This is a genomic window from Pseudomonas fluorescens, from assembly GCF_902497855.1.
GTDB classification, from domain to species: Bacteria; Pseudomonadota; Gammaproteobacteria; order Pseudomonadales; family Pseudomonadaceae; genus Aquipseudomonas; species Aquipseudomonas fluorescens_BI.
Genome location: NZ_CABVHU010000019.1, coordinates 1 through 115,343, shown reverse-complemented (window position 1 = coordinate 115,343; position 115,343 = coordinate 1). Strand labels below are relative to the sequence as shown.

87 protein-coding genes, 2 tRNA genes and 1 other RNA gene (1 of these 90 running past the window's edge) are annotated in these 115,343 nt (G+C 60.7%); 36 read left to right on the top strand and 54 right to left on the bottom strand.

The window, feature by feature from the left end:
- From F8N96_RS29165 to F8N96_RS29150, 3 genes are all read right to left on the bottom strand, one after another.
- Window positions 1-9,980 carry the 5' portion of a non-ribosomal peptide synthetase gene (locus F8N96_RS29165; protein WP_150800734.1) on the bottom strand. Its footprint begins 994 nt before the window's first position, so only the first 9,980 of its 10,974 coding nucleotides appear in the window; the start codon lies at window positions 9,978-9,980; its stop codon lies off the left edge, out of view.
- 312 nt (window positions 9,981-10,292) lie between these two features.
- Window positions 10,293-11,027: a thioesterase II family protein gene (locus tag F8N96_RS29155; protein WP_150800733.1), complete on the bottom strand. Its 735-nt coding sequence runs from the start codon at window positions 11,025-11,027 to the stop codon at window positions 10,293-10,295.
- A 259-nt stretch (window positions 11,028-11,286) separates the two neighbouring features.
- The gene (locus F8N96_RS29150) at window positions 11,287-12,459 is read right to left on the bottom strand and encodes an MFS transporter (RefSeq protein WP_150800732.1); all 1,173 of its coding nucleotides are present in this window, start codon (window positions 12,457-12,459) and stop codon (window positions 11,287-11,289) included.
- A 206-nt stretch (window positions 12,460-12,665) separates the two neighbouring features.
- Here F8N96_RS29150 and F8N96_RS29145 point away from each other — a divergent pair, with 206 nt between their 5' ends.
- The 4 genes from F8N96_RS29145 to F8N96_RS29130 all read left to right on the top strand — a co-directional run bounded on the left by F8N96_RS29145 (window position 12,666) and on the right by F8N96_RS29130 (window position 17,536).
- The gene (locus F8N96_RS29145) at window positions 12,666-14,189 is read left to right on the top strand and encodes a family 2 encapsulin nanocompartment cargo protein terpene cyclase (protein WP_150800731.1); all 1,524 of its coding nucleotides are present in this window, start codon (window positions 12,666-12,668) and stop codon (window positions 14,187-14,189) included.
- Window positions 14,190-14,329: 140 nt separating this feature from the next.
- Window positions 14,330-15,130, top strand: a complete 801-nt coding sequence (locus F8N96_RS29140) for a glucose 1-dehydrogenase (protein WP_150800730.1) — start codon at window positions 14,330-14,332, stop codon at window positions 15,128-15,130.
- Window positions 15,123-16,949, top strand: coding sequence for a glycoside hydrolase family 15 protein (locus tag F8N96_RS29135; RefSeq protein WP_150800729.1), 1,827 nt, complete (start codon window positions 15,123-15,125; stop codon window positions 16,947-16,949). The genes F8N96_RS29140 and F8N96_RS29135 overlap by 8 nt, the downstream gene beginning before the upstream one ends.
- A 197-nt stretch (window positions 16,950-17,146) precedes the next feature.
- Window positions 17,147-17,536: a hypothetical protein gene (locus F8N96_RS29130; RefSeq protein WP_150800728.1), complete on the top strand. Its 390-nt coding sequence runs from the start codon at window positions 17,147-17,149 to the stop codon at window positions 17,534-17,536.
- Between the two features lie 65 nt (window positions 17,537-17,601).
- On the opposite strand, the gene F8N96_RS29125 is transcribed toward F8N96_RS29130, so the two are convergent.
- The gene (locus F8N96_RS29125; RefSeq protein WP_150800727.1) at window positions 17,602-18,585 is read right to left on the bottom strand and encodes a GlxA family transcriptional regulator; all 984 of its coding nucleotides are present in this window, start codon (window positions 18,583-18,585) and stop codon (window positions 17,602-17,604) included.
- Window positions 18,586-18,673: 88 nt separating this feature from the next.
- Between F8N96_RS29125 and inhA the strand changes: the two genes are divergently transcribed.
- On the top strand, window positions 18,674-19,369 hold the full coding sequence (gene inhA / locus F8N96_RS29120) for an isonitrile hydratase (protein ID WP_150800726.1): 696 nt from the start codon (window positions 18,674-18,676) through the stop codon (window positions 19,367-19,369).
- A gap of 636 nt (window positions 19,370-20,005) precedes the next feature.
- On the opposite strand, the gene F8N96_RS29110 is transcribed toward inhA, so the two are convergent.
- Entirely contained in the window at window positions 20,006-20,494 is a 489-nt protein-coding gene (locus F8N96_RS29110; protein ID WP_150800724.1) for an SRPBCC family protein, read from the bottom strand.
- Window positions 20,495-20,720: 226 nt separating this feature from the next.
- On the opposite strand from F8N96_RS29110, the gene F8N96_RS29105 reads away from it, so the two are divergent.
- Window positions 20,721-21,122 carry a lysozyme inhibitor LprI family protein gene (locus F8N96_RS29105; protein WP_150800723.1) on the top strand — a complete coding sequence of 134 codons (402 nt, stop codon included), beginning with the start codon at window positions 20,721-20,723 and terminating at the stop codon, window positions 21,120-21,122.
- Between the two features lie 107 nt (window positions 21,123-21,229).
- Here F8N96_RS29105 and peaD read toward each other — a convergent pair whose 3' ends face one another.
- The 4 genes from peaD to peaA all read right to left on the bottom strand — a co-directional run bounded on the left by peaD (window position 21,230) and on the right by peaA (window position 25,808).
- Complete coding sequence (gene peaD / locus F8N96_RS29100; protein ID WP_150800722.1) at window positions 21,230-22,348, bottom strand: quinohemoprotein amine dehydrogenase subunit beta; 1,119 nt, start codon at window positions 22,346-22,348, stop codon at window positions 21,230-21,232.
- A gap of 41 nt (window positions 22,349-22,389) precedes the next feature.
- Window positions 22,390-22,713, bottom strand: coding sequence for a quinohemoprotein amine dehydrogenase subunit gamma (gene qhpC, locus F8N96_RS29095; RefSeq protein WP_150800721.1), 324 nt, complete (start codon window positions 22,711-22,713; stop codon window positions 22,390-22,392).
- Between the two features lies 1 nt (window position 22,714).
- On the bottom strand, window positions 22,715-24,145 hold the full coding sequence (gene peaB, locus F8N96_RS29090; RefSeq protein WP_150800720.1) for a quinohemoprotein amine dehydrogenase maturation protein: 1,431 nt from the start codon (window positions 24,143-24,145) through the stop codon (window positions 22,715-22,717).
- A gap of 82 nt (window positions 24,146-24,227) precedes the next feature.
- Window positions 24,228-25,808, bottom strand: coding sequence for a quinohemoprotein amine dehydrogenase subunit alpha (gene peaA / locus F8N96_RS29085; protein WP_150800719.1), 1,581 nt, complete (start codon window positions 25,806-25,808; stop codon window positions 24,228-24,230).
- A gap of 342 nt (window positions 25,809-26,150) precedes the next feature.
- On the opposite strand from peaA, the gene F8N96_RS29080 reads away from it, so the two are divergent.
- The gene (locus F8N96_RS29080) at window positions 26,151-26,507 is read left to right on the top strand and encodes a hypothetical protein (protein WP_150800718.1); all 357 of its coding nucleotides are present in this window, start codon (window positions 26,151-26,153) and stop codon (window positions 26,505-26,507) included.
- A gap of 50 nt (window positions 26,508-26,557) precedes the next feature.
- On the opposite strand, the gene F8N96_RS29075 is transcribed toward F8N96_RS29080, so the two are convergent.
- A complete protein-coding gene (locus F8N96_RS29075; RefSeq protein ID WP_150800717.1) occupies window positions 26,558-26,812 on the bottom strand; it encodes a DUF1652 domain-containing protein in 255 nt (84 codons plus the stop codon).
- A gap of 274 nt (window positions 26,813-27,086) precedes the next feature.
- Here F8N96_RS29075 and F8N96_RS29070 point away from each other — a divergent pair, with 274 nt between their 5' ends.
- Window positions 27,087-28,577, top strand: a complete 1,491-nt coding sequence (locus tag F8N96_RS29070; protein WP_150800716.1) for an aldehyde dehydrogenase family protein — start codon at window positions 27,087-27,089, stop codon at window positions 28,575-28,577.
- Window positions 28,578-28,843: 266 nt separating this feature from the next.
- Here the strand turns inward: F8N96_RS29070 and F8N96_RS29065 are convergent, their stop codons facing one another.
- Both F8N96_RS29065 and dnaX read right to left on the bottom strand, forming a co-directional pair.
- The gene (locus F8N96_RS29065) at window positions 28,844-29,182 is read right to left on the bottom strand and encodes a YbaB/EbfC family nucleoid-associated protein (RefSeq protein ID WP_008028561.1); all 339 of its coding nucleotides are present in this window, start codon (window positions 29,180-29,182) and stop codon (window positions 28,844-28,846) included.
- Window positions 29,183-29,248: 66 nt separating this feature from the next.
- Entirely contained in the window at window positions 29,249-31,366 is a 2,118-nt protein-coding gene (gene dnaX / locus F8N96_RS29060; RefSeq protein WP_150800715.1) for a DNA polymerase III subunit gamma/tau, read from the bottom strand.
- A 144-nt stretch (window positions 31,367-31,510) separates the two neighbouring features.
- On the opposite strand from dnaX, the gene F8N96_RS29055 reads away from it, so the two are divergent.
- Entirely contained in the window at window positions 31,511-32,260 is a 750-nt protein-coding gene (locus F8N96_RS29055; protein WP_150800714.1) for a substrate-binding periplasmic protein, read from the top strand.
- A gap of 55 nt (window positions 32,261-32,315) precedes the next feature.
- Here the strand turns inward: F8N96_RS29055 and F8N96_RS29050 are convergent, their stop codons facing one another.
- Window positions 32,316-34,016 carry a putative bifunctional diguanylate cyclase/phosphodiesterase gene (locus tag F8N96_RS29050; RefSeq protein WP_150800713.1) on the bottom strand — a complete coding sequence of 567 codons (1,701 nt, stop codon included), beginning with the start codon at window positions 34,014-34,016 and terminating at the stop codon, window positions 32,316-32,318.
- 419 nt (window positions 34,017-34,435) lie between these two features.
- On the opposite strand from F8N96_RS29050, the gene F8N96_RS29045 reads away from it, so the two are divergent.
- Window positions 34,436-34,750 (top strand): helix-turn-helix domain-containing protein, encoded by a 315-nt coding sequence (locus F8N96_RS29045; protein WP_150800712.1) that lies wholly within the window; start codon window positions 34,436-34,438, stop codon window positions 34,748-34,750.
- Window positions 34,751-34,932: 182 nt separating this feature from the next.
- Here the strand turns inward: F8N96_RS29045 and ffs are convergent.
- An RNA gene (gene ffs, locus F8N96_RS29040) (signal recognition particle sRNA small type) lies at window positions 34,933-35,029 on the bottom strand.
- Between the two features lie 377 nt (window positions 35,030-35,406).
- Here ffs and F8N96_RS29035 point away from each other — a divergent pair.
- Complete coding sequence (locus tag F8N96_RS29035) at window positions 35,407-36,354, top strand: hypothetical protein (RefSeq protein WP_150800711.1); 948 nt, start codon at window positions 35,407-35,409, stop codon at window positions 36,352-36,354.
- A 305-nt stretch (window positions 36,355-36,659) separates the two neighbouring features.
- Here the strand turns inward: F8N96_RS29035 and F8N96_RS29030 are convergent, their stop codons facing one another.
- The 5 genes from F8N96_RS29030 to F8N96_RS29010 all read right to left on the bottom strand — a co-directional run bounded on the left by F8N96_RS29030 (window position 36,660) and on the right by F8N96_RS29010 (window position 45,892).
- Entirely contained in the window at window positions 36,660-37,826 is a 1,167-nt protein-coding gene (locus F8N96_RS29030) for a putative zinc-binding metallopeptidase (RefSeq protein ID WP_150800710.1), read from the bottom strand.
- A 316-nt stretch (window positions 37,827-38,142) separates the two neighbouring features.
- Window positions 38,143-40,500 (bottom strand): NAD-dependent DNA ligase LigA, encoded by a 2,358-nt coding sequence (gene ligA / locus F8N96_RS29025; protein WP_150800709.1) that lies wholly within the window; start codon window positions 40,498-40,500, stop codon window positions 38,143-38,145.
- A gap of 136 nt (window positions 40,501-40,636) precedes the next feature.
- Entirely contained in the window at window positions 40,637-41,485 is an 849-nt protein-coding gene (zipA, locus tag F8N96_RS29020) for a cell division protein ZipA (RefSeq protein WP_150800708.1), read from the bottom strand.
- Between the two features lie 256 nt (window positions 41,486-41,741).
- The gene (gene smc / locus F8N96_RS29015) at window positions 41,742-45,230 is read right to left on the bottom strand and encodes a chromosome segregation protein SMC (RefSeq protein WP_150800707.1); all 3,489 of its coding nucleotides are present in this window, start codon (window positions 45,228-45,230) and stop codon (window positions 41,742-41,744) included.
- A gap of 2 nt (window positions 45,231-45,232) precedes the next feature.
- A complete protein-coding gene (locus F8N96_RS29010; protein WP_150800706.1) occupies window positions 45,233-45,892 on the bottom strand; it encodes a GntR family transcriptional regulator in 660 nt (219 codons plus the stop codon).
- Window positions 45,893-46,158: 266 nt separating this feature from the next.
- Here F8N96_RS29010 and xdhA point away from each other — a divergent pair, with 266 nt between their 5' ends.
- From xdhA to guaD, 4 genes are all read left to right on the top strand, one after another.
- A complete protein-coding gene (gene xdhA, locus F8N96_RS29005; RefSeq protein WP_064678865.1) occupies window positions 46,159-47,613 on the top strand; it encodes a xanthine dehydrogenase small subunit in 1,455 nt (484 codons plus the stop codon).
- Window positions 47,606-50,002: a xanthine dehydrogenase molybdopterin binding subunit gene (xdhB, locus tag F8N96_RS29000; protein ID WP_150800705.1), complete on the top strand. Its 2,397-nt coding sequence runs from the start codon at window positions 47,606-47,608 to the stop codon at window positions 50,000-50,002. The genes xdhA and xdhB overlap by 8 nt, the downstream gene beginning before the upstream one ends.
- A gap of 125 nt (window positions 50,003-50,127) precedes the next feature.
- A complete protein-coding gene (gene xdhC / locus F8N96_RS28990; protein ID WP_150800703.1) occupies window positions 50,128-50,988 on the top strand; it encodes a xanthine dehydrogenase accessory protein XdhC in 861 nt (286 codons plus the stop codon).
- A 25-nt stretch (window positions 50,989-51,013) separates the two neighbouring features.
- A complete protein-coding gene (gene guaD / locus F8N96_RS28985; protein WP_150800702.1) occupies window positions 51,014-52,318 on the top strand; it encodes a guanine deaminase in 1,305 nt (434 codons plus the stop codon).
- A 176-nt stretch (window positions 52,319-52,494) separates the two neighbouring features.
- On the opposite strand, the gene F8N96_RS28980 is transcribed toward guaD, so the two are convergent.
- Window positions 52,495-53,259, bottom strand: a complete 765-nt coding sequence (locus F8N96_RS28980; protein WP_150800701.1) for a GntR family transcriptional regulator — start codon at window positions 53,257-53,259, stop codon at window positions 52,495-52,497.
- A gap of 355 nt (window positions 53,260-53,614) precedes the next feature.
- Between F8N96_RS28980 and F8N96_RS28970 the strand changes: the two genes are divergently transcribed.
- A complete protein-coding gene (locus F8N96_RS28970; protein ID WP_150800699.1) occupies window positions 53,615-54,805 on the top strand; it encodes a benzoate/H(+) symporter BenE family transporter in 1,191 nt (396 codons plus the stop codon).
- Between the two features lie 105 nt (window positions 54,806-54,910).
- On the opposite strand, the gene F8N96_RS28965 is transcribed toward F8N96_RS28970, so the two are convergent.
- Window positions 54,911-55,255, bottom strand: coding sequence for a YggL family protein (locus F8N96_RS28965; protein WP_007896965.1), 345 nt, complete (start codon window positions 55,253-55,255; stop codon window positions 54,911-54,913).
- 231 nt (window positions 55,256-55,486) lie between these two features.
- Here F8N96_RS28965 and dacB point away from each other — a divergent pair, with 231 nt between their 5' ends.
- Entirely contained in the window at window positions 55,487-56,947 is a 1,461-nt protein-coding gene (gene dacB / locus F8N96_RS28960) for a D-alanyl-D-alanine carboxypeptidase/D-alanyl-D-alanine-endopeptidase (RefSeq protein WP_150800698.1), read from the top strand.
- Window positions 56,948-57,074: 127 nt separating this feature from the next.
- Here the strand turns inward: dacB and F8N96_RS28955 are convergent, their stop codons facing one another.
- A complete protein-coding gene (locus F8N96_RS28955; RefSeq protein WP_150800697.1) occupies window positions 57,075-59,474 on the bottom strand; it encodes a diguanylate cyclase in 2,400 nt (799 codons plus the stop codon).
- A 141-nt stretch (window positions 59,475-59,615) separates the two neighbouring features.
- On the bottom strand, window positions 59,616-61,892 hold the full coding sequence (rlmKL, locus tag F8N96_RS28950) for a bifunctional 23S rRNA (guanine(2069)-N(7))-methyltransferase RlmK/23S rRNA (guanine(2445)-N(2))-methyltransferase RlmL (RefSeq protein ID WP_150800696.1): 2,277 nt from the start codon (window positions 61,890-61,892) through the stop codon (window positions 59,616-59,618).
- Between the two features lie 529 nt (window positions 61,893-62,421).
- On the opposite strand from rlmKL, the gene rmf reads away from it, so the two are divergent.
- Window positions 62,422-62,637, top strand: coding sequence for a ribosome modulation factor (rmf, locus tag F8N96_RS28945; protein ID WP_003223300.1), 216 nt, complete (start codon window positions 62,422-62,424; stop codon window positions 62,635-62,637).
- 304 nt (window positions 62,638-62,941) lie between these two features.
- On the opposite strand, the gene F8N96_RS28940 is transcribed toward rmf, so the two are convergent.
- Window positions 62,942-63,961: a quinone-dependent dihydroorotate dehydrogenase gene (locus F8N96_RS28940; RefSeq protein WP_150800695.1), complete on the bottom strand. Its 1,020-nt coding sequence runs from the start codon at window positions 63,959-63,961 to the stop codon at window positions 62,942-62,944.
- A gap of 231 nt (window positions 63,962-64,192) precedes the next feature.
- On the opposite strand from F8N96_RS28940, the gene F8N96_RS28935 reads away from it, so the two are divergent.
- The 8 genes from F8N96_RS28935 to cobA all read left to right on the top strand — a co-directional run bounded on the left by F8N96_RS28935 (window position 64,193) and on the right by cobA (window position 75,977).
- The gene (locus tag F8N96_RS28935) at window positions 64,193-65,404 is read left to right on the top strand and encodes a CmpA/NrtA family ABC transporter substrate-binding protein (protein WP_150800694.1); all 1,212 of its coding nucleotides are present in this window, start codon (window positions 64,193-64,195) and stop codon (window positions 65,402-65,404) included.
- A 15-nt stretch (window positions 65,405-65,419) separates the two neighbouring features.
- Window positions 65,420-65,995 carry an ANTAR domain-containing response regulator gene (locus F8N96_RS28930; RefSeq protein WP_064678876.1) on the top strand — a complete coding sequence of 192 codons (576 nt, stop codon included), beginning with the start codon at window positions 65,420-65,422 and terminating at the stop codon, window positions 65,993-65,995.
- A 341-nt stretch (window positions 65,996-66,336) separates the two neighbouring features.
- On the top strand, window positions 66,337-67,548 hold the full coding sequence (locus F8N96_RS28925; RefSeq protein WP_150800693.1) for a nitrate/nitrite transporter: 1,212 nt from the start codon (window positions 66,337-66,339) through the stop codon (window positions 67,546-67,548).
- Window positions 67,549-67,555: 7 nt separating this feature from the next.
- Window positions 67,556-69,226, top strand: coding sequence for a bifunctional protein-serine/threonine kinase/phosphatase (locus F8N96_RS28920; RefSeq protein ID WP_150800692.1), 1,671 nt, complete (start codon window positions 67,556-67,558; stop codon window positions 69,224-69,226).
- A 442-nt stretch (window positions 69,227-69,668) separates the two neighbouring features.
- On the top strand, window positions 69,669-72,122 hold the full coding sequence (nirB, locus tag F8N96_RS28915; RefSeq protein WP_150800691.1) for a nitrite reductase large subunit NirB: 2,454 nt from the start codon (window positions 69,669-69,671) through the stop codon (window positions 72,120-72,122).
- Window positions 72,119-72,436, top strand: a complete 318-nt coding sequence (gene nirD / locus F8N96_RS28910; protein WP_064678880.1) for a nitrite reductase small subunit NirD — start codon at window positions 72,119-72,121, stop codon at window positions 72,434-72,436. Before nirB ends, nirD begins: the two co-directional genes overlap by 4 nt.
- Window positions 72,436-75,153: a nitrate reductase gene (locus tag F8N96_RS28905; RefSeq protein WP_150800690.1), complete on the top strand. Its 2,718-nt coding sequence runs from the start codon at window positions 72,436-72,438 to the stop codon at window positions 75,151-75,153. The genes nirD and F8N96_RS28905 overlap by 1 nt, the downstream gene beginning before the upstream one ends.
- An 11-nt stretch (window positions 75,154-75,164) precedes the next feature.
- Window positions 75,165-75,977, top strand: coding sequence for a uroporphyrinogen-III C-methyltransferase (cobA, locus tag F8N96_RS28900; RefSeq protein WP_150800689.1), 813 nt, complete (start codon window positions 75,165-75,167; stop codon window positions 75,975-75,977).
- 85 nt (window positions 75,978-76,062) lie between these two features.
- Here cobA and F8N96_RS28895 read toward each other — a convergent pair whose 3' ends face one another.
- The 8 genes from F8N96_RS28895 to ppsA form a co-directional block, all read right to left on the bottom strand.
- Entirely contained in the window at window positions 76,063-77,097 is a 1,035-nt protein-coding gene (locus F8N96_RS28895; RefSeq protein ID WP_150800688.1) for an OmpA family protein, read from the bottom strand.
- A gap of 107 nt (window positions 77,098-77,204) precedes the next feature.
- The gene (gene sigX / locus F8N96_RS28890; protein WP_064678884.1) at window positions 77,205-77,795 is read right to left on the bottom strand and encodes an RNA polymerase sigma factor SigX; all 591 of its coding nucleotides are present in this window, start codon (window positions 77,793-77,795) and stop codon (window positions 77,205-77,207) included.
- Between the two features lie 87 nt (window positions 77,796-77,882).
- Complete coding sequence (locus F8N96_RS28885) at window positions 77,883-78,707, bottom strand: mechanosensitive ion channel family protein (protein ID WP_008027407.1); 825 nt, start codon at window positions 78,705-78,707, stop codon at window positions 77,883-77,885.
- Window positions 78,708-78,709: 2 nt separating this feature from the next.
- Window positions 78,710-78,958 carry a hypothetical protein gene (locus tag F8N96_RS28880; protein WP_064678886.1) on the bottom strand — a complete coding sequence of 83 codons (249 nt, stop codon included), beginning with the start codon at window positions 78,956-78,958 and terminating at the stop codon, window positions 78,710-78,712.
- A 63-nt stretch (window positions 78,959-79,021) separates the two neighbouring features.
- Window positions 79,022-80,017 (bottom strand): zinc transporter ZntB, encoded by a 996-nt coding sequence (locus F8N96_RS28875; RefSeq protein ID WP_150800687.1) that lies wholly within the window; start codon window positions 80,015-80,017, stop codon window positions 79,022-79,024.
- A 26-nt stretch (window positions 80,018-80,043) separates the two neighbouring features.
- The gene (gene rraA / locus F8N96_RS28870; protein WP_150800686.1) at window positions 80,044-80,535 is read right to left on the bottom strand and encodes a ribonuclease E activity regulator RraA; all 492 of its coding nucleotides are present in this window, start codon (window positions 80,533-80,535) and stop codon (window positions 80,044-80,046) included.
- A 131-nt stretch (window positions 80,536-80,666) separates the two neighbouring features.
- The gene (locus F8N96_RS28865; RefSeq protein ID WP_150800685.1) at window positions 80,667-81,662 is read right to left on the bottom strand and encodes an alpha/beta fold hydrolase; all 996 of its coding nucleotides are present in this window, start codon (window positions 81,660-81,662) and stop codon (window positions 80,667-80,669) included.
- A 201-nt stretch (window positions 81,663-81,863) separates the two neighbouring features.
- On the bottom strand, window positions 81,864-84,239 hold the full coding sequence (gene ppsA / locus F8N96_RS28860; protein ID WP_150800684.1) for a phosphoenolpyruvate synthase: 2,376 nt from the start codon (window positions 84,237-84,239) through the stop codon (window positions 81,864-81,866).
- 332 nt (window positions 84,240-84,571) lie between these two features.
- On the opposite strand from ppsA, the gene F8N96_RS28855 reads away from it, so the two are divergent.
- The gene (locus tag F8N96_RS28855) at window positions 84,572-85,390 is read left to right on the top strand and encodes a pyruvate, water dikinase regulatory protein (protein WP_064678891.1); all 819 of its coding nucleotides are present in this window, start codon (window positions 84,572-84,574) and stop codon (window positions 85,388-85,390) included.
- A gap of 204 nt (window positions 85,391-85,594) precedes the next feature.
- Here the strand turns inward: F8N96_RS28855 and prpD are convergent, their stop codons facing one another.
- From prpD to F8N96_RS28825, 6 genes are all read right to left on the bottom strand, one after another.
- Window positions 85,595-87,079: a 2-methylcitrate dehydratase gene (gene prpD / locus F8N96_RS28850; protein WP_150800683.1), complete on the bottom strand. Its 1,485-nt coding sequence runs from the start codon at window positions 87,077-87,079 to the stop codon at window positions 85,595-85,597.
- Between the two features lie 472 nt (window positions 87,080-87,551).
- On the bottom strand, window positions 87,552-88,754 hold the full coding sequence (prpF, locus tag F8N96_RS28845) for a 2-methylaconitate cis-trans isomerase PrpF (protein WP_150800682.1): 1,203 nt from the start codon (window positions 88,752-88,754) through the stop codon (window positions 87,552-87,554).
- Window positions 88,755-88,818: 64 nt separating this feature from the next.
- Complete coding sequence (gene acnD, locus F8N96_RS28840; RefSeq protein WP_150800681.1) at window positions 88,819-91,416, bottom strand: Fe/S-dependent 2-methylisocitrate dehydratase AcnD; 2,598 nt, start codon at window positions 91,414-91,416, stop codon at window positions 88,819-88,821.
- A 193-nt stretch (window positions 91,417-91,609) separates the two neighbouring features.
- Window positions 91,610-92,737, bottom strand: coding sequence for a 2-methylcitrate synthase (gene prpC, locus F8N96_RS28835; protein ID WP_150800680.1), 1,128 nt, complete (start codon window positions 92,735-92,737; stop codon window positions 91,610-91,612).
- 179 nt (window positions 92,738-92,916) lie between these two features.
- The gene (gene prpB, locus F8N96_RS28830) at window positions 92,917-93,807 is read right to left on the bottom strand and encodes a methylisocitrate lyase (RefSeq protein ID WP_150764339.1); all 891 of its coding nucleotides are present in this window, start codon (window positions 93,805-93,807) and stop codon (window positions 92,917-92,919) included.
- Entirely contained in the window at window positions 93,804-94,526 is a 723-nt protein-coding gene (locus F8N96_RS28825; protein WP_150764340.1) for a GntR family transcriptional regulator, read from the bottom strand. Before F8N96_RS28825 ends, prpB begins: the two co-directional genes overlap by 4 nt.
- A 295-nt stretch (window positions 94,527-94,821) precedes the next feature.
- On the opposite strand from F8N96_RS28825, the gene F8N96_RS28820 reads away from it, so the two are divergent.
- The 4 genes from F8N96_RS28820 (at window position 94,822) to pabB (ending at window position 99,613) form a co-directional block, all read left to right on the top strand.
- On the top strand, window positions 94,822-95,358 hold the full coding sequence (locus F8N96_RS28820) for an ATP-dependent zinc protease (RefSeq protein WP_150800679.1): 537 nt from the start codon (window positions 94,822-94,824) through the stop codon (window positions 95,356-95,358).
- Between the two features lie 5 nt (window positions 95,359-95,363).
- On the top strand, window positions 95,364-96,899 hold the full coding sequence (locus F8N96_RS28815) for an inactive transglutaminase family protein (RefSeq protein WP_150764342.1): 1,536 nt from the start codon (window positions 95,364-95,366) through the stop codon (window positions 96,897-96,899).
- On the top strand, window positions 96,899-97,885 hold the full coding sequence (locus F8N96_RS28810) for an alpha-L-glutamate ligase-like protein (RefSeq protein WP_150800678.1): 987 nt from the start codon (window positions 96,899-96,901) through the stop codon (window positions 97,883-97,885). The genes F8N96_RS28815 and F8N96_RS28810 overlap by 1 nt, the downstream gene beginning before the upstream one ends.
- A gap of 390 nt (window positions 97,886-98,275) precedes the next feature.
- Window positions 98,276-99,613, top strand: a complete 1,338-nt coding sequence (gene pabB / locus F8N96_RS28805; protein WP_150800677.1) for an aminodeoxychorismate synthase component I — start codon at window positions 98,276-98,278, stop codon at window positions 99,611-99,613.
- A 176-nt stretch (window positions 99,614-99,789) separates the two neighbouring features.
- Here pabB and thrH read toward each other — a convergent pair whose 3' ends face one another.
- Window positions 99,790-100,407 carry a bifunctional phosphoserine phosphatase/homoserine phosphotransferase ThrH gene (gene thrH, locus F8N96_RS28800; protein ID WP_150800676.1) on the bottom strand — a complete coding sequence of 206 codons (618 nt, stop codon included), beginning with the start codon at window positions 100,405-100,407 and terminating at the stop codon, window positions 99,790-99,792.
- Between the two features lie 173 nt (window positions 100,408-100,580).
- Here thrH and F8N96_RS28795 point away from each other — a divergent pair, with 173 nt between their 5' ends.
- The 3 genes from F8N96_RS28795 (at window position 100,581) to F8N96_RS28785 (ending at window position 104,230) form a co-directional block, all read left to right on the top strand.
- Window positions 100,581-101,321: a phosphoadenylyl-sulfate reductase gene (locus F8N96_RS28795; protein ID WP_150800675.1), complete on the top strand. Its 741-nt coding sequence runs from the start codon at window positions 100,581-100,583 to the stop codon at window positions 101,319-101,321.
- A gap of 582 nt (window positions 101,322-101,903) precedes the next feature.
- Complete coding sequence (locus tag F8N96_RS28790; RefSeq protein WP_150800674.1) at window positions 101,904-103,445, top strand: NCS1 family nucleobase:cation symporter-1; 1,542 nt, start codon at window positions 101,904-101,906, stop codon at window positions 103,443-103,445.
- Between the two features lie 56 nt (window positions 103,446-103,501).
- The gene (locus F8N96_RS28785; RefSeq protein ID WP_150800673.1) at window positions 103,502-104,230 is read left to right on the top strand and encodes an aspartate/glutamate racemase family protein; all 729 of its coding nucleotides are present in this window, start codon (window positions 103,502-103,504) and stop codon (window positions 104,228-104,230) included.
- Window positions 104,231-104,347: 117 nt separating this feature from the next.
- Here F8N96_RS28785 and F8N96_RS28775 read toward each other — a convergent pair whose 3' ends face one another.
- Complete coding sequence (locus F8N96_RS28775) at window positions 104,348-105,271, bottom strand: LysR family transcriptional regulator (protein ID WP_150800671.1); 924 nt, start codon at window positions 105,269-105,271, stop codon at window positions 104,348-104,350.
- A 124-nt stretch (window positions 105,272-105,395) separates the two neighbouring features.
- Between F8N96_RS28775 and F8N96_RS28770 the strand changes: the two genes are divergently transcribed.
- Window positions 105,396-106,142 carry a 3-oxoacyl-ACP reductase family protein gene (locus tag F8N96_RS28770; RefSeq protein ID WP_150800670.1) on the top strand — a complete coding sequence of 249 codons (747 nt, stop codon included), beginning with the start codon at window positions 105,396-105,398 and terminating at the stop codon, window positions 106,140-106,142.
- A gap of 81 nt (window positions 106,143-106,223) precedes the next feature.
- On the opposite strand, the gene F8N96_RS28765 is transcribed toward F8N96_RS28770, so the two are convergent.
- The 14 genes from F8N96_RS28765 to F8N96_RS28700 all read right to left on the bottom strand — a co-directional run bounded on the left by F8N96_RS28765 (window position 106,224) and on the right by F8N96_RS28700 (window position 114,036).
- Complete coding sequence (locus F8N96_RS28765; protein WP_150800669.1) at window positions 106,224-106,919, bottom strand: HAD-IA family hydrolase; 696 nt, start codon at window positions 106,917-106,919, stop codon at window positions 106,224-106,226.
- A 163-nt stretch (window positions 106,920-107,082) separates the two neighbouring features.
- The gene (locus F8N96_RS28760) at window positions 107,083-107,472 is read right to left on the bottom strand and encodes a hypothetical protein (RefSeq protein WP_150800668.1); all 390 of its coding nucleotides are present in this window, start codon (window positions 107,470-107,472) and stop codon (window positions 107,083-107,085) included.
- 100 nt (window positions 107,473-107,572) lie between these two features.
- Window positions 107,573-107,791: a hypothetical protein gene (locus F8N96_RS28755; RefSeq protein WP_150800667.1), complete on the bottom strand. Its 219-nt coding sequence runs from the start codon at window positions 107,789-107,791 to the stop codon at window positions 107,573-107,575.
- 107 nt (window positions 107,792-107,898) lie between these two features.
- Window positions 107,899-108,087 carry a hypothetical protein gene (locus F8N96_RS28750; RefSeq protein ID WP_150764354.1) on the bottom strand — a complete coding sequence of 63 codons (189 nt, stop codon included), beginning with the start codon at window positions 108,085-108,087 and terminating at the stop codon, window positions 107,899-107,901.
- 127 nt (window positions 108,088-108,214) lie between these two features.
- On the bottom strand, window positions 108,215-108,649 hold the full coding sequence (locus F8N96_RS28745) for a glycine zipper domain-containing protein (RefSeq protein ID WP_150764355.1): 435 nt from the start codon (window positions 108,647-108,649) through the stop codon (window positions 108,215-108,217).
- Between the two features lie 192 nt (window positions 108,650-108,841).
- Window positions 108,842-109,213, bottom strand: a complete 372-nt coding sequence (locus tag F8N96_RS28740) for a hypothetical protein (RefSeq protein WP_064678912.1) — start codon at window positions 109,211-109,213, stop codon at window positions 108,842-108,844.
- A 305-nt stretch (window positions 109,214-109,518) separates the two neighbouring features.
- Window positions 109,519-109,707: a hypothetical protein gene (locus tag F8N96_RS28735; RefSeq protein WP_150800666.1), complete on the bottom strand. Its 189-nt coding sequence runs from the start codon at window positions 109,705-109,707 to the stop codon at window positions 109,519-109,521.
- 146 nt (window positions 109,708-109,853) lie between these two features.
- On the bottom strand, window positions 109,854-110,174 hold the full coding sequence (locus tag F8N96_RS28730) for a YbjQ family protein (protein WP_076030324.1): 321 nt from the start codon (window positions 110,172-110,174) through the stop codon (window positions 109,854-109,856).
- 98 nt (window positions 110,175-110,272) lie between these two features.
- Complete coding sequence (locus tag F8N96_RS28725; protein ID WP_150800665.1) at window positions 110,273-110,455, bottom strand: hypothetical protein; 183 nt, start codon at window positions 110,453-110,455, stop codon at window positions 110,273-110,275.
- Entirely contained in the window at window positions 110,442-111,197 is a 756-nt protein-coding gene (locus F8N96_RS28720; protein WP_150800664.1) for a zeta toxin family protein, read from the bottom strand. The genes F8N96_RS28725 and F8N96_RS28720 overlap by 14 nt, the downstream gene beginning before the upstream one ends.
- A 300-nt stretch (window positions 111,198-111,497) precedes the next feature.
- Window positions 111,498-112,784: a serine hydrolase domain-containing protein gene (locus F8N96_RS28715; protein ID WP_412071829.1), complete on the bottom strand. Its 1,287-nt coding sequence runs from the start codon at window positions 112,782-112,784 to the stop codon at window positions 111,498-111,500.
- 157 nt (window positions 112,785-112,941) lie between these two features.
- Window positions 112,942-113,124 (bottom strand): hypothetical protein, encoded by a 183-nt coding sequence (locus F8N96_RS28710; RefSeq protein ID WP_150800662.1) that lies wholly within the window; start codon window positions 113,122-113,124, stop codon window positions 112,942-112,944.
- 433 nt (window positions 113,125-113,557) lie between these two features.
- Window positions 113,558-113,633, bottom strand: a tRNA-Phe gene (locus F8N96_RS28705).
- A gap of 313 nt (window positions 113,634-113,946) precedes the next feature.
- Window positions 113,947-114,036 (bottom strand) — tRNA-Ser (locus F8N96_RS28700).
- Between the two features lie 307 nt (window positions 114,037-114,343).
- Between F8N96_RS28700 and F8N96_RS28695 the strand changes: the two genes are divergently transcribed.
- Window positions 114,344-115,033, top strand: coding sequence for a crotonase/enoyl-CoA hydratase family protein (locus F8N96_RS28695; protein WP_064678930.1), 690 nt, complete (start codon window positions 114,344-114,346; stop codon window positions 115,031-115,033).
- The last annotated feature ends 310 nt before the right edge of the window (window positions 115,034-115,343 follow it).

The window sequence follows — 115,343 nt, the reverse complement described above, 5'->3', positions numbered from 1 at the left end:
AACCAGGGGCGCAGGCTCGCGACTTCGAGGGCTTCGCCGCCGAAGATCACCTGACGCAGTGCCAGGGTTCGCGGGCTGGCGCAGGCGACCGGCGACAGTTGGCGGAACGCGCTCGGCGTCTGGTTCAACACCGTCACGCCCTCATCACAGAGCAAACGGTGGAACGCCTGCGGCTCGCGGCTGATGTCATGCGGCACGATGACCAGGCGCCCGCCGGTGCACAGCGAGCCGAACAGCTCCCACACCGAGAAGTCGAAGGCGTAGGAGTGGAACAGGGTCCAGACATCGTCCGGGCCGAAGTTGAACTCGGCAGTGGTGGCCGTGAGCAGACGCCCGACGTTGCCATGGCTGAGCAATGCGCCTTTTGGCCGGCCGGTGGAACCGGAGGTGTAGATCACGTAGGCGAGGTTTTCCGGGGCCGCCAGCGTCGGCAAGTTGTCGGCGCTGTAGGCGTCCAGTGGCAACGACTCCAGGCTCAATACCTGCACGCCGTCGCGGGACGGTAAACCATCGATGAGGTGTTGTTGGGTCAACAGCAGGGTGATGCCGCTGTCTTCGATCATGTAGCTCAGGCGCTCGGCCGGGTATTGCGGGTCCAGTGGCACGTAGGCGCCGCCGGCCTTGAGGATCGCCAGCAAGCCCACCACCAGCGGCATCGCCCGCTCGGTGGCGATACCGACCCTGACCTCGGGACCGACGCCCTGCTCGCGCAGCTTGCGCGCCAGGCGGTTGGCCTGGGCGTTGAGTGCAGCGTAGGTCAGCCGTTCCCCTTCGCAGGTGAGCGCGATTGCAGTCGGACGTTGCGCAGCCTGGGCCTCGAACAGCTGGTGCAAGGTCGGCGACGGCGATTGCGCCTGGAACGCCGGGTTCCAGTGCTGGATCAGCGCATCGTATTGAGGTGCTTGCAGCAACGGCAGTTCGGCCACCCGCTGCTGCGGATCGATGACCACCGCTCGCAACAGGTTCAGCCACTGCTCGCTGAGGCGCTGCATGGAAGCCTCGTCGTACAGGTCAGTGGCGTAGGTCAGGCTGGCGTCGAGCGCCTCGCCCTGCTCCTGGGTATCGAGCACCAGATCGAATTGCGTGGTGTGCTGCTGCCATTGCAGACGCTCGACTTGCAAGTCGGCGACAGTGCGCTCGACGCTGGCGCCCAACTGCTGCTGGTGGTTGTAGAGCACCTGGAACAACGGGCTGTGATTGAGGCTGCGATCCGGCTGCAAGGCGTCGACCAACTGCTCGAACGGCAAGTCCTGATTGGCCTGGGCGCCCAGTGCAACCTGCTTGACCTGCTGTAGCAAGGCACTGAACGGTTGCTGCCCGTCGATCTCGGCACGCAGCACCTGGGTGTTGATGAAGAAGCCGATCAGGCCTTCGGTTTCAATGCGCGAACGCCCGGCGCTCGGCACGCCGACGCTGATGCTCGACTGGCCGCTCTGGCGATGCAGCAAAGTCTGGAAGCTCGCCAGCAACAGCATGAACAAGGTCACCTGTTGCTCCTGGGCGCGTTGACGCAAACCGGCCAACAACTCGCGATCAACGTTCAATGCCAGGCTGGCGCCGCGCTCGGTGCGACGGGCCGGACGGGTGAGTTCGCTCGGTAACTCAAGCGGTGCCTGGCTGCCTGCCAGTTGCTCGCGCCACCAGTTGAGTTGGCGTGCGCCCTCCCCGGCTTGCAGCCAATCGCGCTGCCAACGGGCGTAGTCGCTGTAGTTCACCGGTAAGCTATTGAGGTTCGCAGCCTTCCCTTCGACACCGGCCTGATACAGCGCACTGAATTCATCGACCATGACCTGCATCGACCAGCCATCGGCAGCAATGTGGTGCACGGTCAGCACCAGCACATGCTCGTTGGCATTGACTTGCAGCAGCAATACGCGCCACAGCGGACCGTTACGCAGATCGAACGGCCGGGCGATTTCTTCGGCCACGACGCTGTCGATCGACAACTGATCGCAATGGCGTTCTTCCAGTTGCAGCGACAGGTTTTCATGAAGCACGGGACGTGCCTGCTGACCATCCTGCTCGAAGGTCGTGCGCAGGGTTTGGTGACGGGACTGCAATTGACCGAACGCTTCGCGCAGGGCCTCGCGGTTCACCGCGCCTTTGAGGCGCAGTGCGGCCGGAATGTTGTAGGCCGGACTCTGGGGATCCAGCTGCCAGAGAATCCATTGGCGTTGCTGGGCGTAAGACAGGATCTGTGGCTGATCGGCCGCCGCACGTTGCAGGACCGGTTGGCCGCTGATGCTCGCCCGTGCGGCACGCTCGGCAAACTCCGCCAGATTTGCGGCAGAGAACAGGCTGCTCACGGACAGTTCCAGCTGCAACTGCTGACGTACGCGGGAGATCACCTGCAGCACCAGGAGCGAGTGACCGCCCAGCTCGAAGAAGTTGTCGTCGCGGCCCACCTGCTCGACCTGCAGCACCTCTTGCCAGATCAGCGCCAGTTGCGTTTCCAGCCCTTCGGCGGGGGCTACGAAATCCCGTTGAGCATTGCCGGCTTCAACGCGCGGCAAGGCTTTGCGGTCGAGCTTGCCGTTGTTGTTGAGCGGCAGTCTGGCCAGCAGGATCAGATGGCTCGGCACCATGTATTCCGGCAGCGACTGACGCAGAACGGCTTTGAGCTCTTCCAGATATTCAGCCTGGGAAGCCACTGCACCGCTGGCCACGATGTAAGCCACCAGTTGCGTCCCGTCCTGGGCGATGACGGCAGCTTCGCGCACTTCCTCACGGGCTTGCAGGCAGGCTTCGATCTCGCCCATTTCAATGCGCAAACCACGAATCTTCACTTGATGGTCGATGCGACCGACGTATTCCAGATTGCCGTCAGCGTTGTAGCGTGCCAGGTCACCGCTGCGGTACAGGCGCGCGCCCGGCTCACGGGCAAAGGGGTCCGGCAGGAAACGCTCGGCGGTCAGCGCCGGACGATCAAAATAACTTTGCGCCAGGCTGGCCGGGGCGCCGATGCACAATTCACCGACGCCGCCGTTTGGCAGCAGCTGACCGGCAGCGTCCAGCACATACAGCGCGCGACCGGCGATGGCGCGACCGATCGGAACGCCAAACGCGTCGCTGGCATCCTCGAGACGGCATTCATGAACGCTGGACACCACGGTCGCCTCGGTCGGGCCGTAGGTATTGAGCAACCGCACAGGACTCAAACCGGCCTGATGCCACAAGCGCAAACCTTCCACCGACATGGCTTCGCCACCGACGTGAACCTGGCGCAAATCGCCCAGGCTGCTCACCACACCGCTCGCACATTCGCGCGCCAGCAAATACCAGTAAGCCGCCGGCAAGTCCGCGACGGTCACACCTTGCTGGACGATTTCAGCGGCGAGTCGACCGGAATCCCACAGGTCGTCGCCACGCATGATCAATGCCGCGCCGACGCACAATGCCGGGAAGCACTGCTCGACGAAGCCATCGAAGCTGAAGGTCGCGAACTGCAGCACGCGGTCCGAAGCCGACAGCCGCGAATAGTCGGCGGCGGTCTGGCAGAACTCGCGCAGCGCCCCATGGGCGATGGCGACGCCCTTGGGTTGGCCGGTGGAGCCGGAGGTGTAGATGATGTAGGCAAGGTCTTCGGCGACCGCATGGTTTTGCGGAGCACTGTCGGGGAAACCGGCGCTGTCTTCGAGGCTGAGACGCAGCACACCCGCCGACAGTGGCACATCTTCCAGCAGGCCGGACTCGCACAGCAGCAGGTCGAGTCGGCTGTCATCGATCATGTAGGCCAAACGCTCGACCGGGTATTTCGGGTCCAGCGGTACATAGGCCGCGCCGCTTTTGAGCACCGCCAACAGGCTGACGATCAGCTGCGGACCGCGATGCAGTGCCAGGCCGACGCGTTTGCCGGGGCCGGCACCGTTTTCGATCAGACGATGAGCCAGGCAATTGGCCTGAGTGTTCAGCTGGCCGTAGCTCAGGCTCTGACCATCAACCCGCAGTGCCAGCGCATCCGGCGTGGCGGCGGCTTGAGCCGCGATTTGTTCGTGCACCAAACGGGTTGTGGATAACTCGACCGCCGCCGGTTGGCTGATCGCGATCACTGCCTCTTTGCCATCGGCATCGAGCAGTTCCAGCGCGCCGAGTGCCGCATCCGGCAGCGCGACCAATTGCGCCAGCAGGTGCTGCAGGTTGGCCGACAATTGGGCAACCTGCGCCGCACTGAATCGCGCCGCATCGTAGCTGAAGTCCAGGCTCAGGCCTTCGCCCAACTCGATGCCCAGGGTCAGTGGATAGTGCGTGCGCTCGTGGTTGTGCAGGTTGGCGAACGACAGGCCGGCCGGTGCGCCCTGTTTCAGCGCTTCGGCCACCGGGAAGTTTTCGAACACCAATAGGCTGTCGAACAGTGCAGCACCCTGTTGCCCCGCCCAGCCCTGAATATCGTATAACGGCACATGCTCGAACTCGCGCATGGCCAGGTTCAGCCCTTGCAGCTCGCCCAGCCACTGGCTGACGGTCTGATCCGGCTTCATCGCGCAGACCAGCGGCAAGGTGTTGATGAACAACCCGAGCTGTTCTTCAATCCCTGGCAGCGGCGCCGAACGCCCGGCCACGGTGGCGCCGAACACTACGCAGTCCTGGCCGGTATAGCGTTGCAGCAACAGACTCCAGGCCGCTTGCAGCAAGGTGTTGAGGGTGACTTTCTGCTGGCGGGCGAACTCGGCCAGGCGCTGGGTTGCGCGGCTATCGAGGGCGACGCGGTACGCTTCGCTACCCTCGGCGCCCACCGGTGGACGCAGGGCTTCGGCCAGCAAGGTCGGGGCTTCCAGCGGCGCCAATGCCGCTTTCCAGAACTGCTCGCCAGCGGCGGTCGATTGCTGCTGCAACCAACCCAGATAGTCGCGGTATTGCCCGCTTGGCGCCGGCAGCGATTGCCCGGCGGCGTAGTGCTGGATCACTTCGGCGAGCAACTGCGCGTTGCTCCAGCCGTCCATCAGGATGTGGTGGCTGGTATAGATCAGGTGCCAGTCATGGGTGCCCATGCGGACCAGCTTCAAGCGGAACAGCGGCGCGTGGCCCAATTCGAAACCCTGGGCGCGTTCGGCGTCGGCCAGGACGTCGGTGTCGGTCGCTTCAAGCACTTCAAGCGGCAGCGCCACCTGACGGACAATCGCCTGGTGCGCGGTGTCGAGGCCTTGCCAGTGGAAGCTGCTGCGCAGGATGCCGTGGCGCTCCAGCGCGGTTTGCCAGGCTTGGGCGAATCGCTGCGGATCGAGACCTTGAATGTCCAGGCGCAGCTGACTGATGTAGGCGCCGACTTCGGGTTCGTACAGGGTATGGAACAGCATGCCTTGCTGCATCGGCGACAGCGGGTAAAGGTCTTCCAGTGTCGCGATCGGCAATGCGTCGAGTTGCAGTTGACTGATGCGCGCCAGCGGGAAGTCCGACGGCGTGGCTTGCGGCGCTTCAAGGGCGCAGCAGTGATCGATCAGCGCAGTGAGCTCCAGCGCGTAATCGTCGGCCAGACGCTGGATGGTCGCGGTGTCAAACATCTCGCGGCTGAAGCCCCAGCTCAGGGCCAACTCGCCGCCATACACCTGACCTTCGATCGTCAGCCAGTTGCCCAATGGCGCCGATGGGTCCTGCGCCACCCCGCTGCCTTCGGTGGACGGCACGAACATCGCCGCGTCATCGAACTGACGATCGAACTGCCCCAGATAGTTGAAGGTGAGGCGCGGTTGCGACAGCGCTGCCAGTTCGGCACGAATCGGCGCGGTGCCGAGGTAGCGCAACGCGCCGTAGCCCAGGCCTTTGTCCGGTACGGCGCGCAGTTGTTCCTTGATGGCTTTGATCGAGGCGCCGAGATCGCTGGCAGGCATCAGGTTGACCGGGAACAGGCTGGTGAACCAGCCGACGGTGCGGGTCAGGTCGATGTCGTCGAACAGGTCTTCGCGGCCATGGCCTTCCAGCTGGATCAGCGTGCTGCCCTGCCCGCTCCAGCGGCACACCGCGCGCGCCAATGCGGTCAGCAGCAGGTCGTTGACCTGGGTGCGATAAGCCGCCGGCGCTTGCTGCAGCAGTTTGCGGGTTTGCTCGGTGTCGAATTTGAGCTCGAGCTTATGCTCGAAGCGGTTTTCCAGAGCACCGTGCGGACGATCGCAGGGCAGATCGGTGGGTGCGCCTTGCAGCTGGGCTTGCCAGTGACCGAGGCTGTTTTCAAAGGCTGGAAGATGATCCTGCAGACGGGTGACCCAGCGCTGATAGGTGCTGGTTTTGACGGTTGATCCGTTGCCGCTGTAGAACTGCTGCAGATCTTCCAGCAGCACGCGCCAGGAAACGCCGTCTACGGCCAAGTGGTGAATGACCAGCAGCAAACGTTCGGTGCCGTCAGCCATTGCCACCAGCAGCGCCCGCAGTAACGGGCCGTTTTGCAAGTCGAGGCTGCGTTGGGCTTCGTCGCACAGAGCGGCGAGTTCTTCGACCGATTGCGCCTGGCGCTGCCACAGCACCGACTCGGTAGTCGGCGCGGCATAGCTTTGCTGCCAGCCTTCAGCAGTTTTTACGTATCGCAGGCGCAAGCTGTCGTGATGGGTCAGCAATTGCTCCAAGACATGATCGAGCGCCGCGACATTCAACGCCTCGCGCGGCACCAGCAGCAGCGACTGGTTCCAGTGCTGGCGCTCGGGAATGGTGTGCTCGAAGAACCACTGTTGCACCGGCGCCAACGCCACCGTGCCAGTGGCCGGGCCTTGGTCGATCCGCTGCTGTTCACCGCTGCGAGCGGCCTGGGCCAGGCTGCGGATGGTCTGGTGCTGGAACAGATCCTTGGGGCTCAACAGGATCCCGGCCTGCCGCGCGCGACTGACCACTTGCATGGAAACGATGGAATCGCCGCCGAGTTCGAAGAAGTTGTCTTCCAGGCCAACGTTGTCGATGGCCAGCACGTCCTGCCAAATCGCCGCGAGGGCTTTTTCCAGACTGCTGCGTGGCGCGACATGTTCACGTTGTTGCTGAGTGCCGTCGATGGCCGGCAAGGCCTTGCGGTCGAGCTTGCCGTTGGGGGTCAGCGGCAATTGTGCGAGGAACAGCAGGAACGCCGGGACCATGTAGTCCGGCAAATGCTGGCGCAGCGCCGTTTTCAGGGTTTCACGCAGGGTCGTTTGAGCGTCGATGTCAGCCAGCAACGCAGGATCGGTCGGCACGAGGTAGGCGACCAGTTGCTGACCGTTGACGCCGTCCTGCGCCAGCACCGCCAGCTCGCGGACCGGGTCTTGCTGCAACAACCGGGCTTCGATCTCCCCCAGTTCGATGCGGAAGCCACGGACCTTGACCTGATGGTCGATGCGACCGACGTATTGCAGCGTGCCGTCGGCCTGATAACGGGTCAGGTCGCCGGTGCGGTACAGGCGCTCGCCGTTGCTGGCGAACGGGTTCGGCACGTATTTCTCGGCGGTCATGCCCGGGCGCGCCAGATAGCCGCGAGTAATGCCCGCGCCCGACAGATACAGCTCGGCCGATACGCCTTGGGGCACCGGTTGCAACTCGGCGTCGAGTACATAGCTGGCGGTGTGCTTCAGCGGTCGGCCAATGTTCGCGCGACCACCGGCCTCGCGGCGGGTCCAGGTCGAATAGGTGGTGTCTTCCGAGGGGCCGTACAGGTCGTAGACGTGTTCGACGGTGGGCTGCTGATACAGGGCGTCCACCAGGCTCTGCTTCAGCGGCTCGCCAGCGAGGTTGATGATGCGCACGCCCGGCGGGATCTGCCCGTCGCGCTGCAAGGCGTTGATCGCCGACGGCACGGTGTTGATCAGGCGCACCTGATCCCGGGCCGGCAGGTGCGGCAATTCCAGGGCATTGCGGGCGATGATCACCGAGCCGCCATTGGCCAGGGTGACGAACAGCTCCCACACCGACAGGTCGAAGCACACCGAGGTCGAGGCCAAAACGCCTTGAATGTCTTCGCGGCGGTAGACCGATTTCGACCAGTCGATCAGCGCCAGCACGTTGCGGTGGGCGATGGCCACGCCCTTCGGTTTACCGGTGGAACCGGAGGTGTAGATCACGTAGGCGAGGTTGTCCGGGGTGACCGGAGTTACCGGGGCGCTGCCGGGGTAATCGGCCCATAGCCCGTCTTCCATCAGCACCACTTGGGTGTCGGCCGTCACACTGAGCGTCGCCGCGACGGATTGCTCCGTCAGCAGCACCAGGGCGCGGCTGTCTTCTAGCATGTAGGCAACGCGCTCGGCCGGGTAGTCCGGGTCCAGGGGCACGTAGGCGCCACCGGCCTTGAGCACCGCGAGCAGCGCCACCAGCAGCGTGTCGGAACGCTGCATCGCCACGCCGACCCGGACTTCCGGGCCCACACCCAGCTCGATCAGTTTGTGGGCCAGGCGATTGGCCTGGGTGTCGAGCTCGGCGTACGTCAGTTGCTTGTGGGCGAAGGTCACCGCCAGTGCCGTCGGGTTTTGCGCGACTTGTTGGCTGATCAGCTCGTGAATGCACAGGTCCTGGGCTAAGCTTTCGTCTGCGCGATTCCAGTCATTCACGATGCGTTGGTATTCGGTTTTTTCCAGCAGCGGCAAATCGCCGATGCGCTGCTGCGAATCGCTGACCATGCCGTGCAACAGGTGCGTCCAGTGCTGCGCCATGCGCGCGATGGTCGAGGCGTCGAACAGGTCATTGGCGTAGGTCAGCGCGGCGTGCAGCTTGCCGCCTTTCTCATAAGTGTCCAGGGTCAGGTCGAACTGCGTGGTGCGCCCTTCCCACTCGATCACGCCCAGCGCCAGGCCGGACGCGGTGCTGACGGTGGAGATATCCGCGACCTGCGGCTGGTGGTTGTACATCACCTGGAACAGCGGCGTGTGGCTGAGGCTGCGCTCCAGTTTCAGCGCCTCGACCAGGCGCTCGAACGGCAGGTCCTGATGAGCCTGGGCGCCGAGGGCGGTTTCCTTGATCCCGCGCAGCAATGCGTCGACGCGGGTCTGGCCGTCAAGCTGGGTGCGCAGTACCTGGGTGTTGACGAAGAAGCCGATCAGGCCTTCGATCTCGGCGCGGTTGCGATTGGCGATCGGCACGCCGACGCGGATGTCGGTCTGCCCGGTGTAGCGGTGCAGCAGCACGTTGAAGGCGCCGAGCAAGAGCATGAACAGGGTGATGTTGTGTTTCTGCGCCGTGGCGCGCAGTTGCTCGGCCAGTTGCGCGTCGACCGCGAATTCGTATCGGGTGCCGCGATAGCTCGGCATCGCCGGGCGCGGGTGATCGGCGGGCAGCTCCAGTACCGGGTGTTCGCTGCCCAATTGCGCCTGCCAGTAATCGAGCTGACGCGCCTGCTCCCCCGCCTCCAGCCAACGGCGTTGCCACAATGCGTAGTCGCTGTACTGGATCGGCAACGGCGCGAGTTGCGGTTGCAGGCCCGCCTCGAAGGCGTCGTAGCAGCGGATGAATTCGTCGATCAGCACGTTCATCGACCAGCCGTCGGACACGATGTGGTGCAGGGTCAGCAGCAGCACGTGCTCCTGCTCGGCGAGCTTGAGCAAGGTGACGCGCAGCAAGGGGCCGACTGACAGATCAAAGGGCAGCACGGATTGCTGTTCGGCCGCCTGGGCGACTGCCCGTTCGCGCTCTGTGGCCGGTAAGGCGCTGAAATCCACATGGTCTATGACCAGCGGCGCGCTGGCCGGTACTTGCAGCAAGGTGTCATCGGCCTGGCGCTGGAACACGGTACGCAGGGTTTCGTGACGCGCCACCAGACTGGCGAAGGCTTGCTCCAGCGCCGACAGGCTCAACCGCCCGGTCAGGCGCACTGCACCCGGCAGGTTGTAAGCGCCGCTTTGCGGGTCCAGCTGCCAGAGAAACCACATGCGCTGCTGGGCGTACGACAGCGCCTGGCGATCGTCGGCTTCGACACCGGCAGGGATCGGGAAGCGGGCGAAATCAACGCCCTCCTTGTGCAAGGCCGCAAGGAACATCTGGCGCTTTTCCAGGGGCAACCCGATAAACCGGCGAGCAAGTTTCAAGGAGTCTTCAGCATTCATTTCTGGGTATCCGGATCAGTGGCGGGAAGCACAAAGGCACGTCGTCCCTATAAAACGAATGCAGACCGGAAAAATTAGCGAATGAGAACAAGTATCAGAATGAAGGTAGATCGTGGGGGGCGGGGATGGTCCCCTGTAGGAGCTGGCTTGCCAGCGAAGGGGCCAGCCCATTCAACATCAATGTCGACTGATCCGACGCCTTCGCTGGCAAGCCAGCTCCTACAGGGGGCGGTGGTTCAGGCAACATCTATGGCGCCTGTGCTGGCCTCTTCGCTGGCAAGCCAGCTCCTACAGGGGGCGGTGGTCGAGGGGTCAGGCGCTGGCGGCCATGGCATGCCGCCGGTGATGAACTTCCAGCTGGTCTTTGATCACCCGTAACACCTTGGCCTCGTGCTCATGGATGAAAAAGTGCCCACCGGCCAGCATGTCCACGGAAAAACTGCCGCGGGTTTCCTTGCTCCAGCCGATCAACTGCTCGGGGGTGGCCCGGTCAGTCGTACCGCCGAGCACGTGGACCGGGCACTTGAGCATGGGTTGCTGAATGGGCTCGAATCGACCGCAGAGAAGAAAGTCCGCCCGTAATACCGGCAGCGTCAGGCCCATCAGCTCTTCGTTGGCCAACACTTCTTCGCTGGTACCGTTGAGCGTGCGCAACTGCTCGATCAACTCGGCATCCGTCTTCGGCTCTGCAAAACCACGATCGTAGTCGGCACGCATCGTCGGTGCGGCCGTGCCTGAAGCGAACAATGCCACCGGCTCCGGCAAGCCCAGCGAGCGCAAGGCATGGGCCATTTCACAGGCCAGCAATGCGCCCAGGCTGTGGCCGAACAAGGCGTAGGGTGCCTTGAGTGTGGTTTTCTGTTCATGGGCCAGTTGCAGCGCCAGGCGCCGCATGTCGGTGTGCAAGGGTTCGCCAAACCGCGCGCCACGTCCCGGTAGCTCGACGGGCTGCAGTTTCAGCCACTCCGGCAGTTTGCGCCGCCAGCGGCTGTAGACCATGGCGCTCGCGCCTGAATAGGGCAGGCACAGCAATGTCAGCTGGGTCACCGGGCTTACCTCGAGAAGTTGTATGTATAGGAGAACGGATGAGCGCCAAAGGAAATTAGTTGTACAAATCATCCTGTGGGAGCGGCGGTGCGACGATTCGACTTGCCCGCTTACAGGAGATTTTTGGTGAACACGAATTCGGGGAACGACGCCGACCCCATGTAGGAGCCGGCTTGCCGGCGAAGACGGCGGCACATTCAGTAGAGATGTTGACTGACAGACCGCATTCGCTGGCAAGCCAGCTCCTACAATTTGATCTCTATTTCAAATGACGATGGCTTTGGACTGCAGAACCGAGCACCACAGCCCCCGCCCCGATCGCCACCCAAAACCCGCTGCGGGGGCCAAAGGCATCGATCAGCCACCCCGAGCTGGCCGCGCCGATCGCCACGCCGATACTCAACCCGGTCACCAGCCAGGTCAGGCCTTCGGTGAGCTTGGCCGGCGGCACTATTTGCTCCACCAGGGCCATCGCAACGATCAAGGTCGGTGCGAAAAACAGCCCGGCGACGAACACCGCCAGCGATAACCCGAGAATGTTCGTCGCCAGCAGCAGCGGCAAGGTGGTCACCGCCGTCGCCACCCCGCCGTACAGAAACAACCGAGGCAATGGCACCTTCGAACGCAATGCCCCGAACGCCAGTCCCGCCAGACACGAGCCAATCGCATACACCGACAGCACAACGCTCGCCGCCGCCGGTTGGCCCTGGTGCTGGGCGAACGCGACGCTGACCACATCGATCACGCCGACGATGGTGCCCATGGCGACCATCAACAGCACCAGCCATTGAATCTCGCTGGAACGAATGATCGAACCTGGATGATGTGCTTCATGGGGATGCACGGGCGGCTCGGTGTCGCGCTGCAGCACAAACGCGGTGACCCCGACCGCCAGCATCAGCAACGCCATCAACGGCCCGGCCTCGGGAAACGCCACCACGCACAACCCCACCGACAACGGCGGCCCGACGATAAAGCAGACCTCGTCGAGCACCGACTCCAGGGCATAGGCGGTTTGCAGCTCAGGCTGACCACGATACAACTCGGTCCAGCGCGCCCGCACCATCGCCGACATGCTCGGCATGCAACCAGCCAGCGCGGCAAACAGGAACAAGGTCCAGTTCGGCGCTTGCAAACGGGTGCAGAGCAATACCAGCAGCAACGCCCCGCCGCCGATCAGCGCTGAAACCGGCAAGATCCGCCGCTGCCCGAAACGGTCCACCAGGCGCGAAACCTGCGGTGCGCAAAATGCCGTGGCCAAGGCAAACGTGGCGGCCACCGCGCCCGCCAATCCGTACCCACCCTGCAGTTGCGAGAGCATGGTGATCAGGCCGATGCCGGTCATGGAGATGGGCATGCGCGCGATCATGCCCGCCAGCACAAAAGCCCGGGCGCCTGGGGCTTTGAATAGCTCGCGGTAAGGGTTTGCCATGGGGCCCTCTGATCCATTGTGGACGTGCAAAGTGCCACAAAGCCGACCAGGAGTAAAAAATGCCCGGGCAATGCCCCTGGCAACAGCCTTGCGCAGCTATCGGAGCTGAACTAGATTTTCCATTCCCACGTAAACAAAGTCTGAAGTTCACTACGAAGTCTGGTCCGCAATAATGTCCAGTAGCGAAGACCTGCAGGAGTCTTGCTATGGAAGAGCTATTGATTCTGGTCAGCCCGAAAGACCGCCAGACCGGCTATGCCCCCAAGTTGCAGGTACATCAGCAAGGCCTGCGGCACCGCGCATTTTCCATTTTCATTTTCGATCGCGATGGGCGTCTGCTGCTGCAGCAACGGGCGCTTGGCAAATACCATTCGGCGGGCCTCTGGACTAACACCTGTTGCGGCCATCCTCGCCTGGGTGAACGAACTGTCGCGGCAGCGCAACGGCGGTTGCGCGAAGAAATGGGCATGACCTGCAAACTGTTCAAAGTCTCGACCTTGCTCTATCACGAGCCCGTCTCGAACCAGCTTATCGAGCACGAATACGATCATGTATTTGCAGGTATATGCGACATCGACCCCGTCGCGAACCCCGATGAAGCCCAGAGCTGGCAATGGCAGGCGCTCTCGCAGATTCCTGCTGCCATCGACGCTGCACCGCAGACGTTCACCGCGTGGTTTCGCAGGATCTTCGAAACATACGGCCTGGATGGCGTACGGCAATGGCATGAACGCGCACTGAGCTGCACACCGCCAGGCCGGGTAACTGCGGACTGGCACGTACCTGCGCTGCACTGCCCGGTACTCCTCAGGATTGACGAATCGCTCGCGTCAGAGGTCGATGACCGACTCATGGGCTGGGTGGAGAACACCGGCATTTTCGCCGATCAGCAGCAAAAGGTCCGCACTTCGGGATTCGGCCGTTTTGCGATGTTGTGTCACACCGACACCGACGATCCGGATCGCCTGCTGCTGTCCGCTCAATGCATTGCCGCATTGTTCGCCGTGGATGACTACTACTGCGACGACGAAACCACCGGATCGGTACCGGCGCTGGTCGGTCCTCGCCTGTCCGTCGCACTTTCCGCCCTGGAACCGGTGCATCTGACCGAGTGTTACCGCATGGAGCTGGAAACTGCCCTGGACAGTGATCCTGTACTGGTGGGCCTGCGCGCGTACATGGCGCGTGTCGCCGAGTTCGCCACGCACTCCCAGATCGCCAGGGTCCGTCATGAGATCATCGCCATGTTCGTCACGATGACAGCCGAAGCCGCCTGGCGCCTCATGGGCACCACACCAGCCCTCTGGGAATACCTGGCCCAGCGCCAGACCAACAGCTTTCTGCCCTGCATGTCGCTGATAGACATCATCGGCGGCTATGAGCTGCCGGCCAATGTGTATTTCTCGCCTGCCGTGCGCCGTGTCACAACCTTGGCCGCCAGCGCTACCATCATTGCCAATGACCTTTATTCCGCCCCCAAGGAATGCCGGGCTGCAGTCGGGGATTTCAATCTTCCGGGGTTGCTGGCAAATGAGCGGCATTGTTCGATCGAACACGCCATGCAGCTGAGCGCCGACATTCATGACGATGTCATGCGACTGTACGAAGCCGCCGAGAAAGAACTGCTCGCGAACGCCTCGCCATTGCTCAAGCGTTACCTGGCAGGCGTGAAAAGCTGGGTGGCGGGAAGCCTGGAATGGCACCGCCACAGTAGCCGATACCAGACTTGAGCCATGAAGACCTGCCGTCCAGGCCATCTTGAAATAAGTTCTTGCGCCAGCAAATGAAGATCTTTTCATGCGTTGGCCTGAACTCTATCCGGCGCTCGCCAGTCAGCTAGTTAGGCCCTCAACTCAAGGCGCTGACGTTCATGCAGCTATCCCTCGTTCAACAAATTGCCCTGGTCACCGGCGCCAGTTCCGGCATCGGTGCCGCGGCTGCCAAAGCCCTGGCCGCGGCCGGTGCCGCAGTGGTGATCAACTACCATTCCCAGGCCGAGCCCGCCGAAGAACTGGCCCGGCAGATCAATCATGAAGGTGGTCGCGCGATCGCCATCGGTGCCGACGTTTCCAAAGAAAAAGACGTCGAACAGCTGTTTGCGCAAACCCTCGACGCCTTCGGTTATCTGGACATTCTGGTGGCCAATTCCGGTATGCAGAAAGACGCCGCCACCGTCGACATGACCCTCGCCGACTGGAACCAGGTGATCGGCGTCAACCTCACCGGCCAGTTCCTCTGCGCCCGCGCCGCGCTGCGGATTTTCAATCGACAAGGCATCCGCCAAGGCGTGTCCCGGGCCGCCGGCAAGATCATCCACATGAGTTCAGTGCACCAGCGCATTCCCTGGGCCGGTCACGTCAATTACGCCGCGTCCAAGGGTGGCGTCGACATGCTGATGCAGTCCCTCGCCCAAGAGGTCAGCCACCAGCGCATCCGCGTCAACGGCATCGCGCCGGGGGCCATCCGCACGGCGATCAACCGCCGCGAAACTGTAGGCGACGCCGAGCGAGAGCTACTCAAACTCATTCCCTACGGCCGGGTCGGCGACGTCGATGATATTGCCAACGCGGTGGTCTTCCTCGCCTCCGATGCTTCCGACTATATCGTCGGCACCACCCTGTTCATCGACGGCGGCATGAGCCTCTATCCGGAGTTTCGCGGCAATGGTTGATCATCTTCTTGAACGACAAAGCGCCATCGACGCCCACGGCATCATCGGCGACATGCGCAGCGCGGCGCTGGTCAACGACAAGGGCAGCGTGGATTTTTTCTGCTGGCCCGAGTTCGACAGTCCGTCGATCTTCTGCTCGCTGCTGGACACGCCCGAAGCGGGCATTTTCCAACTGGCGCCAGACCTGCCCGATGCTCGCCGCGAACAGATTTACCTGCCCGACACCAACGTGCTGCAAACCCGCTGGCTCAGCGACCGCGCGGTGGTGGAAGTGACCGACCTGCTGCCCATTGGCGACAGCGAGGATGATCTACCGGTATTGATGCGCCGGGTGCGGGTAGTCAGTGGCCGGGTAACCATTCACATGCGCTGCGCCGTGCGCCATGACTACGCGCGCGCCAAAACCCGCGCGCGCATGGATGACCGACACGTGACCTTCGCGGCCACCGACCAGCCGTCCCTGCGCCTGTCTTCAGACCAGGTGCTGCGTATCGAAGACAATGCGGCGGTCGCCGAATTCACCCTCGAACAGGACCAGAGTGCCGAGTTCCTGCTCGGCGGCATCGACGATCCGCGCTTCAAGGAAGGAGGCGCCACGCTGTGCCTGGAACGCACCCTGAAGTACTGGCGCGACTGGTCCGGCCAATCCAGTTACCGGGGGCGCTGGCGGGAGATGGTCAATCGCTCGGCCCTGGCCCTGAAACTGCTGACCTCGCGCAAACACGGGGCAATCGTCGCTGCCGCCACCTTCGGCTTGCCGGAAACCCCTGGCGGCGAACGCAACTGGGATTACCGCTACACCTGGATCCGCGATGCGTCATTCACCGTCTACGCCTTCATGCGCCTGGGTTTCGTCCAGGAAGCCAACGACTACATGCGCTGGTTGCGCGGGCGGGTCAGCGATTGCCAGGGCAAGCCGATGAAAATCAACATTCTGTACGGCATCGACGGGCGCCAGGAGCTGCCGGAAACCGAACTGTCGCACCTGTCCGGCCATGGCGGCGCAGTGCCGGTGCGCATCGGTAATCAAGCTTATGACCAGATCCAGCTCGACATCTTCGGCGAGCTGATGGACGCGGTGTACCTGGTCAACAAATATGGCGATGCCATCTCCCACGAGGGCTGGCAACACGCTGTGGAAGTGGTTGATCAGGTGTGTGAAAACTGGCAGCAAAAGGATGTGGGCATCTGGGAAATGCGCGGTGAGCAACATCACTTCCTGCACTCGCGACTGATGTGCTGGGTAGCGCTGGATCGCGCCATTCGCCTCGCGTCCAAACGCTCGTTGCCGGCCCCGTTCGCCCGCTGGGACCAGACCCGACAGGCGATCTATGCCGACATCTGGGGAAACTTCTGGAACGAGGAACGGGGGCATTTCGTCCAGCACATCGGTGGCACCGCCCTCGACGGCTCGATGCTGCTGATGCCCCTGGTGCGTTTCGTCAGCGCCAAGGATCCGCGCTGGCTCTCGACCCTGCAAGCCATCGAAAAAACCCTGGTGCGCGACGGCTTGGTCTATCGCTATCGCAATGAAGACAGCGGGATCGACGGCCTCGCCGGCACCGAAGGCGCCTTCGCCGCGTGCTCGTTCTGGTACGTCGAGTGCCTGGCCCGGGCCGGTCAGGTGGAGAAGGCCCATCTGGAATTTGAACAACTGCTGCGCTTTGCCAACCCGCTGGGGTTGTATGCCGAAGAATTCGACAGCCATGCACGGCACCTGGGCAACACGCCGCAGGCGCTGACGCATCTGGCGCTGATCAGCGCGGCGTGTTTCCTGGATCGGAAATTGAGTGGGGAGAAGAATTACTGGCAGCCGTGAGACCGAGTCGCCCTTCTGTGGCGAAGGAGCTTGCTTCCTGGCCACAGATTTGTGTAAGACAAAGTCCTACATTTTATAAACAACATCCGCCTCCAGTACCCAAAATACCCTGTTGCCAGCCGCCACATCCCTCCCTACCATCACCCTCAACGGGCACAGCGGAGCTGTCCAACAAAACCCGAATTCAAGGAACCAGAATGACCCAGCGCATCCACCGCAGCATCGACACCCCACTCCGGTCAGGCCTGAACCGCGACGAACTGTGGGAATCCGCCGACAAGGGCCTGATCAAATGCTGGGAAATCGGCCGCCAACGCGCCGCCCGCTTCCCCGACCTCGCCCAACGATGCCTCGCCGATGAATTGCCGGTGCTGGGCTGGAAAGGTGGCGTCAGCCGCAGCCTGAAGAAACTCGAAAAATACGGATCCCTCAAGTACCTCGCCCAGTGGCAAGGGTTGCGTGGCGAGGATCTGGATATCGATCTGAGTGAAGAACGAGCGTTGACCTGTTCCAGGACCAACATGGTGGTGACCTTTACGCCGGATCGGTCGAAGTACTTCAATCAGGTGGCGGAAGCCGAAGCCTGACGTTCGTTGAGGAGGGCTGACGGGCGTCGGGCATAACATTCCCGAAGAAGCGCCCGAAGCGACGGTCAAGGCATTACTGGATCTGTTGGAGCGCTGACGGAAAAACGCTCGCGATAGGCCTGCGGCGTCACCCCCATGGCTCGCAGGAAACTGCGCCGAAGCGTCTCTTCGCTGCCGAACCCGCACTGCACCGCCACCCGTTTGATCGGTATACCGGTGTCGCTGAGCAAGCGCCGGGCGGTTTCGACGCGGATCAGTTCGATCGCCCGGGCCGGGGTCTGGCCGGTGTCGGTGCGGTAGTGGCGCACGAAGCTGCGTTCGCTCATGCCGGCTTGCAGGGCCAGGCTCGGAATGCCGAGGTCTTTGGTGAGGTTTTCGCTGATCCAGGCGTGAAGGTCGTCGAAACGGTTGCCTTCCTTCTGCAAGGACAAGGTCACGCTGAACTGCGACTGGCCCCCTGGACGCTTGAGGAACACCACCAATTGGCGAGCGACTTCCAGGGCCATGGTGCGACCGAGGTCTTCCTCGACCATGGCCAGCGCCAGGTCGATACCGGCAGTGACGCCGGCCGAGGTCCACACCGGGCCGTCGTTGATGAAGATCGGGTTGGGCTCGACGCGCAGGCGTGGATGCATGTGCGCCAACTGCTCGCAACGGGTCCAATGGGTCACCACCCGCCGGCCATCGAGCCAGCCGCTGGCCGCCAGCAAAAACGCGCCGGTACACACCGAGGACACTCGCCGACACCCGGCCGCATGTTCACGCACCCAAGCCACCAGCGGCTCATCTTTCGCCGCCGTGTACACACCCCAGCCACCGGCGATGATCAAGGTATCGCTGCCCGCTTCCGGCAACGGCTCGGCCAGCAACGCCAACCCCGCCGACGACATCACCGCCCCGCCGCCGCTGGCGATGACTGTCGGCGCATAGGGCGGCGGCAGACCTTTCTGGCGGGCGATGTCGTTGGCCGAGGCGAACACCTGCAACGGGCCGGTGACATCGAGCAGTTGTACGTTGGGAAATGCGAGTACGCGGATGGTTTTCGGCATTTGGCGTAATTCGTGGGGTGATTGGCGTATGCGCCAAAGCCTACGAGCCTAGAGTGAAGCCGTCCACCCACTTCCTGAGAAAAACACCATGACGTTGCAGATCGGTTTTCTGTTGTTCCCCCAGCTTCAGCAACTGGACCTGACCGGCCCTTATGACGTGCTGGCCTCGCTGCCGGACGTGAAGGTGCATTTGATCTGGAAGGACCTGGTGCCGGTCACCGCGAGCACGGGCCTGATGCTGAAACCGACTGTCACCTTCGATGATTGCCCGGCGCTGGATGTGATCTGCATCCCCGGCGGCAGCGGCGTCGGGCCGTTGATGGAGGATGACGAAACCCTGGCGTTCATCAGGACCCAGGCGGCCAATGCGCGTTATGTCACGTCGGTGTGCACCGGCGCGCTGGTGCTGGGTGCAGCGGGCCTGCTCAAGGGCAAGCGTGCCACGACTCACTGGGCCTACCACGACCTGCTCACACCATTGGGAGCCATTGCGGTGAAAGACCGGGTCGTGCGCGACGGCAATCTGCTGACCGGTGGCGGGATCACGGCAGGGATCGATTTCGCCCTGACCCTGGCGGCTGAGTTGTTCGATAAGGACACCGCGCAGCTCGTGCAACTGCAGCTGGAATACGCGCCGGCACCGCCCTTTGCTTCGGGCAGCCCCGAGACTGCGCCGGGCAGCGTGCTGGAGCAAGCCCGGCAACGCGCGGCCAGTTCGTTGAAACTACGCAGCGAAATCACCGCACGAGCAGCCGCAAAGCTCGATCAGATGTCAGCGGGCTGATTCATTCCGCCGGCGGTCAGCCATTCATGGCTGCCGGCGCTTACGGGCCAGGTTGATGCACTGAGGACTTTCCATCGCTCACAAAAAAACCCGCCTAAGCGGGTTTCTCAAGACCATACGACATCCTGTCTACGGCCATCCAGGCCTATGGTCGATCATCCGTGATCCTGAGTGCATCCTGCTACTCAGTTGATGGATCCAGAATAAGCGCGTTGATGAAGCATAAACAGAGGACATACCAGCGCCGTGGTGTAAGCGATTGACCATTCGGCACCGAATCGCATGCGACCGTTGTGGGAGCGAGACCGGCTTGCCGGCGATGTACTCAAGAGCGGCGCGTTCTTTCAGACAGCACGCGTTATCGTTGACGTCCATCGCGAGCAAGCTCGCTCCTACAAGGGACGAAAAAAAACCCGCCGAAGCGGGTTTTTCCCAAGACCATTGCCGACTCCCTGTCGAGAGCGAATCCTTGCTGATGGCCGATCATCCGTGATCCTGAAGCGCTTCCTGTGCTTCAGTTGATGAGGTGAGATTACACTTCGGATCCAATCCGTACCAGACGACATTGTTACTTTCGCGTGTAAGACATTCGCTATACCCACGCATCGGTCAGCCACGGGCTCAAGCATGCAGCCCTCACTCTTGCTGATGCTCGCGAGCCTTGGCGCTGACTTTCAGAAACTCTTCAATATTGCTCATCTGCTCATCCCAGCCACGGCTGTCCATGCGGAACGCCTTGAGCCTGCGGGTTTGCGGGATATGGTCAAACCCGGACTCGGTGACCTTGAGCAAGGTGCCCTCATCCATGTCCTCGAGTTCAAACTTCACCAATGTGGTGGGTTCCTGGGAATAATCGACTTCCGGCTCCACGGCATAAGGGTGCCAGCGAAACGAAAACACCCGCTCCGGCTCGACCCGTTCCACCAGTACATTCCACAGCAAGTGCTCATAACCGGGGTAGGTAATCTGCCCCTGGGTCCACTCGCCGGCGACAAAACGCTTGCCTTCCAGCGCCACGCCGAACCATTGGCCGAACGCTTCGGCATTGGCCAGCACACGCCACACGTGCGAACGCGGCGATTTGAGCAGGATCTTCCTTTCGATGCGATCTGATGCTGGATTCATAAGTCACCTCCTGTACTGAACAGTAGGCCTGTAAGACCACAAGACCAACCCTAAGTTGTATCAATCGGGCTGTGCAAGCAACCCTGTCTGTAGTATTCGGCTGCATTTACGGCGGTAAGTTCGCAATTTCCCTGCACTTCTCATTTCAGCACAGGGGAGGAAACCAGGGGTTGGCCACCTGCTTGGCTACACTGCCCTCTATTTCCATGCCCGCAGCGAGAATCCCATGCACCCACGCGTTCTTCTGGCGTTGTCGCCTTTGCTGTTCACCCCCCTTGCCCATGCCGTGGACTGCGACAATGCCGCGGATCAGGCCACGATGAACCAGTGCGCCGCACAGCAGCACAAGGCGGCGGACAAGGAGTTGAATGCGCTTTACCAGCAGATCACTGGTCGATTGCAGGCCGATCCGGATAGCAAAAAACTGATGGTGGGTGCACAGCGAGCGTGGATTGCGTTCCGGGATGCCGAGTGCAAGTTCTCGGCTTCCGGGGTGGCGGGTGGCAGTGTGTATCCACTGATCTACAGCAATTGCATCACTGACCTGACCAAGGCGCGGGTGGAGACGTTCAAGAATTACTTGAAATGTCAGGAGGGGGATTTGGGGTGTCCGGTGCCGGGGCAGTAAGTTCTCGAGTGTTTTTGAGGGCCTCTTCGCTGGCAAGCCAGCTCCTACAAGTTCTGCGTGCTCTTGTAGGAGCCGGCCTGGCGAAGGCGTCAGCTCAGGCGGCGCAATTACCGGACAAATATCTGCGCGGTGGTGATCGCCATATCCCCACCCGGCAATTTGATGCTGCCGATCTGCTTCATGGTCTCGGGATCGAAGATCGCCACATCGTTGAACGTCCCGGCCAGGTAGATCTTGCTCCCGTCCTTGTTGAAGGAAATGCAGTAGTAGGAGTGATCCAGCGTCGCCGCCTGGAGCATTTTCTTCTGCTTGATGTCGTACTTGGCCAGACGGTTGAGCACGCCGAACATCAGGTTCGGATCCTTCGGCGAGCGCATGCCGCTGAAGTAGATTTCCGTCAGCGGGCCGAAGTCGGTGGTTTCGGTCTTGCCGGTTTTCAGGTCGACGCTGAACAGCCCATAGAGGTACTCGGCGGTGGCCGGGTCCTGCTTTTTGTCCTTGAATTTCGCCGTGGTGTACAGCAGCGAGAAATCATGCCGATACGTCTGCTGGTTCCACACGTAGAGCACATCAGGGGCGCTGTAGTTCGAGCGTTTCCAGTGGCGGCTGGGGATCAGCACATCGAACTTGCCGGTCTTCACGTCGACCTTGTAAATGTCCGCCCCCGCCACATACAGCGTGCCGTCGTCGCCACTCTGCATGATGGTCAACTGCCGTGGTGCCGGGAAGCTGCGCAGCGGCTTGGCGTCCAGGCCAGCGTCGGTCGAGTAGACGTCCAGCCTTGGCTGTTGCACTTCGTAGCGATCGTTGAGCATCAGCGTCGGGTTGGCGATGGTGAACAATTCCTTGCCGTCGTGACTGACGGCGAAGGCGAACATGGACTTGGCTTTTTCCCCCGGTTTCTGGGTGATGCTGGCGTGGAACACCTGCTTGCAGCTGTCCAGCTCGACACCGTAGACATCGGCATAGTGGTTGTTCAGCACGTAGGCGGTCTTGCGGTCCGGCGACAACTGCACGCTGCCGGGACCAAAGGCGTCCGGCATCTTGCAGGTCTTGAACAGGGTGTCCGTGGCCAGGTCGATCACGTGCAGGTTGTTCGGGTAATTGGTGGTCACCATGTACTCGTGACCGGTCTGGAGCGCAGTGTTTTCATCCGCCAGAACGTTAAGCGAACAGGCGCTCAGGACGGCGAACGCGGCCAGGCCGCAGGCTTTGATGCTGTGCATGGGGAATCCTTCTTATCTGTCCGGCTGCTTTCTATGGACGATCATTTGTCTTTTGGAAAGACAGTCCCGAGGTTGCGCCAATTGTCGTTGGACGCCTGGGCATCCTTGTTCCAGTCCGGGTAGGTGCTCATCATGTCGGGCACCTGGGCCGGCCACCAGCAAGGGTCGGAGCAGCCATACAGGTCGGATTCCATCGGCTGGCACAGCGACGACACGCCGCCAAAGGCGTCGATTTCCCAGCCCGGGTCGGTCGTCGAGGCACAACCGGCGACGGAACTCATCGCCACCACTTCTTCGATGCGGTTTTCGGCCGCGGCCTCATCGAGTTTCAGCGCTTTATTATTGATTGCCTTGAGATGTTTCATATCAGTGAGCCTTGCGCGGAGTGATGTAGCTGCTGATAAACGCAGGGTTGTGGGCCATGATCCGGGTATAGACCTCGATGCCGAAGTCGACCCAGTCACGCATCAGTTCGCAGTAGTGATAGGTCGGATGGGTCGGGTCGCCGTACCGTGCATAGCTCTCGTGGTAGCAGCCGCCGGAGCACAGGTTGCGGATCTGGCAGTCTTCGCAGCCGGTGTTGGTACGGTCTAGGCGCTGGGACAGGAAGTCGTTCAACTCGACCTGCTTCACCCCGCTGTGGACGTTGCCGAAAGTCGGCAACGATGAGCCGGTAAAGCGGTGGCACAGGTTCAGCTCGCCCTTGTGATCCACCGCCAGCATCTTCAGGCCCGCGCCGCACGGCAGGGCTTTCTTGTGACCTTCGTGGATGTCGGTGATCAACTGGTGCAGGTTGGAGAACCCGATGTTGCGATGCTCCAGCGCCGCTTCCAGGTAACGTCGGCCGAGTTTCTTCATGTTGGCGAAGACCTCGATCAGCTCGTCACTGGAGAGGTTGAAGGTGCTGATGTCCCCGGAGGTCACCGGGGCAAACCCGACTTCGGCAAACCCCAGTTCGTTGAACAGGTGATCCCAGATGGTTTCGACGTCGGTAACGCCGGTGGTCAGGGTCACCCGCGCACCGACCGGACGGCTGTTGTAGCGCGACAGCAGCATCTCGGCCTTGCGTCGCACCACGTCGTAAGTGCCCTGCCCGCCCACGGTGATTCTGTTGCGGTCGTGCACGGTTTTTGGTCCGTCGATGCTGACCGAGAGCCCGAACCGGTGGGCATTCAGGTAGTCCACGGTCTCTTCGGTGAGCAGCGTCGCGTTGGTGGTCATCACGAACTCGACGAACTTGCCCACCTCACGGAAACGCTTCTCGCAATAGTCGACCATGTACTCGATCAGCTTGCGATTGCTCAGCGGCTCGCCGCCGAAGAACACCACGGTGAAACGCTCCTCGTCCGGGGATTCGCGCAGCAGCATTTCCACCGACGCCACCGCCGTATCGATGTCCATCTTCTTGCCGGCCGACGGCTTGTCCAGGTCTTCCTTGTAGCAGTAGGTGCAGCTCAGGTTGCAGCCGGTGTTGACGTTGAGCACCACGGTATTGATCGCCGTGCGTTCGACCCGTTTGGTGCCGATGTCCGGGGTCAGCGGCGAGCCGTCGCTGACCAGTTCCAGGGACATCAACTCGCGCAGGGTCTCGGTGATTTCTTCACCATTGAAGCGCGCGGCCAGGCGCTGGATCAGGTCTTCCGAGGAACAGCCGGGACCGCGCAAGGTGTCGATGATGGTACCGGTCAGCTCATCGCTGGCGAACAGCGAACTGCTGGGGATGTGGAACAGCATGCGGTCGGCGTCGACGTGCACTTCGTGCAGGTTGCGTTCGACCAGATTCAAGATAGCGCCCATTGCAAACCTCCTGTGCAAACCCCGTTTGACGGGGCTTGCGGTCATTCCGAAAAGTGTCTGAAAACCAATGGAATCGGCCAACTCATGGAATGGGTGGATTGTTCCAGCGTTGCACGGTGACGATCATCTGGCCTTCGCCGGTCAGGGATTTCCCTGCGTCGTCGACAGCGGCGATCACCTTGAGGTTGCCGGCATTGTTGGTGGACATTTTACGTTGCGGGTTCGGCCCGGCATCGCCCGGTGTGAACACGCCGGCGTCAGCCTGCATGGTGCCGGCGAACTTGACGTCTTCATCTTCCCTGGCCCGATCGTCGAAGGCTTCGACCGACCACTGCGCCGGGAATACGCCGATACGGAACGGCTTGCCATCGGTGCCCTTGCCCCAGGCTTCGGCATCGAACCTGCCCTGGACTTTCGGCGTCGAGCCACCGCCGTCCCCGACTCGCGCCACCGAGAATGCGGGCACGACCTTGACTTGGGCAATCTTGCTGTAGACCGACAGGGTCGCGCCTTTCAGCGTGCCGACGGTGACGTTGCGCAGGCCTGGTTGAGCATTGGCAGCGGCCTTGAGCTTGACCTTGACCCGTTCCGGGGTCTGCTCGACGACTTCGACCACTGTCACACCTTTGCCAAAGTCTGGCTTGCCGGTGAGACCGCTGCCGATCAGGGTGACTTCAGTCTCGGCGCCAGCCTTCAGGTAACCCGGCTGCACCGCCAGCAAACGACTGCTGCCCTGCTTGGCGGCGGCGAAGTCGAGACCGCGCTCATCGTGCTCGGCCTCGAACATCCGGCCCTGCATCGCGCTGCCTTGGGCGGCGAACACCTGGCGCATGGTCACGCCGTCGATGGTCACGTTGCCACGCCATTCGTAGCCGGTGTAGAGAATCGCGCTGCCGTCGCCGTTGAACGGGCTGCCGTCGGCGTATTGGCCTTTGACGCTGACCTTGAACGTGTCTCCCGCATCGGCGGTGACGCTCATCACCCCCGCCAGCTCGCCTTTACCCGGCAAGTGGCCACTGAAGCTCCAGTCGCCCACCAACGTCTCGGCTTTCGGCGCGCCGGCCTGCCATTTTTTCCAGGCCGGGTTGTCCAGCGGATAACGCTTGGCCAACAGCGGCACCATTTCCTTGCGGGCCAGGTCGAACCAGTCGCGGTCACGGGACAGGGCCTGGTATTCCAGGGACGGCCATTGGCCGAGGTGGAAGTTCACCAGGCGCTCCCATTCCTGGGCCGGACGCCGTTGCAGGGCCACCCGTGCACCGGAGTGGCAGCGGCCACACATCTGGCTGGTCTGGTCGTCGAATTTCTCGACGGTGTTGAGCCGCCGCTCCAAAGCATAACGCACGCCATCGGTTTCGCTCGGTGCCAGGCCCTGAGTGTCGGCCAGGTATTTGACCAGGGTTCGACGGTCGTCATCGCTGATCTGCAACCCATGCATGACCTGCATGCGGGCAATGCTCATCAGCCAGCCTTCCGGGGATTTGCGCTGGTGGCTGATGCGGCTCAGGGCATTGTCGGCTTCGGGGGTATGACAGCCCTGACAGGTTTCCTTGAGGATGGTCTGGGCGTCGCGAGCTGCCAGGCTGTAAGGCGAATGCAGCGCCACACAGGCCGCCACGGCCAACAGGCTGGCGCTCAGGCCTGATCGGAGTTTTCTCTTCATCAACGTCGAACCTCGCACGGTGCTTTCTTATTTTTGTGGCTTCTCATTTTTTTTGTTTCTGCCGTCGGCGGCGAACCGCTGACGGAGGCAAGAGAAACGTCTGCGATGAGCAATACACGGAGCGTGCCAGCTTGCCGATACCCTTTTCTATCAAGTAGTTACGTGAAGACAAGGCCTGCCGGTCGCATCTGGAAGAGATCGGCGGCGTCTAATATCGCGACAGCTGTTGCACTCTGAGACAGCATAGAGGCCGCGGCCGGGACAGTTCATCGCCCGAGGATTGACGGCAATCCCCACCGAGCGCGAAATGGGTATTCACCGATTGCCGACAGGGGATCCAAAATGGCAAGCATCACTGTCCTGGCGGGGGACTTTCTGCAGGGTGATGGAGAGTACAGAGACGGCGCCTTCACCCTCAGGACGTCGCTTCACCCGTGGCCCGGCATTACCCTGCCGCTCTCTTCATTCAAGCGCATGGAAGTGGCCAATGAGGGGGCGATCAACAACATCAAGGATGCCATCGGTTTCGGCGTTGCCGGCGCGATGCTGCTGGGTCCCATCGGGGCCATTGCCGGTTTCATGTTGGCCGGCAAGGAAACCGAAGTGACTTTTCTGGCGACGCTCAAGGATGACAGGAAGTTGCTCGCTGCCGTGGATGGCAACACGTACGACGAGATTTGTCGGAAGTTTTCCACCTGATCGATCAGCGCGGGCCGCACCGTATCCCGACGGTGCGGCCTGGCGCCCATTCAGATGCTAAAAGTGGGGTGAATGCTTTTGTGGGCCTCGATTTCCTGCCGCATGTCAGCCACCAGCGAGGCGATGGCATGGGGACTGTCCAGTGTCCACAAGGGAACATGGGTCGCCACCAGTTCCACTTTGCCAGTCATGCAGTCGCAGACCCGAATGGTCAGGGACTGGTCTGCCTCCATGACGCACGTGCACACGGAGGGCAGCATTTTATGTTCGATGATGCTTTGAATTTCCAGGGTTGAAAGGAACATTACTACCTCCCTCGCGCCAGATAGGTTGCCGGATGAACGGTTCGTCACTTCATCCACCGAGCCAGAAAATTCTATTCCTCAATAACGGACGCCTCAAGGTCGCAACCCGGTTGCTCGTCGTCTCATATTGTCGCAATTTGCAACAGTCCCCCCAGTCATTCCATTCCCGTGAGTGCCCCTGAACCCCGCCGACAAAGGGCGGCCCGGCACTTTGCGGGCACTTGGCACAGCCATTGCGAAAGCCCTGTTCTCACGAACAACAAGAGGCCTCGCCATGTCCCTCCCCTATCTGCTTCCCGCCACCTCGGCATTCATTCAGCGCGCCCCGCGCATGCTTATCAGCGGTGAATGGGTCGAGGCCGCCGACGGCCAGACCATGCCCCTGCACAACCCGGCCACCGGCGAAGTGCTGTGCGTGGTGCCACGGGCCACACCCGAGGATGTCGACCGTGCCGTACTCGCCGCTCGCCAGGCGTTCGACGATTCCGCCTGGACCCGCACCCGGCCGCGGGAGCGGCAGAACCTGCTGTGGAAACTCGCCGACCTCATGGAGCGCGACGCCGAACTGCTGGCGCAACTGGAATGCCTGAACAACGGTAAAAGCGCCGCGGTAGCCCAGGTCATGGACGTCCAGCTGTCCATCGACTTCCTGCGCTACATGGCCGGGTGGGCGACCAAGATCGAAGGCTCCAGCGTCGAGGTGTCGATGCCGCTGATGCCCAACGATCAGTTCCACAGTTTCATCCGTCGCGAAGCCGTGGGCGTGGTCGGGGCCATCGTCGCCTGGAACTTCCCGCTGCTGCTGGCCTGCTGGAAACTTGGCCCGGCCCTGGCCACCGGCTGCACCGTGGTGCTCAAGCCCGCCGACGAAACCCCTTTGAGCGCATTGAAACTCGCCGAACTGGTGCTGGAAGCCGGGTACCCCGCCGGCGTGTTCAACGTGGTGTCCGGCACCGGCATCACAGCGGGCTCGGCACTGACTCACAACCCATTGGTGGACAAGCTGACCTTCACCGGCTCCACCGCGGTGGGCAAACAGATCGGCAAGATCGCGATGGACTCCATGACCCGGGTCACCCTGGAACTGGGCGGCAAATCCCCCACCATCGTCATGGCCGATGCCGACCTCAAGACCGCCGCCGCGGGCGCCGCCAGCGCGATTTTCTTCAATCAGGGCCAGGTCTGCTGTGCCGGGTCCAGGCTGTATGTGCAGCGCAAGCATTTCGACAATGTGGTGGCGGACATCGCCGACATTGCCAACGCCATGAAACTCGGCAACGGCCTGGACCCGAGCGTCGAGATGGGGCCGTTGATCTCGGCGCGCCAGCAGGAGCGGGTGTACCGCTACATCGAAATGGGTCGGGAAAGTGGCGCGACCATCGCTTGCGGCGGCGAGCAGTTCGGGCCGGGGTTCTTCGTCAAGCCGACGGTGATTGTGGATGTCGATCAGAAGCACTCGCTGGTGCAGGAAGAAATCTTCGGCCCGGTGCTGGTGGCGATTCCGTTCGATGACGAGGCTGATGCGTTGCGCATGGCCAATGACAGCCCCTATGGGTTGGGGGCGAGTGTCTGGTCCAATGATCTGGCGGCGGTGCACCGGATGATTCCGCGGATCAAGTCAGGCTCGGTGTGGGTCAACTGCCACAGTGCCCTGGACCCGGCGCTGCCGTTTGGCGGCTACAAGATGTCGGGAGTCGGGCGGGAAATGGGGTATGCGGCGATCGAGCATTACACCGAGTTGAAGTCGGTGTTGATCAAGCTTTGACCCGCCCCCCTGTGGGAATGGCAACGATAACGGGTTCGACCTGAGTGAACGCGCGCCCCCTGTGGGAGCGAGCTTGCTCGCGATGGTCTCAAGAGCGCCGTGTTTAACCAGTAAACACGCGTTATCGTTGACGTCCTTCGCCGGCAAGCCGGCTCCTACAGGGGGCCACGTTTATTCAGGATGAACGCGTTATCGTTGACGTCCTTCGCCGGCAAGCCGGCTCCTACAGGGGTGCGTTTGTTCGGGGATAACGCGTCATCGGGTGATCAGAACGGCAGTTTCATGCCCGGTGGCAGTTGCATGCCCGCGGTCATGCCGGACATCTTGTCCTGGCTGTTGGCTTCGATCTTGCGCACGGCATCGTTGACGGCAGCGGCGAACACCGCTTCGAGCATTTCCTTGTCGTCTTCGCTCAGGCCTTCGACCAGGCTTGGGTCGATGGTCACGCGCTTGACGTCGTGACGACCGGTCATGACCACGGTGACCATGTCGCCACCGGCTTTACCGGTAACTTCAGCGTTGGCCAGTTCTTCCTGCATCTTGGCCATCTTTTCCTGCATCTGCTGCGCCTGCTTCATCAGGCCGGCCATGCCACCCTTCATCATGGTAATCACCTCAAAGTACTTGGATAAAAATCGCGTCCGGCCATTGGGGCCGAACGCCTTCAGTTATTAGCCCTGACTGACCAGGGCTTCGACAGGTTCAATAGTATCGTTACGGACCACCGCACCGAACTGCTGCATCATTTGCTGGATGAACGGGTCTCCATGGATCGACTCCTCGGCCTCGCGCTGACGATTGGCACGACGACGGGATGCGGCCTGGGCCGGGGTTTCCTGCTCAGGCTTGATCAGCTCCATGCTCAGGGTCAGCGTACGCCCGTGATGCTGGTTCAATGCATCGTTGAGGCGACGTTGCTGGGTCGCATTGAACAGGGCGCTGTGGGCCGGGTCCAGGTGCAACAGCCAATTGTCGCCATCGACGGCGATCAAGGTGCAGTTGGCGGCGATGCTCCCGGTCATGCCGGAGATCGGCAACTTCGGGAACAGTTCCAGCCATTGCAGGGCCAGACCGGTAGCAGGCATGGCGGCCGGCTCGGGTTCGGGCTCCGGAGCCGGCTCGGCGGCATGCTCGCTGGCCAGATCGTCCAGGTAGCTGTAGGACGAATCCATGTCCGGCTCGATGTAGTCCTCGTCCAGCGGCGGCTCGTCGTCCGGGTCCATGCCCGGCGTCGCCGCATCGACTTCGACCGCGGAGGGTTCCGGGATCGGCGCAGCGGCCCACTCCGGGGCGTCCGGCACGACGCTGTCGGGCGTCGGCAATGGCATCGGCGGCAATTCGGGTTGTTCGGCGGCGGTTTCCAGAACCGGTTCGACCGCGGGCTGCTGGACGACTTCGGGCTCTACCGGGTCGTTCCATGGCAGGTCGACGACGGCCGCGACTGCTACCGGCTCAATTACCGGCTCAGGCACGACTATCGGTGCAACCGCTTCAGGCACCGGAGCTAAAGCTGGAGCTGGAGCTGGAGCTGGAGCAGTCACTACCGACGCAACCGCCGGTGCAACCGGTGCGGAAACGACCGGTGCAACTGCCGCAGGTACGACCGGTGCAGCCACTCGCGCGGCAGCCACTGAATGGGCGGAATCAACTGTGGCCTGGCTGATCCCCACTGTCTTTAGCGGCTGCCTCGGAGCGTCCTCGGTGTCTGCCGGCCTGAAGGCGAGCATGCGCAAGAGGACCATTTCGAAACCACCCCGAGGATCCGGCGCCAACGGCAAATCCCGGCGACCGATCAGGCCCATCTGGTAGTAGAACTGTACGTCTTCGGCCGGCAGGGCCTGGGCCAGGGCCAACACCCGGTCACGGTCGCCGTGACCGTTGTCGACGCCTTCAGGCAAGGCCTGGGCGATGGCGACACGGTGCAGCACGTTGAGAATTTCCGAGAGCACGCCATTCCAGTCCGGGCCTTGTTCGGCCAGGTGCCGCACGGCTTCGAGCAACGCCTTGGCGTCGCCCTCGATCAGCGCATGCAAAACGTCGTAGACCTGACCGTGATCGAGCGTGCCGAGCATCGCCCGCACGTCGGCCGCCATGACCTTGCCTTCACCGAACGCGATCGCCTGGTCGGTCAGGCTCATGGCATCGCGCATCGACCCATCGGCGGCGCGACCCAGCAGCCACAGCGCATCGTCTTCGAACGGCACGTTCTCGACACTCAGCACGTGGGTCAAATGCTCGACCACGCGTTCCGGTGTCATGTTTTTCAGGGAGAACTGCAGGCACCGCGACAGAATCGTTGCAGGAAGTTTCTGCGGGTCGGTGGTGGCCAGGATGAACTTGACGTAGGGCGGCGGCTCTTCGAGGGTTTTCAACAGCGCATTGAAGGAATGGCTGGACAGCATGTGCACTTCGTCGATCAGGTAGACCTTGAAGCGCCCGCGACTCGGGGCGTACTGCACGTTGTCGAGCAACTCGCGGGTGTCTTCGACCTTGGTCCGGCTCGCGGCGTCGATCTCGATCAGGTCGACGAAACGGCCTTCATCGATCTCGCGGCACACCGAGCATTCGCCGCAAGGCGTCGAAGTGATACCTGTTTCACAGTTCAGGCATTTGGCGATGATCCGCGCGATGGTGGTCTTGCCCACGCCGCGGGTACCGGTGAACAGGTAGGCATGGTGCAGCCGCTGGCTGTCCAAGGCATTGATCAGAGCCTTGAGCACATGGGTCTGGCCGACCATTTCGCCGAACGAGCGCGGACGCCATTTACGTGCAAGAACCTGATAACTCATCGAAAACCGTCGCAACTAAGGAACAGAAGCGGCTAATGCTAGCGGAGCAAGGCCAAAATTGCATCCGGTGCGCTCGTCTAATCTGGCTAAGATGCACTTTGGCGGGCTTTTATCGGCCAGGGATTGTTCAGGACCGGAGCGTTTATGCGGCTCGCCTTGGGGGCACTGCTGTTGATGAGCTTGAGTGCGGCAGGCGCCGAAGCGCCGCTACGCTTCGTGGTGCCCGACAGTTGGGCAATGCCGATGGTCCAACTGGAACGCGGCCGCCCGACCCAGGGTATTTTGCATGACGTGATGGTCAGCCTGGCGACTCAGGTCGGGGTACCGGCTGAATTTCACGTATTGCCCCGGGCGCGGGTGCAAAACGCCATGGAACAGGGCGAGGTCGACGTCCGCTGCTATGCCGCGCAGTCCTGGCAGCCGAACCAGTCCGGCGACTACATCTGGAGCATTCCGCTCTGGACCCAGCCCGACGTATTGATCAGCCGGCACGACCCACTGACCGCCGTGGCTGCGGCGCATTTGCCACGACAATCCATCGGCACGGTCCACGGCTACAGCTACCCGACCCTGCAACCGCTGTTCGACACCGGCCGGCTGCTGCGCGAAGACGCGCGCAATCAGGAACAGGTGCTGGAAAAACTGCTGGCCGGACGCTATCGCTATGCCGTGAGCAACCAATGGACCCTGGACTGGTTCAATCAGCGCCTGTTGCCCGATCGGCAATTGCAGGGCGTGGCGGTGCTACAGGTGCAGAGTGTCGGTTGCTACGTGCGCAATGATCCGAAAGTGCCTGTGCAACGCATATTGCGCACCTTGTTGCGGATGAAAATGTCCGGGGAGATCGATGACATTATCCGGCTCTATGTCGGTGGCGAGCCTGCAAAACCTTGATCTGCGGGAGCGAGCCTGCTCCCACATTTGATCTTCGTATGCCTGATAGCGAGGCTCAGGCTGTCTGCTGCACTACCCGCCATTGCAGCGGCGCAACATACCCTTCCACCCAGGCCACCACCTCTTCCGGAGGCATCGGCCGCGCAATGCAATGGCCCTGGGCAACGTCGCAGCCCAGCCGCAGCAGCATTTCACCCTGCTCGATACTGTCCAGCCCCTCGGCGATCACCTTGCGCCCGAATGCCCGGGCCAGGCCAATCACCGCCGTGGTCAGTGCCAGGTCATCACGATCATGAAGGAAATCGCGGACAAATGACTTATCGATCTTGATGCTCTGGGTTCGCAATCGTTTGAGGTAGCTCAGCGATGAATACCCGGTGCCGAAATCCCCCAGTGAAAACTGCACGCCCAGCGTCTGGCAAGCTTGCAGACAGGCACTGACATGCTGAATATTCTCGACCGCAACCGACTCGACAATTTCCAGCTCGAGCATCTGCGGTGCAACCTGGGCGTGCCGGGCGAGCATCTCACCGAGCCGGTCGACGAAATCCGCCCGCTGAAAATGGCGCGCCGCGATATTGATGCTCACCGGCCAGCCCTGACCCGCGTGCTGCCAGTGGTGCATCTGCGAAAGCACTTGATCCATGACCCATTCACCAATATCGATGATCAGGTCCGTCTCCTCGACCAACGGTAGAAAATTGCGTGAGGGCACCATGCCGTCCTGGGGGTGTTCCCAGCGCAACACTGCCTGGAAACCGACGACCTCGCCGCGGCGCATGTTCACCCGAGGCTGGAAGTGCAAACGCAATTCACCCGCCAGCAGCGCCTGACGCACTCGCTCGATGGTCTGGTGCGTGACCTTGACTTCCCGATCCCGGATCACGTCGAACAGATGAAAACGATTGCGTCCGCCTTGCTTGGCCAGGTACATCGCCTGATCGGCGTGACGCAGCAGGGTTTCGGCATCTTCGTTGTCGTGAGGGAACAGGGTGACGCCAATGCTGGCGAACACATTGAGCTCTTTGCCATGCAGCGTGTACGGTGCGGAAATCGCGCCCAACACCCGGCTCAATGCCGCGCGCAGTTCCGGCAGATCTCGCACGTATCGCAACACCAGCACAAACTCGTCACCGGCCAGCCTGGCCACCACGTCCTCGCCGCGCACGATACTGCGCAGGCGCCTCGCCACTTCCACCAGCAACAGATCGCCACTGGCATGCCCATAGCCATCGTTGACTGACTTGAAGCCGTCGAGGTCGAGCATGCACACCGCCAGCGGGATGTTTTCCTGGCGCGAGAACTCAAGGGCTTGATCCAGCAAATCCGAGAGAAACGCGCGATTGGGCAGTCCGGTCAGCACATCGTGACCGACCCGCCATTGCAAGGAATGCAGCAGTTGGCGTTTTTCACTGATGTCGAAACGAATCGACAGGTAACGGTCAACCCTTCCGGTAGCGTCATCGAGCACCGGTACCATGGTGCTTTCGACCCAATACAGGCTGCCGTCCTTCGCCCGATTGCAGATTTCGCCCTTCCAGACGCTGCCCCGCGCGATGGTGCGCCACAGGCCAGCGAAAAAGTCAGCCGAGTGCAGGCCCGAATTGAGCAGACGATGGTTCTGCCCCAGCAGTTCTTCGCGGCTATAGCCGGACACGGCGCAGAACTGATCATTGACGTAGGTGATCCGGCCGCTCAGATCGGTCTCGGAAAAAATGGCGGCTGCATCCACAGCCCTGCGGTATTTCTCATCCATGAGTCAGGCTCGTTGTGGCTAGCGGTGGCACCGCTCGACCAGTGCAAGATGCCCGGAAGAGATGTTTTGTGACAGATTGCGCAGAAACACGTGGTCACTCCATGAACAGCGTTTGATGGCCCCCGGACAGGCGAAGATCAACTAATCTGAAAGGCCGTGCGAAAGGACAAAAAAGACCAATTCAGCTAGCATTTCTACGAAGTTCAAGCGCGGCTTTGGGCCTGCCTGCTTGCCCTGCATGAAAACGGATACTGGCTTTTTAGCATCGCGCTCGCGATCAACAAATGGTCATCGAAAGTCTTTCCGGATCGGTAATTCTACGAAATGCATCACATTTTGCAAGCCAAGGTGATGGATCATGCGGTTGTCATAAACCGAAATCTATCGTTAAGTTCTTGATTCCAAATGGGAATTGAGCGATGCACATTTCAAGTTTGGGTCCAGCCATCCGGCGCTACCGCAAGGTCGCGGGGCTTACTCAGGCTGAACTCGGCGAAAAAACCGGTTTTGACCCCAAAACCATCAGTCGCTTCGAAACCGGCACCTATACCCCCAGCGTGGACGCCCTGTTCCTGCTTGCCGAGGTGCTGGGGGTGAAGCTGAAAGCTTTTTTTGCCGACCCGGGCGATGAAGATGAACAGCGGGCGTACCTGTTCGGCGTCATTCATAAAGCCAGCCCGAAGGATCTGGGAAAGCTGATTGCGGCGGTTGATCAGGCTTTGTCCAAGCCTTAGTGCCAGGAATTGAAAAAGGAGGCCGACTTGTTGGTTCGACAGGTCGGCCTCCTTTTTCAGGTATGACTTCAAAAACCGGAAACGACAAAAGATCCGCCCTGGACGATATCCATGGCAGAGCAACAGGAAAGTAGTTTTAAACAGATAACGCGAGAGGGATTCGCGGCCCGTTAAGGTGGTAACCCCACCAGCCACACCCCGGCACACAATGTTCCCGCTGTGGCTGCTTCCTTCCGGATCTGACCAGGTTCACGGGTAATCGTTGCGGGGGGACCGATGGGGTCACCATAACGACGCTCACCTGACGGCGAGCCGCGCCATTGTACCTATCTGAGACGAAGTTACAACCGTTGGTTGCAGATAAAAAAAATGAGCGGGTTCAAGGACATGCAAAATCTTCGTTATAGACGAAGCAATCGCAAGGTGCCGCGCTAACTCAGCCTCAGATTGGCGAAAAACCGGTTTTGCCCCCCAGACCGTCAACCGCTTCAAAACCGGCGCCTATATTTCTGGCGCGCAAGATCTGTGCCTGCTTGCCAACGACTGGGCGTGAAACTGAAAGCATTTTTCGCAGAACTCAGCGACAACGCTGGACAGTGGTGTCTCTGTTCAGCGTCCGTTCAATTCCTCTATACCGTTCGTCTGGACTGTCATAAATGACAGGCGACAAAGGTAGAGCCGAGAACCACTCTGGTATCTCAAATCGCCGCGATCCATTTGCCGAACAAAAAACTATATTTACACAGGACACTACGATGAACGAATCAGTGGTCTTCTCAAATAAAGTTCCATTCGCACTATTAACTTCTGAGTCATTTCCGTTGTTATCGCACAAACTGTACACACGGACCAGCTTGACAGATCCAACATGGAAGATTATTTACACATGGGAAAAAAACAGTTTCGGCTTCCCAACAACAACTGAAATGCGCTCGAACCTTCACAACTTCACAGTCCCATATATATCGAAATCGATTATGTTAGAAATGACCAATCCTAATACGAAAGGCGCATTCAGCATAACAAATGATGGCCATCAAGTTATTTACACCCCAATGAATCCACAGTCATCGGTTGAAGTCGATTTTTGGTATGGCTATGCTGTTAATGTAACGCTTAAAATCGGCAACCTGGCATCCGCTCCCGATCAACGTCCACCAGAGCTCCATGAAGAGCATGGCATCCAATATCTGCTATCAGGGGGAGAGGTGAATGGCGCTACATTCAGCAAGGGAAAAAAATCAGTTGTAGTTCCAGACAGCACTTATTTTTCTTTTATAACCAATACCAGCATGTACTTTTCAACAGTGGACAATCCGAAAGCCGCCATTCATCAAGTCATCCTTGATAAACTGGTAGAAGTAAAAGATCGCACACTGCAGGGCTTCGCATCTGCTGGGGGACGTTACGCCCTCACCAGTAATAAAGACAAGCTTTACCCTGACGGCATATCGACACTGTGTATAGATGATGGCTTTTCGGAAAGCATGGCAACAATCGAGTTCAATCATGACGCAAGCGAGGGAACCGTCGAGATATCGGTTAAATCACACACCGCTCGAACCTGTGAACTCAGCGAATCAACGATTGTATTTATTCTATAATTTTCTGAAGTAGCACCCCATCAAAGCAGGCTGGTTTTCAACCGAACGACACTATTTTGTTCGGTTAAAACCGGGCAAAAATCTCTTCAACCATGAATTAACAAATAATGAGAAATAATATGAATATGACATATCTTTAAAGCGCGGGCAGGCCCGCCGGGAGGCAGTCCCACCGATCACACACCGACATAAAATGTCCGCGCGATGGCTGTTCTATTCCGGGCCCGCGCAGGTTAGCGGGAATTTTGTTTCAAGGGGATCGGCGTAGTGACCATAACGCCGAAGGCTGCGATGTTTCTTTTGATCTATTGCCCTTCCAACACGTCGTCCGCCCTCCCGCCCGCCTGCTGGATCACTAGATGAATGAAATGTAGCTTGGCAATTGCCGGCGCCGGCAGTACGAACGGGTAGAAATCCAGCTGCCCCATGCTCCGGGACAATTCGTTGAGCATCCCCGCCAGTTCGATCCACGCATTGACGAACGACAAGAACGCTTCGCCGCCGGCATGCTCCGGGTCATACAGCGTGCTGGACGGAAACGACTGATAGTCGAAATCCATTTCCCGGGCACTCATTCCAAACCCGAGGGCGGTGTCCACCGCGTCCATCATGTGCAGGTAATGAGCCCAGGTCTCGGCCCAGTCTTCCCACGGATGCATAGTGGCGTAGGCGCTGATGGCATATTGCTGCCAGTCCAGCGGCGCACCTTGCTGGTAATGCCGTTCCAGCGCGTCGGCATAGCTCTCACGCTCGTCGCCAAACAGGCTTCTGAACGGCTCAAGCCAGTGACTGTTGGCGATCAGGCGGTCCCAGTAGTAATGCCCGACCTCATGACGAAAGTGCCCAAGCAGCGTGCGATACGGTTCGTGCATTTGCACCCGGATCTGCTCGCGGTGGGCGTCGTCGGCTTCTTTGATGTCGAGGGTGATCAGGCCGTTGGCATGCCCCGTGGTCGGGGGGTTGCCTTCAAGGTCTACTCCGATGAAATCGAAGGCCAGGCCAGCCTCCTCGTTGACGGTTTTGGGAATTACCTGCAAGCCCAGGCTGATCAATTGCGCGACGAGACGTCGCTTGGCGGTTTCCACCTTGCGCCAGCGTTCGTGGTTTTCGGCAATCGACAGGTCGGGGATGGTGTGGTTCAGGCTGCAGGCAATGCATAGCGCGTCATGGTCGTTGGCCGGGAGCAGCCAGTTGCAGGCGGCCGGGGAGTCGAGATTGGCGCAGCGGCGGAACACGCCCGACTCGGGATGGGCGTCGAGCAGCCAGGTGTCCGCCTGCTGGCCCGGTTGCAGCGAGGACAGGCGGCTCTGCTCGGGTTGATAACCCAAGGCCGCCGAACAGGCCAGGCACTGGCTGTTGCGAAAGAACAGCGACTGCCCGCAGCGGCACTGCCAGACTTTGCTGTTGCGCGAGCTCCCGGCCATGAAAGGCGCGGCGATGCGTGAGCTGAGCTGTTCGAAGAAGCGGTACATGGCGATCTCTCCCTGGGGCCTGCCAAGACTAGATCATGAAGGGGTATCGATCGTTCCCGCTTTTTGTGAGAGGGCTGATATTGCTTTCGCTGGCAAGCCAGCTCCTACAGGGGGTTGGCGTTGACCACAATTCATCTACACCGGTAATCCCTGTAGGAGCTGGCTTGCCAGCGAAGGCGGCCTCAAGCCTTGCAGCGATCATGCAGACGCCTTCGCCAGCAAGCCGGCTCCTACAGGGTTTGGCGTTTTCGCAATCCAGCGGTATGCAGGTGATCGTGAGCGGCGGTGAGGCGGTCCGACTTGTCAGCGAATGGCATCACACGGAAATACCGTGTTTGCCCAGGAACACGACAAACGCTTCTTCATCCAGCACTTTCAACCCCAGCTCATTGGCCTTGGCCAACTTGGAACCGGCACCCGGCCCGGCGACCACGCAGTGGGTCTTGGCCGACACTGAGCCCGCCACTTTGGCACCCAGGCTTTCGAGTTTGTCCTTGGCCACATCGCGGCTCATCAACTCCAGCGAACCGGTCAACACCCAGGTCTGCCCTGCCAGGGGCAAGCCTTCGACGACTTTTTTCTCGCTCTGCCAGTGCATGCCGAAATCGCCCAGTTGCTTTTCGGCGGCCTCAGCCAGCTGGCGATTATCGGGCAGCGCGAAAAACTCCCGAACCGCATTCGCCTGCTTCTCCGGCAACGCCTGGCGCATGTCCAGCCAGTCGGCATTCATCACCGCTTCCAGCGAACCAAACTTGTCAGCCAGCTTCTGCGCCCCGCCCGGCCCTACCGAGGGAATGTGCAGCTTGTCGAGGAAGCCGCCAAGGGTGGTGCTGGCGGAAAATTCGGCGCCCAGCTCGCCCTGGTCCTGAATCTGCAGGCCGTGCTTGAGCAACGCCTCGATCACCTGCTGGTTGTGCGCATCTTCGAAGAAGCTGTGGATCTCGTGAGCCACTTCCAGGCCGACATCCGGCAAGTACGTGAGCACTTGCGGCAAGGCCTGCTGGACTCGCTCCAGCGAGCCGAGGGAGCGCGCCAGCACCTTGGCGGTCTCTTCACCGACGTCGGGAATCCCCAGGGCATAGATGAAGCGTGCCAGACCTGGTCGCTTGCTGTCCTCGATCGCACCGAGCAGTTTTTTGCTCGACAGTTCGGCAAAGCCTTCCAGATCGACGATGTCATCGAACTTCAGGGCATACAGATCCGCCGGCGAACTCACCAGGCCTTCATCCACCAGTTGCTCGACGCTCTTGTCGCCCAGGCCTTCGATGTCCATGGCGCGACGGGAGACGAAGTGAATGATCGCCTGTTTGAGTTGCGCACCGCAGGCCAGCCGGCCGACGCAGCGATACACCGCACCTTCGCTGACGGTCTCGCGCCCCTTGCTGCGCTTGACCAGCTGCGTGCGCTCGACATGGGAACCGCACACCGGGCACTGCTCGGGAATCTGCACCGGCCGTGCGTTATCCGGGCGACGCTCGGTAACCACTTGCACCACTTGGGGAATCACGTCGCCGGCGCGACGGATGATCACGGTGTCGCCGATCATCAGGCCCAGGCGCGCGACCTCGTCCATGTTGTGCAAGGTCGCATTGGCCACGGTGACGCCGGCCACCTTGACCGGCTTCAAGCGCGCCACCGGCGTCACGGCACCGGTACGGCCTACCTGGAATTCCACATCGAGCAACTCGGTGAGTTCTTCCATGGCAGGGAATTTATGCGCGATGGCCCAGCGCGGTTCGCGCGCGCGAAAACCCAGTTCACGCTGGGAGGCAATGCTGTTGACCTTGAACACCACGCCGTCGATTTCATAGGGCAGTGCATTACGGCGCTCACCGATGTCACGGTAGTAATCCAGGCACTCATCGATGCCATACGCCAGTTTCAGTTCATGGCTGATCGGCAGGCCCCAGGCTTTGAGTTGCTTGAGATTGCCAATGTGCGTGTCGGCAATGTCTGCCGAGATCTGGCCGATGCCGTAGCAGCAGAACTCCAGGGGACGGTTGGCGGTGATCTTCGAATCCAGCTGGCGCAAGCTGCCCGCCGCCGCGTTGCGCGGATTGGCGAAGGTCTTGCCGCCGATTTCCAGTTGCGAGGCATTGAGCCGCTCGAAACCGGCCTTGGACATGAACACTTCGCCGCGCACTTCCAGGGTGGCCGGCCAGCCGCTGCCCTGCAGCTTGAGCGGGATATTGCGCACCGTACGCACATTGACGCTGATGTCTTCACCGGTGGTGCCATCGCCACGGGTCGCGCCGCGCACCAGCACGCCATCCTGATACAACAGACTGACCGCCAGGCCGTCGAGCTTGGGTTCGCAGCTGTATTCCACCACGGCGGCGCTGCCGAACAAGTCGCCGGTCGGCAGGTCCAGGCCTTCGTTGACCCGGCGATCGAACTCGCGCATGTCAGTTTCTTCGAAGGCGTTGCCGAGGCTGAGCATCGGCACTTCGTGGCGTACCTGAGTGAACGCCGACAGCGCCGCACTGCCGACGCGCTGGGTTGGCGAGTCGCTGGTGATCAGCTCGGGATTGGCCGCTTCGAGGGCCTTGAGCTCGTGGAACAACCGATCGTATTCGGCGTCCGGAATGCTCGGCTCGTCCAGCACGTGGTAGCGATAGTTGTGCTGATCCAGCTCAGCGCGCAGCTCTGGAATACGGTTTTTGGCGGCGGTCATGGGTGTTCTCTCATAAAGCAAAAGAGCAGCCAAGGCTGCTCAATCTGTTGAAGCGGCGGAGATTCATTGTAGGAGCCAGGCTTGCCGGCGAAGGCGTACGTGAGATCGCCTTCGCCGGCAAGCCGGCTCCTACAGATCAGCGCTTCTGGGTCAGAGCGCGGCGTTCGAATTCGACGATGCGCTGACGGTAATGCTCGATCGTCTGGGCAGTCAACACGCTGCGCTGGTCGTCTTTCAGTTCGCCGTTCAGTTCCTGGGACAGTTTGCGCGCCGCAGCCACCATCACGTCGAAGGCTTGCTTGGGATGACGCGGACCCGGCAGGCCGAGGAAGAAGCTCACCGCCGGCGTGCTGAAGTGGTCGATGTCGTCCAGGTCGAAAACGCCCGGTTTGACCGCATTGGCCATCGAAAACAGGACTTCGCCGTTGCCGGCCATGCTTTCGTGGCGGTGGAAAATGTCCATCTCGCCGAAGCGCAGGCCGCTTTCCAGAATATTCTGCAACAGCGCCGGGCCCTTGAAGCCGGCAGCGTCGCGGCAGATCACACTGATCACCAGCACTTCTTCGGCTTGCGGCTGTTCCCTGTCGCTGGCCGAACTCGAGACCTTGGTGTCGTCAGGGTAATCGTCGTCATGGCTGCTGAAGCTCGGGCCGCCTTCCAGTTCCAGGTTGAGGTTCAAGTCGCCCTGGGATGGCTCGCCGCGCTTGCCGCGCTTGGAACCCGATTCGCGCTGTTCACGGGCAGGCATGCCCACCGACGGCAGATCGTGCTCGTCCAGGTGCGGTTCCTTATGGGTATCCAGCACCCGGGGCGGGCCCAACAGCTCGGCGCTGGTGTCCTCGTCCGGCAAATTGGACAAATTGCGGTCAAGACGGAATTTCAGTTTCCCCTTGCCGCCGCGCATGCGGCGCCAGCCGTCGAAAAGAATACCGGCAATGACAATAATGCCGATGAGGATCAGCCACTCGCGCAGACCGATTTCCATGTAATCCCGTGCCTCTATAAAAAATGCTGAAAAATAAGGGGTTTACAACTGGTAAACCGCTTTAAAACGTGGCGCCAACTCTATGTTCTGACAGGCGTTTTGCCCACGTATACAATAAATTGACATTAAACTAGCACGACCAAAGGCAACTTTACACCGTCTGTCTCGTGGCTTGCGCGAATATGTCGATTGGCCAGCAAATAGCGAGCGATCATTCGTCCCGCCTCCCACGAATATTGTCCTACAAGCCCGCAACTCAGGCCTCGACCATCGCCATCGCCTCCTCGACATCCACCGCCACCAGACGCGAACAACCCGGTTCGTGCATCGTCACCCCCATCAGTTGATCGGCCATTTCCATGGCGATCTTGTTGTGGGTGATATAGATGAACTGCACCGTCTGCGACATCTCCTTTACCAGCCGTGCGTAGCGTCCAACGTTAGCGTCATCCAGTGGCGCGTCAACTTCATCGAGCATGCAGAACGGCGCCGGGTTCAACTTGAAGATGGCAAATACCAGGGCCAATGCGGTCAGGGCTTTTTCGCCACCGGAGAGCAAATGGATGGTGCTGTTCTTCTTCCCTGGCGGCCGCGCCATGATTGTTACCCCTGTATCGAGTAGATCTTCGCCCGTCAGTTCCAAATACGCGCTGCCTCCACCGAAAACTTTTGGGAAAAGTGCCTGAATTCCGGCATTGATCTGATCAAAGGTATCCTTGAAGCGGTTTCGGGTTTCCTTGTCGATCTTGCGAATCACATTCTCGAGGGTGTCCAGCGCTTCCACCAGATCGTCGTTCTGGGCATCCAGATAACGTTTGCGTTCGGATTGCTGCTGGTATTCGTCGATGGCCGCCAGGTTGATCGCGCCAAGGCGCTGGATCCGCGCCGCGATGCGTTCGAGCTCCTCCTCGGCGTCTTTCTCGTTGACCCCGGCCACCAGGGTGGCAAGCACGCCGTGCAGGTCGTAGCCGTCCTCGTGCAACTGATCTTCGAGGGCCTTGCGGCGCACGGTCAGGGCTTGCCATTCCATGCGCTGTTGTTCGAGTTGGCCGCGGATCAATTGCGATTGCTGCTCGGCCTGGTTACGCCGTTTTTCCGCTTCGCGCAACTCGCGGTCGGCATCTTCCAGGGCGATCTGCGCGGTCTTGAGTTCTTCGTCGACGGTCATGCGCTTGTCGAGCAACTCTTCGAGCTTGAGGCGCAGCTCTTCCAGCGGCGCCTCGCCCTCTTCCAGGTTGAGGCTCAGCTGTTCGCGTTTTTCGGTCAGGCGCTCGGACTGCATCTGCAGCCGTTCCAGCGCCTGGCGCGTGGAATCGTGCTGGGCCTTGAGCGAACCCAGGCGCACCGCCAGTTGGTGCGCATGATCCTTGTGCTGCCTGGCCTCCTGGCGCACCCGATCGAGACGCTCGCGCAGGCTGTCGCGCTGGGCCAGCAGCAACTCGCGCTGTTCGGTATCGAGCGCCATGCTGTCGAGGGCTTCCTGCAGTTGCAGGCGTGCTTCGCCGATATTTTCATGCTCCAGCGCCCGTTGCTCACCGAGCTCGACCAGCTCTTCGTCCAGGCGGGTACGGCGCAGTGTCAGCTGTTCGACCTTGGCTTTGCCGGCGGACAGCTGAGCCTTCAGTTCACCTTGCTGACGCGCTTCGTCCTGCAGCAAACGGCGCAGGTGCTCGCGACCGTTTTCCTGCTGACGTTGCTGTGCCCGCAGGTTTTGCAAACGGGTTTCCAGGGTTTCCACCGTGGCTTCGCGCTCTTCGCGCTCAAGGCCCAGGCGCTGGATTTCCTGGCCACGGGCCAGCACCCCGCTCTCCGCTTCGCTGGCCCGACGCACGCGCAAGAAGTGCGGGCCGACCCAGTAGCCGTCGCGGCTGATCAAGCTTTGGCCGGCGGTCAATTGACTGCGCAGGACCAGGGCCTGTTCGAGAGTTTCCACCGGCTTGACCTGCCCCAGCCATGGCGACAGATCGATCTGCGCCTCGACCTTGTCGAGCAAGCTGCCGGCGATGCGCACGCCATCGCTGGCGGGGCTGAGCAAACGCAGATCGCCCTGGGCAAAGCCGGCCAGGTCGAAATCGCCGAAATCGTCCACCAACACCGCCTGCAGATCGGCGCCCAGCACGGTCTCCACCGCCAGCTCCCAGCCGGCTTGCACCTTCAGGCCTTCGGCCAGGCGCGGGCGATCCGCCAGGTGCTGTTCGCGCAGCCATTCGGCGGTGCCGGTGCCGGGATCGAGCGCGGCTTGCTGCAAGGCTTCCAGGGAAGCGAGGCGCCCGTTGAGACGCTGCAAATCACCCTGGGCCTGCTGCTGCGCCGACAACGCTTGCTGCAGTTCCTGACGCAGTTGCTCCAGGCGTTCGACCTGGGCTTCTTCGCTGGCCTGCAAGTCTTCAAGGGTCGCTTCACTCGCGGCCAGCTGTTCGCTGAGTTCCAGGATCGCCGCGTCTTCCGGATCCGCCGAGAGCAAGGCGCGCTCTTCGCCAAGCCGCTTCTGTCGATCGGCCAGGCGCTCCATGCTGGTTTCCAGCTGCTGGATTCGCGACTGCTGGACTTCCGCCTGCCGCCGCGGCTCGGCCGCCGTAAGGTTGAAGGTGTCCCACTGTTCCTGCCAGCCGTGCATGGTGGTTTCGGACTCTTCCAGCGCGGCGGCCGCTTCTTCGGCGGCGGCGCTGGTGACTTCCTGCTCCGGGGCGAGCATGTCCAGCTCTTCGCCCAGGGTCAGCAGCAACGTGCGGTCGTGCTCCAGATGAGATTCGGTTTCCAGGCGCGCGCGCTCGGCTTCCTTCAAGTCATCCTGCAACTGACGCAGGCGCTGCTGTCCGTGCTGGATGCTCTGCTCGACCCGGGCGATGTCGCCACCGACCGAGTAGAAGCGCCCTTGCACCAGATTGAAGCGTTCGGACAGGTCGTGGTGCCCGTCGCGCAGGCGTTCGATCGCCGCGTCGGCATTGCGCTGCTCGGCCACCAGGGCTTCGAAGGTGACTTCCTGGGTGCCGATGATTGCTTCGCGCTGGCCGACCTGTTCGTTCAATGCCTGCCAGCGCAGGGCCGAGAGCTGGGCCTTGAGCTGACGCTCCTCGCCTTTGAATTCCTGATACTTCTTCGCCGCCTCGGCCTGGCGGTGCAAGCGTTCGAGCTGACGCTCGAGTTCTTCGCGCAGGTCGGTCAGGCGGGCGAGGTTTTCGTGGGTGCGGCGAATGCGATTTTCGGTCTCGCGCCGGCGCTCCTTGTACTTGGAGATGCCCGCCGCTTCTTCGATGAAGTTGCGCAGGTCTTCGGGCTTGGCTTCGATCAGCTTGGAGATCATCCCCTGCTCGATGATCGAATAGCTGCGCGGGCCGAGGCCGGTGCCGAGAAAGATGTCGGTGATGTCACGACGGCGACATTTGCTGCCGTTGAGGAAATAACTGTTCTGGCTGTCGCGGGTGACTTTGCGGCGAATCGATATTTCGGCGTAGGCCGCGTATTCGCCGATCAAGGTGCCATCGGAGTTATCGAACACCAGTTCGATGCTCGCCTGGCTCACCGGTTTGCGGCTGGTGGAGCCGTTGAAGATGACATCGGTCATCGACTCGCCGCGCAAGTTCTTGGCCGAGCTCTCGCCCATCACCCAGCGGACGGCGTCGATGATGTTCGACTTGCCGCACCCGTTGGGCCCGACCACTGCCGCCATGTTACTGGGGAAGTTCACCGTGGTCGGGTCGACGAAGGATTTGAACCCCGCCAGTTTAATGCACTTGAGCCGCACGCTCAGGCGTCCGTCAGGGCAGAAACTACCAGATCGCAGCTGCGCTGGGCGTAGGCCGTCAGCACCTCGCGGATCTGCGCAAAGTCACGGGCCAGCACGGCGGCGAGCAGGCGTTCGAACAGTTCAAGGAACTCGCTCATCGAGGCCTTGCGCTGGTCCAGGGCGAGGAAATACGCACGGCTCATGGCCGGCTGCAGATTCTCGACGGTTTCCTGCAAGTACGGATTATTGGCAAACGGATACGCGGCGCGCATCACGTTGAAGCTGTCATCGACGAAGGTGCGGATGTCCTGGCGTTCGTAGCTGGCGGTCAGGCGCTGCTGGATCTGCACGAATGGCGCCATGTCAGCCTGGACTTGCCAGCCGCTGGCCACGGCGTTGCCGAGCAGGATGTACAACTCGCTCATCAGCGCGCACAGGCTCTGCACCTTGTGGACGGTGAGTTCGGTGACGTGGGCGCCCCGTCGCGGCAGGATCGCGATCAGGTGGCGCCGTTCGAGGATCAACAAGGCTTCGCGAACCGAACCGCGGCTGACATTGAGGGCCAGCGTGACCTTCTGTTCCTGGATGCGCTCCCCGGGCTTCATTTCGCCGCGAATGATGCGTTCGGCGAGGTGGTGAGCGATTTGCTCGGCGAGGCTGTCCGGCGCCTTGAACGTCATGGTTGTCCTTCAAACTCTTCGATTTGCACAAGCGGCGCAGTGTAACGCAATTGATCTGTCAGGGCGGAGTGCCTGTCCGGTGGTTTTTGGCACGATTCAAGCACAAAGCAGGCTGGCGAACGAGGGTCAATAATGAACAAACGAGTCGTTGATCGACAAAACGTAATTTCCTGACCTTTAAGTCAGAAAATCATTGACCGGAAAGTCAGACCTGCTAAATTCGGTTCATGTCGGTTAACAACAATAATGAGTCTGCGAGGCCTTCCGTGATCCAGTTTTTACTTAACCAGGAACTCCGTAGCGAGCACGCCCTGGACCCGAACCTGACCGTGCTCAATTATCTGCGCGACCATGTGGGCAAACCCGGCACCAAAGAAGGCTGCGCCAGCGGTGACTGTGGCGCGTGCACCGTGGTGGTTGGCGAACTGCAGACCGATGACGACGGCCGCGAGCACATTCGCTACCGCAGCCTCAATTCGTGCCTGACCTTTGTTTCGTCGCTGCATGGCAAACAACTGATCAGCGTTGAAGACCTCAAGCACCAGGGCGAACTGCACAGCGTGCAGAAAGCCATGGTCGAGTGCCACGGCTCGCAGTGCGGCTTCTGCACCCCGGGCTTCGTCATGTCGCTGTTCGCCCTGCAAAAGAACAGCGACGCGCCCGACGCCCACAAGGCGCACGAAGCGTTGGCGGGCAACCTGTGCCGCTGCACCGGTTACCGGCCGATCCTGCAAGCCGCCGAACAGTCCTGCTGCGGCCGGCAAACGGACCAGTTCGATGCCCGTGAAGCCGACACCATCGCTCGCTTGAAAGCCATCGCGCCCACCGACATCGGCGAACTCAACAGCGGCGACAAGCGCTGCCTGGTACCGCTGACCGTGGCCGACCTGGCCGACCTCTATGACGCTTATCCACAAGCGCGCCTGCTGGCCGGCGGTACCGACCTGGCGCTGGAAGTCACGCAGTTCCACCGCACCCTGCCGGTGATGATCTACGTCGGCAACGTCGCCGAGATGAAACGCATCGAAGTGTTCGACGATCGCCTGGAAATCGGCGCCGCCACCGCCCTCTCCGATTGTTATGACGCCTTGAAGGCCGAATACCCGGACTTCGGCGAACTGCTGCAGCGTTTCGCCTCGTTGCAGATCCGCAATCAGGGCACCCTCGGCGGCAACATCGGCAACGCCTCGCCGATTGGTGACTCGCCACCGCTGCTGATTGCCTTGGGCGCGCAGATCGTGTTGTGCAAGGGCGAAACCCGCCGCACCCTGGCGCTGGAAGATTATTTCATCGACTACCGGGTGACTGCGCGTCAGGAAAGCGAGTTCATCGAGAAGATCATCGTGCCCCGTGCCAGCGTCGAACAACTGTTCCGCGCTTATAAAGTGTCCAAACGCCTGGACGATGACATTTCCGCGGTCTGCGCTGCATTCAATCTGCGCATCGACACTGGCGTCATTGTCGACGCACGCATTGCCTTCGGCGGCATGGCGGCCATCCCGAAACGCGCCAGCCACTGCGAAGCCGTGTTGCTCGGCTCACCGTTCAACAACGCCACCGTCGAACGCGCCTGCGCCGCACTGGCCGAAGACTTCACGCCGCTCTCGGACTTCCGCGCCAGCAAGGAATACCGCCTGCTCAGCGCGCAGAACCTGCTGCGCAAATACTTCATCGAACTGCAAACACCGCACATCGAGACTCGGGTGACCGCTTATGTCTAATCATCACGCCGTAGAGAAGACCCAGGCCGAACTGGCTGAACTGTTCGCCAAGGACCTGACCACCGGTGTCGGCCGCAGCGTCAAGCACGACAGCGCCGCCAAGCATGTGTCCGGCGAAGCGCAGTACATCGACGACCGGCTGGAATTCCCGAATCAGCTGCACGTTTACGCACGGCTGTCGGACCGTGCCCACGCGAAAATCATCAGCATCGACACCAAGCCCTGCTACGCCTTCGAAGGTGTGCGCATCGCCATCACCCACGAAGACGTGCCGGGCCTGAAAGACATCGGCCCCTTGCTGCCGGGCGACCCGCTGCTGGCCATCGATGACGTGCAGTTCGTCGGCCAACCGGTGCTCGCCGTCGCGGCGAAAGACCTGGAAACCGCACGCAAGGCCGCGATGGCCGCGATCATCGAATACGAAGATCTCGAGCCGGTACTGGACGTGGTCGAAGCCTTGCGTAAACGCCATTTCGTGCTCGACAGTCACACCCATCAGCGGGGCGATTCGGCCAACGCCCTGGCCACGGCTGAACATCGCATCCAAGGCACGCTGCACATCGGCGGCCAGGAACACTTCTACCTCGAAACCCAGATTTCCTCGGTGATGCCGACCGAAGACGGCGGGATGATCGTCTACTGCTCGACCCAGAACCCCACCGAAGTGCAGAAACTGGTGGCCGAGGTGCTGGACGTGTCGATGAACAAGATCGTCGTCGACATGCGCCGCATGGGCGGCGGTTTCGGTGGCAAGGAAACCCAGGCGGCGAGCCCTGCATGCCTGTGCGCAGTGATCGCGCACCTCACCGGCCAGCCGACCAAAATGCGCCTGCCGCGGGTCGAAGACATGCTGATGACCGGCAAGCGTCACCCGTTCTACGTCGAGTACGACGTCGGCTTCGACAGCACCGGTCGCCTGCACGGTATCGCCCTGGAACTGGCGGGCAACTGCGGTTGTTCGCCCGATTTGTCGGCGTCGATCGTCGACCGTGCGATGTTCCACGCCGACAACTCGTACTACCTGGGCGACGCGACCATCAACGGTCACCGCTGCAAGACCAACACCGCGTCGAACACCGCTTACCGTGGCTTTGGCGGCCCGCAAGGCATGGTCGCCATCGAAGAAGTGATGGACGCCATCGCCCGCCATCTGGCCCTGGATCCATTGGCAGTGCGCAAGGCCAACTACTACGGCAAGACCGAGCGTAACGTCACCCACTACTACCAGACCGTCGAGCACAACATGCTCGAGGAAATGACCGCCGAACTGGAAGAAAGCAGCCAGTACGCCGAGCGCCGCGAAGCGATCCGTCGCTACAACGCCAACAGTCCGATCCTGAAAAAAGGCCTGGCGCTGACCCCTGTGAAGTTCGGGATTTCCTTCACCGCCAGCTTCCTCAACCAGGCAGGAGCCTTGATCCACGTCTACACCGACGGCAGCATCCACCTGAACCACGGCGGCACGGAAATGGGCCAGGGGCTCAACACCAAGGTTGCGCAGGTGGTGGCCGAAGTGTTCCAGGTGGAAATGGACCGCGTGCAGATCACCGCGACCAACACCGACAAGGTGCCGAACACCTCGCCGACCGCCGCGTCCAGTGGTGCCGACCTCAATGGTAAAGCCGCGCAGAACGCCGCTGAAATCATCAAGAAACGCCTGGTTGAATTTGCCGCGCGGCAGTACAAGGTCAGCGAAGAAGACGTGGAATTCCACAATGGTCACGTGCGGGTTCGCGATCATATCCTGACCTTCGAAGCGCTGATCCAGCAGGCGTATTTCGCCCAGGTGTCGCTGTCGAGCACCGGGTTCTACAAGACCCCGAAAATCTACTACGACCGCAGCCAGGCCCGTGGTCGGCCGTTCTACTACTACGCCTTTGGCGCGGCCTGTTGCGAGGTGATCGTCGACACCCTGACCGGCGAGTACAAGATGCTGCGCACCGACATCCTTCACGACGTTGGCGATTCGTTGAACCCGGCCATCGACATCGGCCAGGTCGAGGGGGGGTTCATCCAGGGCATGGGCTGGCTGACCATGGAAGAGCTGGTGTGGAACAACAAGGGCAAGCTGATGACCAACGGCCCGGCGAGCTACAAGATCCCGGCGGTGGCGGACATGCCGCTGGATTTGCGGGTAAAACTGGTGGAAAACCGCAAGAACCCGGAAGACACGGTGTTTCATTCCAAGGCCGTGGGTGAGCCGCCGTTCATGCTCGGTATTGCTTCGTGGTGTGCGATCAAGGATGCCGTGGCGAGTCTGGGCGATTACAGGCATCAACCGAAAATCGATGCGCCGGCGACGCCGGAGCGGGTGTTGTGGGGGTGTGAGCAGATGCGGCAGTTGAAGGTGGCGAAGGCTGCCGAGGCTGAATCCGAGGTGGTGGTTTGATCGTTCCCACGCTCTGCGTGGGAATGCAGCCCGCGACGCTCTGCGTCGCATTGTGAACAGCGGACGCGGAGCGTCCAGAGATGCATTCCCACGCGGAGCGTGGGAATGCTCTTGAGAGGTGAAACATGTACAACTGGATCGACGCCCTCGCCGACCTGCAATCAAAGGGTGAACCCTGCGTGCTGGTGACCATTATCGAAGAGCTTGGCTCGACGCCGCGCAATGCCGGCTCGAAGATGGTCATCGGCGCCACCCAGGCCTTCGACACTATCGGTGGCGGGCATTTGGAATACAAAGCCATGCAGATCGGCCGCGAGATGCTGGCCAGCGGCAAGCAGGACACCCATCTGGAACGCTTCAGCCTCGGCGCCAGCCTCGGCCAGTGCTGTGGCGGCGTGACCGTGTTGCTGTTCGAACCGATGGGCCAGGTCCAGGCACAGATCGCCGTGTTCGGCGCCGGGCATGTCGGTCGCGCGTTGGTGCCGCTGCTCGCCAGCCTGCCTTGCCGGGTGCGCTGGATCGACTCGCGGGAAGCGGAATTTCCGGACCAGATCCCCCACGGCGTGCGCAAAATCGTCGCCGAAGAACCGGTGGATGAAATCGACGACCTGCCCGCCGGCAGCTACTGCATCGTCATGACCCACAACCACCAGCTCGACCTCGAACTCACCGCCGCGATCCTCAAGCGCAACGACTTCGCCTACTTCGGCCTGATCGGTTCGAAGACCAAACGGGTGAAGTTCGAACACCGCCTGCGTGAACGGGGCTTCGACAACGCCGTGCTGCAACGCATGCGCTGCCCCATGGGTATCGGCGAAGTCAAAGGCAAATTGCCTGTGGAAATCGCCGTCTCCATCGCCGGCGAGATCATCGCCACCTATAACGCCGATTTCGGCCAGCACACGGCCAGCGCCGGATCCTCGATTGCCAAGCTGCTGCCTGCTTCACGCCGCAGTCAGGCCCCGAACCTGAAAGCGTCAAACTGATAAGCCTCATAAATAGAGAATGACCATGCCTCTGACTCGCAAAGCCTACCGTGCCGCCATTCTGCACAGCGTCGCCGATCCCGCCGAAGTGGGGATCGAAGCCTCCTATGAGTATTTTGAAGACGGTCTGCTGGTGATCGATAACGGCAAGATCAGTGCCCTGGGTCACGCCAGCGAACTGCTGCCGACCCTGCCGGCCGATATCGAGATCACCCATTACCAGGATACGCTGATCACCCCCGGCTTTATCGACACCCACATCCACCTGCCGCAAACCGGCATGGTTGGCGCCTACGGCGAGCAACTGCTGGACTGGCTCAACACCTACACCTTCCCCTGCGAAAGCCAGTTCGCCGACAAGGCCCACGCCGATGAAGTCGCGGACATTTTCATCAAGGAACTGCTGCGCAACGGCACCACCACCGCGCTGGTGTTCGGCAGCGTGCATCCGCAATCGGTGAACTCGTTCTTCGAGGCCGCCGAACAACTGGACCTGCGGATGATCGCCGGCAAGGTGATGATGGATCGCAACGCACCGGACTACCTGACCGACACCGCCGAATCCAGCTATGTGGAAAGCAAGGCGCTGATCGAACGCTGGCACGGCAAAGGTCGCCTGCACTATGCGGTCACCCCGCGATTCGCCCCGACCAGCACCCCGGAGCAACTGACCCTGGCCGGCCAGTTGCTGAGTGAATACCCGGATCTGTACATGCAGACCCACATCAGCGAAAACCTCAAGGAAGTCGAGTGGGTCAAGGCGCTGTTCCCGGAACGCAAGGGCTACCTGGACGTATACGATCACTACCAACTGCTGGGTGAGCGCTCGGTGTTCGCCCACGGCGTGCACCTGTGCGACGACGAGTGCGCCCGCCTGGCCGAAACCGGCTCGGCCATCGCCTTCTGCCCGACCTCGAACTTCTTCCTCGGCAGCGGCCTGTTCAACCTGCCGATGGCCGAGAAGCACAAGCTCAATGTCGGTCTGGGCACGGATGTCGGCGGCGGCACCAGTTTCTCGCTGCTGCAAACGTTGAACGAAGCGTACAAGGTCATGCAGATGCAAGGGGCGCGGTTGAGCCCGTTCAAATCGCTGTACCTGGCCACCCTCGGTGGGGCGCGTGCGCTGCGCCTGGAAGACAAGATCGGCACCCTGCAACCGGGCACCGACGCCGACTTCCTGGTGCTGGACTACAACGCCACGCCGTTGCTGAGCTATCGCTTGAAGCAGGCCACCAACATTGCCGAGACCTTGTTTGTGTTGATGACGCTGGGGGATGACCGGACGGTTCTGCAGACTTATGCGGCGGGGAATCAGGTGCATCAGCGTTAAGGATTTCCGGGCATAAAAAATCCCCCGCAATCGTTGGATTCCGGGGGATTTGATCGTTCCCACGCTCCGCGTGGGAACGCAGCCCGGGACGCTCCGCGTCCCAGCCGAAGCGGACGCGGAGCGTCCATTGAGGCATTCCCACGCGGAGCGTGGGAACGATCTGTACTCGGTCTGACTTAGAGCTTGGCTATAGGCCGCCCCGGTTTTTTGGTCTGCAACAAATGCGAGAACACCGCATGCAGGTCATCCGACGCACTCTCCTCGTCAAGGTTGAGCTTGCTGTCGATGTGATTCATGTGATGCATCATCAAATCCACCGCCAGCTCAGCGTTGCGTGCTTCGATGGCATTGATCAACTGGGTGTGTTCGTCGTAGGAGCAGTGGGAACGGTTGCCGCTTTCATACTGGGCGATGATCAGCGACGTCTGCGACACCAGGCTGCGCTGGAAGCTGATCAAGGGGGCATTCTTGGCCGCTTCGGCCAACTTCAGATGGAATTCGCCCGACAGACGGATACCGGCACCCCGATCGCCACGGGAGAAGCTGTCGCGTTCGTCGTCGACCATCTGTCGCAATTCGGCGATCTGCTCGGCAGTGGCGTGCTGCACAGCCAGTTCAGTGATCGCACGCTCCACCAGACGCCGGGCCAGGAACACCTGACGGGCTTCTTCCACACTCGGGCTGGCAACGACTGCACCACGGTTCGGACGCAGCAGCACGACGCCTTCATGGGCCAGGCGCGACAGCGCACGGCGGATGATGGTGCGACTGACCCCGAAAATTTCCCCCAGCGCTTCTTCGCTCAACTTGGTGCCGGGCGCCAGACGCTGTTCGAGGATGGCCTCGAAGATATGCGCGTAGACAATATCGTCCTGGGTACCGCTGCGGCCGGCTTTGCCTGCGCGCGGTTGTTTCTTTAGGGGCTGCAACTGTTCGTTCATGGGCACTCGAATCGGGAGAACGGCGGCGAATTGACCGTGACTGTAATACGGCACAGTGGGTCACTGGCAAGTATCGCTTAAAAAACACTGCGATTGTACACAATGACCGGTGGCAACACGACTGTATGGCTGTTTGTCGCCTCTGCTGTATTGCAACGGTCCATTACGTTTGAGTTTAGGCTTGATCGCAGAATCCGCCGCGTAGGCGATCCCCTGTAGGAGCGAGGCTTGCCCGCGAAGCAGACGGTGCGGTTTATCAGTTGAATCGCATTATCGTTCTTCGCGGGCAAGCCTCGCTCCTACAGAGGATTGCGGTGTTGCGGATATATTCGTACGTATAAGGAACACCGCTGTCATGACCGACGCCACGCACACGCAGCTCCGCCCTCTGGCCGATACCTCCCCCTCGGCCATCGTCGCCGGCTTCATCGCGATGATGACCGGCTACACCAGTTCCCTGGTGCTGATGTTCCAGGCCGGGCAAGCGGCGGGCCTGAGCAGCGGGCAGATTTCGTCGTGGATCTGGGCGATCTCGATCGGCATGGCGGTGTGCTCGATCGGCCTGTCGCTGCGTTATCGCACGCCCATCACCATCGCCTGGTCGACTCCCGGCGCGGCCTTGCTGATCACCAGCCTGGGCGGCGTGAGCTACGGCGAAGCCATCGGTGCCTACATCACTTGCGCGGTGTTGGTGACGGCCTGCGGGTTGACCGGCAGTTTCGAGCGCCTGGTGAAAAAGATCCCGGCTTCCTTGGCCGCGGCCTTGCTGGCCGGGATTCTGTTCAAGATCGGCAGCGAAATCTTTGTCGCCGCGCAACACCGCACCGCGCTGGTGCTGGGGATGTTTTTCACTTATCTGCTGGTCAAGCGCCTGTCCCCGCGTTATGCGGTGCTGGCGGCATTGCTGATCGGCACGGCGCTGTCGGGCTTGATGGGGTTGCTGGATTTCAGCGGTTTCCATCTGGAACTGGCGACGCCGGTCTGGACCACGCCGCACTTCTCCCTGGCCGCGACCATCAGCATCGGCATCCCGCTGTTCGTGGTGGCGATGACGTCGCAGAACATGCCGGGCATCGCCGTATTGCGCGCCGACGGTTACACCGTGCCGGCCTCGCCATTGATCACCACCACCGGCATTGCCTCGTTGCTGCTGGCACCCTTCGGCTCCCACGGGATCAACCTGGCGGCCATCAGCGCAGCGATCTGCACCGGGCCCCATGCCCATGAGGATCGCCACAAGCGTTACACGGCAGCTGTCTGGTGCGGGATTTTCTACGGCATCGCGGGGGTGTTCGGCGCGACGTTGGCGGCACTGTTTGCCGCATTGCCTAAAGAGCTGGTGCTGTCGATTGCCGCGCTGGCGCTGTTCGGTTCGATCATCAATGGCTTGAGCATTGCCATGGCGCAAGTGCAGGAACGGGAGGCAGCGCTGATCACCTTCATGGTCACGGCGTCGGGCTTGACACTGTTTTCCATCGGGTCGGCATTCTGGGGGATTGTGGCGGGGGTGTTGACGTTGGTGATTCTGAATTGGCGTAAGGCCTGAGGGCCCCGAAGGCATTCCCGAGATCGACATCGCAGGCCAAGCCAAGCGCCTACAAAAAGCAGGCATAAAAAAACGGCGACCCGAGGGTCGCCGTTTTTCATGACATCAAGCTACCGGATTGATCGGCTTTTCCGGGTACCAGACGTCGATCAGCGGGCTGACGGTCGCTTCCGTCAGTTCGCTGCGGCCCTTGAGCCAGGCTTCAACAGCGGCACGCTGCTCTTCGGAAACCGAGCCACGCTTCTGCAGGCAAACCAGACCGAAGTCGTCGCCGCCAACATAGCCCAGACCGTTGGCTTCCATGGCTTCTTTGAGGAATGCGTCGAGGAAAGCATCAATGGCTTCATCAGCCAAATCTTCTTTGAAATCCAGGTTCAGCTCGAAACCCAGCTCTTGAAATTCATCGACGCACAGTTTTTTGCGCAGACGCTGGGAACGGTTAGTCGCCATTGGAACAATCCTCATAAGTAATAACGGGCGGCACTTTAGCAGTTTAAGCCGCCGATTGCCCGTCTCTCGGCGGCGCCACGCCTACCGTCGGTAAAAAATAGCGATTTGCAAGCCAGGGCACGGCACAAGCCGCTACACCTTGGGGCATAATGCCGACACTTTTATGACCACTGAGGGAATTCATTTTCATGCCCTCGTCTTTTTCCCCGCGGCTGTAGGGTTTTATTGCACATGATCAAGTCTTTGCGCCCATTGTTGCTGGCCGGTTTACTGTTTCCCCTGGCCTTTTCTGTTTCCGCCGCTGCGATCAACACCGGCCTGTCACCTAATGTCGAAAAGGCCATCAAGGCCAGCAAAATGCCGAACAGCGCCCTGTCGCTGGTGATGATCCCGCTCAACGGCCCTGGCACCCCGACCATTTACAACGCTGACGTCTCGGTCAATCCGGCCTCGACCATGAAACTGGTCACCACTTACGCGGCCCTGGAAATGCTCGGCCCGAACCATCAGTGGAAAACCGAGTTCTACACCGATGGCACCCTCAGCGGCGGCATCCTCAACGGCAACCTCTACCTCAAGGGTGGTGGCGACCCCAAGCTGAACATGGAAAAACTCTGGTTGCTGATGCGCGACCTGCGCGCCAACGGTGTGACGCAAGTCACCGGCGACCTGGTGCTGGACCGCAACTTCTTCATGCAGCCGCAACTGCCCGAGTTCAACGACGACGGCAATGACGACAACAAGCCGTTCCTGGTCAAGCCCGACTCGCTGCTGGTCAACCTCAAGGCCCTGCGTTTTGTCGCGCGCAACGACAATGGCCGGGTGCTGGTCTCGGTGGAGCCGCCGATCGCCAGCATTCGCATCGACAACCAGGTCAAGGCGATCAATTCCAAGCAATGCACCGGGGGCGTACGGTACAACCCGGTCACCCAGGCCGACGGCAGCGTGACCGTGACCGTCGGCGGCCAGCTGGGCGAAGGCTGCAGTTCCCAGACTTACCTGTCGCTGCTCGACCACGCGACCTACACCGCCGGTGCGGTACGGGCGATCTGGAAAGAGTTGGGTGGCAGCATCCAGGGCAAGGATGTGCTGGCGGCAACGCCGAAAAACGCCAAGGTCCTGGCCCGCGCCTTCTCGCCGGATCTGGCGGAAATCATCCGCGACATCAACAAATACAGTAACAACACCATGGCCCAGCAGCTGTTCCTGAGCCTGGGCCAGAAATTCCGCACCGACGCCGACGGTGACGACGCCAAGGCTGCCCAACGTGTCGTGCGTCAGTGGCTGGCAAGGAAAGGCATCACCGCGCCGCACCTGGTGATGGAGAACGGCTCCGGCCTGTCCCGTGCAGAACGTGTAAGCGCCCGGGAAATGGCGGCAATGTTGCAAGCCGCATGGCGCAGCCCGTATTCCGCCGAGTTCATCAGTTCGATGCCGATTGCCGGCACCGACGGCACGATGCGCAAACGCCTGAAGACCACCGCAATGCGCGGTGAGGCCCACGTCAAGACCGGCACACTGAACACGGTACGGGCGATCTCCGGCTACAGCCGCGACATCAATGGCAACACCTGGGCGGTGGTGGCGATCCTCAACGACAAGGCACCGTTTGGCGCATCCTCGGTGCTGGACCAGGTGCTGCTGGACCTGTATCGCCAGCCGAAATTGCCGGAAACGGCTTCGGTGTTGTAACAGACACCACAGATTCCCTGTAGGAGCGAGGCTTGCCCGCGAAACAGACGGCGCGGTTTATCAGTTGAACCGCATTATCGTTCTTCGCGGGCAAGCCTCGCTCCTACAGGGGGATATGCGTACAGCCTTAATCCATCTCGCTTTCAACCCGATCCCGCCCCGCCTGTTTCGCCGCATAAACCCCGGAATCCGCCCGCAGCAGCAACTCATCCGCCCCCTCCCCGACCCGCCAGCTGGCAATACCGAAACTCGCGGTGACGATCCCGACGTCGTCGATCGGCGAGTTGCGCAGCCCTTGCCACAACTCCAGCGCCAACACATGGGCCTGTGAGCCGTCGATACCGGGGCAGAGCACCATGAACTCCTCGCCACCCAGGCGACAGAACACGTCCGAGCGGCGCAGCCGATGGCCGATGCGCTCGCAGACCGCCTGCAACACCCGATCGCCCACCGCGTGACCATGCTGGTCATTGATGCGCTTGAAATGGTCGATATCGAGCATGATCACCGACAATTCGCCGCCACCGCGCTCGACCCGGGCCATTTCGGTGGTCAGCCGTTCCTGGAAATAGCGGCGATTGTGGATCCCGGTCAGGGAGTCCGTGACCGACAGCGCCCGCAGCTCTTCCTCGACCCGTTTCAGGTCGGTGATGTCCGAGATGTAGCCATGCCAGAGCACACCGCCGCCGGGCAGCTCCTCCGGGGTCGCCTCGCCACGGACCCAGCGCAGGCCGCGCACGGGCAATTGCACGCGGTACTCTTCGCGCCACGGGCTGAGGCTGTCTGCCGACTCCCGGATCGAGGCGCGGACCCGGGTCGTATCCTGGGGATGAATCCGGGTGAACATCGTTTCGGCATTGAGCAACAATACCTCGGGCTCCAGCTCATAGATCTCACGGATACCGTCGCTGGCGTAAATCACACTGAAGCGCCCGTCGAACTCCATCTTGATCTGGTAGATGCCGCCGGGCACATGGGCGCTGAGTTTCTTCAGCAACAGATCCCGGGCCGCCAAGGCCTCGTGGACCCGTTTGCGCTCGGTGATGTCGATGCAGATCGCCAAGTGGCCGACCCACAGGCCCTGCTCGTCAAGTACCGGGGTGGCCAGCATGTTCACCGTCAGATGGCTGCCATCGCTGCGCAGCAGGGTCCACTCCCGCGCTTCGTGACCGCCCTCTTCACCGCCCTCGACCAACATCGCCTGGCAGGTTGGAATCGGCTTGCCATAACGCGCGCTCAACTCCGCCGAGCGCGCCATGAGTTCCCGGGGCAGGTGCAGGTTTTCCAGGGTCATATGGCCCACCGCTTGCGCGCTGGTGTAGCCGAGCATTTGCTCCGCACCGGCGTTGAACGTGCTGATGATGCCCCGCAGGTCGGTGGCGATGATCGCTACCTGCGTCGCGGCATCCAGCACGCCGCGCAACTGGCCATGGGTGCCGCGCAGTTCATGTTCACGGGCGCGCAACTCATGGGTGCGCTGTTCGACCAGTTTCAACGCCCGCTGACGCTGACTGACCAGCACGTAAAGCAAGGCACTGAGCAACACACTGAGCAAACCGCCCAGCACCACCAGGCTCGTCACCGAAGAATGGTTGGCGTCCAGAAAAGCCTCGCTGGGCAGTATGTCGACTTGATAGTCGCGGTCGGCCATTCGCAGCAACCGGCTCGCCGACAATTCGCTGGCAGCAGGCTTATTGACGGACTCGAACAGCACTTCGTGCTGATCGTCTGTGGATAAGTCGAGGATACGCACCGAGAGATAATCACGGTCCGCCTCGGGCAACCCGTCTGCCAGCAACTGGTGCATGCTGATGACCGCCATCACATAGCCGTAGGGTTTGCCTGCCGCCGCGCCCGGACTGTTGCGCGACATCACCGGCATCAACAGCAGCACACCGCGCGCATAGGCCGGTTCGATATTGATCAGGTGCAGCGGCGGCGACACCGCCATGCCACCCGACGCGTCCGCGCGCTCAAGTGTGGCGCGACGCGAAGGTTGGGCCAGCAAGTCATAGCCCAGTGGCGAGCCGAGTGTGCTTCGGGTCTGATTGAAGAGTACCGGCACGTACTCATCCCGTTCGGCCGCCAGTTGCAGTTGACCGTTGTCCAGCACTTCGCGGATGGTGAAATCAGGCAGCCCTTCTTCGCGCACCTGGCGCTCGAACGCCGGCCGTTCGGCACGGCTCACCCGCCGAGCGAACGAGTACGCCTGGGTTCGATGAAGCAAAGGTTGGGTGTAACCGTCGAATTCCTCGCGGGACACCGAGTTGGAATTGGCAAAGAACCGGCGCACGCCATCGAGGCGCTGCTCCTGATCTTCGAAGCGTTCTTCGATACGGCTGTAACGTTCGCTGGCCAGCAGTTGGAAACGTTGCCGCAATTGTTGGTGAAACAGATTCAGCGTCGACCAGGCCAGCAACCCCGTGAGAATCCCGCCGACGAGCAACACCAGCAGCGCGACCAGCCAGGCCGAGACGTCTTCACTGATAAACCCCAGGATCTTTGGGCGCACGGCGTTCAACGACATAGACGCAACTCAGGACGCCAGGTGCGGGAAAGCGCTTTGGCTACCTTGAGTTATAGCTATTAGCCACTAATTTCACCAGTATTGCAGGAAACCAAGAGCCCTTTAAAAATCAAGGCTCTGTGGATCCAACTTTTTAAAGCGTCAACGAGCCGTTATTTTCCAGGCGCGATGGATCTTGCCATTACGGGCGAAATCCGGATCAATGGTCTGGGCAGTGATTTCCTCGACCGCGTAACGCTCGGTGAGGTTCTCCTCCAGGGTGAACTTGCGGAAGTTGTTGGAGAAGTACAACACCCCGCCCGGTGCCAGCCGCGCCATGGCCAGGTCGATCAGTTGCACCTGGTCCCGTTGCACATCGAAGATGCCTTCCATGCGCTTGGAGTTGGAGAAGGTCGGCGGGTCGATGAAGATCAGGTCGTACTCGTCACGGCAGGCGTCGAGCCAGACCATCACGTCGCCCTGCTCCAGCCGGTTCTTGTCGGAGAAGCCATTGAGCGACAGGTTGCGCCGCGCCCAGTCCAGGTAAGTTTTCGACAAGTCGACGCTGGTGGTGCTGCGCGCACCGCCCTTGGCCGCATGGACGCTGGCGGTCGCGGTGTAGCAATACAGGTTGAGGAAACGCTTGCCGGCCGCCTCTTTCTGGATTCGCATGCGCATCGGCCGGTGATCAAGGAACAGCCCAGTGTCGAGGTAGTCGGTGAGGTTGACCAGCAGCTTCACGCCGCCTTCGTTGACCTCGACAAACTTGCCCTGGGCCGCCTGGCGCTCGTACTGCTTGGTGCCGCTCTGGCGCTCGCGACGCTTGACCACCACGCGGCTCTTGTCGATGTTCAACGCCTGGGGAATGGCCGCCAGGGCATCGAACATGCGCGCCGAGGCTTTTTCCGGATCGATGGATTTCGGTGCGGCGTATTCCTGGACGTGGACCCAATCCTGATACAGGTCGATGGCCATGGAGTATTCCGGCATGTCGGCGTCATACACGCGATAGCAGTCGATGCCTTCACGCTTGACCCACTTGCCCAGGGCCTTGAGATTCTTTTGCAGGCGATTGGCGAACATCTGCCCGCCTTCGCTCAGGCGCGGCTGCTCGACCACCACCGGCGCCGGTTTGATCGGGTTGCCGTTCTTGTTGTACTTCTCGTACTTGCCCGGCACCACATCGTTGTCGGCGACTTCGACTTCAGCTTGAGCTTGTTCGCGCTCGACCTGACGCTGTTCCGGGGTGCGCCGCTCACCGGTGACGAACTGGTCTGGCGTGACCTTGATCAGCAGCAATTTGCACGGCAAGGCGCCGTTCCAGAATGAATACTGTTTGTGGCTGCGAATGCCCATGCGCTTGCCCAGGTCCGGGGCGCCGGTGAAGACTGCGGCTTCCCAGTTCAGGCAGGCCTGACGCAAACGTTCGCCGAGGTTCTGGTACAGGTAGAGCAGGCTCGCCTCGTCACCCAGGCGTTCGCCGTACGGCGGGTTGCAGATCACCAGGCCTTTCTGGTTCTGGTCCGGACGCGGTTCGAAGGTACCGACCTCGCCCTGGTAGATCTTGATCCACTCGCTCAGGCCGGCGCGCTCGACGTTGTTGCGGCCCGGTTGAATCAGGCGCGGGTCGGCTTCATAGCCACGAATCCACAGCGGTGGCCTGGCCAGGCCGGCCGCGCAACGCTCGGTGGCTTCTTCGTGAAGTTTTTTCCACAGCGCTGGCACGTGACCGAGCCAGGCCGTAAAGCCCCACTGTTCGCGACGCAGGTTCGGTGCCATATCGGCAGCGATCATCGCTGCTTCCACCAGGAAGGTACCGACACCGCACATCGGGTCGGCCAGGGCGCCGCCTTCGGCAGCAATCCGTGGCCAGCCGGCACGGATCAGGATCGCCGCCGCGAGGTTTTCCTTCAGCGGTGCCGCCCCCTGCTGCAAGCGATAGCCGCGCTGGTGCAGGCTGTGGCCGGAAAGGTCGAGGGAGAGAATCGCTTCGCCGCGATCCAGGCGCAGGTGAATGCGCAGGTCCGGGTTGAGCTTGTCGATGGATGGACGGTCGCCCTGTGGGGTACGCAGTTTGTCGACGATGGCGTCCTTGACCTTCAGGGCGCCGAAGTGGGTGTTGTCGATCCCCGAGCCGTGACCGCTGAACTCGACGGCCAGGGTGCCGTCGTTGAGCATGTGGTCTTGCCACTCGATATCGAGCACACCGTGGTAGAGGTCTTCGGCATCCTTCATCGGGAAACGCTTGAGCACCAGCAGCACCCGGTTCGCCAGACGCGACCACAGGCACAGGCGATAGGCGGTTTCCATGGTGGCCATGCCGCGCACGGCAGAGGTGTGCTCACGCGCTTCTTCAAGGCCAAGCCCGACGGCTTCCTCGATAAGCAGGCCTTCAAGGCCTTTGGGGCAAGTGAGGAAGAGTTCGAAACGATCGGACATGGGAATTCCAGAACCTTTAGCTGAGTGGACCGGCAACGCATTGCCGGCCCGGTTTTCAATCAGGCGCTTTTCTAAAAGAGCGCCCGCGTGGCACGAAGGTGTGCCGTCCCACCCCTGCTGCTCCCGTCAAAAGAGCTTAGATGCACAGGTAGATAAAAAAGTTGAAGCAACAAAATGTCATAAATCGACCCTTCGTCGAATAATGCCCGGCGTAACGCGAGGTATTCTCAGCAAAGGATTAATCCCATCATCTAGCGCAGGGCTGATCATACCGGGGTTTGGTCCAACAACGGCGGACAAACATCGTGTTACTTATCGCTTTACCATCTTTATCGTTACGTCCTTATGACAAAACGATCATTCCCTCGATGTGACGCATTGGTTAGAACTCAATACAGGTTGACGTCGCAACGGCGTCAACACCTTGGCTCGCGACGCCGGCAGCGAGCCCCAACGGCAGGAATTTTTCTGCCAGACCTCAATTGAGGTCGACGCGATACCTACAGTCAACAAGTGAGGGCAACACCCTATGAGAAGACTTAAGCGTGATCCGTTGGAAAGAGCATTTTTGCGCGGATATCAATATGGCGTTGGTGGCAAATCCCGTGAGCTTTGCCCATTTACTCTACCGTCGGTACGCCAAGCCTGGATTAACGGCTGGCGAGAAGGACGCGGCGACAACTGGGACGGTATGACCGGCACTGCGGGAATCCACAGACTCAACGAACTTCACGCCGTCGGCTAACACAGGGCACAACACTCCGACACGACAATCTGAATACGTAACGACTTACCACGCACGCCCCATCCGGGCGGCGGGCTCCGGCCCAAGGGCTCCCTCGAGGAGCCCTTTTTTATGCCTCGCCTGTCGGTCACCTACCCCTGTAGGAGCCAGGCTTGCCGGCGAAGAACGCTAACGCGGTACAACAGATACACCGCGGCGCCTGGTTCGCCTGTAGGAGCCAGGCTTGTCGGCGAAGAACGCTAACGCGGTACAACAGATACACCGCGGCGCCTGGTTCGCGGGCAAGCCTCGCTCCTACAAGGGATCAGCGCAAGGCTGCTATGGCGTCCACGGACTCGCGAATCAACGCCGGGCCCTTATAGATGAAGCCGGAATACAGCTGCACCAGGCTCGCTCCTGCCGCGATTTTTTCTGCCGCATGTTTGCCTTCGGTGATGCCACCCACGGCGATGATCGGCAAACGACCCGCCAGCTCCGCCGCCAGCACTTTCACCGTGTGGGTGCTCTTCTCGCGAACCGGTGCGCCGGACAGGCCGCCCGCCTCGTCACCGTACTCCATGCCTTCGACGCCGACACGGCTCAGGGTGGTGTTGGTGGCGATGACCGCGTCCATTCCCGTTTCGATCAACGCTTGCGCGACCTGAACGGTTTCTTCGTCGGTCATGTCCGGTGCAATCTTGATTGCCAACGGGACGTGCTTGCCGTGACGCAACGCCAGTTCCGCGCGACGCGTGGCCAGGTCGGCCAGCAGCTGCTTGAGCGAGTCACCGAACTGCAGGCTGCGCAAGCCCGGGGTGTTCGGCGAGCTGACGTTGACCGTCACGTAGCTGGCGTGGGCGTAGACCTTGTCCAGGCAGATCAGGTAATCGTCGACCGCTCGCTCGACCGGCGTGTCGAAGTTCTTGCCGATATTGATCCCCAGCACGCCTTTGTACTTGGCCGCTGCCACGCGGGCCAACAGGTGATCGACGCCGAGGTTGTTGAACCCCATGCGGTTGATGATCGCCTCGGCTTCGGGCAGACGGAAAATCCGTGGCTTCGGGTTGCCCGGTTGCGAACGCGGGGTGATGGTGCCGATTTCGACAAAGCCGAAACCCAGTTGGGCAAAACCGTCGATGGCCGCGCCATTCTTGTCCAGACCGGCTGCAAGGCCCACCGGATTCGGGAAGTCCAGGCCCATGACGGTCACCGGCATTTTCGCCGGCGCCTTGCACAGCAAGCCGTTGAGGCCCAAACGCCCGCCCGCGCCGATCAGGTCCAGGGACAGATCGTGGGAGGTTTCCGGGGAAAGTTGGAACAACAGCTGACGGGCCAGGTTGTACATGGGCGGCTTTGACTCGATTGGCGGCGAAATGAGGCGGCGATTATAGCCGGGCATCGGGGGTGCAGGCGAGGCACGCCGCAAAAACAGCCGACGATGGCATATGCCTTGCACCGTCACTGGCAATCAGCACCCATGCCAACGGCGGAATGGGTCGAAAGACAAAGGCGTCGTCACTTGGCCTTGCTCGGGCAAGCAGCCGGTACGGCGCTTTTTTATGGAAGGTGTTTGCCCATGATTGAAATTCCAGCCTCCCCACTGGCCTGGGTCCACGGCAGCGATGCCCCGGAAAAGACCGAAATCAACCTCGGCTTCATGGCCCTGAGCGACTGCGCTTCGGTGGTGGTCGCGGCCACCCAGGGTTTCGCCCAGCCCTATGGCCTGACCCTGAACCTCAAGCGCCAGTCGTCGTGGGCCAATCTGCGGGACAAACTGGTCAGTGGTGAACTCGACGCCGCTCACAGCTTGTACGGCTTGATTTATGCGGTTCATTTAGGGATAGGCGGCGTGGCCGCGACCGACATGGCCGTGTTGATGGGCCTGAACCAGAACGGCCAGAGCATCAACCTGTCCCATGGCTTGCAGGCCCTGGGCGTGACCAGTCCTGAAGCACTGGAGCGGCACGTGCACCAAAGTCGCCCAAAACTGACCTTCGCCCAGACGTTTCCCACCGGCACCCACGCCATGTGGCTGTATTACTGGCTGGCCAGCCAGGGCATCCATCCGTTGCACGACGTCGACAGCGTGGTGGTGCCGCCGCCGCAAATGGTCGCGCACCTGCAAGCGGGGCGCATTGACGGTTTCTGCGTCGGCGAACCCTGGTCCGCCAGTGCGGTCAAGCAGAATCTCGGTTTCACCCTGGCGACGACCCAGACCATCTGGCCCGATCACCCGGAAAAAGTCCTCGGCTGCACCCGCACTTTCGTCGAGCAATACCCCAACACCGCGCGGGCGCTGGTGATGGCGATTCTGGAGGCCAGCCGCTTCATCGAAGCCAGCACCGAGAATCGCCGCAGCACCGCTCAATTGCTCAGCGCAGCGCAATACCTGGACGCTCCGCTCGACTGCATCGAACCGCGCTTGCTCGGCGACTATGCCGATGGCCTGGGCAATCGCTGGCAGGACCCGCACGCACTGCGCGTGCACGGCGCAGGCGAGGTCAACTTGCCTTACTTGTCCGACGGCATGTGGTTCATGACCCAATTCCGCCGCTGGGGGTTGTTGCGCGACGATCCGGACTACCTCGCCGTGGCGCGTCAGGTGCAGCAACTAGACTTGTATTCAGAGGCCGCCGCCGCAGTCGGGGTCGCCACCGGGAATCAGTCGATGCGCAGCAGCCAGTTGATCGACGGCAAGGTCTGGGACGGCTCGGACCCTGCCGGCTATGCCCGCAGTTTCAAGCTGCATGCCATGAGCGACAGCTCACCTCTTTTCGCCAGCCGCTGACAGGAGACTGCAAATATGTTGCGAATCCTGCTGATCAACGACACTGCGAAGAAAGTCGGTCGCCTCAAAGCCGCCCTGACCGAAGCCGGGTTCGAGGTGATCGACGAATCAGGCCTGACCATCGACCTGCCCGCGCGCGTCGAAACGGTGCGTCCGGACGTGATCCTGATCGATACCGAGTCACCGAGCCGCGATGTCATGGAGCAAGTGGTGCTTGTAAGCCGCGATCAACCGCGGCCGATCGTGATGTTTACCGACGAGCATGACCCTGACGTGATGCGCCGGGCGATCAAGTCCGGAGTCAGCGCCTACATCGTCGAAGGCATTCACGCACAACGCTTGCAGCCGATTCTCGACGTGGCCATGGCGCGCTTCGAAAGCGACCAGGCCCTGCGTGCGCAACTGCACGCCCGGGACCAGCAACTGGCCGAGCGCAAGCGCATCGAACTGGCCAAGGGACTGCTGATGAAGATGAAGGATTGCAATGAGGAACAGGCCTACACCCTGATGCGCCGCCAGGCCATGAGCCGCCAGCAGAAGCTGATTCAGGTGGCGGAGCAGATCATTGCCATGAGTGAGTTGCTGGGCTGATTCCCCAATGATCGTTCCCACGCGCAGCAAAGGAATGCCGCCATGGACGCTCTGCGTCCGCTTCGAGCTGTGACGCAGAGCGTCACGGGATGCATTCCCACGCGGAGCGTGGGAATGATCATCCCGAATGTGGCACAGATCTCGCTAGGTAATCATCACAGGTAACCAACGGCGGTTGCCCCACCTACGACAAAGACGTCGCTCACCCCATTCGCCCCTGGCGAGTCGGGTGGCGGCGTTTTTTTGTTTTGGCCCCACGGGGCCGGTGGTGCGGCCGAAGACGGCGCCCCACTTGCAAGCTCATGACTCCTTCTCGAGACGACTAACAGCTGAGGTGCGCGATGAATTCAAGCTTCTGGAAATCCGGCCATACCCCGACACTGTTCGCGGCCTTCCTCTATTTCGACCTGAGCTTCATGGTCTGGTACCTGCTCGGTCCGCTCGCCGTGCAGATTGCCACCGACCTGCAACTGACCACCCAGCAACGCGGGCTGGTGGTCGCCACGCCTATCCTGGCCGGGGCCATCCTGCGATTTGTGATGGGCCTGCTGGCTGACCGCCTGTCGCCCAAGACCGCCGGGCTGATCGGCCAGGTGATTGTCATCTGCGCCCTGTTCGTCGCCTGGAAACACGGGATTCACAGCTATGAACAAGCGTTGCTGCTGGGCCTGTTCCTCGGCATGGCCGGCGCGTCCTTCGCCGTTGCGCTGCCGCTGGCCTCGCAGTGGTACCCGCCGCAGCATCAAGGCAAAGCCATGGGCATCGCCGGCGCCGGTAACTCCGGCACTGTGCTCGCAGCCCTGATCGCCCCGGTCCTCGCCGCTTCGTTTGGCTGGAGCAACGTGTTCGGCTTCGCCCTGATTCCGTTGATCCTGACTATCATCACCTTTGCCTGGCTGGCCAAGAACGCCCCTGAACGGCCGAAAGCCAAATCCGTTTCCGACTACTTCAAGGCCTTGGGCGACCGCGACAGCTGGTGGTTCATGTTCTTCTACAGCGTGACCTTCGGTGGTTTCATCGGCCTGGCCAGCGCCCTGCCCGGCTACTTCAACGACCAATACGGCCTGAGCCCGGTGACCGCCGGTTATTACACCGCGGCCTGTGTGTTCGGTGGCAGCCTGATGCGTCCGTTGGGCGGCGCCCTGGCCGACCGTTTCGGCGGGATTCGTACACTGCTGGTGATGTACACCGTGGCCGCGACCTGCATTGCGGCGGTGGGTTTCAATCTGCCGAGTTCCTACGCCGCCCTGGCACTGTTCGTGTGCACCATGCTCGGTCTGGGTGCGGGCAATGGCGCGGTATTCCAGTTGGTTCCGCAGCGCTTCCGTCGGGAGATCGGCGTAATGACCGGTTTGATCGGCATGGCCGGTGGTATCGGTGGTTTCGCGCTGGCGGCCGGCATGGGCGCGATCAAGCAAAGCACCGGCAGTTATCAGATGGCGCTGTGGTTGTTCGCCAGCCTCGGGGTCCTCGCCTGGTTCGGCCTGCACGGGGTGAAACGTCGCTGGAGAACCACCTGGGGTTCGGCTGCCGTCACCGCTGCACGGGTATGAGGGCTGAATGAGCCTGCAACTGAGTTTCGCCGAAGCGAGCGCCATCGGCCCTCGCGAGGAGAACCAGGACGCCCTGCGCCTGGTCACTCCAACGCCGGCGCTGGCGGCGAGCAAGGGTTATCTGTTCGCCATCGCCGACGGCGTCAGCCAGTGCGCCGATGGCGGCCTGGCCGCCCGCTCGACCTTGCAGGCCCTGGCGCTGGACTACTACGCCACCCCGGAAACCTGGGGTGTCGCCCAGGCGCTGGATCGCCTGTTGCTGGCACAGAATCGCTGGCTGCAAGCCAACGGTGGCGGGCAGCCCTTGCTCACCACGGTCAGCGCCCTGGTCATGCGTGGCAGGCGCTTCACCCTGGCCCATGTCGGCGATTGCCGGGTTTATCGCTGGCACGCCAACGCTTTGCAACGGGTCAGCGAGGATCATGTCTGGGACCAACCGGGCATGCAGCATGTACTCAAACGGGCGCTGGGGCTGGATCAGCACCTGGTGCTGGATTTTCTCGATGGCGAATTGCGCGTCAACGAAAGCTTCGTGCTGCTCAGCGATGGTGTCTGGGCCGTGCTGGGCGATACCGCCATTGCGGCGATCCTGCGCGATCAGCCCGATCTGGCCAGCGCCGCGCAGACCTTGGTCAGCGCCGCGCATCTGGCCGGCAGTCAGGACAATGCCAGCGCCTTGCTGGTGCGGGTCGATGCCTTGGGTGAAACCAGTATCGGCGATGCATTGATTCATTTGCAGCAATGGCCGCTGCCGCCTGCGCTCAAACCAGGCCAGACTTTCGAGGGCTGGGAGGTCGAAGGAATACTCGGGCAAAGCCAGCAATCGCTGCTCTATCGGGTTCGCGACGGGCAACAACAGCCCTGGCTATTGAAAACCTTGCCCGGCGCGTTGCGCGACGACCACCTGGCCGGGCAAGCGTTGTTGTCGGAGGAATGGTTTCTCAAGCGCGTGGCCGGACGGCACTTCCCTGAAGTCCACGCCGCCAGCCAGCGTCAGCATTTGTACTACGTGATGCGTGAATATTCGGGATCGACCCTGGCGCAACTACAGGAGAAAGCCGGACCGCTGCCCCTGGCCCAATGGCTGGACCTGGCCGAACGCCTGCTGCGGGCGGTGGGGATGCTGCACCGACGGCAGATTCTCCATCGCGATATCAAGCCGGAGAACCTGCTGCTGGGGGACGACGGTGAGTTGCGCCTGCTGGACTTCGGCCTCGCCTACTGCCCCGGCCTGTCCGAAGACCAGCCCTCTACCCTGCCCGGAACGCCCAGCTACATCGCGCCGGAAGCCTTTGGCGGAGGCACACCGACGCCGCAACAGGATCTGTATGCGGTCGGCGTGACCTTGTATTTCCTGCTCACCGGGCAATATCCCTACGGCGAAATCGAAGCGTTCCAGCGACCGCGATTTGGCGTGCCGGTCAGTGCCAGCCGCTACCGGCCCGACCTGCCGGAATGGATCGCGCAAAGCCTGGAGCGCGCCGTTGCGGCAGATCCGGATCAGCGATTTGAAACGGCGGAAGAATGGTTGCTGCTATTGGAACAGGGCGAACGGCGCAGCTTGAGCGTGCGGCCCAGACCCTTGCTGGAGCGCGAACCGCTGAAGGTCTGGCGGACATTGGCGCTGGTGTCGTTGGTGGTGAATCTGGTGCTGCTGATATTGGTGTTTCGTGGCTAGAAATCGCAGCCTCGTTCCCTGTAGGAGCGAGGTAGCTCGCGAAGGTCGTGAACGATAACGCGTAAAACCAGATGTCCAGCGGCGCCTTTGGCTTTTTCGCGAGCAAGCTCGCTCCTACAGGGAACGAGGTTGCGATTCGTTGGGCTTCTGCCTTAAAACCGGGCGTCTCGCCTTAATTCGGTGCATGAAAATATTGCTGAATCTGCGCAACACCCCTGAAACCGCTGCTTTTCGCCACTTGGCACAACCACTGCATTACCTCTCCCAACCAACATAAAGCCCAACCTTCAACGACGAAGGGTGCGCTGCCCGAGAGAACGGGACAAGGACAAAGGCGTCCTCGCCAGGCAACTGGCGGGATGCCTTTTTTTGTTTGCGCAAAATTTGTCGAGCAAGACCACAAAGCCCTGATGAGGCGGGTCTGAGCTCCCCGGAGAACCTGATGAAAAAACTAAAACTGGTGATGATCGGCAACGGCATGGCCGGGGTGCGCACCCTGGAAGAACTGCTCAAGCTGAGCAACGAGCTGTACGACATCACGGTCTTCGGCGCCGAACCCCATACCAACTACAACCGCATCCTGCTGTCGCCGGTCCTGGCCGGCGAACAGACGTTCGAAGAGATCGTGCTCAACGACCTGGACTGGTACCTGGAAAACAACATCAAGCTGCTGCTCAACCGCAAAGTGGTGGAAATCGACCGGGTCAAACGCCGGGTCATTGCCGAAGACGGCAGCGAAGCCGAATACGATCGCCTGCTGATCGCCACCGGTTCGACCCCGTTCATCCTGCCGATTCCCGGCAACACCTTGCAGGGCGTGATCGGCTACCGCGACATTGCCGACACCCAAGTGATGATCGACACCGCCAAGACCCACAAGCACGCCGTGGTCATCGGCGGCGGCCTGCTCGGCCTGGAAGCCGCGAACGGCCTGATGCTGCGCGGCATGCATGTCACCGTGGTGCACATCGGCGAATGGTTGCTGGAGCGGCAACTGGACAAGACCAGCGGCGAACTGCTGCAAACCGCCCTTGAAGGCCGCGGCCTGCACTTTCGCCTGCGCGAACAGACCCAGGCCCTGCACGACGCCGGCAATGGCCGGGTCGGTTCGGTCGAGTTCAAGAACGGCGACATCATCCCCGCCGACCTGGTGGTGATGGCCGCCGGTATCCGCCCCAGCACCGAACTGGCGGAAAAAGCCGGCATCCCCTGCAACCGCGGGATTCTGGTCAACGATACGATGCAAACCTACGACCCTCGGGTCTACGCCATCGGCGAATGCGCCAGCCACCGCGGAACCGCCTACGGCCTGGTGGCGCCGCTGTTCGAACAGGCCAAGGTCTGCGCCAACCACCTGGCCCAACTGGGTTTCGCCACGTACAAGGGCTCGGTGACCTCGACCAAACTGAAAGTCACCGGCATCGACCTGTTTTCCGCCGGCGACTTCATGGGCGGCGAAGGCACCGAGACCATCACCCTCTCCGACCCGATCGGCGGGGTCTATAAAAAACTGGTGATCAAGGATGACGTGCTGGTCGGCGCCTGCCTGTACGGCGATACGGCAGACGGCGGTTGGTATTTCCGGCAGATTCGTGAGAACCATGCGATCGGCGAAATCCGCGATCACCTGATGTTCGGCGAAAACGCCTTGGGTGACGTAGGACACCAGGGTCAGGACAAGGCCATGAGCATGGCCGACACCGCCGAAGTCTGCGGTTGCAACGGCGTATGCAAAGGCACCATCGTCAAGGCGATTCAGGAACACGGGCTGTTCAGCGTCGACGACGTCAAGAAGCACACCAAGGCCGCCAGCTCCTGCGGCTCCTGCGCCGGCCTGGTGGAACAGATCCTGATCAACACCGTGGGCGGCGCCGCCGACGTCAAGCCCAAGAGCGAAAAAGCCATCTGCGGCTGCAGCGACCTCAACCACGGACAACTCCGCCAGGCCATCCGCGAACAGCATCTGCTGACCATTGCCGGCACCCTGAGCTACCTGAATTGGCGCACCCCGAACGGCTGCGCCACCTGCCGCCCGGCGCTCAACTATTACCTGATTTCCACCTGGCCGGGCGAAGCCAAGGACGATCCGCAGTCGCGCCTGATCAACGAACGCGCCCACGCCAACATTCAGAAAGACGGCACTTACTCGGTGGTGCCGCGGATGTGGGGCGGCGTGACCAACCCCTCGGAGCTGCGGCGCATCGCCGACGTGGCCGACAAGTACAACGTGCCGATGGTCAAGGTCACCGGCGGCCAGCGCATCGACTTGCTGGGGATCAAGAAGCAGGACCTGCCGGGGGTGTGGAAGGATCTCGACATGCCCTCCGGCCATGCCTACGGCAAATCCATCCGCACCGTGAAAACCTGCGTCGGCAGCGAGTTCTGCCGCTTCGGCACCCAGAACTCGACGCAACTGGGGATTGAGCTGGAGCATGACCTGTTCAACATGTGGTCACCGCACAAAGTGAAGCTGGCGGTTTCCGGTTGCCCACGCAACTGCTCGGAAGCCGGCATCAAGGACGTCGGAATTATCGGCGTGGATTCCGGCTGGGAGATGTACATCGGCGGCAACGGCGGGATCAAGACCGAAGTCGCCGAGTTCTTCGTCAAGCTCAAGACCGCCGAAGAAGTGCGCGAATACAACGGCGCCTTCCTGCAGCTCTACCGCGAAGAAGCCTTCTACCTCGAGCGCACCGTGCATTACCTGCAACGGGTCGGCATGGAACACATCAAGAAAGCCGTGCTGGAAGACCCGGAGCGACGCCAGGCACTCAATGCGCGCCTGCAATTCTCCCTGTCGTTCGAACAGGATCCGTGGAAGGAACGTCTGGAACAGCCGCTGCTGAAAAAAGAATTCGAGGTCATCCCCGTGAAGAACCTGGAGGTGCTGGCATGACCTGGCTGGATATCTGCGCACTGGAAGAGATCAATGCCCTGGGCTCGCGGATCATCGCCGGCCCGAAAGGCGACATCGCGATCTTTCGTACCAGCGACGATGAAGTGTTCGCCCTCGACGACCGCTGCCCGCACAAGGGCGGTCCGCTGTCCCAAGGCTTGATCTATGGCAAACGCGTCGCCTGCCCGCTGCATAACTGGCAGATCGACCTGGAAACCGGCGAAGCCCAGGCACCGGACATCGGTTGCGCTCACCACCATGCGGCCCGGGTCGAAAATGGCCGGGTGCTGCTGTCCCTGCGGGAAGCAAGCTAATGAACCATCAGATCACCGCCTCCACCTGCTGTTATTGCGGGGTCGGCTGCGGCGTGCTGATCGAGCATGACGGCGAGCGCATCCTCGGCGTCAGCGGCGATCCGGCCCACCCGGCCAATTTTGGCAAACTGTGCAGCAAGGGCTCGACCCTGCACCTGACCGGCGACCCGGCGGCTCGGGCGTTGTACCCCGAACTGCGTCTGGGCAAAGGCCTGGCCCGCAGCCGTACCGATTGGGACACGGCCCTCGATCATGCCGCCAGCGTCTTCGCCGAAACCATCGCCGAACACGGCCCTGACAGCGTGGCGTTCTACATTTCCGGGCAATTGCTGACCGAGGATTACTACAGTTTCAACAAGCTGGCGCGCGCGCTGGTGGGCACCAACAACATCGACAGTAATTCACGGTTGTGCATGTCTTCGGCGGTGGTCGGTTACAAACGCAGCCTCGGTGCCGACGCTCCGCCCTGCAACTACGAAGATCTGGAATTGAGCGACTGCGTGATGATCGTCGGCAGCAACATGGCCTACGCGCATCCGATCCTGTTTCGTCGCCTGGAAGAAGCCAAATCCCGTCGGCCGCAGATGAAAGTCATCGTCATCGACCCGCGTCGCACCGACACCTGCGATCTGGCTGACCTGCACCTGGCAATACTGCCTGGTACCGACGTCGCGTTGTTCCATGGGATTTTGCACTTGCTGCTGTGGGAAGACTGGGTCGACCGCGATTTCATCAAGGCGCACACCCAGGGCCTGGCCGAATTGAAGAGCCTGGTGCGCGACTACACGCCGCAAATGGTGTCGCAGCTGTGCGGAATCAGCATCGAACAACTGCACCAATGTGCCGAATGGGTCGGCACTTCGCCGAGTTTCCTGTCGTTGTGGTGCATGGGGCTGAACCAGTCCACCGCCGGCAGCGCGAAGAACAGCGCACTGATCAACCTGCACCTGGCCACCGGGCAAATCGGGCGTCCCGGTGCCGGACCTTTCTCGCTGACCGGTCAGCCAAATGCCATGGGCGGACGGGAAACCGGCAGCTTGTCGAACCTGCTGCCAGGCCATCGCGAAGCCGGCAATCCCGAGCATCGAGCGCAAGTGGCAGCCTACTGGGGCGTTGATCAACTGCCGGAACAGACCGGGCTCACCGCCATCGAATTGTTCGAACAGGTTCGCAGCGGCAAAATCAAAGCCCTGTGGATTGCCTGCACCAACCCCGCGCAATCGATGCCGGACCAGAGCGCCGTGCGCGCGGCACTGCAGGCCTGCCCGTTCGTGGTTTTGCAGGAAGCTTTCCGCACCACCGAGACTGCCGCGTTCGCCGATCTGCTGCTGCCGGCCGCCAGCTGGGGTGAAAAAGAGGGCACGGTGACCAACTCCGAGCGGCGTATTTCCCACGTGCGGCAGGCAATCGTCGCACCCGGTGAGACCCGTTCCGACTGGGCGATCACCGTAGATTTCGCACAGCGCCTGGAAAAACATCTGCGTCCAGGGCAGGACAGTCTGTTCGCATTCGACACCCCGTCACAGATTTTCGACGAGTACAAACAACTGACTCGCGGCCGGGACCTGGACCTGTCCGGCATCAGTCATGCGCTGATCGACCGTCTCGGCCCACAGCAATGGCCCTTCCCCGAGGGAGCCAGTGAAGGCACGGCGCGGCTGTACCTGGACGGTGTTTTCCCGACTGCCAGTGGACGTGCGCAGTTTGTCGCCGACCCGTATCGTGCCGCCAAGGAACAACGGGATGCGCGTTTCCCCCTGACCCTGATCACTGGCCGTCTGCGCGACCAATGGCACGGCATGAGCCGCACCGGGACCGCCGCCCAGCTGTTCGGGCACGTCAGCGAAGCCGTGTTGAGCCTGCACCCGGAAGAATTGCGCCGCCATCGCCTGCAACCGGGAGACCTGATCAGCCTGAAAAGTCGTCGGGGTGCGGTGATCGTGCCCGTCGACAGCGATGACAGCGTGCGGCCCGGCCAGGCGTTCCTGCCGATGCATTGGGGCGACCGTTTCCTCAAGGGCGGCGTAAATACGCTGACCCAACCGGCTTTCGATCCCTTGTCGAAACAACCGGAACTCAAGCACAGCGGCGTGCGCCTGGAACCTGTGCACCTGCCGTGGCAGCTGTTCGCCCTCATCGAGGGCAATGTTCAACAGCATTTTGAGACGCTACGACCGCTCTGCGAGGCCTTTTCCTACACGAGCCTGAGCATCGCCGGCCGGGAACGCCCGGCGCTGCTCATACGCGCTGCCAGCGCCGTCGCGCCGGATCCGCAATTGTTGCGTGAGATCGATCGTTGCCTGGAGCTCAACGATGGCCCGGTATTGGCCTACGACGATCCTCGGCGCTCTATCGGCAAACGGGTGCGGATCGAGAATGGCCGGATCACTGCGATTCGCCTGGCCGGAGAAACCCTGGCCCGGCACTGGCTGCAAAACCTGTGGCTGGAAGGTCGCGCCGATGAACAATTGCGACGCTGGTTGCTCGCCCCGCTGAGCGCACCACCAGGCCAGGCCAATGCGTCGACCTCTGGCAGCAAAACCCTGTGCAACTGCATGAACGTGAGCCAAGGCGCGGTCTGTGCCGGCATCGGTCGAGGCCTGGACTTGCAGGGACTGAAACAAGAATTGGGCTGCGGCACGCAATGCGGCTCCTGTGTTCCGGAAATCAAGCGTTTACTGGCCGCCACCGCGCAGCCGGTCGCCGTTGTCTCGTGAGGAAAAACACTATGAGCGCAAAAGTCTGGCTGGTGGGTGCGGGTCCTGGCGACCCGGAATTACTGACCCTCAAAGCGGTACGGGCACTGCGAGAAGCGGATGTGGTGCTGATCGACGACCTGGTCAACGTCGCGGTACTGGAGCATTGCCCCCAGGCGCGGATCATTCCGGTGGGCAAGCGAGGTGGCTGTCGCTCTACGCCCCAGGCGTTCATCCATCGCCTGATGCTGCGTTACGCCCGTCAGGGCAAATGCGTGGTGCGGCTCAAGGGAGGCGATCCGTGCATCTTTGGCCGGGGCGGTGAAGAGGCACAGTGGCTACGTGAACGTGGCGTCGAGGCGGAGCTGGTCAATGGCATCACGGCCGGGCTTGCCGGTGCGACGCAGTGCGATATTCCGTTGACCCTGCGCGGCGTTGCGCGCGGCGTGACGCTGGTCACTGCCCACACCCAGGATGGCAGCAGCCTGAACTGGCAAGCCCTGGCCCAGGGCGGCACGACGCTGGTGATCTACATGGGGGTGGCGAAGCTGAGCGAGATCCGCGAGCAATTGCTGGCCGGCGGAATGGCGGCGGACATGCCGGTGGCGATGATTGAAAACGCATCCCTGCCGCATCAGCGGGAATGTCGCAGTGACCTGACGGCCATGGAGGAAGATGCCTGTGCTTTTGAATTGAAGAGCCCGGCGATCCTGGTGATCGGCGCTGTGGCAGGCCCTGATCATCGTAGGAGCGAGCTTGCTCGCGATGAACCTGAGAACATCGCGGGGTGTCAGTCTGGCAGCGTTATCGTTGACGACCATCGTCGGAACGCCGCCCGGAGCTAGCTCGCTCCTACAAGTAACGCCAGAACTCAAATCGCAGACGAAAAAAAGCCCGGCCTAAGCCGGGCTTTTCAGAGCTGCGAGCTAATTACTTAGCTTGAGCTTCAACCTGCGCTTCTACGCGACGGTTTACAGCACGGCCAGCGTCAGTAGCGTTGTCGGCAACTGGGCGGGATTCGCCGTAGCCAACAGACTGAACGCGGGACGATTCAACACCGTACTGGTTGGTCAGAACTTGCTTAACGGCGTTTGCACGACGCTCGGACAGTTTCTGGTTGTAAGCGTCAGGACCGACGGAGTCAGTGTGACCTTCAACAGTGGTGCTGGTCGATGGGTACTGCTTCATGAAGTCAGCGAGGTTCTTGATGTCGCCGTAGCTGTTAGGCTTGACTACCGACTTGTCGAAGTCGAACTTCACGTCCAGCTCAACACGAACAACTTCAGCAACTGCCGGGCAGCCATCAGCGTCAACAGTTACGTTGGCTGGGGTATCCGGGCACTTGTCAACGTTGTCGCACACGCCATCGTTGTCGCTGTCGGAGCAGACTTCAGCCGGTGCTGGAACTGGAGCAGCAGCAGGCTTGGAGCCGCCACCGAAGTTCACACCGATACCGACGCTTGGAGCCCACTCGGTGTCGCCCTGGTCGATGTTGTATTGAGCTTCAACGCCAGCACGGGCGTAGAAGTTCTCGGTGAAGTACAGCTTGGCACCGCCGCCAACGTTGGCGAAGGTGGAACGGTTGCGACCGTTCGAGCCGTTCTGATCAATGCTCTGATCGGAGAAGCCAGCCGAGACGTACGGACGGACCATGTCGCCTGGGTTGTTGAAGTGGTACAGAGCGTCCAGAGCGGTGTTGGCGCCCTTGATGTTCTGGCCGGAGTCAGAACGAACGTTGTGCACTTCGTCGTAAGCCAGACGCAGTTCAACGTCGTCGGTCAGGAAGTAACCTACGGAACCGCCGAACAGGTTGCCGTTGTTCTTGAAGTTACGAGCGCTGTCGAATTGTTCTTTCTTTGCGAAGCCTTCGATTTCAACTGCGCCTTGGCCTTGTGCCAGAGCGCCGAACGAAGTGGCGGCAATCAAAGAACCAATGGCCAAGCCCAAGGTGTTTTTCAGTTTCATCCGTTAAATCCCCATCTGGTGATTGTGAAGCAGTCCCGCAAACCGGGGGACAACTCGGCGGCAAGTCTATCAGAACTTGCCTACACGTAAGAGATATTTGCGCTGAACTAAGTTTCAGCAACGCCTGCAAATTTCTCACGCAATTTGTCTAGAGCACGTTTGTAACGCATTTTTGTCGCACTCAAACCCATGTGCATGATGTCTGCGATCTCCTGAAATTCCAGCTCTGCGACAAATCGTAGCACCAGGATTTCACGGTCGATCGGGTTCACATACACCAACCAGCGATCAAGTCCACCCTTTTCCTCGGGTTTCGGCGCCTTTTCTTCAGACGCTTCCTCGAGGGGGTCCAGACTCAAAGCGTCCATCAAGCGACGCTTTCGCCGTTCTTTCCGATACTGCGTGATGCATTCGTTGTACGTGATGCTATATAGCCATGTCTTGAACTTCGATTTGCCCTCGAAGTTCTTCAACCCATACAACACCTTCAACATCACTTCCTGACAGACATCGTCTGCGTCGCGATCGTTCCCAAGATACCGTGCACAGACGTTAAATAATGTTCTCTGGTAACGCCGCATCAGTTCTTCATAGGCGCGCGTTACGTGAAACAGCTCGGTGTGCGAGCGCGCGACCAACTCCTCATCAGAGAGCTCGCGGGGGTCGTAGCGCGTGGAGAGCGATTGAGCTTTATTCAAAACAAGTCAGGGCCGACAGTCAGGTCAATGTCCGCCGCGGCCCTTGCGGGCTTTCAGCGGCGGCATACATTAGCAGGGTTTGCCGGGTTAGCGGCTACTCACATGCTGCTCCAGGAGGATCCGATTGGAGAGAGAGACTAGCTCACCCTCATCGGTCAGCAATGTGGTTTTAACCGTGCCGATCTCTTCGATCTGACCTTCGACCTCGCCAACACGCACTTGTTGCCCAACCTGATACAACTCACGCACATAGATTCCCGCAAGAATCTGACCGGCAATTTCCCGGCTTCCCAAACCCATGGCCAGCGCAACCGCCAGACCAACGGTAATCAAAACAATCACAATCACATGGTTAAGCAGGTCAGTCTTGACCTCCAACTGGCTGATTGCGACCGAAATGCTGATGATAATCACCAGCCCCTGGGCGATTCGCCCCAGGCCAGCGGCGTAATCCAGTCCTACACCCTCTGCCGCTCCACGCACCAGCCCATTGGCCAATTGCGCCAGCAACACACCCACCAGCAGCACCAGCGCGGCGCCGAATACTTTCGGCAAATACAGCGCAAGCATATCAAGCGTAGCTGAAACTCGCTCAAGTCCAAGTGATTCTGCCGCAGAAACCAGAAAAATCAGCAAAACGAACCAGTAGACGATCTTCCCGATCAGGGTCGAGATCGGCACTTGCAGACCGGCCCTGGACAGCAATTTGGTCAGGCCGGTGCCGCCCATCAGACGATCGAGTCCCAGCTTGGCGAGCAACTTGGACAACAAAGTATCCAAAAGTTTCGCAACGACGAAACCCAACAGCAAAACAACCAGTGCACCGAACAGGTTCGGGATGAAATTTGCAACCTTGGTCCATAACGCAGTCATTGCAGTGACGAGGCTCTGAGTCCAGAGATCAAGTTCCATATTCAATCAGCCTTATCTGCAGTGCGAGCGGTAGGTTTACGGTGACGGGAAACCGGCGAGACATGGGCCGATCCGTTATTCAGGGCGATCATCAGCGCGGGCAGCCAGCGGCCCAGCAGGCTGAACAGATCCCCGGCGCCGACCTGCCGGTTGGCGGTTTTCAGTACACGGCCAAGGCATGCATCGTCGTCCCGGGTGGACGGTGATGCCTTGAGCATGTCACGCAAAGACTGTTCGAACGGATCGTGCATACGCACCTCTCGTGATGTCTGTGAAAGACGCGATCAAATTTGCCCGGGTCACATGGCGCACCTTCAGACCCAGCGCAAACGTCGGAATAACCACCACTGCCCCAGTGCCACCGAGAGCATCAGCGCACAGGCGACGAGGAAGCCATAGGGGCTTTCGGAGAACGGTATTCCGCCGACGTTGATCCCCAGGAGACCGGTCAGAAAACTCATCGGCAAAAAGATCCCGGTGATGATCCCGAAGCGGTACATCGTGCGGTTCATGCGCACGCTCAAACGTCTATCTTCGGCCTCGAGGACCAGCCCCACCCGCTCCCGGGTCAATTCCAGCTCCTCGAGATAACGGGTCAGGCTGTTGTTCAGTTCGTTCCAGTAATCGCCATCGTCTTCGACGAACCAGGGCAGTTTTATCCGCGTCAGCTGACCGAAAATATCCCGTTGCGGAGCGAGAAAACGCTTCAGCGCAGCCGCCCTGCGACGGATCTGCAAAATGGCTCCATGCTCGGGAGTGTACCGTTCGTCGGCATCCAGCTTTTCTTCTTCCTCATCGACCACTTCCGAGAGGCAAGCGACCAGATCCTGCACTTTGTGGGTGAGGTACTGAGCCATATAAAGGATGAGTTCGGAGGCGGTTTTCGGCCCTTTGCCTGCGGCGAGTTGCGCCAGCAGCTCGTCGGTGGCGCGCAATGGACGCAAGCGCAGGGAAATGACCCGTTGGGCCGAGGCGAAGATCCGCACCGACACCATGTCTTCCGGTTCGGCCCCGGGGTTGAGGTTGACCCCACGCAGAAACAGCAGCAGTTCGGAGTCCGGCAATGGCAAAAGACGCGGCCGGGTGTTCTCTTCCAGCAGCAGGTTACAGCTGAATTCGCTCAGGCCGCTGGATTTACGCAGCCAGGTCTGGGTTTGCGGATGGCTGCGATCCCAGTGCAGCCACAGGCTTTCATGGGCCTGCAGCTGCAAGTCATCGAGTTCAGTCCGGGCTATCGAACGCGCACCGCCTTTACCGTCCAGCACCAGGGCGTGTACCAGCCCCCACTGCGCGTTTTCTTCCTCGAACATCCTCACTCCTTTGTGGGTACGCCAGCTTATTCAGGCATTTCCAGCGGGCTTGGCGAGATGATCACGCCGTTATTGTCCGCATAAATGTAATGGCCCGGATGGAACGTCACGCCGGCAAAGGTCACGGCCACGTTCAGATCGCCGATACCGCGCTTGTCGGTCTTCATCGGGTGACTGGCCAGGGCCTGAACCCCCAGCTCGGTTTGCGCGATGACATCGACGTCACGGATGCAACCGTAGATCACCAGCCCTTCCCAACCGTTTTTCGCGGCTTTCTCGGCCAGCAGGTCGCCCAGCAGTGCGCGGCGCAGCGAACCGCCGCCGTCGACTACCAATACCTTGCCTTCACCCTTGAGCTCGACCTGCTCCTTGACCAGCGAGTTGTCTTCGAAGCACTTGATGGTCACGATTTCGCCGCCGAAGGAATCATGGCCGCCGAAATTGCTGAACATCGGTTCCAGCACCTGCACCAGCTCCGGATAGGCGTCGCACAGGTCAGGCGTGAGGTAATGTTTCATCGAGAAACTCCTGTAGTGAGAAGGCAAGCACGAACTTCACTGAGGGCACAGCCATCGAAAATGACCAGAACAGCTCAACGCGTCATATCTTAGCCGCAAGCCGATGAGAGCGAAATGCCCTTGTTAGAGCGTCAGGCTCGGATCGCAGTGGCAAAATCCGTTTTTTCGCCGAGCAAGGGTTTGCGCTGGTCCGCTAGCCAACGTGCGACCAATGGCCAGACTTCGGTCTGGGCCGCTTTGCTGACGAGCATTTCCACGTGACCAAAATCATCGCCAAAGCCCTGTTCGCGACCCAGGGTAACGAATTGTTTGTGCTCAGAACCCACTTGATCGAACAGTTTGCGACAGGCCCAGGCCGGATCCTGATGGTCACCCGTGGCACTCACGGCCAGCACCGGCAACTGGACGTCGGCCAGGCCGGCCCACCAATCCTTGTCGGCATCGCCAAAACGGCCGAACAAGCCATACCAGCGCATGCTTTCCAGGGCCAGGCCAATGGGCTCGTCCTCCGGACCGCGCTTGAGCCGTGACCCCGACAGCTGGGCAAAACGCTTGAGAATAAAGCGCCCGCCCCACTCCACCGGCGGAAATTTCAACGGCCAGTAGGTGCGGCTGACCTGTGTGCCGAAGAAGGCCGCCGACGCCACGAGCGCTTCGCCGATGTACTCGCCGCCCAATGCCGCGGCCAGCGTAATGCCGCCAAGGGAGTGACCGATCCAGTGCGGGACCTGGTCACTTTGCTCGCGCACGAAGGCGCCAATGGCTGGCAAATCATATCGCGCGTAGTCGGCAACGCGGTTATTGCGATAGTTCTGGTTGCGCTGGGACAGGCCATGACCGCGCATTTCCGCGATCCACACATCGAAGCCCAGCCGCGCCAGATAAGCGCCCAGCCCCAGGCCCTTGGGGGAAAACCAGAAACGGCGATTGGAAAAGCTGCCGTGCAACAGGATCACCGGCACGCCACGCACGGCCGGCTCATCGGCCATGCCAAGGCGGGTCACAGCCAGTTCGACGGTGCCGTCGGGGCTGTTGCCGGGTTTCAAACGATAGACGTCTTCGCTCAGATCACCGCGTCGTTCGGCGCTGATCAGGGCGACAGGAAATAGGTTGCTGCTGCTTTGCATAATGCTCTTGCACAAAAAAGGGCGGCTTCCAGAGGAGCCCGCCCTACTTGAATCTCTGAAGATGCGATCAATGACCGCAATGTCGATTATGTAGGAGCGAGCTTGCTCGCGATGGGCTTCAGGACGACGCGTTTATCCAGCAGAGGCGCGTTATCGTTAGCGTCCATCGCGAGCAAGCTTGCTCCTACAACAACAACATCATCAAGCCTGAGCTTGACCTTCAGCCAGGAAGAACCAGGTTTCCAGCACGGAATCGGGGTTCAGCGAAACGCTTTCAATGCCCTGCTCCATCAGCCATTTGGCCAGGTCAGGGTGGTCCGAAGGGCCCTGACCGCAAATGCCGATGTACTTGCCAGCCTTGTTACAGGCCTGAATCGCGTTGGCCAGCAGCTTCTTGACCGCCGGATTACGCTCGTCGAACAGGTGCGCGATGATCCCGGAGTCACGGTCCAGGCCCAGGGTCAACTGGGTCAGGTCGTTGGAACCGATGGAGAAACCGTCGAAGAACTCGAGGAATTCTTCCGCCAGGATCGCGTTGGACGGCAGCTCGCACATCATGATGATGCGCAGACCATTCTCGCCGCGGGCCAGGCCATTTTCGGCCAACAGATCAATCACTTGGCTAGCTTCGCCCAATGTACGGACGAAGGGCACCATGATTTCGACGTTGGTCAGGCCCATCTCGTTGCGCACGCGCTTGAGGGCGCGGCATTCGAGCTCGAAGCAGTCACGGAACGCTTCGCTGATGTAACGCGAAGCACCGCGGAAGCCCAGCATCGGGTTTTCTTCTTCCGGCTCGTAGAGCTTGCCGCCGATCAGGTTCGCGTATTCGTTGGACTTGAAGTCCGACAGACGCACGATGACCTTTTTCGGGGTGAACGCAGCGGCCAGGGTGCTGATGCCTTCAACCAGCTTGTCGACATAGAAGCCAACCGGATCGTCGTAACCGGCGATGCGCTTGTCGACGCTGTCCTTGATGTCCTGCGGCAGACCGTCGTAGTTCAACAGCGCTTTCGGGTGAACGCCGATCATGCGGTTGATGATGAATTCCAGACGGGCCAGGCCCACACCGGCGTTCGGCAGCTGAGCGAAATCGAAGGCGCGGTCCGGGTTGCCGACGTTCATCATGATCTTGAACGGCAGATCCGGCATGGCATCCACGGAGTTTTTCTTGATGTCGAAGCCCAGTTCGCCTTCGAAGATGTAGCCGGTGTCGCCTTCAGCGCAGGAAACGGTCACGCCCTGGCCGTCTTGCAACAGCTGGGTGGCGTTGCCGCAACCGACCACGGCCGGGATCCCCAGCTCGCGAGCGATGATCGCCGCGTGGCAGGTACGGCCGCCACGGTTGGTGACGATCGCGCTGGCGCGCTTCATGACCGGTTCCCAGTCCGGGTCGGTCATGTCGGAGACCAGCACGTCGCCTGGCTGGACCTTGTCCATCTCGGACACGTCCTTGATGATGCGGACCTTGCCGGCGCCGATGCGCTGGCCGATGGCGCGACCTTCAACCAGCACGGTGCCGGTTTCTTTCAACAGGTAGCGTTCCATGACATTGGCCGAGGTACGGCTCTTCACGGTTTCAGGACGGGCCTGAACGATGTAGAGCTTGCCGTCGTCGCCGTCTTTGGCCCATTCGATGTCCATCGGGCACTTGTAGTGCTTCTCGATGATCATCGCTTGCTTGGCCAGTTCGCTGACTTCGGCATCGCTCAGGCAGAAACGGGCGCGATCGGCCTTGTCGACGTCGATGGTCTTGACCGATTTACCGGCCGTGGCGACTTCGCCGTAGATCATCTTGATGGCCTTGCTGCCCAGGTTGCGACGCAGGATGGCCGGACGACCGGCCGCCAGCGTGCCTTTGTGGACATAGAACTCATCCGGGTTCACCGCGCCTTGTACAACGGTTTCACCCAGGCCGTAGGCGCCGGTGATGAACACCACGTCACGGAAGCCCGATTCGGTATCGAGAGTGAACATCACGCCGGCGGTGCCGGTTTCGGAGCGGACCATGCGCTGCACGCCGGCCGACAGGGCCACCAGCTTGTGGTCGAAGCCCTGGTGGACGCGGTAGGAAATGGCGCGGTCGTTAAACAGGGAGGCGAACACTTCTTTCGCAGCGCGAATGACGTTTTCGACGCCACGGATGTTCAGGAAGGTTTCCTGCTGACCGGCGAAGGAAGCGTCCGGCAGGTCTTCAGCGGTAGCCGAAGAGCGCACGGCCACGGCCATGTCAGGGTTGCCGGCCGACAGCGTGGCGAACGCGGTGCGGATTTCGGCGTTGAGCTTCTCGGGGAATTCGGCTTCCATGATCCATTGGCGGATCTGCGCACCGGTCTTGGCCAGGGCGTTCACGTCGTCGACGTCCAGGGCGTCGAGCGCCGCATGGATCTGATCGTTCAGGCCGCTCAGCTCCAGAAAATCACGATAAGCCTGAGCTGTCGTGGCAAAGCCACCGGGCACCGATACACCGGCACCGGCCAGGTTACTGATCATCTCGCCCAGGGATGCGTTCTTGCCCCCTACGTGCTCCACATCATGGACGCCGAGCTTATCGAGGGAAACTACGTACTCTACCAAGGTGATCTCTCCACTAACTGTGTTGGATAAGCTCAGAAGCCGGCTGCTCCAGGGAGCGTTTGCCAGCTGTATGGCCTGGACCTGGAAAATAAGTGAGAATGCGGGCCACTGGCGGCCGGCAAATCGCGCCTATCATATCCAAGATTCGTCACAAGTGTCCTGTGTTGCAAATGCGTTCTTTTTTGGCGAGTGACTGGTGTTGCCAGACAAGGCGCCGCGACGAGTCATAGCTGGCTATGGCGAGGAGCGGCAACGCAGTATGGCGACAACAGGCGCCGTCAAAAAGGAACGCATTTGTGATACAGGACACTCACTTAAGGCCCAAGGTGCAAATGAAACGATCTGCCTTCTTTATTTCCGACGGTACCGGCATCACAGCCGAAACCCTCGGCCAAAGCCTTCTGGCGCAGTTCGAAAACATTACCTTCAGCAAATTCACGCGACCGTACATCGACAACGCGGATAAAGCGCGGGCCATGGTACAACAAATCAACAAAGCCGCCGAAAACGACGGCTTCCGGCCGATCATCTTCGACACCATCGTCAATCAGGACATCCGTGAGATCCTCGCAACGTCCAATGGTTTCATGATCGACATTTTCTCGACCTTTCTGGCGCCTCTTGAACAGGAATTGACCGAGCATTCTTCCTACACCGTCGGCAAGTCCCACTCCATCGGCAGCAATTCCAATTACATGGAGCGGATCGAGGCGGTGAACTTCGCCCTGGACAACGACGATGGCGCCCGCACCCACTATTACGACAAGGCCGACCTGATCCTGGTGGGCGTGTCCCGTTGCGGCAAAACCCCGACCTGCCTGTACATGGCCATGCAATTCGGCATCCGCGCGGCCAACTACCCGCTGACCGAAGACGACATGGAGCGCCTGCAATTGCCGACGGCCCTGCGCACCCACCAGCACAAGCTGTTCGGCCTGACCATCGACCCGGACCGCCTCACCGCGATCCGCCACGAGCGCAAGCCCAACAGCCGCTATTCGAGCTACGCCCAGTGCGAGTTCGAAGTGCGCGAGGTGGAGAACCTGTTTCGTCGGGAGAACATCCCGCATATCAATTCCACGCACTTCTCCGTTGAGGAAATTTCCGCGAAGATCCTGGTGGAGAAAGGGGTTGAGCGGCGGTTCAAGTAGCTCTTTTGCGCCTGCCCGGCCACCATCGCCGTAGGAGCCAGGCTTGCCGGCGATGGCGCACTTGAGGACGCCTTCGCCGGCAAGCCTGGCTCCTACGGGGATTGGCGCACTTGAGGACGCCTTCGCCGGCAAGCCTGGCTCCTACGGGGATGGCGCACTCGAGGACGCCTTCGCCGGCAAGCCTGGCTCCTACGGGGATTGGCGTCAGATCATGAATAAATCCACAAACCGGTTCACCGGTGTAGCCTCGAGCGCCGCCTGATCCTTGCACAACGCAAAGATCTCAGCGCTGCGCTGCGACGTAAACCGCGTCGCCAGGTTCGCCTTGAACTTGTCCTCGAGCAGCGGGATGCCGTCGGCACGGCGTCGGCGATGGCCGATCGGGTACTCGACCACCACGTTTTCGGTGCTCGAGCCGTCCTTGAAGAACACCTGCACCGCATTGGCGATGGACCGCTTGTCGGCTTCCAGGTACTCGCGGGTGTAGCGCGGATCTTCGACGATGACCATTTTCTCGCGCAGCACGTCGATAATCGGATGGGCGGCATGGAAGTCGTCTTCGTACTGCTCGGCCACCAGATTGCCGAAGGCCAGCGGCACGGCCGTCATGTACTGGATGCAGTGATCACGGTCGGCGGCATTGGCCAACGGGCCCACCTTGGAAATGATGCGGATGGCCGACTCGTGGGTGGTGATGACGATTTTGTCGATTTCGTGCAGGCGATTCCTGACTTGCGGATGCAGGGTCACCGCCGCTTCGCAGGCCGTTTGCGCATGGAATTCCGCCGGGAAGCTGATTTTAAACAGCACGTTTTCCATGACGTAGCTGCCAAATGACCGGGAGAAACTGAAAGCACGCTTGTCCTCGGGCTTGAGCGCCAGATCGTTGTTGGTGTGGCTGAACAATACGTCGTAAAAGCCCCACTGCTTGGCGGTCAGTACGCCGGGGATGCCCATTTCACCGCGCATCGCAATGTCCGCCAGGCGCACCCCGCGGCTGGATGCGTCACCCGCCGCCCAGGATTTTCGCGAGCCGGCATTCGGCGCGTGACGGTAAGTGCGCAGTGCCTGACCGTCGGCGAAGGCGTGGGACAACGCCGATAGCAACTGCTCGCGATTGGCCCCCATCAGTTTGGCGGTAACGGCCGTCGAGGCGATTTTCACCAGGATGACATGATCGAGGCCTACGCGATTGAAGGAGTTTTCCAGCGCGATCACGCCCTGGATCTCATGGGCCATGATCATGGCATCGAGCACCGCGCGAATGGTCAGTGGCGCCTCGCCATTGGCCAGGCGCTTTTGCGACAGGTGGTCGGCTACAGCGAGAATGCCACCCAGGTTATCGGACGGATGGCCCCATTCGGCAGCGAGCCAGGTGTCGTTGTAGTCGAGCCAGCGGACGATGCAACCGATGTCCCAGGCGGCTTTGATCGGGTCGAGGCGGTAACTGGTGCCCGGCACTCGCGCACCGAAAGGCACGACGGTACCTTCGACGATGGGGCCCAGGTGTTTGGTGCATTCGGGGAAGCGCAGGGCCAGCAGGCCGCAGCCGAGGGTGTCCATCAGGCAGTTGCGGGCAGTGTCGAGGGCTTCGACGGATTCGATGTTGAAGGTCAGGACATAGTCGGCGATGTCCTGCAGGACCCTGTCATAGTCCGGGCGGTTGTTCAGGTCGACGTTGGCGCTCATGTTCGATTCACTCGGTCAGTGGTTCGTTGATGGGACCTCGGTTCAGGTAAATCTCAGCCGGTCGCTACTTTTCTTATTGTGAAATGCAATCCCCCTGTAGGAGCTGGCTTGCCAGCGAAGGCGGCATAACAGCCAACAATGATGCTGGATGTGCCGGCCTCTTCGCTGGCAAGCCAGCTCCTACAGGGGGGCGGTGGCACAGGCAACAATTATGTTGGATGTGCCGGCCTCTTCGCTGGCAAGCCAGCTCCTACAGGGTGGTGCACAGGCAACAGTGATGTTGGATGTACTGGCCTCTTCGCTGGCAAGCCAGCTCCTACAGGGGGGGCGGTGGCACAGGCAACAATTATGTTGGATGTGCCGGCCTCTTCGCTGGCAAGCCAGCTCCTACAGGGGGGTGGTGCACAGGCAACAATGATGTTGGATGTGCCGGCCTCTTCGCTGGCAAGCCAGCTCCTACAGGGGGTGTGGGTTAGAAGGAGTCGCCCGGCACGCGGACGTAGCCTTCCATCAACACCCGCGCGCTGCGGCTCATGATGGCCTTGTTCACGGTCCATTCGCCGTTGACGAGGCTGGCCTCGGCGCCCACGCGCAACGTGCCGGACGGATGGCCGAAGCGCACAGCGTTGCGTTCGATACCGCCCGCGGCGAGGTTCACCAGGGTGCCTGAGATCGCGGCGGCCGTACCGATTGCCACCGCCGCCGTGCCCATCATCGCGTGGTGCAGCTTGCCCATGGACAATGCACGCACCAGCAGGTCGACATCACCCGCCGCGATTGCCTTGCCGCTGGACGCCACGTAGTCCGCCGGCTTGGCGACGAACGCCACCTTCGGTGTGTGTTGACGCTTGGCCGCTTCGTCCAGATCCTTGATCAAGCCCATGCGCAGCGCACCGTAAGCCCGGATGGTCTCGAACATCAGCAGAGCCTTCGGATCACTGTTGATCGCGCCTTGCAGCTCGGTGCCGTTGTAGCCGATGTCTTCGGCATTGACGAAGATGGTCGGGATGCCCGCATTGATCATGGTCGCCTTGAAGGTCCCGACACCGGGCACTTCCAGGTCATCCACCAGGTTGCCGGTGGGGAACATCGAACCACCTCCGCCCTCTTCTTCCGCCGCCGGGTCCATGAATTCGACTTGCACTTCGGCGGCCGGGAAGGTCACGCCGTCGAGCTCGAAATCACCGGTTTCCTGCACTTCACCGTTGGTGATCGGCACATGGGCGATGATGGTCTTGCCGATGTTGGCCTGCCACACGCGAACCACGGCCACACCGTTGTGCGGAATGCGGCTGGAATCCACCAGGCCGTTGCTGATGGCAAACGAACCGACCGCCGCCGACAGGTTGCCGCAGTTGCCGCTCCAGTCGACGAAAGGCTTGTCGATGGAGACCTGGCCGAACAGATAATCGACGTCGTGATCGGCCTTGATGCTTTTCGACAGGATCACGGTTTTGCTGGTGCTGGAGGTCGCGCCGCCCATGCCGTCGATTTGCTTGTCGTACGGGTCGGGACTGCCGATCACCCGCAGCAGCAATGCATCGCGCGCCGGGCCGGGAACCTGTGCCGCTTCGGGCAGGTCTTTGAGGCTGAAGAACACGCCTTTGCTGGTGCCGCCACGCATATAGGTGGCGGGGATCTTGATCTGCGGGGCGAAATGAGTTGCGTGAGCCATGGTGCTCTTTACTCCTGGCTAAAACAGACACGGGACTTGAAGTCCCGTGTGTGCATGTCGCGATTTAAACGGCTACCGCCGATTCTTCGAGGAAGTCCTGGGCGAAGCGTTGCAGCACGCCGCCGGCCTCGTAGATCGACACTTCTTCGGCAGTGTCGAGGCGGCAGGTCACCGGCACTTCGACGCGTTCGCCGTTTTTGCGGTTGATCACCAGCGTCAGCTCGGCGCGCGGAGTGCGTTCGCCGATCACGTCGTAGGTTTCACTGCCGTCGATGGCCAGGGTGTGGCGGTCGGTGCCCGGCTTGAACTCCAGCGGCAACACGCCCATGCCCACCAGGTTGGTGCGGTGGATGCGCTCGAAGCCTTCGGCCGCGATCGCTTCCACACCTGCCAGGCGCACGCCCTTCGCCGCCCAGTCCCGTGACGAACCCTGACCGTAGTCGGCGCCGGCGATGATGATCAGCGGCTGCTTGCGCTCCATGTAGGTTTCGATGGCTTCCCACATGCGCATCACGTTGCCTTCCGGCTCGACGCGGGCCAAAGAACCCTGCTTGACCTTGCCATTTTCCCGGACCATCTCGTTGAACAGTTTCGGGTTGGCGAAGGTGGCGCGCTGTGCGGTCAGGTGGTCGCCGCGGTGGGTCGCGTAGGAGTTGAAGTCTTCTTCCGGCAGGCCCATTTTCGCCAGGTATTCACCGGCGGCGCTGTCGAGCATGATCGCGTTGGAAGGCGACAGGTGATCGGTGGTGATGTTGTCCGGCAGCACCGCCAGCGGGCGCATGCCCTTGAGCGGACGCGCGCCGGCCAGTGCGCCTTCCCAGTACGGCGGACGGCGGATGTAGGTGCTCATTTCGCGCCAGTCGTACAGCGGGGTCACTTTCGGCCCGGTGTCTTCATGGATGGCGAACATCGGAATGTAGACCTGACGGAACTGCTCCGGCTTGACCGAGGCCTTGACCACCGCATCGATTTCCTCGTCGCTTGGCCAGATGTCTTTCAGGCGGATTTCCTTGCCCTCGGCGTCCAGGCCCAGCACATCTTTTTCGATGTCGAAACGGATAGTGCCAGCGATGGCGTAAGCGACCACCAATGGCGGCGAAGCGAGGAACGCATTCTTGGCGTACGGGTGAATCCGCCCGTCGAAGTTGCGGTTACCGGACAACACCGCCGTGGCGTACAGGTCGCGGTCGATGATCTCTTGCTGGATCACCGGATCCAGCGCGCCGGACATGCCGTTGCAGGTGGTGCAAGCGAAGGCCACCACGCCGAAACCCAGCTGTTCCAGTTCGTCGGTCAGGCCCGCTTCATCCAGGTACAATGCTACGGTTTTCGAACCCGGTGCCAGGGACGACTTGACCCACGGCTTGCGGGTCAGGCCGAGTTTGTTGGCATTGCGCGCCAGCAGGCCGGCAGCGATGACGTTGCGCGGGTTGCTGGTGTTGGTGCAGCTGGTGATGGCGGCGATGATCACCGCGCCGTCCGGCATCTGGCCGGGCACATCGTCCCACTGGCCGCTGATGCCTTGGGCGGCGAGGTCCGAGGTCGCGACGCGGGCGTGCGGGTTGCTCGGGCCGGCCATGTTGCGCACCACCGAGGACAGGTTGAAGGTCAACCCGCGCTCGTATTGCGCGCCCTTCAGGCTGTCGGCCCACAGGCCTGTCACCTTGGCGTAGTTCTCGACCAACTGCACCTGCTCGTCTTCACGACCGGTGAGCTTGAGGTAGTCGATGGTTTGCTGGTCGATGTAGAACATCGCCGCGGTTGCACCGTATTCCGGGGCCATGTTGGAAATGGTCGCGCGGTCGCCGAGGGTCAGCGCGGAAGCGCCTTCGCCGAAGAATTCCAGCCACGCGCCGACGACTTTTTGCTGGCGCAGGAACTCGGTCAGCGCCAGCACCATGTCGGTGGCGGTGATGCCCGGTTGCAACTTGCCGGTCAGTTCGACGCCGACGCTTTCCGGCAGACGCATCCACGACGCACGGCCGAGCATCACGCTCTCGGCTTCCAGGCCACCGACGCCGATGGCAATCACGCCCAGCGCATCGACATGCGGGGTATGGCTGTCGGTGCCGACGCAAGTATCAGGGAATGCCACGCCATCACGCACCTGGATCACCGGAGACATTTTCTCCAGGTTGATCTGGTGCATGATGCCGTTGCCTGGCGGAATCACATCCACGTTCTTGAAGGCTTTTTTGGTCCAGTTGATGAAGTGGAAGCGGTCTTCGTTGCGACGGTCTTCGATGGCGCGGTTCTTTTCGAACGCTTCGGGATCGAAGCCGCCGCGCTCCACGGCCAGGGAGTGGTCGACGATCAGTTGCGTCGGCACCACCGGGTTCACTTGCGCCGGGTCGCCGCCTTGCAGGGCGATGGCGTCACGCAGGCCGGCAAGGTCCACCAGGGCGGTCTGGCCGAGAATGTCGTGGCACACCACACGGGCCGGGAACCATGGGAAATCGAGGTCGCGTTTGCGCTCGATGAATTGTTTCAGGGATTCGGTGAGCGTGGCCGGGTCACAGCGGCGCACCAGGTTTTCCGCCAGCACGCGGGAGGTGTACGGCAGAGTGTCGTAGGCGCCGGGCTGGATGGCCTCGACAGCCGCACGGACGTCGAAGTAATCCAGATGGCTGCCGGGCAGCGGTTTGCGGAATTCAGTGTTCATCGTCAGGGACTCGGTCACGGTGATTACAAAAGGTGGGGCCTGGCACAGATTTCGAAGTCAACACGGTCCTGTAGGAGCGAAGCTTGCTCGCGAATGCGGTCTGTCGGTCGGTCGACATTGATGTTGAATGTCAGTCCGACTTCGCGAGCAAGCTTCGCTCCTACAGGTTCCCGGTTCAGCCGGCCCTCCCCGGTCAGCGTTGTTCGATTGGCACGAACTTGCGCTGTTCGACGCCGGTGTACTCGGCGCTCGGGCGGATGATGCGGTTGTTGGCACGTTGTTCGAACACATGCGCCGCCCAGCCGGTCAGGCGCGAGCAGACGAAAATCGGCGTGAACAACTTGGTCGGAATGCCCATGAAGTGATACGTCGACGCATGGTAGAAGTCGGCGTTCGGGAACAGTTTCTTCTGCTCCCACATGGTCTTGTCGATGGCTTCGGAGACCGGGAACAGCACGGTGTCGCCCACTTCGTCAGCGAGTTTTTTCGACCAGCCCTTGATCACCTCGTTGCGCGGATCGTTGTCCTTATAGATCGCATGACCGAAGCCCATGATCTTGTCCTTGCGCTCGAGCATGCCGAGGGTGCCCTTGATTGCCTCCTCCGGCGAACTGAAACGTTCGATCATTTCCATCGCCGCTTCGTTGGCGCCGCCGTGCAGCGGACCGCGCAAAGTACCGATGGCCGCCGTGACGCAGGAGAACAGATCAGACAGCGTCGAGGCGCAAACCCGCGCGGCGAAGGTCGAGGCGTTGAATTCGTGCTCCGCATAGAGGATCAGCGAAACGTTCATCACCTTGACGTGCAACTCGCTTGGCTTCTTGTCGTGCAGCAGGTGCAGGAAGTGACCGCCAATGGATTGTTCGTCGCTTACGCAGCTGATGCGCTTGCCGTCGTGGCTGAAGCGATACCAGTAGCACATGATCGCCGGGAACGCGGCCAGCAGGCGGTCGGTCTTGTCGTGCTGCTCGGAGAAGTCGTTCTCCGGTTCGATGTTGCCCAGGAACGAGCAGCCGGTGCGCATCACGTCCATCGGGTGGGCGTCGGCGGGGATGCGTTCCAGCACTTCTTTCAAGGCTTGCGGCAGGTCGCGCAGCTTGCCCAGTTTGCTGATGTAGGCGGCGAGTTGCGCCTGGGTCGGCAGTTCGCCGTACAGCAGCAGGTAGGCCACTTCTTCGAATTGGGCGTCAGCCGCCAGTTCGCGAACGTCGTAGCCGCGATAGGTCAGGCCTGCGCCCGACTGGCCCACGGTGGACAGGGCGGTTTGCCCGGCAACCTGGCCACGGAGCCCGGCGCCACTGAGTACTTTTGCTTCGGCCATTGCTGTCTCCAGTTTTCTTGAATTTGTTAGGGAATCGGCAAATACCCGGATCGGGATTCACTCCGACCTTGTAGGAGCGAGCTTGCTCGCGATGGTGGACGGAACACCACGTTGTATCAGGCAGTACCCGTTATCGTTCACGTCCATCGCGAGCAAGCTTCGCTCCTACAGGATGTTCATTACTTCTTAGCGGCAAACAACGCATCGAGCTTCTGCTCGAAGGTGTGGTAGTCGATGCGATCGTAAAGCTCCATGCGGGTCTGCATGGTGTCGATGACGTTCTGTTGCGTGCCATCGCGGCGGATGGCGGTGTAGACGTTTTCCGCGGCCTTGTTCATCGCACGGAACGCCGACAGCGGGTACAGCACCAGCGACACATCGGCGCCTGCAAGCTGTTCGGTGGTGTACAGCGGCGTCGCGCCGAACTCGGTGATGTTGGCCAGGATCGGCGCTTTCACGCGGCTGGCGAACAGCTTGTACATGTCCAGTTCGGTGATGGCTTCCGGGAAGATCATGTCGGCGCCGGCTTCGATGCACGCTTCAGCGCGCTCCAGGGCCGATTCCAGCCCTTCCACCGCCAGGGCGTCGGTGCGGGCCATGATCACGAAGCTGTCGTCGGTCCGGGCATCGACCGCGGCCTTGATGCGATCGACCATTTCCTGCAGGGACACGATCTCTTTATTAGGACGGTGGCCGCAGCGCTTGGCGCCGACCTGGTCTTCGATGTGGATCGCCGCCGCGCCGAACTTGATCATCGACTTGACGGTGCGCGCCACGTTGAACGCCGAGGAACCGAAACCGGTGTCCACGTCCACCAGCAGCGGCAGGTCGCAGACGTCGGTGATGCGACGCACATCGGTCAGCACGTCATCGAGACCGGTAATGCCCAGGTCCGGCACGCCGAGGGAGCCGGCAGCGACCCCGCCACCGGACAGATAGATAGCCTTGAAACCGGCGCGCTTGGCCAGCAGTGCGTGGTTGGCGTTGATCGCGCCGACGACTTGCAGCGGATGCTCGCTGGCGACCGCATCGCGGAAACGCTGGCCTGGAGTGCTCTTGTTGGAACTCATGACTCACCTCGTTCAGTGGCTGTCGGGTTAACGCCGTCCTGGTAGTGACGGGCGATATTGCGTTTGGAGGCGCCGATGTGGCGGCGCATCAACAACTCGGCCAGCTCACCGTCACGGTCGGCGATGGCGTCGAGAATCCGGTGGTGCTCGGCAAAGGCCTGGCGCGGCCGATTGGGCGTGGTCGAAAACTGGATGCGGTACATGCGCACCAGTTGGTAGAGCTCGCCGCAGAGCATCTGGGTCAGGGTGCGGTTACCGCTGCCCTGGATGATTCGGTAATGAAAGTCGAAATCGCCTTCCTGCTGGTAGTAGCCGACACCGGCCTGAAACGCCGCATCGCGCTCGTGGGTTTCCAGCACCCGGCGCAGTTCGTCGATTTCTTCGAGGGTCATGCGTTCGGCCGCCAGACGGCAGGCCATGCCTTCGAGGGATTCGCGGATTTCGTAGAGTTCCAGCAGCTCGGCGTGGTTGAGCGACACCACCCGTGCGCCGACGTGCGGTATGCGCACCAACAAGCGCTGGCCCTCCAGGCGGTGGATCGCCTCACGCAACGGGCCGCGACTGATGCCGTAGGTGCGCGCCAGCTCCGGCTCGGAGATCTTGCTGCCCGGGGCGATTTCGCCTTTGACGATGGCCGCCTGAATGCGTCGGAAGACATTCTCGGAAAGTGTTTCCGAATCGTCTTGCGCAATGACCGGCGGATCGGGTTGGTCCAGCATATTGTCGACACCTTGTTAACCAATGCCGCAAAAACTAACGAATACAGGCCGTATAGTCAAAGGATAATTGGGAATTGTCGACAATCGTCTAATAACCGTCTGCATTCCATCCACCCAGTCGCTCGGTTTGCAGCCACCCGCCAGCGCTGGCGCCATAAAACCACCGTGCTAGAATGCCGGCCGCATTTGTTTGTGACATCTGCACGGCTTGTCATCGTTGATAGGCATACGAGGGAGCTTGCGCAGCGATGCCAGGGCCTTGAATTGAAGTATGGACCGCCGCGCACCAGGATTTATGAGACTCAAGCCCTCCCCCGCATTCCTTTTTATGCTCTGCCTGCCCGGTTATGCCGCGGCGGGGGAAAAAACCGTGTACGGCCTCAACGAGTACGCCTCGCTGGACGGTATCAACCTGGAAGTCGCCGCCAAACTCGACACCGGAGCGAAAACCGCCTCCCTGAGTGCCCGCGACATCAAACGCTTCAAACGCAATGGCGAGTCCTGGGTGCGCTTTTACCTGGCCATCGACGCCGCCCATTCGCACCCGATCGAACGGCCGCTGGCCCGGGTCAGCAAGATCAAGCGCAGGGCCGGCGACTACGACCCGGAGGCTGGCAAGAAGTACACCGCCCGTCCGGTGATCGAGCTCGATATCTGCATGGGTTCGGCTTTACGCAGCATCGAAGTGAACTTGACCGACCGAAGCGCCTTCCAATACCCGCTCTTGATCGGCTCCGAAGCCCTGAAACGCTTCGACGCGCTGGTCGACCCCAGCCTTAAATACGCTGCTGGCAAACCCGCCTGCGCCACCGACGCACATACCGCAGAGTAATTCCAATGCGCTCTCTTACCCTCCACCTGAAATTCCTGATCGCCATCCTGGTGGTCCTGGGCATTTCAGTTACGGCCTATCAGATCTTTGTGCTCGGCATTCCCGTGACCGAGGACGCCACCGACGACTTGTGGAACATCGACGCCAAGGTCGAGTTCGTCGCCAGCACCAAGGACCCGGTCAAGATCCAGATGTTCGTGCCGCCGCTGAGCCGCGATTACGTCAGCCTCAACGAGAGTTTCATCTCCAATAACTATGGCGTGGCGGTGAATCGGGTTGACGGCAACCGCAAGGTTACCTGGTCGGCGCGTCGGGCCAAGGGCAACCAGACCCTCTATTACCGCCTGGTGCTGACCAAGCGTTACAGCGGCGAAAAACTGAAGATCAAGGGCCCGACCTTCCGCGACAGCATTGTCGTGGAAGGCCCGGAAAAAATCGCCGCCGAAGCCCTGCTCGCGCCGATCCGCCAGCACTCGGCCGACGTCGAGACGTTCATCGGCGAAGCCATCAAGCGCGTCAATAACCTCAACGATGACAATGTGAAGCTGCTGCTGGGCGGCGATCCGTCCGTCGGGCACAAGGCCAAAATCGTCGAACTGCTGCTGTCCATCGCCCACGTGCCGGTGGAAAAGGTCCACACCATTCGCCTGGTGGCCGACCAGCCGCAAACTCCGGAACTCTGGCTGCGCAGCTTCAACGGCACCGACTGGCTGTACTTCAACCCGGAAACCGGCGAACAGGGCCTGCCCACCGACCGCCTGCTGTGGTGGACCGGCGACGAAAACCTGATCACCGTCGATGGCGGCAAGAAGGCCACTGTGACCTTCAGCATGAACAACAGCGAAATGAACGCCATCCGCCTGGCCAAGCTGACCGACGAAAACACCGACGCCAACTTCCTCGAATACTCGCTGTACGGCCTGCCGCTGCAAACCCAGCAGACCTTCATGATCATGGTGATGATCCCGATCGGCGTACTGGTGATCCTGATCCTGCGCAACCTGATCGGCATCCAGACCCTGGGCACTTTCACCCCGGTACTGATCGCCCTGGCCTTCCGCGAAACCCAGCTCGGCTTCGGCATCGTGCTGTTTACCATCATCACGGCCCTGGGCCTGTCGCTGCGCTCCTACCTTGAACACCTGAAGCTGCAAATGCTGCCGAGGCTGTCGGTGGTGCTGACCTTCGTGGTGGTGCTGATCGCGACGATCAGCCTGCTCAGCCATAAACTCGGCCTCGAACGCGGGTTGTCGGTCGCGCTGTTCCCGATGGTGATTCTGACCATGACCATCGAACGCCTGTCGATCACCTGGGAAGAGCGCGGCGGTGGCCATGCCATGAAAGTGGCGATAGGTACCTTGTTCGCCGCGGCCCTGGCGCACCTGATCATGAGCGTTCCGGAGCTGGTGTACTTCGTGTTCACCTTCCCGGCGATCCTGTTGATCCTGGTAGGCTTCATGCTGGCGATGGGGCGTTATCGCGGCTACCGCCTGACTGAACTGGTGCGCTTCAAGGCCTTCCTGAAGAAGGCTGACGCCTGATGTTCGGCCTCTGGAAAACCTGGAAGGCCCTGGAAGCCCGGGGCATCATGGGGATCAATCGGCGCAACGCGGACTATGTGCTCAAGTACAACAAGCGCAGCCTGTACCCGATCGTCGATGACAAGATCATCACCAAGGAGCGCGCCATCGCCGCCGGCATTCATGTGCCGGAATTGTATGGCGTGATCTCCACCGAGAAGGAAATCGACAACCTCGACGAGATCATCGGCGGGCGCAACGACTTCGTGGTGAAACCGGCCCAGGGTGCCGGCGGTGACGGCATCCTGGTGATCGCCGACCGCTTCGAGGGGCGCTACCGCACGGTGTCCGGCAAGATCATCAGCCACGAGGAAATCGAGCACCAGATCTCCAGCATCCTGACCGGCCTTTATTCGCTGGGCGGTCATCGCGACCGGGCGCTGATCGAATACCGCGTGACCCCGGACCAGATCTTCAAGAGCATCAGCTACGAAGGCGTGCCGGACATCCGCATCATCGTGCTGATGGGCTACCCGGTCATGGCCATGCTGCGCTTGCCGACCCGTCAGTCCGGCGGCAAGGCCAACCTGCACCAGGGCGCCATCGGCGTCGGCGTCGACCTTGCCACCGGCCTGACCCTGCGCGGCACCTGGCTGAACAACATCATCACCAAACACCCGGACACCACCAACGCGGTGGACGGCGTGCAACTGCCCTATTGGGACGGTTTCATGAAACTCGCCGCCGGCTGTTATGAGCTGTGCGGGCTGGGCTACATCGGGGTCGACATGGTGCTGGACCAGGAAAAAGGCCCGCTGATCCTTGAGCTCAACGCCCGTCCCGGGTTGAACATTCAGATTGCCAATGATTGCGGCCTGACATTGCGTACCCATGCCGTTGAAGCGCGGCTTGAAGCACTGAAGGCTCGCGGGATCAGCGAAACGGTTGAGGAGCGGGTGGAGTTTGTCCAGGAGATGTTCGGGCATATTCCCGGGGTCGAGGGCTGATCCGGGACCGAGTCGCACCTTTCGCTGGCAAGCCAGCTCCTACAGGATGGCGCTGAACCTTGTAGGAGCTGGCTTGCCAGCGAAGACGGCCTGACAGCCACCACACCTCCCAACCCTGTCGCCAATCTGCCAATCCCCGACATCCCCTGTAGGAGCTGGCTTGCCAGCGAAGACGGCCTGACAGCCAACACACCCTCCCAACCCTGCCGCCAATCTGCCAATCCCCGACATCCCCTGTAGGAGCTGGCTTGCCAGCGAAGACGGCCTGACAGCCAACACACCCTCCCAACCCTGTCGCCAATCTGCCAATCCCCGACATCCCCTCTAGGAGCAATTCCCGGAGCAGACTACAATCGCCACCCCCGCCTCGATGGCTGATCCGCCCCGCCCATGTTGACCTGTTCCGTACACCCGCTCCCCTATCGCGCCAATCCCGCCGACTACTTCGCGGCGATTCGTCATGCCCCCGGTGCCGTACTGCTCGACAGTGGCCGGCCGACTGCCGATCGCGGTCGTTATGACCTGCTCAGCGCCTGGCCGCTGGAACAACTGGCCGTATTGCCTGACGAAAGTGGCAGCGATTTCCTGCAGCGCCTGCGCGATAACCTGACACGGCTGGGTGAAGCCGCGCTGCCGTTTGACCTGCCTTTCGCCGGCGGCTTGATCGGCTACCTGAGCTATGACTTCGGCCGTCGCCTGGAGCATCTGCCGAGCCTGGCGCAGGACGACCTGCAATTGCCCGATGCGCGTTTCGGGCTCTATGGCTGGGCCCTGATCAGCGATCACCAACTCAAGACCAGTCAGCTGGTGTTTCACCCGACGCTGATCGACAGCGAGCGGCAACGCCTGATCGCCTTGTTCAGTCAGCCCGAGATCGACCCGATCGAGCCTTTCAAACTGAAAGCACCGATGAGCGCCGACTTGAGTGCTGACGAGTATCGCCAAGCGCTGGCGCGCATTCAGCACTATATACAGGCCGGCGACTGCTACCAGGTCAACTTCGCCCAGCGCTTCCGCGCGCAATGCCAGGGCGACCCGTGGGCCGCCTATTGCGCATTGCGCGCGGCCTGCCCGACGCCGTTCTCCGGCTTCCAGAGCCTGCCCGAGGGCGGCGCGGTGCTGAGCCTGTCGCCGGAGCGTTTCGTCAAAGTCAGCGAGCGCCATGTGGAAACCCGCCCGATCAAGGGCACCCGCCCTCGCGGCCTGACCGCTGCCGAAGATGCGGCGAACGCCGCCGAACTGTTGGCCAGCCCCAAGGACCGCGCGGAAAACCTGATGATCGTCGACTTGCTGCGCAACGACCTCGGCCGCACCTGCCGCATCGGCTCGGTGCGTGTGCCGGAGTTGTTCAGCCTGGAAAGCTACCCGAACGTGCATCACCTGGTGAGCAGCGTGACCGGAGAACTGGCGGATCAGCGGGACGCCCTGGACCTGATCGCCGGCAGCTTCCCGGGTGGATCGATTACCGGCGCGCCGAAGATTCGGGCGATGCAGATCATCGATGAACTGGAGCCCACCCGACGCGGTTTGTATTGCGGTTCGTTGCTGTACCTGGACGTACGTGGCGAGATGGACAGCTCCATCGCCATTCGCAGCTTGCTGGTGAAGGATGGGCAGGTCTGTTGCTGGGGCGGTGGCGGGATCGTCGCCGATTCCGAGTGGCAGGCCGAGTATCAGGAATCGATTACCAAGGTGAAGGTGTTGCTCGATACCCTGCAAAACCTTTAAGAGCTTCGCCGGCAAGTTGATCGTCCCCACGCTCCGCGTGGGAATGCAGCCCGGGACGCTCCGCGTCCCAAAGCGGACGCGGAGCGTCCATTGAGGCATTCCCACGCGGAGCGTGGGAACGATCAAACACAAACCTGTAGGAGCCGGCTTGCCGGCGAAGGCGCCCGCGAAATCGACTACAAACTCAGGGCCCGATTCGAAGCCTTGATAAACTCCTGCTTCAGCTCTTCAAAGCTGTGCACCGCCGGAAACTGTGGAAACTCGCGAATCACATTGTCCGGCGCATGGAACAGAATCCCTGCATCCGCCTCGCCCAGCATCGTGGTGTCGTTGTAGGAATCCCCCGCCGCAATCACCCGATAGTAGAGGCTCTTGAAGGCCAATACCGACTGGCGCTTGGGATCTTTCTGACGCAACTGATAGCTCGTCACCCGACCGGTGTCATCCGTTATCAAGCGGTGGCAAAGCAGGGTCGGGAAGCCCAGCTGACGCATCAGCGGTTGGGAAAACTCGTAGAAGGTGTCCGACAGAATCACCACCTGAAACCGCTCACGCAGCCAGTTGACGAACTCGACGGCACCGTCCAGCGGCTTGAGCGTGGCGATCACTTCCTGGATGTCGGACAGCTTCAGGCCATGTTCGTCGAGAATCCGCAGGCGCTGCTTCATCAGCACGTCGTAGTCGGGGATGTCCCGGGTGGTGGCCTTGAGGGATTCGATCCCGGTTTTTTCGGCAAAGGCGATCCAGATTTCCGGGACCAGCACACCTTCAAGATCCAGACAGGCAATTTCCACGAGACACTCCCATTTGTAGTGATTATTGAGTCGAGCGAGCAAAAGGACTGCCGAACTCTAGCGACTCGGGCCGGCCCGCGCAACGCAGAGGGCGCGCCAGTCGCTGCAGGATTTTGTTACCATCAACCCCATATAGAGCGCCCAGCGCCACTGACCTGTAGGAAGCCGCCCTGATGAGCCCATCGTTCGATGTCGTGGAACTCGCCACGACCTATGCCAACAAATCCGCCCAGGACATCCTGAAACTCGCGTTCGCCGAGTTCGGCGATGACCTGTGGATATCTTTCAGCGGCGCCGAAGACGTGGTGCTGGTGGACATGGCCTGGAAGCTGAACAAAAACGTCAAGGTGTTCAGCCTCGACACCGGCCGCCTGCACCCCGAGACCTATCGTTTCATCGATCAGGTGCGCGAGCACTACAAGATCGACATCGAACTGGTGTCACCGGACTACACGAAACTTGAACCCTTCGTGAAGGAAAAAGGCCTGTTCAGTTTCTACAAGGACGGCCATGGCGAATGCTGCGGTATCCGCAAGATCGAGCCACTGCGTCGCAAGTTGTCCGGCGTGACGGCCTGGGCCACCGGCCAGCGTCGCGACCAGAGCCCGGGCACCCGCAGCGCCGTCGCCGTGATGGAAATCGACACCGCGTTTTCGACGCCGGAACGCACCCTGTACAAATTCAACCCGCTGGCACAGATGACCAGCGAAGAGATCTGGGGTTACATCCGCATGCTCGAGCTGCCGTACAACAGCCTGCATGAGCGCGGCTTCATCAGCATTGGCTGCGAACCTTGCACCCGTCCGGTGCTGCCGAACCAGCACGAGCGCGAAGGTCGCTGGTGGTGGGAAGAAGCGACGCAGAAAGAATGCGGGTTGCATGCGGGGAATATCATCAGCAAGTCCAAGGCGTAATTCTCCGGCTTGATGCAATTCCCTGTAGGAGCGAGCTTGCTCGCGATGGTCTCAACGAAGACGCGTGCGATCTGGATGGACGCGTTGTCTGGAGGTTTTTCGCGAGCAAGCTCGCTCCTACAGGAAGCGACCCGCTAATAAATGTGTACACACGAATGTCACCATAGGTGCCATTTTTGTGTGCACTTTTCGTTTCGACGCCCCAAAAAGTTACATCCTCCTTTCCTGACTTTCCCAGCCGGTCTTTCTCACAAACCCCGCCGACAAATAAATACCCGTCCAATGGGTCAATTTATTTTTCCTTAATTTCAATTGCTTATCTAATCAAGATAACAAAACGAAATTAGCACCGCGATTGATAGCTCGGCAACTGGCATAGATCTGGCTTTAGTGCATACATGTTTTGTATACAATTACATCAAAACATAAAAACACTTTAGATCCGCAAGCCTGAAGCGCCCTATCCCGTACAGGCTGCAGATGCCCCGTAAATCAATGATGCTTACGGCCCCGCGACGAAGATTTGTCGAGCCTTCGCTCATGCACAGTCATCGCGGCGCCAAGCTTCAGGAGCCTGCCGGAATGCGTACTAGCCTCTCCAATAACAACATCGCGCTGGATCTGCCCTCCTCTCACCCCGAACCTGCCGCTTACGATCAAACGTTTCAAGGACCTGTGGTACTCAGCCCGCGTCTGCACAACAAAGACCTGGCACCGACCAAGGCCGAAGGTCGGCGCTGGGGCCGCTACAGCATCTTTGCCCTGTGGACCAACGACGTTCACAACATCGCCAACTACTCCTTCGCCATCGGCCTGTATGCCTTGGGCCTGGGTGGCTGGCAGATTCTGCTGTCCCTGGGCATCGGTGCCGCGCTGGTGTACGGGTTCATGAACCTGTCCGGTTACATGGGCCAGAAGACCGGCGTGCCGTTCCCGGTCATCAGCCGGATCAGTTTCGGTATACACGGGGCGCAGATTCCTGCGTTGATCCGCGCCATCATCGCCATTGCCTGGTTCGGAATTCAGACGTACCTGGCGTCCGTAGTGCTACGCGTGTTGTTGACGGCGGTGCACCCCGGGTTCGCCGACTACGACCACAATTCGATCCTTGGCCTGTCGAGCCTGGGCTGGATCTGTTTCGTGGCGATCTGGTTAGTGCAACTGGCGATCCTCGCCTATGGCATGGAGATGGTGCGGCGCTACGAGGCGTTTGCCGGACCGGTGATTTTGCTGACCGTCGCCTCCCTCGCCGGGTGGATGTACTTCCAGGCCAATGCAACCATCGCCTGGTCGATCCGGGAACCGCTGACCGGCGGCGAGATGTGGCGCAACATCTTTGCCGGCGGTGCGTTGTGGCTGTCGATCTACGGCACCTTGATCCTGAATTTCTGTGACTTCGCCCGTTCTTCGCCGTGCCGCAAGACGATCAAAGTCGGCAATTTCTGGGGCTTGCCGGTGAATATCCTGGTGTTTGCCAGCATCACCGTCCTGCTCTGCGGTGCGCAATTTCAGATCAATGGCCGGATCATCGAAAGCCCGACTGAAATCATCGCCTCGATTCACAACACCTTCTTCCTCGTGCTCGGCTGCCTGGCCTTCCTGATCGTGACTGTTGCGGTAAACATCATGGCCAACTTTGTCGCCCCGGCGTTCGTGCTCAGCAACCTGGCGCCCAAATACCTGACGTTCCGCCGCGCCGGGCTGATCAGCGCGACCATTGCCGTGCTGATCCTGCCCTGGAACCTCTACAACAGCCCACTGGTGATCGTGTATTTCCTGTCCGGCCTCGGCGCCTTGCTCGGCCCGCTGTACGGGGTGATCATGGTCGACTACTGGCTTGTACGAAAAGCACAGGTCAACGTGCCGCAGTTGTACAGCGAAGATCCCAACGGCGCTTATTACTACAGCCGCGGGGTCAATCTGCGCGCCGTGGCAGCGTTCATTCCTGCAGCGCTGATCGCCATCGTCCTGGCGCTGGTGCCGGGTTTCCACAGCGTATCGCCCTTCTCCTGGCTGATTGGCGCAGGTATCGCCGCAATGCTCTACCTGATTATCACCAAACGGCAACCGCACTACGCCGACGTCAGCGGCGAATCCATCGCGGTCGACAACGTCAGTCATTAAACCCGTGACGGCCCGACGATGTCGGGCCGCAGAACCATCCGTCATAAGGACTTTCCATGCGCATTCTCGTGGTCAACGTCAACACCACCGAATCCATCACCCAGGCTATCGCTCGCTCGGCGCAGTCCGTGGCTGCGCCCGGCACCGAAATCATTGGCCTGACGCCCTACTTCGGCGCCGATTCCATCGAAGGCAACTTCGAAAGCTACCTGGCCGCCATCGCCGTGATGGATCGGGTACTGGCCTACGAGCAACCCTTTGACGCGGTGATCCAGGCCGGTTACGGCGAGCACGGCCGCGAAGGGTTACAGGAGTTGCTCAACGTGCCGGTGGTGGATATCACCGATGCGGCCGCCAGCACCGCAATGTTTCTGGGCCATGCCTATTCGGTGGTCACGACGCTGGACCGCACCGTGCCGCTGATCGAGGATCGTCTCAAGCTGTCGGGACTCTGGGACCGCTGTGCGTCAGTGCGCGCCAGTGGCTTGGCCGTGCTGGAGCTGGAGTCCGATCCGGAGCGCGCGCTGGAGGCCATTGTCCGCCAGGCGGAATTGGCGGTGCTTGAGGACAAGGCCGAGGTGATTTGCCTGGGATGCGGCGGCATGGCCGGGTTGGACGAGCAGATTCGCCAGCGCACGGGGGTGCCGGTGGTGGATGGTGTGACGGCGGCGGTGACGATTGCCGAGTCGTTGGTGCGGTTGGGGCTGTCGACGTCGAAGGTGCGGACTTATGCGACGCCCCGGCCGAAAAAAATTGTGGGTTGGCCTGGAAGGTTTGGCAGGTAAGACCGCGTTATCGTTCTTCGCGAGCAGGCTCGCTCCCACAGGGGCTCTGCGGCGCTCACAAATCTCCTGTGGGAGCGAGCCTGCTCGCGAAGGCAACACCTCGGTCCCAAGCCTGGCTCAAAAAGCACTGAACCGCTGCCCCAACCCCCGCTCCGCAAACTGCTCAATAATGAAATCCACAAACGCCCGGGTCTTGCCCGGCAGCAGTTTGTGCTCAGCGTAATAGATCGAGATGTTGCCATCGTCGACGTACCACTGCGGCAACACCCGCTGCAACGTCCCGGCCTCCAGATAACCCACGGCGAACGGCATGCTCACCAGCGCGATGCCCAAGCCCTGGACTGCAGTGGCGCAGGCCGCTTCGGAATCACTCATCGTCATCCGTGCCTTGAGCGTCAATGGACTGTGTTGTTGGGTGCTGCTGGTCAACTGCCAGGAGCGCACGCGACCGGTTTGCGGCGATCGAATCAGGATCCCGTCATGATGTTTGAGATCATCGGGCTCGACCACAGACCCACGCTGCGCCAGATAGTCGACTGAAGCCACCAATACCCGATGCGCCGGCGTCAGCTTGCGCGCCACCACGCCCTGAGGCAGTTCGAAGCCCCCGCCGATGGCCGCGTCGAAGCCCTGGGCGATCAGGTCGACCTGCCGATTATCGAAATGCCAGTCCGGGTTGATGGCCGGAAACCGTCGCAGAAACTCCCCGAGCAACGGCACGATGTACAAGCGTCCGAACACGGTGCCCATGCTGACCTTTAATGTGCCGGCCGGTCGTCCTTCGGCGCTGGCCAGATTGGCCACGGCATTCTGGATCGTGAGCAGGCTGGCGCTGACCTCGCCGAGAAACAGATGACCGGCTTCGGTCAATGTCAGGCTGCGGGTGCTGCGCTGGAACAGTCGCACACCCAATCGAGCCTCAAGCTTGGCGACGCTCTTGCCCACCGCCGCCGGGGTCAGGCTCAAGCGCCGCGCGGCTTCGGCAAAGCTACCGACTTCGGCGCTGCGCACGAAGCATTCGATACTGCTGAAGGTTTCCATAAGCGCCACTATAAACTTCTGGTTTACACAGACTATCGCAATTACCGTCTACACAGCCTGTAATCCTGAATCGATACTAGGCTCCATCAACCGAGACACCTCGCCTCGGGACTTGGAGATCGATATGACTACTCAGAACCTCAGCGGCAAAGTGGCGTTGATTCAAGGCGGTTCCCGCGGTATCGGCGCAGCCATCGTCAAACGCCTGGCCGCTGAAGGCGCGACAGTCGCCTTCACCTATGTCAGTTCCACGGCCAAGGCTGAAGAATTGCAGAACAGCATCACCGCCAACGGCGGCAAAGCCTTGGCCATCAAGGCTGACAGTGCCGACGCCGAGGCCATCCGCAACGCCGTCACTGCCACAGTCGAAGCTTTCGGTCGCCTGGATATCCTGGTCAACAACGCCGGCGTACTGGCTGTCGCACCGCTGGAAGACTTCACACTCGAAGACTTCGACCAGACCCTGGCGATCAACGTGCGCAGCGTATTCATCGCCACCCAGGCCGCCGCCCGGCACATGACCGAAGGCGGTCGCATCATCAACATCGGCAGCACCAACGCCGAGCGCATGCCCTTCGCCGGCGGTGGGCCCTACGCCATGAGCAAATCGGCGCTGGTCGGCCTGACCAAAGGCCTGTCTCGCGATCTTGGCCCACGGGGCATCACCATCAACAACGTGCAACCGGGTCCGGTCGACACCGACATGAACCCGGCCAGCGGCGACTTCGCCGATAGCCTGATTCCGTTGATGGCAGTGGGTCGCTACGGCCAAGTGGAAGAAATCGCCAGTTTCGTCGCTTACCTGGTGGGCCCCGAAGCCGGTTACATCACCGGTGCCAGCCTGACCATCGACGGTGGTTTCGGCGCCTGACATAGATCAGTCAACCGCAATACTTTGTGGGGGCGAGCAAGTCGAATCGTCGCACCGTCGCTCCCGCATTATTTCCCGTCGTCAAGCCCAGTCGAGGTGCGGCAATCCACAGGCACTCGGATTGAACGCCTTCAACGTACGAAGAATGCCATCGGCGTGTGCGTACTTTTCGTCGGCCATCGCCGCGTCCGGAATCGCAATCGCCGTCATCCCCGCCGCCTTCGCCGCCGTGACACCGAACGGCGAATCTTCGAACACCAGGCAGTCCTCGGGTAATACGCCCAGGCGCCGCGCAGCAGTGAGGAAAATATCCGGTGCCGGCTTGGCCGCGCCGACTTCCGGATCATCGGCGGTGACGATGAAGTCGAACAGCGCAAACCAGTCGCGGTGCAAGGTGGTTTTCTGGCCAAACGACTGACGCGAGGAACTGGTGCCCACCGCGATCGGAATGTTGTTGGCCTTCAGATGCCGAACCAGTTCCTGGGCACCCGGCATCGCCAACGCCGCTGGAAAACGCTCGCGCATCAGCGGTTCCCGGATCTGCAGAAACTCTTCGGCGGTAATCGGCAGGTCCAGCGCCTCGACCACATACCGCGCCAGATCACCCGCACCACGGCCGATGATGTTCTGTTTGACGCTCCAGTCGAAGGTCCGTCCATAACGCCCGGCAATGAGGGAGGTGACTTCGGTGTAAATGCCCTCGGTGTCCAGCAGCAAGCCGTCCATATCGAAAATCACGGCCTTTATCGGGCCGAATTCATTCAGCGCAGCATTCATCGCTTCTGATCCGTTTTTAATGACATCCCGAAACTCGGCCCAAGCCGGGTCCGCGATTGATTAAAGGTTTCAGCAGCATAACGAGCGCAGCCGTCATAGAGCAACGGCAACACGTCCGAGGAATGCAAAACCCTGTGCTGGAGAATGGCCGTGATTCAGCCATTCATTCACCTCCCGCGCCGCCTGTACCACCGCCCGCGGTACCGGTACCTCCACCGGCACTGCCCGAACTGCCACCACTGCCGCTGCCGCTCATCCCCGAACTACCGGATTCTCCAGACCCACTTCCAGAACCGCTCCCCATCGAGCTCCCACCACTCATCGACCCGCTTCCCGTCCCCGGGCGGGTGCTGCTCCCACTGGCGTCACCGCCATTGCCGCCCTTGATGGAGCCAGGTGGCAGGGCATTGCCATCGGCGGAACCCGCATTCATCTCTGTAGAGGGAGGCATGCCGCCTTTGTCGACGGGCGCATCGGACTGAGCGAACACCGCCATCGAGCCGACCGACAACACGCCGGCGACCGTCAAGGCTGTCCATTTTGACCTGATCATGGAGTGTCTCCTTTAAAAGGTGCTGACCTGATTTCTGGCCGCCTCGGTTTTTTAAAGGTGCCGCTCGATCGACCAGCGGCGATGAAATCCTGGACGAGCGTCAGCTCGGCTCATTGGAGCCATCGTTGCCGGCAATGTCCGGATCGTCAGGCGTAGCTTCAACATCAGTGTCAGTGCGCCGCACATCATCGTTCGGCACTTGTTCCACGCCCGCGTCATCATCCGGCGGGCGCTGGTCGCGTGGAAGCGGGTCGGTAGGAGAAGGCAGTGGGTATTCAGGGGTGTCGTCGATGTCGGAATCTTCTGGATGAGCGTTCATAAAACACCTCTCAGGGGGCCTGAAACCAGGTCCTGAAATTTCGATGACAGCGCAACGGCCACGGTTCGATCAGGCGGACGATCGGTCAGTCTGATCCCGGCGCCTGATCATTGTTCGTCTTCGTCTTCATCCTCTTCTTCATATTCAGTATTGCCCACGTCGCCGGCGTCATCGGCATCGTTGAGCGGCACTGTTGCGTCATCCATCAGGGAGCCCGGGTCTTCATTGCCGGGATCGTTGATGAACGGAAGCCCGCTCGGGCCTTTTTCTTCCGTGCCTTCGGTTTCAGGCGTCATGGCAGTCCTCGCAACAATCAGGGAGTGTATGAAGTTCGAGGCGGCCTTGCGGCAATCGTTCCGCAACAGGACCACAGATACGACAAACCCGGCACCAGGCCGGGTTTCCGCGTCATTCGCGGTCGAATCAGTGATGCTTGTTTTTGTTCTTGTGCTTATTTTTGTGCTTGTGCTTGTGGCCGTTGCCGGAATGGGAACTGCCGCTGTCGGTCCCCAGGTTATTACCGACCGCACCACCCGCCGCACCGCCCAGGCCTGCGCCGATGGTAGAGCCGGTCGAGCCACCCAGGCTGTTACCAATCACCGAGCCGCCAGCCGAGCCCAAACCGCCACCAATGGCCGCTTCGGTCCGACTGCCTTTGGGGGCGCCCACCGCACTGCCTGCCGCGCCGCCAACGCCGGCACCAATCGCTGCCCCCGTGCTGCCGCCCATTTGCTGGCCGACCACGTTGCCCAGCGCACCGCCAATACCACCGCCAACGGCAGCAGTGCCGTCACCGGCAGCCATTGCACCTTGAGCGACCAAAAGTCCCAGAACCACTGTGGACAATGTCAAACGCATGATATGAACCTCTAATTCCGCATCGGGGGAAGTGAACATGCTGCGGATGGGCAGGAGTCTAGCATCTGCGCCCGCTGAATCCGGCCAGCGTCGAGCGTTGGACCGCTGTCAATTCGAAGAGTGAGGGCGGAGAAACATCCAGATACTAAAAGCCCGGCATCAAGCCGGGCTTTCAGAAGCGATCGCGAAAGATCAGTGACGCTTGTGACCCTTGGCCAGGTTGCTGCCCACGCCGCCACCCAATGCACCGCCCAGGCCCGCGCCGATGGTCGAACCGGTCTTGCCGCCCAGGCTGTTGCCGATCACCGAACCGCCCGCCGCGCCGACACCGCCACCGATGGCGGCCTTGGTACGGCTGCCTTTGCGTGCGGCAACTGCACTGCCCGCTGCGCCGGCCACACCGGCACCAATCGCTGCACCGGTACTGCCGCCCATTTTCTGACCAACCACATTACCCAGCGCACCACCCAAGCCGCCACCCAGCGCGGCAGTGCCGTCGCCGGCAGCCATTGCACCTTGAGCAACCAAAAGTCCCAGAACCAGAGCGGGCAGAGTCAAACGCATGACGAGAAACCTCAGAAAAAGGAAAACCGAAAGGAGAATAATTAAATGTTCTTATCCAACGACGACCACAGACAAGTCGCCGCAACCACACAGTTGGCGACGGTTTGACAGCGTTTTCGGGAAAGGTTTTATGACAGGCAAAAAAAAGCCCGCTGGGGAGACGGGCTGGAGTATTGCTTTCTAACGGATGAGCTGAGACTACGTCGATGGGTGTGAAAACTTTGTGAAAGATTTCGTGGGAAACACTTTCCTGCAACTATTTATTCGATGCCTGAAAAACCCGCTCGATGACGGGGCTGGGTGCATCACTTCCTGGACGATGGCGCTACCTTGGGTAAAAATTTCGCCTTCGGTCCCGGGCGCGCCATGGATTTCATCTTGTCGTTATGGGTCTGGTCTTCACCGAAGCCCGCCACATAATCGGTCTGCCCACATTGCACGCAGTTGTTGATCGGAAACTCTGCACCGTCGTCTTCGATATATGGATCAGCCATGTCTTCGCCCCTCTCAAAAAGCGGGATCGACACCGGCAAGCCCTTTTGCCTGAAAAAATATCGATCGCCAAGGCGTTTCAGACTAGCCGGTCATTACTGGACTTGTAGTTCAGATTACCCGTGCCCGACGAATGGCCCTCGCGAACTCACCTCAGCTTGACCGCCGTCCCGGTCACAAATACCACCACCATCCCGCCCTTCCCGGCCGGCATGCTGATCTCGTAATCAAGTCCCACCACCGCATCCGCCTGCAGCGCCCGCGCCCGCTCCTTGAGCTCGTCGGTTGCCTGAATCCGTGCTTCCTTCAAGGCTCGCTCCAGTGTCTGGGAGCGCCCACCGAAAAAATCCCGCATCCCGGCGAACAGGTCTCGGATGACATTGACGCCCTGCACCGACTCGGCGCTGACGATGTCCAGGTAGGCGGTGATTTGCCGGCCTTCGATGGAGTGGGTTGTGGTGGTGATCATGCAATTCTCTTCCTAATCGGAGCACGCATTCGCTGAGTGATTGGCGGTAAAAAAAAGCCCAGCATTTGGCTGGGCTTCGAAATTCTCAACGTTAATCTTCAGATGTGTTTTTCCACCGAAGCATTCGCCTTCTTGATCGCTTCAGCCTTCTCAATCACGTCCCGTTGAGAAGCAATAGCTTTGCTGATCACAATGTTGTAAACATCCCGCCTGGTATCAGCAGATGCCTTCGTGAAGAAGTCGGCCAAAGGACTGGATGCCCCGTCGTTAGCTACGCTCATGCACTTTAACCCCGGATAAAAGCTCTACAAGCTCGAATTGATCATAGGGGTCGGGAATGAGAGCGTCAATCTGCTCCACACTGACACCCTGTTCAAAAAATGAAGCCGTACCATCGTTATTCTTGATAATCAGGTCCACGTAAAATCGTTCGCCGTAACATTTCCGAAGCCCGACTACATTCCTCCTCGCGGCAAGATACTGCGCGACAAAAGCATCCAACGGGATGTTGCGTCCTTCCGTAATCTCTCTGGCTTGAACAAACTGCCAAGCAAGCCTCGGCTCCTGATAAACGTAAATAACCTGTGCAATTCGTTGACTAGCCAAAACTCTACTTATGTTTCGCTTCGCAACGTCGATGCTGGCTAGCGTTCCATCGAGCAGAAACGAAATCCGCTTTTCAAAGACCCTGTCCAAAACACGTTCCAGTATTTTCGTCACGGCGCGGTGATACAGATAGGAATTTCCACCTGAGTACCCCGGAATCAAGCATCTGTAGTCATCAGGATCAATTCGTAAAATTTTCTTTGCCGTAACTCCCGCAACACCCTGCTCAAGCATCTCCACCAAACCTTTCGATATCTCGGTTTTCCCTGCCCCTGGCGAGCCAGCCATGAACACAGTCAGTGGGGAAGCTTCCGAAGGAAATGCATCGGTATCAGCAATTGTTCTCGCCAACCTGGCCCGGTTTGTTTTGGCGAACTCAAACGCCTCCTCTTCTACGGCTTTTTCTTCGGGAGTCATATTCAGTGCTCGGTTCATTCGCAGTTTCAGCGTGTTCCCGGCCGTCTAGCAGCGGACATGACCATCAGCCTTCCTGGATATCTTGAGTGTCAGTGCATGAGCATGAACCACAGAAGGGATGAAGAAATAGTCGGCGGGACGCCTAAATTGGCTTGCAAACGGCGACAATAAAAGCCGGCACATTCCGAATAGCATGTAGGAATTGGCTACAGCATGCAGAACCGACAAAGGGATTTACGGCAGTGACCGGTAAACAACTTTAGCCACAACAGGGGTCTGTCGCTTTGAGTGCATCCCCTCTCAGTGCGACCCGGACAAATGCTGAGCCATCGCTTCAAACGCCGGCAACGTCACCGGATCATTGGCCGAGTTAGCGGCAACCGGATGGGACGCATAGCGAACAATCACCATTTCGGCGTTCGGGTCCACATAGATACGCTGACCGTAGACTCCGCGCGCCATGAAGGCGCCGCCGTCCTTATCTGTCACCCACCACATCGAGCGGTAGCTCCAGCCTTTGAGCAAGTCATAACCGGCCTTGGCAAATGCCTGCTTGTCGCCGCCATGGCGGATGTCGTCCACCACCGCTTTCGGCACGATCTGCTGACCGTTGAAGGCGCCATCATTGCGCAACATCTCGCCAAACCGGGCCAGGTCGCGCAAGCCGGTGTTCAAGCCGCCGCCGGCAAACGGGGTGCCAATGGAGTCCACCGTGAAATAGGCATCCTGCTCGGCCCCCAGCCGACTCCAGATCCGCTCGGACAACAACTGCGCGACGTTACGACCGGTCACTCGAGCGATGACCCAGCCCAAGACGTCGGAGTTGACGGTCTTGTAGGCGAACGCGCTGCCATGCTCGCCTTGCAGCTGCACCGTCTGCAAAAACTCGTAATAGCTGCGCGGTCCCGTGTAGTCCTTCGGCTTGGGTAAAGGGCTGCCAGCCTTGGCATGGGCCCAGACTTCGGCGTTCGGGTCGGCATAGTCCTCGCTGTATTTGAGTGCGGTCGTCATATCGAGAACCTGACGCACCGTGGCACTGCCAAACGCGGAGTTCGCCAGTTCGGGGACGTACTCGGCGACGTGCTTATCCGCGTCGATCCGCCCTTCCGCCACCAACATCGCCCCCAGCGTGCCGACCACGGACTTGGTCACCGACATCGCCGCGTGCTGGCCTTCAGGCTTCAGCACGCCAAAGTAACGTTCGTAGACAACCTTGCCGCGATGCATCACCACAATCCCGTCGGTGTAGGTGGCCGCAAGGGATTGATCCCAGGTCATCGAGGCCTTGGCGCCGAGCGGGACGAAACTGATGGCGTCGATGTCGTTGCGCAACGCAGATTGCAAGGGAACCGGTGCGCCAAGTCCTCGCGAGACGTTGATGGTCGGCATGAGTTGGCGGAAGTTCGAAACACTCCAGCGCATCGCCGGGAACTGGAAATAGCTGCCGTCTTCGAAACGTAGAGTGCGATCGGCGGGGGGTGGGGAGCCGATCATCCAACCGAGTTTTGCGGGGTCGCTGGCGGCGGCGTCGGGGAAGGTTGTAGTGGTGGATGCGGTGGCGAGGGATGACAGGGCGCCCATCAACATAGCTGTGATGGAAACTGCCAAGTGCCGGGGGGTGATGCGAGGGCAAGACATGGTGTCGATTCCGTTCGAGGGGTTCGAGCAGTCTAACAGGCGGACTGAGAGGCTGAAGACCGGACTTTTAGTGGGATTGAACGGACCAATGGTGGGGCACGCGCTGCTAGAGAAGTTTGATCAACACCGCAGTAACGGTCGCCACCATACCAATCAATCCAGTCGCCACAGCCACCGGATACCAAAAAGCTTCACGGGTCATCTTGCCGGCTTCAGCGTTCAGCTTGCGCTGTTCAGCCATCAGCTTGACGATCTCGACATGAACTTTTTCCAGCTCGGCCTGTTTCATGGTGAGTTCCTGCATAACGTGCCTGCGTCCAATCCATGTGGCGGGCGGCGTCTCGTACGCCGCCCTTTAGGCCATTTTGTACCCGATGGTGCAAACGAACAACCTTGTACGAGGCGGCTCACAGGAGGCGATGAAACCGGGGAAAGCACTCAACCTGTTGGCTTTCCAGCCTTGCTTCCCACAGGACCATCATTCGTCCTACAGAATTTTCGGAAAGCAACTTCACCGATTAGCCTGGGCTTTCAGCAAAGCTGAAACGGCGATTTGGGTACGTACCCGAATTGAACGGGTGCTTGATGCCGCTAAAGCACGTGGACTGCAGGCAAGGCTCCTGGTTCGGTCGTTAGCCGAGAATGGCCCGGTCTCGGTATTTTTTTACCTACAGAAAGCAAAAAGCCCCAGCGCATGGCTGAGGCTTTTTGTTCGGTATTAGTGGTGCCCAGAGACGGAATCGAACCGCCGACACGGGGATTTTCAATCCCCTGCTCTACCGACTGAGCTATCTGGGCCGCGGCGGAATTAAACGTTTTTACGGCTGGGGCGTCAAGCACGAAATCAAAAAAAACCAGTGAATACCTATAGTTACGATTGACCGTAATGTGGAAAAGTACAGCCTCAAAACCATGAACCCAATCACCATGTGAACCAGCACGCTGAATCGACGAGCTATTAGTGTCTGCTGACGATCGCTGCCTGGCGTTCGTGCGCTGATGTCGCCAGAGGATGATCCCGATTACAACGATGCAAGTCAGATCGATTGGTATTTTTCAGAAACGCAGAAACGAAAAAGCCCTGAATGATCAGGGCTTTTTCGTATATGTGTGGCGGTGAAGGAGAGATTCGAACTCTCGATACAATTTCTTGTATACACACTTTCCAGGCGTGCTCCTTAAGCCACTCGGACACTTCACCGTATCTCTTCAAACAAGTTCTGTCTGTCGAGGCGCGCTAATGTAGTCGAAAGCTTTTCCGATGGCAAACTTTTTTTGCAGAATTTTCATGCGGTTAGCGATTTAGTCATGGCGACGGGTTTCGGACCATGGCAAACCTGCCAATCTCCGGCTTGCCGTCCCCTTCCCTATAGAGGGCAGTACCCTGCCAGCATGGCGGGCTACGTGCGTCGGCCGGGGAAAGGGTGACTGACGGGTCAGTCATAGCGCTTTACCTGGCCTATGGCGGTGGGTAACGTCTGGCCTACTTTATTGAAAGGAATAGCGTCATGAGTGAGTTGATTTCCTACCATCTCGAAGACGGTATCGCGACCCTGACCTTGAGCAATGGCAAGGTCAATGCGATTTCGCCAGACGTGATTGCTGCATTTAATGCTGCGCTGGATCAGGCGGTGACTGATCGCGCGGTGGTGATCATTACCGGTACGCCCGGGATTCTGTCCGGCGGTTACGACTTGAAGGTGATGACGTCCGGTCCTGAAGCAGCCGTGGCGCTGGTGACGGCCGGTTCGACCCTGGCCCGTCGTCTGTTGTCGCACCCGTTCCCGGTGATCGTGGCGTGCCCGGGGCATGCCGTGGCCAAGGGGGCGTTTTTGTTGTTGTCGGCGGACTATCGCATTGGTGTCGACGGCCCGTTCAGCATTGGTCTGAACGAGGTGCAGATCGGCATGACCATGCACCACGCCGGCATCGAGATCGCCCGTGATCGTCTGCGCAAATCGGCGTTTCACCGTTCAGTGATCAATGGCGAGATGTTCAATCCGCAGAGCGCGGTGGATGCCGGTTTCCTTGATCTGGTGGTGTCGGTCGAAGAGTTGCAGGGTGCAGCGTTGGCAGCGGCGCGTCAGTTGAAGAAGATCAATATGACGGCGCACAAGAACACCAAGCTCAAAGTGCGCAAGGCGCTGTTGGAGACGCTGGATAACGCGATCATCCTGGATCAGGAGCATTTGGGTTAAGCCCAATGCTGCACTATTGAATGGCCTAACTATCGTGGCGTGATGCTGTTTATGGTGACTGCGATTTTTTGGGGGTTGGGTGGGTTGGTTGGTTGGGGTACATATCCGTTTCTGCGGTAACGGCCGCTGACGGTTTCGCCCTTACGGCGAGTCACTTGGAAGAGCCCCAAGTAACCAAGGGCTTTTGCCCCGCCATTCGGTGCCTCGCCTAGGCTCGGCATGCCGTAACGAAGGCATTGCTCCGGGGGCCCGCCGCCATCGGCCATCCATGGCCGGGGGCGGCTACCGCGGCATCCCTGCCGCGGTGCCC

Excerpts from the sequence above, each read along its gene's own strand:
- F8N96_RS28710 (WP_150800662.1), bottom strand. The coding sequence starts at position 113,124 with ATGAAACAGGCCGAGCTGGAAAAAGTTCATGTCGAGATCGTCAAGCTG.
- xdhC (WP_150800703.1), top strand. The coding sequence starts at position 50,128 with ATGTACAACTGGATCGACGCCCTCGCCGACCTGCAATCAAAGGGTGAA.
- F8N96_RS28920 (WP_150800692.1), top strand. The coding sequence starts at position 67,556 with ATGAGCCTGCAACTGAGTTTCGCCGAAGCGAGCGCCATCGGCCCTCGC.
- F8N96_RS28745 (WP_150764355.1), bottom strand. The coding sequence starts at position 108,649 with ATGCGTTTGACATTGTCCACAGTGGTTCTGGGACTTTTGGTCGCTCAA.
- rmf (WP_003223300.1), top strand. The coding sequence starts at position 62,422 with ATGAGAAGACTTAAGCGTGATCCGTTGGAAAGAGCATTTTTGCGCGGA.
- F8N96_RS28875 (WP_150800687.1), bottom strand. The coding sequence starts at position 80,017 with ATGTTCGAGGAAGAAAACGCGCAGTGGGGGCTGGTACACGCCCTGGTG.
- cobA (WP_150800689.1), top strand. The coding sequence starts at position 75,165 with ATGAGCGCAAAAGTCTGGCTGGTGGGTGCGGGTCCTGGCGACCCGGAA.
- F8N96_RS28955 (WP_150800697.1), bottom strand. The coding sequence starts at position 59,474 with ATGTCGTTGAACGCCGTGCGCCCAAAGATCCTGGGGTTTATCAGTGAA.
- xdhB (WP_150800705.1), top strand. The coding sequence starts at position 47,606 with ATGTCTAATCATCACGCCGTAGAGAAGACCCAGGCCGAACTGGCTGAA.
- F8N96_RS28895 (WP_150800688.1), bottom strand. The coding sequence starts at position 77,097 with ATGAAACTGAAAAACACCTTGGGCTTGGCCATTGGTTCTTTGATTGCC.
- pabB (WP_150800677.1), top strand. The coding sequence starts at position 98,276 with ATGTTGACCTGTTCCGTACACCCGCTCCCCTATCGCGCCAATCCCGCC.
- peaB (WP_150800720.1), bottom strand. The coding sequence starts at position 24,145 with ATGGGCGCTATCTTGAATCTGGTCGAACGCAACCTGCACGAAGTGCAC.
- F8N96_RS29110 (WP_150800724.1), bottom strand. The coding sequence starts at position 20,494 with ATGAATCCAGCATCAGATCGCATCGAAAGGAAGATCCTGCTCAAATCG.
- F8N96_RS28880 (WP_064678886.1), bottom strand. The coding sequence starts at position 78,958 with ATGCACGATCCGTTCGAACAGTCTTTGCGTGACATGCTCAAGGCATCA.
- F8N96_RS28795 (WP_150800675.1), top strand. The coding sequence starts at position 100,581 with ATGAGCCCATCGTTCGATGTCGTGGAACTCGCCACGACCTATGCCAAC.
- F8N96_RS28965 (WP_007896965.1), bottom strand. The coding sequence starts at position 55,255 with ATGGCGACTAACCGTTCCCAGCGTCTGCGCAAAAAACTGTGCGTCGAT.
- guaD (WP_150800702.1), top strand. The coding sequence starts at position 51,014 with ATGCCTCTGACTCGCAAAGCCTACCGTGCCGCCATTCTGCACAGCGTC.
- prpB (WP_150764339.1), bottom strand. The coding sequence starts at position 93,807 with ATGAGTTCCAACAAGAGCACTCCAGGCCAGCGTTTCCGCGATGCGGTC.
- nirB (WP_150800691.1), top strand. The coding sequence starts at position 69,669 with ATGAAAAAACTAAAACTGGTGATGATCGGCAACGGCATGGCCGGGGTG.
- F8N96_RS28765 (WP_150800669.1), bottom strand. The coding sequence starts at position 106,919 with ATGAATGCTGCGCTGAATGAATTCGGCCCGATAAAGGCCGTGATTTTC.
- acnD (WP_150800681.1), bottom strand. The coding sequence starts at position 91,416 with ATGAACACTGAATTCCGCAAACCGCTGCCCGGCAGCCATCTGGATTAC.
- zipA (WP_150800708.1), bottom strand. The coding sequence starts at position 41,485 with ATGGAAATCGGTCTGCGCGAGTGGCTGATCCTCATCGGCATTATTGTC.
- F8N96_RS29075 (WP_150800717.1), bottom strand. The coding sequence starts at position 26,812 with ATGTTCCTTTCAACCCTGGAAATTCAAAGCATCATCGAACATAAAATG.
- F8N96_RS28885 (WP_008027407.1), bottom strand. The coding sequence starts at position 78,707 with ATGGAACTTGATCTCTGGACTCAGAGCCTCGTCACTGCAATGACTGCG.
- F8N96_RS29130 (WP_150800728.1), top strand. The coding sequence starts at position 17,147 with ATGACCCAGCGCATCCACCGCAGCATCGACACCCCACTCCGGTCAGGC.
- F8N96_RS28720 (WP_150800664.1), bottom strand. The coding sequence starts at position 111,197 with ATGACTCCCGAAGAAAAAGCCGTAGAAGAGGAGGCGTTTGAGTTCGCC.
- F8N96_RS28755 (WP_150800667.1), bottom strand. The coding sequence starts at position 107,791 with ATGAACGCTCATCCAGAAGATTCCGACATCGACGACACCCCTGAATAC.
- F8N96_RS29140 (WP_150800730.1), top strand. The coding sequence starts at position 14,330 with ATGCAGCTATCCCTCGTTCAACAAATTGCCCTGGTCACCGGCGCCAGT.
- peaA (WP_150800719.1), bottom strand. The coding sequence starts at position 25,808 with ATGAAGAGAAAACTCCGATCAGGCCTGAGCGCCAGCCTGTTGGCCGTG.
- prpD (WP_150800683.1), bottom strand. The coding sequence starts at position 87,079 with ATGAGCGCCAACGTCGACCTGAACAACCGCCCGGACTATGACAGGGTC.
- F8N96_RS28980 (WP_150800701.1), bottom strand. The coding sequence starts at position 53,259 with ATGAACGAACAGTTGCAGCCCCTAAAGAAACAACCGCGCGCAGGCAAA.
- F8N96_RS29045 (WP_150800712.1), top strand. The coding sequence starts at position 34,436 with ATGCACATTTCAAGTTTGGGTCCAGCCATCCGGCGCTACCGCAAGGTC.
- F8N96_RS28865 (WP_150800685.1), bottom strand. The coding sequence starts at position 81,662 with ATGCAAAGCAGCAGCAACCTATTTCCTGTCGCCCTGATCAGCGCCGAA.
- dacB (WP_150800698.1), top strand. The coding sequence starts at position 55,487 with ATGATCAAGTCTTTGCGCCCATTGTTGCTGGCCGGTTTACTGTTTCCC.
- F8N96_RS29050 (WP_150800713.1), bottom strand. The coding sequence starts at position 34,016 with ATGGATGAGAAATACCGCAGGGCTGTGGATGCAGCCGCCATTTTTTCC.
- F8N96_RS29070 (WP_150800716.1), top strand. The coding sequence starts at position 27,087 with ATGTCCCTCCCCTATCTGCTTCCCGCCACCTCGGCATTCATTCAGCGC.
- F8N96_RS28740 (WP_064678912.1), bottom strand. The coding sequence starts at position 109,213 with ATGCGTTTGACTCTGCCCGCTCTGGTTCTGGGACTTTTGGTTGCTCAA.
- F8N96_RS28770 (WP_150800670.1), top strand. The coding sequence starts at position 105,396 with ATGACTACTCAGAACCTCAGCGGCAAAGTGGCGTTGATTCAAGGCGGT.
- peaD (WP_150800722.1), bottom strand. The coding sequence starts at position 22,348 with ATGCACAGCATCAAAGCCTGCGGCCTGGCCGCGTTCGCCGTCCTGAGC.
- ligA (WP_150800709.1), bottom strand. The coding sequence starts at position 40,500 with ATGACCGCCGCCAAAAACCGTATTCCAGAGCTGCGCGCTGAGCTGGAT.
- F8N96_RS28930 (WP_064678876.1), top strand. The coding sequence starts at position 65,420 with ATGTTGCGAATCCTGCTGATCAACGACACTGCGAAGAAAGTCGGTCGC.
- F8N96_RS28725 (WP_150800665.1), bottom strand. The coding sequence starts at position 110,455 with ATGAGCGTAGCTAACGACGGGGCATCCAGTCCTTTGGCCGACTTCTTC.
- F8N96_RS28735 (WP_150800666.1), bottom strand. The coding sequence starts at position 109,707 with ATGGCTGATCCATATATCGAAGACGACGGTGCAGAGTTTCCGATCAAC.
- F8N96_RS29080 (WP_150800718.1), top strand. The coding sequence starts at position 26,151 with ATGGCAAGCATCACTGTCCTGGCGGGGGACTTTCTGCAGGGTGATGGA.
- F8N96_RS29125 (WP_150800727.1), bottom strand. The coding sequence starts at position 18,585 with ATGCCGAAAACCATCCGCGTACTCGCATTTCCCAACGTACAACTGCTC.
- F8N96_RS28940 (WP_150800695.1), bottom strand. The coding sequence starts at position 63,961 with ATGTACAACCTGGCCCGTCAGCTGTTGTTCCAACTTTCCCCGGAAACC.
- F8N96_RS28825 (WP_150764340.1), bottom strand. The coding sequence starts at position 94,526 with ATGCTGGACCAACCCGATCCGCCGGTCATTGCGCAAGACGATTCGGAA.
- F8N96_RS28815 (WP_150764342.1), top strand. The coding sequence starts at position 95,364 with ATGCGCTCTCTTACCCTCCACCTGAAATTCCTGATCGCCATCCTGGTG.
- F8N96_RS29035 (WP_150800711.1), top strand. The coding sequence starts at position 35,407 with ATGACAGGCGACAAAGGTAGAGCCGAGAACCACTCTGGTATCTCAAAT.
- qhpC (WP_150800721.1), bottom strand. The coding sequence starts at position 22,713 with ATGAAACATCTCAAGGCAATCAATAATAAAGCGCTGAAACTCGATGAG.
- F8N96_RS29150 (WP_150800732.1), bottom strand. The coding sequence starts at position 12,459 with ATGGCAAACCCTTACCGCGAGCTATTCAAAGCCCCAGGCGCCCGGGCT.
- prpC (WP_150800680.1), bottom strand. The coding sequence starts at position 92,737 with ATGGCCGAAGCAAAAGTACTCAGTGGCGCCGGGCTCCGTGGCCAGGTT.
- F8N96_RS28715 (WP_412071829.1), bottom strand. The coding sequence starts at position 112,784 with ATGTTGATGGGCGCCCTGTCATCCCTCGCCACCGCATCCACCACTACA.
- F8N96_RS29030 (WP_150800710.1), bottom strand. The coding sequence starts at position 37,826 with ATGTACCGCTTCTTCGAACAGCTCAGCTCACGCATCGCCGCGCCTTTC.
- rlmKL (WP_150800696.1), bottom strand. The coding sequence starts at position 61,892 with ATGTCCGATCGTTTCGAACTCTTCCTCACTTGCCCCAAAGGCCTTGAA.
- F8N96_RS28785 (WP_150800673.1), top strand. The coding sequence starts at position 103,502 with ATGCGCATTCTCGTGGTCAACGTCAACACCACCGAATCCATCACCCAG.
- F8N96_RS29055 (WP_150800714.1), top strand. The coding sequence starts at position 31,511 with ATGCGGCTCGCCTTGGGGGCACTGCTGTTGATGAGCTTGAGTGCGGCA.
- prpF (WP_150800682.1), bottom strand. The coding sequence starts at position 88,754 with ATGGCTCACGCAACTCATTTCGCCCCGCAGATCAAGATCCCCGCCACC.
- F8N96_RS28820 (WP_150800679.1), top strand. The coding sequence starts at position 94,822 with ATGAGACTCAAGCCCTCCCCCGCATTCCTTTTTATGCTCTGCCTGCCC.
- rraA (WP_150800686.1), bottom strand. The coding sequence starts at position 80,535 with ATGAAACATTACCTCACGCCTGACCTGTGCGACGCCTATCCGGAGCTG.
- F8N96_RS28970 (WP_150800699.1), top strand. The coding sequence starts at position 53,615 with ATGACCGACGCCACGCACACGCAGCTCCGCCCTCTGGCCGATACCTCC.
- F8N96_RS29145 (WP_150800731.1), top strand. The coding sequence starts at position 12,666 with ATGGAAGAGCTATTGATTCTGGTCAGCCCGAAAGACCGCCAGACCGGC.
- F8N96_RS29010 (WP_150800706.1), bottom strand. The coding sequence starts at position 45,892 with ATGACGTTCAAGGCGCCGGACAGCCTCGCCGAGCAAATCGCTCACCAC.
- F8N96_RS28935 (WP_150800694.1), top strand. The coding sequence starts at position 64,193 with ATGATTGAAATTCCAGCCTCCCCACTGGCCTGGGTCCACGGCAGCGAT.
- F8N96_RS28855 (WP_064678891.1), top strand. The coding sequence starts at position 84,572 with ATGAAACGATCTGCCTTCTTTATTTCCGACGGTACCGGCATCACAGCC.
- F8N96_RS28750 (WP_150764354.1), bottom strand. The coding sequence starts at position 108,087 with ATGACGCCTGAAACCGAAGGCACGGAAGAAAAAGGCCCGAGCGGGCTT.
- F8N96_RS28695 (WP_064678930.1), top strand. The coding sequence starts at position 114,344 with ATGAGTGAGTTGATTTCCTACCATCTCGAAGACGGTATCGCGACCCTG.
- F8N96_RS28790 (WP_150800674.1), top strand. The coding sequence starts at position 101,904 with ATGCGTACTAGCCTCTCCAATAACAACATCGCGCTGGATCTGCCCTCC.
- F8N96_RS28775 (WP_150800671.1), bottom strand. The coding sequence starts at position 105,271 with ATGGAAACCTTCAGCAGTATCGAATGCTTCGTGCGCAGCGCCGAAGTC.
- F8N96_RS29105 (WP_150800723.1), top strand. The coding sequence starts at position 20,721 with ATGCACCCACGCGTTCTTCTGGCGTTGTCGCCTTTGCTGTTCACCCCC.
- F8N96_RS28905 (WP_150800690.1), top strand. The coding sequence starts at position 72,436 with ATGAACCATCAGATCACCGCCTCCACCTGCTGTTATTGCGGGGTCGGC.
- dnaX (WP_150800715.1), bottom strand. The coding sequence starts at position 31,366 with ATGAGTTATCAGGTTCTTGCACGTAAATGGCGTCCGCGCTCGTTCGGC.
- F8N96_RS29065 (WP_008028561.1), bottom strand. The coding sequence starts at position 29,182 with ATGATGAAGGGTGGCATGGCCGGCCTGATGAAGCAGGCGCAGCAGATG.
- F8N96_RS28730 (WP_076030324.1), bottom strand. The coding sequence starts at position 110,174 with ATGATCACCACCACAACCCACTCCATCGAAGGCCGGCAAATCACCGCC.
- nirD (WP_064678880.1), top strand. The coding sequence starts at position 72,119 with ATGACCTGGCTGGATATCTGCGCACTGGAAGAGATCAATGCCCTGGGC.
- F8N96_RS29135 (WP_150800729.1), top strand. The coding sequence starts at position 15,123 with ATGGTTGATCATCTTCTTGAACGACAAAGCGCCATCGACGCCCACGGC.
- F8N96_RS28760 (WP_150800668.1), bottom strand. The coding sequence starts at position 107,472 with ATGATCAGGTCAAAATGGACAGCCTTGACGGTCGCCGGCGTGTTGTCG.
- F8N96_RS28810 (WP_150800678.1), top strand. The coding sequence starts at position 96,899 with ATGTTCGGCCTCTGGAAAACCTGGAAGGCCCTGGAAGCCCGGGGCATC.
- inhA (WP_150800726.1), top strand. The coding sequence starts at position 18,674 with ATGACGTTGCAGATCGGTTTTCTGTTGTTCCCCCAGCTTCAGCAACTG.
- F8N96_RS28925 (WP_150800693.1), top strand. The coding sequence starts at position 66,337 with ATGAATTCAAGCTTCTGGAAATCCGGCCATACCCCGACACTGTTCGCG.